Annotated in this window: 113 protein-coding genes, 1 tRNA gene and 1 pseudogene (2 of these 115 only partly in view); 79 read left to right on the top strand and 36 right to left on the bottom strand. The window is 67.2% G+C overall.

Features of this window, described 5'->3' with window-relative positions; translation table 11 throughout:
* The 3 genes from otsB to ACZ1DY_RS41205 all read right to left on the bottom strand — a co-directional run.
* Positions 1–1194, bottom strand: partial view of a trehalose-phosphatase gene (otsB, locus tag ACZ1DY_RS41215; protein WP_465482946.1) — the 5' end (the start) only. The gene continues 1335 nt to the left of window position 1, outside the view; only the first 1194 of its 2529 coding nucleotides appear in the window; it begins with the start codon at positions 1192–1194; the stop codon falls past the left edge of the window.
* A gap of 36 nt (positions 1195–1230) precedes the next feature.
* Positions 1231–2682, bottom strand: coding sequence for an alpha,alpha-trehalose-phosphate synthase (UDP-forming) (locus tag ACZ1DY_RS41210; protein ID WP_465482945.1), 1452 nt, complete (start codon positions 2680–2682; stop codon positions 1231–1233).
* 81 nt (positions 2683–2763) lie between these two features.
* Complete coding sequence (locus ACZ1DY_RS41205; protein WP_257489658.1) at positions 2764–4338, bottom strand: threonine/serine exporter family protein; 1575 nt, start codon at positions 4336–4338, stop codon at positions 2764–2766.
* Between the two features lie 149 nt (positions 4339–4487).
* Here ACZ1DY_RS41205 and ACZ1DY_RS41200 point away from each other — a divergent pair, with 149 nt between their 5' ends.
* The 8 genes from ACZ1DY_RS41200 (at position 4488) to ACZ1DY_RS41165 (ending at position 14203) form a co-directional block, all read left to right on the top strand.
* Positions 4488–6059 carry an alkaline phosphatase D family protein gene (locus tag ACZ1DY_RS41200; protein ID WP_465485782.1) on the top strand — a complete coding sequence of 524 codons (1572 nt, stop codon included), beginning with the start codon at positions 4488–4490 and terminating at the stop codon, positions 6057–6059.
* Positions 6060–6103: 44 nt separating this feature from the next.
* Positions 6104–6176 (top strand) — tRNA-Thr (locus ACZ1DY_RS41195).
* A 301-nt stretch (positions 6177–6477) separates the two neighbouring features.
* Positions 6478–6996 (top strand): hypothetical protein, encoded by a 519-nt coding sequence (locus tag ACZ1DY_RS41190; RefSeq protein WP_465482944.1) that lies wholly within the window; start codon positions 6478–6480, stop codon positions 6994–6996.
* 835 nt (positions 6997–7831) lie between these two features.
* On the top strand, positions 7832–8668 hold the full coding sequence (locus ACZ1DY_RS41185; RefSeq protein ID WP_465482943.1) for a hypothetical protein: 837 nt from the start codon (positions 7832–7834) through the stop codon (positions 8666–8668).
* A 735-nt stretch (positions 8669–9403) separates the two neighbouring features.
* Positions 9404–11302: a KAP family P-loop NTPase fold protein gene (locus ACZ1DY_RS41180; RefSeq protein ID WP_465482942.1), complete on the top strand. Its 1899-nt coding sequence runs from the start codon at positions 9404–9406 to the stop codon at positions 11300–11302.
* A 2-nt stretch (positions 11303–11304) separates the two neighbouring features.
* A complete protein-coding gene (locus ACZ1DY_RS41175; RefSeq protein WP_465482941.1) occupies positions 11305–12111 on the top strand; it encodes a hypothetical protein in 807 nt (268 codons plus the stop codon).
* Positions 12111–13427, top strand: coding sequence for a hypothetical protein (locus ACZ1DY_RS41170; protein ID WP_465482940.1), 1317 nt, complete (start codon positions 12111–12113; stop codon positions 13425–13427). The genes ACZ1DY_RS41175 and ACZ1DY_RS41170 overlap by 1 nt, the downstream gene beginning before the upstream one ends.
* Positions 13424–14203: a TatD family hydrolase gene (locus tag ACZ1DY_RS41165; protein ID WP_465482939.1), complete on the top strand. Its 780-nt coding sequence runs from the start codon at positions 13424–13426 to the stop codon at positions 14201–14203. The genes ACZ1DY_RS41170 and ACZ1DY_RS41165 overlap by 4 nt, the downstream gene beginning before the upstream one ends.
* Positions 14204–14888: 685 nt before the next feature.
* On the opposite strand, the gene ACZ1DY_RS41160 is transcribed toward ACZ1DY_RS41165, so the two are convergent.
* Complete coding sequence (locus tag ACZ1DY_RS41160) at positions 14889–15947, bottom strand: LysR family transcriptional regulator (RefSeq protein WP_465482938.1); 1059 nt, start codon at positions 15945–15947, stop codon at positions 14889–14891.
* Between the two features lie 225 nt (positions 15948–16172).
* Between ACZ1DY_RS41160 and ACZ1DY_RS41155 the strand changes: the two genes are divergently transcribed.
* From ACZ1DY_RS41155 to ACZ1DY_RS41135, 5 genes are all read left to right on the top strand, one after another.
* Complete coding sequence (locus ACZ1DY_RS41155; RefSeq protein ID WP_465482937.1) at positions 16173–17291, top strand: radical SAM protein; 1119 nt, start codon at positions 16173–16175, stop codon at positions 17289–17291.
* Positions 17288–17944, top strand: a complete 657-nt coding sequence (gene tmk, locus ACZ1DY_RS41150; RefSeq protein ID WP_465482936.1) for a dTMP kinase — start codon at positions 17288–17290, stop codon at positions 17942–17944. Before ACZ1DY_RS41155 ends, tmk begins: the two co-directional genes overlap by 4 nt.
* Positions 17935–18774: an endonuclease/exonuclease/phosphatase family protein gene (locus ACZ1DY_RS41145; RefSeq protein WP_465482935.1), complete on the top strand. Its 840-nt coding sequence runs from the start codon at positions 17935–17937 to the stop codon at positions 18772–18774. Before tmk ends, ACZ1DY_RS41145 begins: the two co-directional genes overlap by 10 nt.
* Before the next feature lie 78 nt (positions 18775–18852).
* Positions 18853–19350: an NUDIX hydrolase gene (locus ACZ1DY_RS41140; RefSeq protein WP_465482934.1), complete on the top strand. Its 498-nt coding sequence runs from the start codon at positions 18853–18855 to the stop codon at positions 19348–19350.
* 38 nt (positions 19351–19388) lie between these two features.
* Entirely contained in the window at positions 19389–19748 is a 360-nt protein-coding gene (locus ACZ1DY_RS41135) for a hypothetical protein (RefSeq protein ID WP_465482933.1), read from the top strand.
* Between the two features lie 31 nt (positions 19749–19779).
* Here the strand turns inward: ACZ1DY_RS41135 and ACZ1DY_RS41130 are convergent, their stop codons facing one another.
* The 6 genes from ACZ1DY_RS41130 to ACZ1DY_RS41105 form a co-directional block, all read right to left on the bottom strand.
* On the bottom strand, positions 19780–20298 hold the full coding sequence (locus tag ACZ1DY_RS41130; RefSeq protein WP_465482932.1) for a hypothetical protein: 519 nt from the start codon (positions 20296–20298) through the stop codon (positions 19780–19782).
* Positions 20295–21200 (bottom strand): helix-turn-helix domain-containing protein, encoded by a 906-nt coding sequence (locus tag ACZ1DY_RS41125; RefSeq protein ID WP_465482931.1) that lies wholly within the window; start codon positions 21198–21200, stop codon positions 20295–20297. The genes ACZ1DY_RS41130 and ACZ1DY_RS41125 overlap by 4 nt, the downstream gene beginning before the upstream one ends.
* 65 nt (positions 21201–21265) lie before the next feature.
* A complete protein-coding gene (locus ACZ1DY_RS41120) occupies positions 21266–22129 on the bottom strand; it encodes a helix-turn-helix domain-containing protein (RefSeq protein WP_465482930.1) in 864 nt (287 codons plus the stop codon).
* A gap of 107 nt (positions 22130–22236) precedes the next feature.
* Complete coding sequence (locus ACZ1DY_RS41115; RefSeq protein ID WP_465482929.1) at positions 22237–22479, bottom strand: hypothetical protein; 243 nt, start codon at positions 22477–22479, stop codon at positions 22237–22239.
* Between the two features lie 74 nt (positions 22480–22553).
* Positions 22554–22802, bottom strand: a complete 249-nt coding sequence (locus ACZ1DY_RS41110; protein ID WP_465482928.1) for a hypothetical protein — start codon at positions 22800–22802, stop codon at positions 22554–22556.
* Between the two features lie 48 nt (positions 22803–22850).
* Complete coding sequence (locus ACZ1DY_RS41105) at positions 22851–23162, bottom strand: hypothetical protein (RefSeq protein ID WP_465482927.1); 312 nt, start codon at positions 23160–23162, stop codon at positions 22851–22853.
* Between the two features lie 1394 nt (positions 23163–24556).
* Between ACZ1DY_RS41105 and ACZ1DY_RS41100 the strand changes: the two genes are divergently transcribed.
* From ACZ1DY_RS41100 to ACZ1DY_RS41085, 4 genes are all read left to right on the top strand, one after another.
* Complete coding sequence (locus ACZ1DY_RS41100) at positions 24557–25774, top strand: helix-turn-helix domain-containing protein (RefSeq protein ID WP_465482926.1); 1218 nt, start codon at positions 24557–24559, stop codon at positions 25772–25774.
* A gap of 4 nt (positions 25775–25778) precedes the next feature.
* On the top strand, positions 25779–26276 hold the full coding sequence (locus tag ACZ1DY_RS41095) for a flavoprotein (RefSeq protein ID WP_465482925.1): 498 nt from the start codon (positions 25779–25781) through the stop codon (positions 26274–26276).
* Between the two features lie 126 nt (positions 26277–26402).
* Entirely contained in the window at positions 26403–27710 is a 1308-nt protein-coding gene (locus ACZ1DY_RS41090) for a helix-turn-helix domain-containing protein (protein ID WP_465482924.1), read from the top strand.
* Positions 27703–28614, top strand: coding sequence for a phosphotransferase enzyme family protein (locus tag ACZ1DY_RS41085; RefSeq protein ID WP_465482923.1), 912 nt, complete (start codon positions 27703–27705; stop codon positions 28612–28614). Before ACZ1DY_RS41090 ends, ACZ1DY_RS41085 begins: the two co-directional genes overlap by 8 nt.
* 42 nt (positions 28615–28656) lie before the next feature.
* Here ACZ1DY_RS41085 and ACZ1DY_RS41080 read toward each other — a convergent pair whose 3' ends face one another.
* Positions 28657–28932, bottom strand: a complete 276-nt coding sequence (locus ACZ1DY_RS41080; protein ID WP_465482922.1) for a hypothetical protein — start codon at positions 28930–28932, stop codon at positions 28657–28659.
* A 246-nt stretch (positions 28933–29178) separates the two neighbouring features.
* Between ACZ1DY_RS41080 and ACZ1DY_RS41075 the strand changes: the two genes are divergently transcribed.
* Entirely contained in the window at positions 29179–30141 is a 963-nt protein-coding gene (locus ACZ1DY_RS41075; RefSeq protein WP_465482921.1) for a hypothetical protein, read from the top strand.
* A 525-nt stretch (positions 30142–30666) separates the two neighbouring features.
* On the opposite strand, the gene ACZ1DY_RS41070 is transcribed toward ACZ1DY_RS41075, so the two are convergent.
* Genes ACZ1DY_RS41070 through ACZ1DY_RS41055 form a run of 4 tightly spaced genes read right to left on the bottom strand, consistent with a single transcriptional unit; the run spans position 30667 to position 34026 of the window.
* Complete coding sequence (locus tag ACZ1DY_RS41070; RefSeq protein ID WP_465482920.1) at positions 30667–31800, bottom strand: FAD-dependent oxidoreductase; 1134 nt, start codon at positions 31798–31800, stop codon at positions 30667–30669.
* Positions 31797–32894: an MAB_1171c family putative transporter gene (locus ACZ1DY_RS41065; protein WP_465482919.1), complete on the bottom strand. Its 1098-nt coding sequence runs from the start codon at positions 32892–32894 to the stop codon at positions 31797–31799. Before ACZ1DY_RS41065 ends, ACZ1DY_RS41070 begins: the two co-directional genes overlap by 4 nt.
* Before the next feature lie 58 nt (positions 32895–32952).
* A complete protein-coding gene (locus ACZ1DY_RS41060) occupies positions 32953–33492 on the bottom strand; it encodes a hypothetical protein (protein WP_465482918.1) in 540 nt (179 codons plus the stop codon).
* A 57-nt stretch (positions 33493–33549) separates the two neighbouring features.
* Positions 33550–34026, bottom strand: coding sequence for a helix-turn-helix domain-containing protein (locus ACZ1DY_RS41055; RefSeq protein ID WP_465482917.1), 477 nt, complete (start codon positions 34024–34026; stop codon positions 33550–33552).
* Positions 34027–34244: 218 nt separating this feature from the next.
* On the opposite strand from ACZ1DY_RS41055, the gene ACZ1DY_RS41050 reads away from it, so the two are divergent.
* On the top strand, positions 34245–36494 hold the full coding sequence (locus tag ACZ1DY_RS41050; RefSeq protein ID WP_465482916.1) for a tetratricopeptide repeat protein: 2250 nt from the start codon (positions 34245–34247) through the stop codon (positions 36492–36494).
* Between the two features lie 442 nt (positions 36495–36936).
* Positions 36937–37296 carry a DUF6355 family natural product biosynthesis protein gene (locus tag ACZ1DY_RS41045; protein WP_465482915.1) on the top strand — a complete coding sequence of 120 codons (360 nt, stop codon included), beginning with the start codon at positions 36937–36939 and terminating at the stop codon, positions 37294–37296.
* 128 nt (positions 37297–37424) lie between these two features.
* On the opposite strand, the gene ACZ1DY_RS41040 is transcribed toward ACZ1DY_RS41045, so the two are convergent.
* Both ACZ1DY_RS41040 and ACZ1DY_RS41035 read right to left on the bottom strand, forming a co-directional pair.
* Complete coding sequence (locus ACZ1DY_RS41040; RefSeq protein WP_465482914.1) at positions 37425–37610, bottom strand: hypothetical protein; 186 nt, start codon at positions 37608–37610, stop codon at positions 37425–37427.
* A gap of 28 nt (positions 37611–37638) precedes the next feature.
* Positions 37639–38292 (bottom strand): prepilin peptidase, encoded by a 654-nt coding sequence (locus tag ACZ1DY_RS41035; protein WP_465482913.1) that lies wholly within the window; start codon positions 38290–38292, stop codon positions 37639–37641.
* Between the two features lie 258 nt (positions 38293–38550).
* Between ACZ1DY_RS41035 and ACZ1DY_RS41030 the strand changes: the two genes are divergently transcribed.
* The 30 genes from ACZ1DY_RS41030 to ACZ1DY_RS40885 all read left to right on the top strand — a co-directional run bounded on the left by ACZ1DY_RS41030 (position 38551) and on the right by ACZ1DY_RS40885 (position 62322).
* Positions 38551–39072, top strand: coding sequence for a hypothetical protein (locus tag ACZ1DY_RS41030; protein WP_465482912.1), 522 nt, complete (start codon positions 38551–38553; stop codon positions 39070–39072).
* A gap of 461 nt (positions 39073–39533) precedes the next feature.
* Positions 39534–40076: a hypothetical protein gene (locus ACZ1DY_RS41025; protein ID WP_465482911.1), complete on the top strand. Its 543-nt coding sequence runs from the start codon at positions 39534–39536 to the stop codon at positions 40074–40076.
* Positions 40077–40198: 122 nt separating this feature from the next.
* A complete protein-coding gene (locus ACZ1DY_RS41020) occupies positions 40199–40897 on the top strand; it encodes an SAF domain-containing protein (protein WP_465482910.1) in 699 nt (232 codons plus the stop codon).
* A gap of 20 nt (positions 40898–40917) precedes the next feature.
* The gene (locus ACZ1DY_RS41015; RefSeq protein ID WP_465482909.1) at positions 40918–41787 is read left to right on the top strand and encodes a carbon monoxide dehydrogenase maturation protein; all 870 of its coding nucleotides are present in this window, start codon (positions 40918–40920) and stop codon (positions 41785–41787) included.
* Positions 41788–42073: 286 nt separating this feature from the next.
* Positions 42074–43141 (top strand): CpaF family protein, encoded by a 1068-nt coding sequence (locus ACZ1DY_RS41010; protein WP_465482908.1) that lies wholly within the window; start codon positions 42074–42076, stop codon positions 43139–43141.
* Positions 43138–44037, top strand: coding sequence for a type II secretion system F family protein (locus tag ACZ1DY_RS41005; protein ID WP_465482907.1), 900 nt, complete (start codon positions 43138–43140; stop codon positions 44035–44037). The genes ACZ1DY_RS41010 and ACZ1DY_RS41005 overlap by 4 nt, the downstream gene beginning before the upstream one ends.
* Positions 44034–44927 (top strand): type II secretion system F family protein, encoded by an 894-nt coding sequence (locus tag ACZ1DY_RS41000; RefSeq protein ID WP_465482906.1) that lies wholly within the window; start codon positions 44034–44036, stop codon positions 44925–44927. Before ACZ1DY_RS41005 ends, ACZ1DY_RS41000 begins: the two co-directional genes overlap by 4 nt.
* Before the next feature lie 70 nt (positions 44928–44997).
* Entirely contained in the window at positions 44998–45159 is a 162-nt protein-coding gene (locus ACZ1DY_RS40995; protein WP_465482905.1) for a hypothetical protein, read from the top strand.
* Positions 45160–45161: 2 nt separating this feature from the next.
* The gene (locus ACZ1DY_RS40990; RefSeq protein WP_465482904.1) at positions 45162–45575 is read left to right on the top strand and encodes a TadE/TadG family type IV pilus assembly protein; all 414 of its coding nucleotides are present in this window, start codon (positions 45162–45164) and stop codon (positions 45573–45575) included.
* A gap of 232 nt (positions 45576–45807) precedes the next feature.
* Entirely contained in the window at positions 45808–46563 is a 756-nt protein-coding gene (locus ACZ1DY_RS40985) for a hypothetical protein (protein ID WP_465482903.1), read from the top strand.
* Positions 46560–47027 carry a TadE/TadG family type IV pilus assembly protein gene (locus ACZ1DY_RS40980; RefSeq protein ID WP_465482902.1) on the top strand — a complete coding sequence of 156 codons (468 nt, stop codon included), beginning with the start codon at positions 46560–46562 and terminating at the stop codon, positions 47025–47027. Before ACZ1DY_RS40985 ends, ACZ1DY_RS40980 begins: the two co-directional genes overlap by 4 nt.
* Before the next feature lie 50 nt (positions 47028–47077).
* Positions 47078–47524: a pilus assembly protein TadG-related protein gene (locus tag ACZ1DY_RS40975; RefSeq protein WP_465482901.1), complete on the top strand. Its 447-nt coding sequence runs from the start codon at positions 47078–47080 to the stop codon at positions 47522–47524.
* A 39-nt stretch (positions 47525–47563) separates the two neighbouring features.
* Positions 47564–47962: a hypothetical protein gene (locus ACZ1DY_RS40970; protein WP_465482900.1), complete on the top strand. Its 399-nt coding sequence runs from the start codon at positions 47564–47566 to the stop codon at positions 47960–47962.
* Entirely contained in the window at positions 47962–50619 is a 2658-nt protein-coding gene (locus ACZ1DY_RS40965) for a BTAD domain-containing putative transcriptional regulator (RefSeq protein WP_465482899.1), read from the top strand. The genes ACZ1DY_RS40970 and ACZ1DY_RS40965 overlap by 1 nt, the downstream gene beginning before the upstream one ends.
* Positions 50620–51447: 828 nt before the next feature.
* Positions 51448–51612, top strand: coding sequence for a hypothetical protein (locus tag ACZ1DY_RS40960; RefSeq protein ID WP_465482898.1), 165 nt, complete (start codon positions 51448–51450; stop codon positions 51610–51612).
* Between the two features lie 40 nt (positions 51613–51652).
* Positions 51653–51979, top strand: a complete 327-nt coding sequence (locus ACZ1DY_RS40955; protein ID WP_465482897.1) for a hypothetical protein — start codon at positions 51653–51655, stop codon at positions 51977–51979.
* A 69-nt stretch (positions 51980–52048) separates the two neighbouring features.
* Positions 52049–53245 (top strand): ATP-binding protein, encoded by a 1197-nt coding sequence (locus ACZ1DY_RS40950; RefSeq protein ID WP_465482896.1) that lies wholly within the window; start codon positions 52049–52051, stop codon positions 53243–53245.
* A 52-nt stretch (positions 53246–53297) separates the two neighbouring features.
* Entirely contained in the window at positions 53298–55055 is a 1758-nt protein-coding gene (locus ACZ1DY_RS40945; protein WP_465482895.1) for a hypothetical protein, read from the top strand.
* Positions 55056–55134: 79 nt separating this feature from the next.
* Entirely contained in the window at positions 55135–55488 is a 354-nt protein-coding gene (locus ACZ1DY_RS40940) for a hypothetical protein (RefSeq protein WP_465482894.1), read from the top strand.
* A gap of 46 nt (positions 55489–55534) precedes the next feature.
* Positions 55535–56113 carry a hypothetical protein gene (locus ACZ1DY_RS40935; protein ID WP_465482893.1) on the top strand — a complete coding sequence of 193 codons (579 nt, stop codon included), beginning with the start codon at positions 55535–55537 and terminating at the stop codon, positions 56111–56113.
* Positions 56114–56144: 31 nt separating this feature from the next.
* Entirely contained in the window at positions 56145–56699 is a 555-nt protein-coding gene (locus ACZ1DY_RS40930; RefSeq protein WP_465482892.1) for a hypothetical protein, read from the top strand.
* Positions 56683–57294, top strand: a complete 612-nt coding sequence (locus ACZ1DY_RS40925; protein WP_465482891.1) for a hypothetical protein — start codon at positions 56683–56685, stop codon at positions 57292–57294. Before ACZ1DY_RS40930 ends, ACZ1DY_RS40925 begins: the two co-directional genes overlap by 17 nt.
* Positions 57291–58208, top strand: coding sequence for a hypothetical protein (locus ACZ1DY_RS40920; protein WP_465482890.1), 918 nt, complete (start codon positions 57291–57293; stop codon positions 58206–58208). The genes ACZ1DY_RS40925 and ACZ1DY_RS40920 overlap by 4 nt, the downstream gene beginning before the upstream one ends.
* Before the next feature lie 28 nt (positions 58209–58236).
* Positions 58237–58671 (top strand): hypothetical protein, encoded by a 435-nt coding sequence (locus ACZ1DY_RS40915; protein WP_465482889.1) that lies wholly within the window; start codon positions 58237–58239, stop codon positions 58669–58671.
* Positions 58672–58715: 44 nt separating this feature from the next.
* Positions 58716–58931: a hypothetical protein gene (locus tag ACZ1DY_RS40910; protein ID WP_465482888.1), complete on the top strand. Its 216-nt coding sequence runs from the start codon at positions 58716–58718 to the stop codon at positions 58929–58931.
* Positions 58932–58944: 13 nt separating this feature from the next.
* Positions 58945–59433 (top strand): hypothetical protein, encoded by a 489-nt coding sequence (locus ACZ1DY_RS40905; protein WP_465482887.1) that lies wholly within the window; start codon positions 58945–58947, stop codon positions 59431–59433.
* Complete coding sequence (locus tag ACZ1DY_RS40900; protein WP_465482886.1) at positions 59430–60254, top strand: hypothetical protein; 825 nt, start codon at positions 59430–59432, stop codon at positions 60252–60254. Before ACZ1DY_RS40905 ends, ACZ1DY_RS40900 begins: the two co-directional genes overlap by 4 nt.
* 26 nt (positions 60255–60280) lie before the next feature.
* On the top strand, positions 60281–60622 hold the full coding sequence (locus ACZ1DY_RS40895) for a hypothetical protein (RefSeq protein ID WP_465482885.1): 342 nt from the start codon (positions 60281–60283) through the stop codon (positions 60620–60622).
* A 531-nt stretch (positions 60623–61153) separates the two neighbouring features.
* Positions 61154–61819, top strand: coding sequence for a DNA/RNA helicase domain-containing protein (locus ACZ1DY_RS40890; protein ID WP_465482884.1), 666 nt, complete (start codon positions 61154–61156; stop codon positions 61817–61819).
* Positions 61711–62322 (top strand): DNA/RNA helicase domain-containing protein, encoded by a 612-nt coding sequence (locus tag ACZ1DY_RS40885; protein WP_465485781.1) that lies wholly within the window; start codon positions 61711–61713, stop codon positions 62320–62322. Before ACZ1DY_RS40890 ends, ACZ1DY_RS40885 begins: the two co-directional genes overlap by 109 nt.
* 259 nt (positions 62323–62581) lie before the next feature.
* Here ACZ1DY_RS40885 and ACZ1DY_RS40880 read toward each other — a convergent pair whose 3' ends face one another.
* The 8 genes from ACZ1DY_RS40880 to ACZ1DY_RS40845 all read right to left on the bottom strand — a co-directional run bounded on the left by ACZ1DY_RS40880 (position 62582) and on the right by ACZ1DY_RS40845 (position 71473).
* Positions 62582–63520: a hypothetical protein gene (locus ACZ1DY_RS40880; RefSeq protein WP_465482883.1), complete on the bottom strand. Its 939-nt coding sequence runs from the start codon at positions 63518–63520 to the stop codon at positions 62582–62584.
* 280 nt (positions 63521–63800) lie between these two features.
* On the bottom strand, positions 63801–64004 hold the full coding sequence (locus ACZ1DY_RS40875; RefSeq protein ID WP_465482882.1) for a hypothetical protein: 204 nt from the start codon (positions 64002–64004) through the stop codon (positions 63801–63803).
* Positions 64005–64212: 208 nt separating this feature from the next.
* On the bottom strand, positions 64213–64701 hold the full coding sequence (locus ACZ1DY_RS40870) for a hypothetical protein (RefSeq protein ID WP_465482881.1): 489 nt from the start codon (positions 64699–64701) through the stop codon (positions 64213–64215).
* Positions 64702–64812: 111 nt separating this feature from the next.
* Entirely contained in the window at positions 64813–65949 is a 1137-nt protein-coding gene (locus ACZ1DY_RS40865) for a hypothetical protein (protein ID WP_465482880.1), read from the bottom strand.
* A gap of 5 nt (positions 65950–65954) precedes the next feature.
* Positions 65955–66530 carry a hypothetical protein gene (locus ACZ1DY_RS40860; protein ID WP_465482879.1) on the bottom strand — a complete coding sequence of 192 codons (576 nt, stop codon included), beginning with the start codon at positions 66528–66530 and terminating at the stop codon, positions 65955–65957.
* Between the two features lie 162 nt (positions 66531–66692).
* The gene (locus tag ACZ1DY_RS40855) at positions 66693–67667 is read right to left on the bottom strand and encodes a C40 family peptidase (protein WP_465482878.1); all 975 of its coding nucleotides are present in this window, start codon (positions 67665–67667) and stop codon (positions 66693–66695) included.
* A gap of 65 nt (positions 67668–67732) precedes the next feature.
* Positions 67733–68806, bottom strand: coding sequence for a replication-relaxation family protein (locus ACZ1DY_RS40850; protein WP_465482877.1), 1074 nt, complete (start codon positions 68804–68806; stop codon positions 67733–67735).
* A 120-nt stretch (positions 68807–68926) separates the two neighbouring features.
* A complete protein-coding gene (locus ACZ1DY_RS40845; RefSeq protein ID WP_465482876.1) occupies positions 68927–71473 on the bottom strand; it encodes a type IV secretory system conjugative DNA transfer family protein in 2547 nt (848 codons plus the stop codon).
* A 139-nt stretch (positions 71474–71612) separates the two neighbouring features.
* Here ACZ1DY_RS40845 and ACZ1DY_RS40840 point away from each other — a divergent pair, with 139 nt between their 5' ends.
* Together ACZ1DY_RS40840 and ACZ1DY_RS40835 are read left to right on the top strand one after the other, a co-directional pair.
* Positions 71613–72878 carry a DUF6236 family protein gene (locus ACZ1DY_RS40840; protein WP_465482875.1) on the top strand — a complete coding sequence of 422 codons (1266 nt, stop codon included), beginning with the start codon at positions 71613–71615 and terminating at the stop codon, positions 72876–72878.
* Between the two features lie 300 nt (positions 72879–73178).
* Positions 73179–73823 (top strand): class I SAM-dependent methyltransferase, encoded by a 645-nt coding sequence (locus ACZ1DY_RS40835; protein ID WP_465482874.1) that lies wholly within the window; start codon positions 73179–73181, stop codon positions 73821–73823.
* 113 nt (positions 73824–73936) lie between these two features.
* On the opposite strand, the gene ACZ1DY_RS40830 is transcribed toward ACZ1DY_RS40835, so the two are convergent.
* The 5 genes from ACZ1DY_RS40830 to ACZ1DY_RS40810 are packed head-to-tail and all read right to left on the bottom strand — an operon-like array spanning position 73937 to position 80357.
* Complete coding sequence (locus tag ACZ1DY_RS40830) at positions 73937–75790, bottom strand: VirB4 family type IV secretion system protein (protein WP_465482873.1); 1854 nt, start codon at positions 75788–75790, stop codon at positions 73937–73939.
* Between the two features lie 5 nt (positions 75791–75795).
* Positions 75796–76992: a PrgI family protein gene (locus ACZ1DY_RS40825; protein WP_465482872.1), complete on the bottom strand. Its 1197-nt coding sequence runs from the start codon at positions 76990–76992 to the stop codon at positions 75796–75798.
* A gap of 9 nt (positions 76993–77001) precedes the next feature.
* The gene (locus ACZ1DY_RS40820) at positions 77002–79131 is read right to left on the bottom strand and encodes a hypothetical protein (RefSeq protein WP_465482871.1); all 2130 of its coding nucleotides are present in this window, start codon (positions 79129–79131) and stop codon (positions 77002–77004) included.
* 3 nt (positions 79132–79134) lie between these two features.
* Positions 79135–79491, bottom strand: coding sequence for a pilin (locus ACZ1DY_RS40815; RefSeq protein ID WP_465482870.1), 357 nt, complete (start codon positions 79489–79491; stop codon positions 79135–79137).
* Positions 79482–80357, bottom strand: a complete 876-nt coding sequence (locus ACZ1DY_RS40810) for a sigma-70 family RNA polymerase sigma factor (RefSeq protein ID WP_465482869.1) — start codon at positions 80355–80357, stop codon at positions 79482–79484. Before ACZ1DY_RS40810 ends, ACZ1DY_RS40815 begins: the two co-directional genes overlap by 10 nt.
* 416 nt (positions 80358–80773) lie before the next feature.
* On the opposite strand from ACZ1DY_RS40810, the gene ACZ1DY_RS40805 reads away from it, so the two are divergent.
* The 8 genes from ACZ1DY_RS40805 to ACZ1DY_RS40770 all read left to right on the top strand — a co-directional run bounded on the left by ACZ1DY_RS40805 (position 80774) and on the right by ACZ1DY_RS40770 (position 87121).
* Complete coding sequence (locus tag ACZ1DY_RS40805) at positions 80774–81712, top strand: hypothetical protein (RefSeq protein WP_465482868.1); 939 nt, start codon at positions 80774–80776, stop codon at positions 81710–81712.
* A 68-nt stretch (positions 81713–81780) separates the two neighbouring features.
* Complete coding sequence (locus tag ACZ1DY_RS40800; protein WP_465482867.1) at positions 81781–82785, top strand: TRM11 family SAM-dependent methyltransferase; 1005 nt, start codon at positions 81781–81783, stop codon at positions 82783–82785.
* The gene (locus ACZ1DY_RS40795; protein ID WP_465482866.1) at positions 82778–83743 is read left to right on the top strand and encodes a DNA cytosine methyltransferase; all 966 of its coding nucleotides are present in this window, start codon (positions 82778–82780) and stop codon (positions 83741–83743) included. Before ACZ1DY_RS40800 ends, ACZ1DY_RS40795 begins: the two co-directional genes overlap by 8 nt.
* A gap of 2 nt (positions 83744–83745) precedes the next feature.
* Positions 83746–84123, top strand: a complete 378-nt coding sequence (locus ACZ1DY_RS40790; RefSeq protein WP_465482865.1) for a hypothetical protein — start codon at positions 83746–83748, stop codon at positions 84121–84123.
* Positions 84124–84210: 87 nt separating this feature from the next.
* Positions 84211–84750 (top strand): recombinase family protein, encoded by a 540-nt coding sequence (locus tag ACZ1DY_RS40785; protein WP_465482864.1) that lies wholly within the window; start codon positions 84211–84213, stop codon positions 84748–84750.
* Positions 84747–84983 carry a helix-turn-helix transcriptional regulator gene (locus tag ACZ1DY_RS40780; RefSeq protein ID WP_465482863.1) on the top strand — a complete coding sequence of 79 codons (237 nt, stop codon included), beginning with the start codon at positions 84747–84749 and terminating at the stop codon, positions 84981–84983. Before ACZ1DY_RS40785 ends, ACZ1DY_RS40780 begins: the two co-directional genes overlap by 4 nt.
* A gap of 82 nt (positions 84984–85065) precedes the next feature.
* The gene (locus ACZ1DY_RS40775; RefSeq protein ID WP_465482862.1) at positions 85066–86559 is read left to right on the top strand and encodes a tyrosine-type recombinase/integrase; all 1494 of its coding nucleotides are present in this window, start codon (positions 85066–85068) and stop codon (positions 86557–86559) included.
* 205 nt (positions 86560–86764) lie between these two features.
* Positions 86765–87121, top strand: coding sequence for a hypothetical protein (locus ACZ1DY_RS40770; protein WP_465482861.1), 357 nt, complete (start codon positions 86765–86767; stop codon positions 87119–87121).
* Positions 87122–87313: 192 nt separating this feature from the next.
* Here ACZ1DY_RS40770 and ACZ1DY_RS40765 read toward each other — a convergent pair whose 3' ends face one another.
* Together ACZ1DY_RS40765 and ACZ1DY_RS40760 are read right to left on the bottom strand one after the other, a co-directional pair.
* The gene (locus tag ACZ1DY_RS40765; RefSeq protein WP_465482860.1) at positions 87314–87976 is read right to left on the bottom strand and encodes a GntR family transcriptional regulator; all 663 of its coding nucleotides are present in this window, start codon (positions 87974–87976) and stop codon (positions 87314–87316) included.
* Positions 87977–88436: 460 nt separating this feature from the next.
* On the bottom strand, positions 88437–89858 hold the full coding sequence (locus ACZ1DY_RS40760) for an aldehyde dehydrogenase family protein (protein WP_465482859.1): 1422 nt from the start codon (positions 89856–89858) through the stop codon (positions 88437–88439).
* 86 nt (positions 89859–89944) lie between these two features.
* On the opposite strand from ACZ1DY_RS40760, the gene ACZ1DY_RS40755 reads away from it, so the two are divergent.
* The 11 genes from ACZ1DY_RS40755 to ACZ1DY_RS40705 all read left to right on the top strand — a co-directional run bounded on the left by ACZ1DY_RS40755 (position 89945) and on the right by ACZ1DY_RS40705 (position 100950).
* Positions 89945–91393: a gamma-glutamyltransferase gene (locus tag ACZ1DY_RS40755; RefSeq protein ID WP_465482858.1), complete on the top strand. Its 1449-nt coding sequence runs from the start codon at positions 89945–89947 to the stop codon at positions 91391–91393.
* A gap of 40 nt (positions 91394–91433) precedes the next feature.
* The gene (locus ACZ1DY_RS40750; protein ID WP_465482857.1) at positions 91434–92057 is read left to right on the top strand and encodes an SRPBCC family protein; all 624 of its coding nucleotides are present in this window, start codon (positions 91434–91436) and stop codon (positions 92055–92057) included.
* Positions 92057–92893: an aspartate dehydrogenase domain-containing protein gene (locus ACZ1DY_RS40745; protein ID WP_465482856.1), complete on the top strand. Its 837-nt coding sequence runs from the start codon at positions 92057–92059 to the stop codon at positions 92891–92893. The genes ACZ1DY_RS40750 and ACZ1DY_RS40745 overlap by 1 nt, the downstream gene beginning before the upstream one ends.
* An 87-nt stretch (positions 92894–92980) precedes the next feature.
* A complete protein-coding gene (locus ACZ1DY_RS40740) occupies positions 92981–93370 on the top strand; it encodes a RidA family protein (protein ID WP_465482855.1) in 390 nt (129 codons plus the stop codon).
* Positions 93367–94242 (top strand): FAD binding domain-containing protein, encoded by an 876-nt coding sequence (locus ACZ1DY_RS40735; RefSeq protein ID WP_465482854.1) that lies wholly within the window; start codon positions 93367–93369, stop codon positions 94240–94242. The genes ACZ1DY_RS40740 and ACZ1DY_RS40735 overlap by 4 nt, the downstream gene beginning before the upstream one ends.
* A complete protein-coding gene (locus ACZ1DY_RS40730) occupies positions 94239–94808 on the top strand; it encodes a (2Fe-2S)-binding protein (RefSeq protein WP_017984966.1) in 570 nt (189 codons plus the stop codon). The genes ACZ1DY_RS40735 and ACZ1DY_RS40730 overlap by 4 nt, the downstream gene beginning before the upstream one ends.
* The gene (locus ACZ1DY_RS40725) at positions 94805–97228 is read left to right on the top strand and encodes a xanthine dehydrogenase family protein molybdopterin-binding subunit (protein ID WP_465482853.1); all 2424 of its coding nucleotides are present in this window, start codon (positions 94805–94807) and stop codon (positions 97226–97228) included. Before ACZ1DY_RS40730 ends, ACZ1DY_RS40725 begins: the two co-directional genes overlap by 4 nt.
* Positions 97229–97276: 48 nt before the next feature.
* Positions 97277–97816 (top strand): cupin domain-containing protein, encoded by a 540-nt coding sequence (locus tag ACZ1DY_RS40720; RefSeq protein ID WP_465482852.1) that lies wholly within the window; start codon positions 97277–97279, stop codon positions 97814–97816.
* A gap of 253 nt (positions 97817–98069) precedes the next feature.
* The gene (locus ACZ1DY_RS40715) at positions 98070–99446 is read left to right on the top strand and encodes an MFS transporter (protein WP_465482851.1); all 1377 of its coding nucleotides are present in this window, start codon (positions 98070–98072) and stop codon (positions 99444–99446) included.
* Between the two features lie 254 nt (positions 99447–99700).
* Complete coding sequence (locus ACZ1DY_RS40710; protein ID WP_465482850.1) at positions 99701–100405, top strand: YoaK family protein; 705 nt, start codon at positions 99701–99703, stop codon at positions 100403–100405.
* Entirely contained in the window at positions 100402–100950 is a 549-nt protein-coding gene (locus ACZ1DY_RS40705) for a hypothetical protein (RefSeq protein ID WP_465485839.1), read from the top strand. The genes ACZ1DY_RS40710 and ACZ1DY_RS40705 overlap by 4 nt, the downstream gene beginning before the upstream one ends.
* Here the strand turns inward: ACZ1DY_RS40705 and ACZ1DY_RS40700 are convergent.
* From ACZ1DY_RS40700 to ACZ1DY_RS40690, 3 genes and pseudogenes are all read right to left on the bottom strand, one after another.
* Positions 100910–102114 (bottom strand): annotated as a pseudogene (locus ACZ1DY_RS40700) (IS256 family transposase). The gene ACZ1DY_RS40705 and the pseudogene ACZ1DY_RS40700 sit on opposite strands and share 41 nt — an antisense overlap.
* A 26-nt stretch (positions 102115–102140) precedes the next feature.
* On the bottom strand, positions 102141–102269 hold the full coding sequence (locus ACZ1DY_RS40695; RefSeq protein ID WP_465482849.1) for a hypothetical protein: 129 nt from the start codon (positions 102267–102269) through the stop codon (positions 102141–102143).
* A 2-nt stretch (positions 102270–102271) separates the two neighbouring features.
* On the bottom strand, positions 102272–102415 hold the full coding sequence (locus tag ACZ1DY_RS40690; protein ID WP_465482848.1) for an AsnC family transcriptional regulator: 144 nt from the start codon (positions 102413–102415) through the stop codon (positions 102272–102274).
* Between the two features lie 169 nt (positions 102416–102584).
* On the opposite strand from ACZ1DY_RS40690, the gene ACZ1DY_RS40685 reads away from it, so the two are divergent.
* The 4 genes from ACZ1DY_RS40685 (at position 102585) to ACZ1DY_RS40670 (ending at position 108690) form a co-directional block, all read left to right on the top strand.
* Positions 102585–103694, top strand: coding sequence for an aromatic ring-hydroxylating oxygenase subunit alpha (locus ACZ1DY_RS40685; protein ID WP_465482847.1), 1110 nt, complete (start codon positions 102585–102587; stop codon positions 103692–103694).
* Positions 103695–103749: 55 nt separating this feature from the next.
* On the top strand, positions 103750–104703 hold the full coding sequence (locus ACZ1DY_RS40680; RefSeq protein ID WP_465482846.1) for a PDR/VanB family oxidoreductase: 954 nt from the start codon (positions 103750–103752) through the stop codon (positions 104701–104703).
* A gap of 258 nt (positions 104704–104961) precedes the next feature.
* On the top strand, positions 104962–106452 hold the full coding sequence (locus ACZ1DY_RS40675; RefSeq protein WP_465482845.1) for an APC family permease: 1491 nt from the start codon (positions 104962–104964) through the stop codon (positions 106450–106452).
* 102 nt (positions 106453–106554) lie between these two features.
* Complete coding sequence (locus ACZ1DY_RS40670; protein WP_465482844.1) at positions 106555–108690, top strand: oxidoreductase; 2136 nt, start codon at positions 106555–106557, stop codon at positions 108688–108690.
* Between the two features lie 21 nt (positions 108691–108711).
* On the opposite strand, the gene ACZ1DY_RS40665 is transcribed toward ACZ1DY_RS40670, so the two are convergent.
* On the bottom strand, positions 108712–110163 hold the full coding sequence (locus tag ACZ1DY_RS40665; protein WP_465485780.1) for a PucR family transcriptional regulator: 1452 nt from the start codon (positions 110161–110163) through the stop codon (positions 108712–108714).
* Between the two features lie 352 nt (positions 110164–110515).
* Here ACZ1DY_RS40665 and ACZ1DY_RS40660 point away from each other — a divergent pair, with 352 nt between their 5' ends.
* From ACZ1DY_RS40660 to ACZ1DY_RS40645, 4 genes are all read left to right on the top strand, one after another.
* The gene (locus tag ACZ1DY_RS40660) at positions 110516–111841 is read left to right on the top strand and encodes an aldehyde dehydrogenase family protein (RefSeq protein WP_465482843.1); all 1326 of its coding nucleotides are present in this window, start codon (positions 110516–110518) and stop codon (positions 111839–111841) included.
* A gap of 126 nt (positions 111842–111967) precedes the next feature.
* Positions 111968–112417: a RidA family protein gene (locus ACZ1DY_RS40655; RefSeq protein ID WP_465482842.1), complete on the top strand. Its 450-nt coding sequence runs from the start codon at positions 111968–111970 to the stop codon at positions 112415–112417.
* A 331-nt stretch (positions 112418–112748) separates the two neighbouring features.
* The gene (locus ACZ1DY_RS40650; RefSeq protein ID WP_465482841.1) at positions 112749–113825 is read left to right on the top strand and encodes a substrate-binding domain-containing protein; all 1077 of its coding nucleotides are present in this window, start codon (positions 112749–112751) and stop codon (positions 113823–113825) included.
* A gap of 83 nt (positions 113826–113908) precedes the next feature.
* Positions 113909–114475, top strand: partial view of an ABC transporter substrate-binding protein gene (locus tag ACZ1DY_RS40645; RefSeq protein WP_465482840.1) — the 5' end (the start) only. Its footprint extends 762 nt past the window's final position; 567 of the gene's 1329 nt are visible here — the first part of the coding sequence; the start codon lies at positions 113909–113911; the stop codon falls past the right edge of the window.

Genomic DNA, 114475 nt, shown 5'->3' with positions numbered 1-114475 from the left:
CGAGGTGCCCTGCACCAGGAGCCCGTCGCCCTGGGCGACCAGCTTCACCGGCACACCACCGAATTCGGGCCGCGGCGCGAACACGATCTCCGTCGCCGCCTCGCCCGAGATCACCCGGACGAGATCCGTGCGGTGCGCGGGGCTCTCCGGCTCGAGGTAGTCGGTGACGAGCAGCCGCGACCAGCGGGTCTCGACCGTCATCGTGTTCGGCAGGTAACGCTGCCCGAGCGGCAGGCCGTTGCGGTGCGGTTTGATCGAGAAGTGGCCGGCGCCGGCACCGCCGAGCAGGTCCGCGAAGATCGCGGGCGCGTCGGGGCCGGGGTGGCACAGCCAGGTCAGCCGGGCGTCCGGCGTGACCAGCGCGACCGAGCGTTCGTTGGCCAGCATGGAAAGCCGCTCGATCGGCGGAGCCTGCTCGCCGTACAGCCAGTTGCGCCGCTCTTCGAGGAGGAAGGCGAGCGCCATCGCGACGTCGACGGTGTCCGGGACCCGGTACTGCGCGAGGCTTTCGCCGTCGCCGACCTTCACGCCGAGGTCCGGGCCGGAGATCCGGGCGAACGCCTTCTCGTCGGTGACGTCGTCGCCGAGGAAGACCGCGGCCGTCGCGCCGACCTGGTGGCGCAGGGTGTCCAGCGCACGGCCCTTGTCCGTCTGGACGACCGCGAGCTCGACGACCTCCTTGCCGTCGGTCGTGGACACGCCCTCCCACCGCGCGGGTCCATTGTGGACGTCGCGAAGGACCCGGCGGCCCGCCTCGTGCTCGGCGCGGCGGACGTGTACCGCGATGCTCGCGGGCTTGACCTCGAGTGAGACGCCCGGCACGTCGAGCACCAGGTTCTCCAGTTCGGCTTCGAGGCGTCTGTGCAGCTCGCGGGCCTTGTCGTCGAGCGCGTGGATGAAGCCGATGTCGAATTCGGACCCGTGGCTGCCGACCAGGTTCACCTCGGCCGGGAGACGGGACAGGGTGGCGAGATCACGCAGCGCGCGGCCGGAGATGACCGCGGTGGTCGTCTCGTGCAGGCCGGCCAGCGACCTGAGCGCGCCTACCGATTCGGGCAGCGGCCGGGCTTCGTCCGGGTTGGCCGTGATCGGAGCCAGCGTGCCGTCGTAGTCGCAGGCGACCAGCAACCGCGGGGTGCGCGCGACCTGGACGATCGCGCGCCGCAGCTCGGCGGGCAGTGCCTCGGCGGTCAACGATTTCTCCTCGGGAACGTAGCGGGGGATGGGGAATCAGTCGGCCGGTTCGGCGCCGAGCGCTTGGAGGAACGAGCGCGCCCAGCGGTCGACGTCATGCGTGAGGACCTGTCGACGCATGGCGCGCATACGGCGGCGTCCCTCTGCGGGGTCGAGCGTAATGGCAGTCTCCAAGGCGTTCTTCACCCCGTCCAGGTCATGGGGGTTGACCAGGAGCGCGCTGGTGAGCTCCGCCGCGGCGCCGGCGAACTCCGAAAGCACGAGCGCCCCGCCCAGGTCGTGGCGGCAGGCGACGTACTCCTTGCAGACGAGGTTCATCCCGTCACGCAGGGGAGTGACCACCATGACATCGGCCGCGGAGAAGAACGCGGCCAGCTCCGTCCGGTTCACGGACTGGTGCAGATAATGCACGACCGGGTGACCCACGCGGGCGAACTCCCCGTTGATCCGCCCGACCATCTGCTCGATGTCCCCGCGCATCCGCTGGTAGTGCTCGACGCGTTCGCGGCTCGGGGTGGCCAGCTGGACGAACGTCACGTCCTCCGGCCGGACGCGGCCTTCGTGCAGCAGCTCGTGCAACGCCTGCAACCGCAGGTCGATGCCCTTGGTGTAGTCGAGCCGGTCGACGCCGAGCAGGACCTTCTTCGGGTTGCCGAGGTCACGCCGCAGCTGGGCGGCGCGTTCGGCGACGCCCTTGGTCTTGGCGAGTTTGTCGAGGCCGATGGCGTCGATGGAGATCGGGAACGCGCCGACCCGCACCGTGCGGTCGCCGACCTGCATCAGGCCGGGACGGGTGCGGATGCCGACCGCGCCCCGGCTGGACTCCAGGCCCGCCAGCTGCCGCGCCAGCCAGAGGAAGTTCTGCGCGCCACCCGGCCGGTGGAAGCCGACGAGGTCGGCCCCGATCAGGCCGCGGACGATCTCGGTCCGCCACGGCATCTGCATGAACAACTCGACCGGGGGAAACGGGATGTGCAGGAAGAACCCGATCCGCAGGTCGGGCCGCAGTTCGCGGAGCATCGCCGGCACCAGCTGCAGCTGGTAGTCCTGGATCCACACGGTCGCGCCCTCGGCGGCGACCTTCGCGCTCGCCTCGGCGAAGCGCCGGTTCACCCGGACGTAGGACTCCCACCAGCTCCGGTCGAACACCGGCCGCTCCACCACATCGTGGTACAGCGGCCAGAGCGTCGCGTTGGAGAAGCCCTCGTAGTAGTCGCGGACGTCGTCCGACGTCAGGGAGACCGGGTGCAGCACCAAGCCGTCGTCGTCGAACTCCTCGACGTCGACGTCGGGCACACCCGGCCACCCGACCCAGGCTCCCTTGCGTGACCGCAGGAACGGTTCGAGCGCGGACACCAGCCCGCCAGGGCTCGCCGTCCAGCGCCTGCTTCCGTCGGCGGTCCGTTCGAGGTCCACCGGGAGCCTGTTCGCGACCACCACGAAATCCGCGGAGGCCGTTCTGCTCGTCTCGGCAATCACTTCGTCCACCAGCCGCTCCCTCGATTCGCGGGTCGCTGCCCTAAGCGGAAACCCTATCGCGCGAGGAGGCCACGGCCGGTCGGCGAGCGATCACTCCAAGCGTCGTTCGGCGGGTTCCATCGGGCCCGCCATCCTCGGCCCGGCGAACTTGCGTTCGAGCCTGCCGAGGCCCGTCCGCACCGGCTGCGCGAGGTATTCGCCGAGTACCACACCCGCTGCCAGGGCAAGCCCGATCGCGACCGCGGTCATCAGCGTCGAGATGTTCCCGCCGGGCTCGACGCCCAATTGGTATAGACCACGATAGGTGGAGAGACCGGGGAGGAGCGGCGTGATGCCGGACACAGCCACCACCAGGGGGGTCACCTTGAGCCGCCTGGCGAGCACGCCACCGCAGAAACCGACCAGCGTGGCGGCCACGGCGGACGAACTGACGGCCTGGAAGTCGGTCAGCATCAAGGCGCCGTAGACCGCACCGCCGATGGCGCCCGCCGCTCCCGCGACGATCATCGCGCGCAGCGTCGAGTACGAGGCCAGCGCGAAGCAGGCCGACGCGCCGACGCTGCCCAAGATGATGATCGGCAGGTCCTGCGGCGTCGACGAGACGACCTCGGGCAGCGGCGTCAGCGGAAGACCGAGCAGCACCGCGATCTTCAGCGCCAGCACCACGCCCGCGATCAGTCCGGCACTCATCAGCGCGGTTTCCATCGTGCGCCCGGCCGCCGTGACGTAATAGCCCGTGATGGCGTCCTGCACGGCGGAAACCGTGGAGAGACCGGACAGCAGCACGGTGACGGCCGCCGCGACGACCAGCGTGGGTTTGTCCGTGGTGAGCAGATTGCTGCTGACTATCGCCATCGCCGACAGGGTCGCGACCAGTCCGCCGATCACCTGCTGGAAGAAGAACGGCAGCGCGAAGCGGTTGAGGAACCGGCCGAGCCGGTCGATGACCGCGCTGATCACGAGCGCGACCAGCGCGACGTCGATGCTGCCGCCGAGGATCAGGGTGATGAACGCGGCCAGCCCGCCCCAGGCGGCCGTGGCCACCCAGCGGGGGTACGGGTGCGGCGCGGAGGTGATCCGCTGGAGGACCTGCTGGGCCTCTTCGGCGCCGATGTTTCCCCGGACGATCCGGCGGACCAGCGTCTCGGTCTGCGTGAGCCGCGTGTAGTCGAGGCTGCGCGAGCGGACCACGCGCAGCGCCGTCACCGGGGCCATGTCGGTGCCGCGGTGGCAGGTCACCGTGATCGACGTGAAGATCACGTCGACCTCGCAGTGCGGGAGGCCGAGCGCGGAGGTCAGCGCGATGATCGTCGCCGTGACGTCGGAGGCGCCGGCGCCGCTCGACATCTGGACCTCGCCGATGCGCAGGGCGAGGTCCAGGACGAAGTTGACCGTCGAGTCGTCGGGCGGCTTCGGGCCCATCGCCTCGTCGGCCTCGACCGCGGGCTGCTCCGCCGTCGGCGCCTCGAGGATCTGCCAGGCGCGGCGGCGCAGCAGATTGGGCCGGTGCGAGCGGGCCTGGGGGATCGATCGCTCTCCGTCACGTTGGCGCGGCGCTTCCAGCAGCCATTCGCCACGTTCGGGTGTTTCGTCCTGGTTCTTTTCGGCACTGTGCCCGCTCTGTTCGCCCCGCTGGGCTCCCGTGGTGTGCTCGTTGATCTTCATGATCGATCCACCTCCTCACTCTGGTTCGAGGGACTTTCCCGAGGAGCATCGGGGCCGGTGCCTCGACCGTTGCAGGAAACCCGAAGTGGCGTCCACCACGTCGGAGGAAGATCATCACGGGCGTGCCGGTTTACGGCACACTGCATGCCATGGCGTCCTCTGTGAGCAGGAGATCCGTTCTTCGCGCGGCCGGGGTCACCGCCGCCGGAACAGCGGCGGCATTCACCCTTTCGGGTGCATCTAGCGGGGCGGAGGCCCCGGTTTTCGCGCACGGGGTGGCGTCGGGCGATCCGATGCCCGATTCGGTGCTCCTCTGGACCCGTGTCACCCCCTCGCCGGACGCGGTTCCGGGATCCGGAAAAGGGATGCCCGTGGGCGTCCGGTGGGAGGTGGCCGACGACGCCGGATTCACGCGCGTCGTCGCTCGCGGTCACGTCCGGACGGGGCCGGAACGCGACCACACGGTGAAGGTGACAGCGGGCGGGCTGTGCGCGTCGACGGCGTATTGGTACCGCTTCACGGCTCAGGGGGAGGTCTCGCCGGCCGGGCGGACACGCACTGCGCCTTCTCATGACCAGGACGTCGCGAGCCTGCGGTTCGGCGTGGCCTCGTGTGCCAACTGGGCTGTCGGTCACTTCGCCCCCTACGGCTGTTTGGCCGACCGTGACGACCTCGACGCCTTCATCCACCTGGGTGACTACCTCTATGAGGGGAATCCCAACCCTGCAAGTGATCTCCGCCCTTCGGTACCGCCCAACGAGTTGATCACCCTGGGGGACTACCGGCAACGCCACGCGATGTACAAGACCGACGAACACCTCCGCCGGCTTCACGCCCGTCACCCGATGGTCGCGACCTGGGACGACCACGAGGCCGCCGACAACGCCTGGTCCGGCGGCTCGCCGTCACACGACCCGGCGACCGAAGGCGATTGGGTGGACCGGATGCGGGCCGCGCACCAGGCGTACTTCGAATGGATGCCGGTGCGGCACCGTGGCGACCGGCTGTACCGGCGGCTGAAGTTCGGGAAGCTGGCCGACCTCACCATGCTGGACCTGCGGACGTACCGGACCCGGCAGCCCGGCCCGGCTCCGGGGACGGGCGGCACCATCCTCGGCGCCGAGCAACGCGAGTGGTTCCTCGACGGCCTCGCCCGCGGGACCGCGACCTGGAACCTGATCGGGAATTCGGTGATGGTCACGCCGATCGAGATCCCCGCGCTGCCCACCCGCGAGCGGCTCGCGCTCGACGACCTGCTCGACGGCCAGCCGACCACGGTGAACACCGACCAGTGGGACGGCTACACCGAGGATCGTCGCCGGGTCCTCGACACCATCGCGGCACAGGGCCGGGGCAACACGGTGTTCCTGACCGGCGACGTCCACTCGTCGTGGGCGAACGACGTGCCGCGCGACGGGACGAGCGTCGCCGTGGAGTTCGTCTGCCCGTCGGTCACCTCCGACAACATCGACGAGCAGCTCGGCGTCCCGCCGCGGACCGGCTCGCTGAAGGTCGAGGCCGCGATCCGCGCGCTGAACCCGCACGTGCGCTTCGTCGAACTCGACTCGCACGGCCCCGGCGTCCTCGAAGTGACCCCGGAAGCCGCCCGGATGAACTGGTACTACGTCGCCGACCGCCGCGACCCGGCGACCGCCGTGACGTTCGCGCACGCCTTCCGGGCGGTGGCCGGTGACCCCCGGGTGCGCCCTGCGGACGGCTGAACGGGCGCCGATATACTGGCCTTGCCCAGGCTGTCCTGGGCAAGGCCGCTATAGCTCAGCTGGTAGAGCATCTGTCTTGTAAACAGAAGGTCAGGGGTTCGAGCCCCCTTGGCGGCTCAAGATCAACATAATCCTTGACCTGGCGATATGTCGCGTTTCCCGAGTCTTGTTCATGTTTTCCTCGGCGCCATTGGGCTCCGTTTCGTCTCCGTTTTCACAGGCGTGCCGATTTCGGGTCGAGTCTGTCTGCGGTACGGGCGATGTTCTGGGCAGGAGGAGTGCGACTCGGTCGGATGCTGACGGGCATGACGTGCCCCCAGAGTCCTGGCGAGGCATGCTGTCTCTTATGGGCAGAGGTCCACGCCGCGAGCGGCTCAGGTTCAGGGACGAGGTCGATGGAGCGCGCACGCGCGAGTTCGTGAGGCGCGAAGAAGCTGATCCGATCAACGCTCGCGACGGCAACGGCCAGCCGATCCGCACGCTGGAGAATCGCCGCCGGTGGCGCGAGGAGTCCGAACGGCTCGCGAAGTGGTACGTCGACCTTCACCCGGTAGCGCAGAAAAAGATGACGGCGTTCGTGGTCCGGTGCCCGGCAAAGGGATGCCTGCTCGGCCGGGTGTTCCGGCGAGGAGATCCACAGACGGGGGTCCGCTACGTCTGGTTGGGCGATTCGGTCCCTGGTCGAGATGCGGCGGCCATCGTCCATTGGGCCTGGGACGGCGGCCGTGGCTCGAAGGACTTCATATTCGCGAGCTGCAGACATGGAACGGGACGCATCCAGATCGGGTTGCTCATGGGCATGGCCGAGGCTATGGATTTCCCGCCCCCTTCCTCATTGCCCGAGGACTGGCTGCATCACTACGACGAAGCCGTTCAACGCGGTTACGCCCGCCAGACGATCATCGTGCCGGACACGCAGTGGACTGCGCGCTCGTGAGGATGGCGGCGAATCAGGTATACTAGTGCGTCCAAACCCAATACTGTTTGCTCGAGCTACATCAGGCCCGTCCCGGGCCGTAGGCGTCTGAGCGCCCCAGTCATCACAGGAGAGCGCCGGCCGTAGCCGCTTGGAGATGAGCACCAGGACCATCCCCTGGAGGGTCCTGCAAGCATGCTCGTGAACATTTTGACCGTCGTAGCATCCGCGCTGCCGGGTTTGACGGTGCCGACCTTCAGTTACCTGAAGTACCGCGCCTACTTGAAAACGGTCCGGCACATCGTCGACGCCCTCGGAGGCGATGGCCTCAAGAAGATCGACGCGGTACGCCCACCATCGAGTCTGGCCAGGCAACCACGGTCACGCCGGAACGATGCGCAGCTTGGATAGGGGCAAAGCGCCCGGGGCGTCGCTTCGCAATCGACGCCCCGGATTGGCGAACTTACAGATTGAGGTGACGCAGTACGGAGTCAATCAAGCTTCGTACGAGTCCTGCGATGAGCCCGCTGACCGCGACGTGAAGCAGTGGGCGGGGTTCGTGATTGCGGTTTCGAAACATGGTGCTCCTGTTGCGGTATCGACTGCCCTGCGGCGGCGAGGACTACGCCCTCTCGGGGCCTGACCCTCTCGATAGTCCTGCTTGCTGTCGCTCGATCGCAACCTTCGCAAAGCACCATGAAGGCCGCCGAAAAGAACGCTATCAGCGGGCGGTTGAGGCGGGGGCTGCGGTAGATTCAGACAGAATAGGCGGGTTGATCCACTATTTGAGCGGCCACTTTGAGGTATCTGAACTGGGCAGATCGCGTAGCACTTAACCCCGTTACCCCGTAACCTCGTGATGGCGGTCGAGGCCGCTGAGATGGTCGACGAGTTCGAGGAGGGCCATGTGGGATCCGTGACTGTCACCGCCAAGAGGCTGTTGGAAGACGCGGTCAAGAAATCTGGCCGCCGTAGCACCGTTCAGCTGGTCGAGGGGTTCGCGAGGGTGCAAAGTCGGGACGAAACGTCGACAGGATTGTCGAGGCTTTTCGGCATGGGGGAAGTGCCGTTGAAGATCTACCTAACGCTGGTGATGCTGACTCGCGGGTCGCCGCATGTGATGTACAGAATCGTGCCGGACCACTACTGGGCGGAACTTCTTGGCTACGAGGAACTGAACGATGCCGATCCAATACCGGGTAGTGGAACGCGGCGGGTCAAGCGGGCCATGGCTGCGCTGGGGGCAGCAGACTCCGCTGGAGTTCGCTGGATCTCGCGAGAGAAGATCCGCGGGCGGGGAGCGCAAATCGAGGTCACGCATCCACCGGGTGAAACTAGGGCGCCGTGGATCACGATTCCGTTGGAGCTGTGGTCGCACGGCTGGATCAACGTCATGTCCGCCCGGGCCTTGTACGTCTACCTCTGCTTGCGCCTGATGCTTGCCGGTAAGCCGGATGATCAGGGAGTGCACGTATCCTCTTGGGATCGTGATCGCATGTTGGTTAAAGATGACACTTGGCAGCGTGGCATCAGTGAGTTGAAAGAATTGAAGCTCGTCCGGTGTGACTTTGCGCGCGTAGTTGTCGATCGATGGTCAACGGACCTGCGCAAGCGGATGGTCTACTTCTTGAATAATTCATACTTAAAGGAAAAAGAAAGTCCACTCGAGTCGGTTTATAAGAAAGTTACATGAGGGCGCGGAGTGCGCGATCGTGGAAACAGGCCGTAGGTCTCTCGGTGTCCCGACGGAACTGGACTCCGAGAAGTGGCGCATTCGGCGAAGGTGGACCAGTATCCAGGGCGCGCTCCTGGCTCCGACCTGCACGATCGGGGTGGACACGTGAGCTCGCGCACGCGGCCAATAGCTAGGCACGACCACGTCAGGCCGATCTCGGTGGAAGGTCCGTCGAAGGCGTCGAGGTGTCTTCGATGTCGCGTTTCCGATGACGAATGCCGGACGAAGTGCGCCGCCCGAAACCGCAGGCGACCCGCAGGCCAGGCGGCCTGCAGACTCCGGACCGGCTCACGGAGGAAGCTCCTTCTCGGTGTCCGGGGGCTCGAGGTCGCCTTTGTTACGGTTCGTCCACAACCGCACGTGGCGGCACGCGCAGCCGCGAAAGCCGCCGAAGCGGTCGATCTATGGCTCTCATGGTTTCTTAGCGTAACGGCGCGCACCCTGACAACGACTTCACCAATGTCCGCGCAGTGTGGCGATCGCCGCTCGGCACCATGGGGCCAGAGATGTCGCGACTAAGCGTCCCTAACAGGAGCAACGAAAGGAGTCTGGCAAGTGTCTCAATTCAAGAAGCATGAGAAACCTTCAAAATTGGGTAATAGTATGATGCGATGCGCGCAATAGAGAATATAATATGAATTATCTCATTATTGAATTCCGCGGCCCGGGCGTGCGTTCAAGCGGGGCGCAGGCATGACGGCGACTCGGTCTTCTGGCCTGTGGTCGGATGAGCCGACTAAAGACGACCTGCTGTCGTTCGATGCTGTGGCTGGCACGGTGGTCGACGCCGTATTGGATGACACTCTCGATCCGCTGGCTATTGGCGTGTCTGGTGCGTGGGGTAGTGGCAAGACCACGATCTTGCGGCTCATCGAAGCTGACCTGGATGGTCGTCACCTCCCAAACGAACAAAAGATCCTTCTGATCCGGACCGATCCGTGGCGCTACGACCCGACCGCCGGGGCAAAAGAGACCCTGATTGGGGAGGTTCTGAGCAAGCTTGCTGGCGAGGTCGAAGATATCGAAGGAACCGTCGGCAAAGCCAAGACACTGCTGACCAAACTCCGGAACCGGGTTGACTGGTCAAAAGCTCTTCAGGTGGCGGCTAAGGCATCCCTGGCGCTCCAACTCCCCTCGGTGGACGACTTGACGAGCTTGGTCAAGAAGGGCGGCGGCGGAGATTCGAAGGAGCCTGAGAGCCGCGGCCTCGCCGAGTTCCACACCGAGTTCGAAGAGCTGATGGGCTCGAAGGAGTTGAGACATCTCGTCCGTGTGGTTGTCTTGGTGGACGACCTTGACCGCTGTCTCTACCCGACAGTTGTGGACACGCTGGAAACCATTCGGCTGTTCCTGGCCGTGCCAAAGATGGCATTCGTCATCGCAGCCGACGAGAAGCGGGTTGCGGATGCACTCCGTGAACGGTTCTCAAACGGTCCCACCAACGAGCAAGCGCCAGATGGGCAGCTTGAACACCCTGCAGATCTCTACCTGCACAAGATCGTACAGACTACTGTGCCGTTACCAGCGCTCAGCCGCTTTGACACTGAGGCGTACATCGTGCAGCTCCAGCTCAAGGCCCGCCTTGAAGAGGCGCAGCTCTTGCCGTATGTCGAGCGCTGTGCAGCGTTGCGCCGCGAAGCTGGCGTCCTCGATGACCTGCCCGCAGTGAACACCAGCCTGGACATCTCGGTCGAGCTGACACTGGCCTCGCGGTTGACACCGATCCTTTACGAGAAGCTGCGTGGGAATCCTCGGCGGATCAAGCGCTTCCTTAACGACCTGCGTGTCCGTCAGTCCGTTGCGAGTCGTCGCGGCATCACGCTAGATGCTGACATCGTGGCCAAGCTCATGGTGCTCGAGGTGCTGCTGCCCGATGACTTCGCCAAGGTGCTGGAGTGGCTGGCCAAGGGCGAGCTGCGCGAGCAGATCCGGGCGCTTGAAACAGCAGCTGGCCGACCACCGCAGCCGGAAGAAGAGCAACACGCTCAGCCTGCGGAAGCGGTAGCGGATGACATTAAGCCGAAAACCAGGACAAGGTACTCGGCCAAGGCGACCGAACCGGAGCCCACGTCCTCCTTCACTGATGATCTCATTCGCTGGGCCAAGCTCACGCCAAGTGAGCTATCCGGTGAAGACCTTGCCCCATATCTATTCCTGGCAGCATCCTTCAGTGGCAAGCCACTGCTGGACGAGGGGCTACCCGCGCGCCTGCGCGACGTCGCAGCGAAACTGGTGTCGAGCATCCGCGCCCAGCAGAAGGCCGTCTCCGACGATGACATCGCCATCCTGACGGAAGCGGATGCCGAAGTGCTGATCCGGCACCTTGCGCTTGCGGCTCGTGACCGGCCTACCGAACAACAGGCGGCCATGCTCGGCATCATGCGCATCGTCAAGCGGCACCCGCAGATCGCGGATACCGCCTGTGGTCGGCTGCGTGCCATACCACCATCCGACCTGGAACCAGGTGCGCTGCTTTTGTTCAAGCCGGAGGACCGAGCAGTCTTCGGCGAGGTGTTTGATCACTGGTTTGCTACCGCACCGGAAGGGCCTGTCAAGAACACCCTGAAGCCGCTCACCAAGGAGCAGATCTAGTCATGGGCACCAAGGGCTCCTATAGCGGTGGGGGTGGTAAGCCGGGAAGCGACTTGCGGCAGAACATCGACGACTGGTTGGACTCTTTACCCGATCTGTCGCCGCCTGGCGATATCGGGCTACTTGACCAGCCGCCAAATGGGCCGGAGATTCCCCCGATCCGGCCACAGCAGCTTCTGCCTGCACTCGGTCTCTTTGCATCGCGTTCTGGGGGCCGAGCCGACGGGCCTGGCGGTGGAGGAACAGGCGGTACAGGCGGCGGGACGCGCGGCGGCGCACAACGAACCGTGGCCGGCTCATCCCGTACCGCAGGCCGGGCCGCAGCTGCTGCCTACGCCCTGCGCACCGGCAATGCCGACTTGCTGCGTCGAGAGTTCGGTCTCGACTACGAGAGTCTGCGCGTCAACTCCGACATCGCTGATGTCGCACGGCAGATCATGGTCGCTGCATGCGGCCCCTTGCCGGATGGCACTATCGAGGAGGAGGAACAGCGCGTCGTCGCGGCTCAGGTCGCGCAGTACGTCCTGGAAGCGAGTGTCGACGGCGCTGTGCCCGCGCCAGACGAAATCGTTCGTGAGACGATCGCCTGCATCATCTTCGAGGCCATCAGCACCGAAACAGCCGCCAAGGTACACAATGGCGAACGCTCGCCCTGGACGACCGGCGAGGCTGAGCGCCAGCTTCGTGAAGCCACCCAGGCATGGGCTTTCCGAGCCGATCTATCGCCAGGCGGAGCAACGCCTGCCGAGTTCGAGAAGGCCATCGCCGACGGCATTGAGACGATGCACGCCATCTGGGGGAACAACTGATGGTCGACTACTCTATGAGCTTCCAGCTTCCAAAGGAGCGCATTTCACCAGATGACGCACGACGTCACTTCTTCTGGGTGCCGGACAGTGCCACTGATTCATTCGTGTCTACATTGCTGCCTAGGTATGAAGCTCTCGGACCATCCCTCGGCGCGCTCGGCCCGGTGACTGAACTCAACATCGATCTCGTTCGCCTGGCCGTCATGGTCTACGCCGCAGACCGCTCGACCCGGCGGCAGGTCGGTTCTGCGACCTGGTCTCGGCGTGACCTGTCGCTCAATGTGCCAGTCTCGGATCCATCCCGGTGGGAGCTGGTGCGAACTCAACTCCAGGGCCTCCTCGGGTTCCTTTCGGGTGACACCTGGGCCCTGGATTTCCACAAGGCCGCGGCGCCGGACGAGCAAGTGAGGGAACACCGCTTCGCAGGCGCAAAACGCGTTGTCCTGCAAAGCGGCGGGGCCGACTCGGCGGTCGGCGCGCTGCTATCGCGCTGCGACTTGGCGAAGGCACCGCAAGTGCTGTTGTCACACGTCGGCCTGACCACGTTGGCGCCGGTTCAGCAACGTGTTGCCGAGCGTATAGCCGAGCTGGTCGACGGGCCTGCGCAGTTCCACCAGCAGATCCACTTCTCGCGTCATGTGACGCAGTATGAGGGCACGCGCTTTCCCGACGAGACCTCAACCCGAACCCGGTCGTTCCTGTTTCTGGCGTTCGGCTTGGCCGTCGCCTCGATAGACGGTCTGCCGCTCTGGATTCCTGAGAATGGCTTCGCCTCCCTGAATCTGCCGTTGACCGCCGACCAGCGCGGCAGCGTATCCACTCGCACCACACATCCGCTGTTCCTTGAACAGCTCGCGGTCATCGCCTCGGCCGCGGGCGCGCACGCGCAGATCGAAAACCCGCTCTCAGGAATGACCAAAGGCGAGATGTTCAGGCAAGTCGGCGAACTTGTCGGTCAAGACGCGGCATCCGACTTCCTGAGCAGCACCCACTCCTGCGGCCACACCGGTCACCGCGCCCTCAAAATCTCCCCGCTTACTCACTGCGGCGTCTGCTTTGGCTGCCTGCTACGACGCGCATCCTTCCTCGCCTCAGGCGTCGAAGACCGGACCGACTACCTGTCCGCGCGCACCACCGACCGGCCCGACGACTACCTGCGCTCGAAGACAATGGAGCCATCGCTGCGGGCCTTCCTCGCGCGGGGTTTGCGCAGCAACGACCTCGCGTCGCTCACCTTGCCCGCCACCTACTCGACGGCCTCCGCTCGCGACATCTGCGAGCGGGCTGTGGCCGAGCTGGAGCTACTGTTCCCATGAGGTCCGCACTACCGCCACTCGACCTGCACGCTCACGTGGACCCGACCACCCCGGAAGATGATCTCCGGAGCCTTGGTGCGGTAATCTTCGTAGCCACGCGCTCCCTCGCTGAAGCAGGCAAGGCCCTACGGCGCGAGGATGCGCTGATCGTCTGGGGAGTCGGTACCCATCCAGGAGTAGCTGGCGCTCAACGGAACTTCGACCCTGACAGGTTCCGCACTTTGATCGAACAAACTGCCTTCGTGAGTGAATTTGGTCTTGATGGTGGCGCCAAGGTTCCGCTTGATCTGCAGTTGCAGACGCTCAGGAGGTCGCTCGATGTGCTGGCTAACAACCCGCGGATTACTAGCCTGCATAGCTACCGAGCGACTGAATTACTTATAGACACACTGAGTGCACAACCTATTCCCGGCGTCGTCCTACATTGGTGGCTTGGCAGCGTCGCGGCAACCAAGCGTGCGGTTGAACTCGGCTGCTACTTCTCAGTAAACGCTGCAATGTTTCGCCATCCCGGCGTGTTTCGCTATATCCCGCTCGACAGGTTGCTCACGGAGACTGATCACCCGTATGGCGACCGCTCGGGGCCTGGACCCCATCAGCCGGGCAACGTGTTACCGGTGGAGTTCGCCATCGCTAAGCTTCATGGGCTGAACCCCGAGGAGGTACGGCGCAGGATATGGCGCAACCTCGACCTGCTGGTTCGAGAGGCTGGCTGTAGCCGCCTATTGAGCCGGCAGATCCGCTCGTATCTCATCGTGGGCACGCAGCTATCGTGAGCGATCTTCGTCTTAGGGGAGCTGGCTAGCGTGACCTGCCGTGCGTTTGTGATTGATCCGCTCAGGAGCACTCCCGATCCCTGGCATTGCGCATCCGCACCTCTCGCGCTCGAAGCAATAATTCTGCGTTAAGGCTCGATCGCTGCGCCGGTCGTGTGACCTGGCCGTCTCGAGGATCGCCTGCCAGCAGGCAGCACTCGCAGGGCTTCGGCGCGACCGGCAGCCAGCTCCCGGCGCGACGACGGTTACCCCCTGACGTCGCAGACCGCCCGTTCGTGCTCTACCGACACGCTCTTCGACTCCATCCGACACATCAGCGCCTCGTGGCGCACCGGACTTTGAGCCAGAGCCAGGGTCACGATGACCGTTGACAGCGAACTAGGGTATCGACGCTGTGGCCGTGATGAGGGCACGCCATCTCAGGGGAGGGTCCGGCGCGCAGAGGGGGAGGGAGCGCGCCGGACAGAGACACAATGCCACACATCGAACAGGTGTTCAGGCCGACGCGCGGATAGCTGACGGTCGCGTACCCGGTAACCCGGGTCGTACCTGGCGACGAAGTGACCGGTCGAAGTGGTGTCGGCGCTGACCCTGGACATGATCGAGCGGTTGGTGACCTGACACCGCTGGTTCCCAAACTGGCGTCGGCTTGCGTCACGGCCAAGGTCACGGCGCACACGACCCGTCAGCCCGGTAGAGCTGAGGGGAGGGCTCGAGCCGGTGTCGCTTCGTGAAAGGCGTTCCATAGTAGGTTGAGCGGGTGTTCGGCGGCATAGCGGGCGCGTTCGCCTTTGCGGGCGAAGATCCCGGTGACGATCTCCAGGCTGGGGTGGTAGTCGTCGGCGAGGTCGATCTTGCGCAGGCCTTGGCCAGGCAACCGGCCCTCGAGGGCGGCGTCGGCGACGCGTTCGGTGGTGAGTAGACAGCCGTGCAGGAGCTGGCTGGTGAGCAGGTTGAGGCCATAGTTGAGGGAGTCAATGTCGGCGATGACGTCGAGCACGCCGCGGTAGTCGGGGCCGTACCAGCGGCTGAGGAACTGGGCGAGAAGCCCGGCGGTGGGCGCGAGTAGTGGCAGGCCGGGGAGCTGTTCGGCGCCGACCGGGGTGCTGGGCAGTTCGCGGGTGCTCAGGTTGGTGAGCAGGGCGACGCGTTCGCGGTGCCATTCCAGGAAGTCGTAGTCCAACGTGGGCGGTCGGCCTGGTTCGGCGGCGAAGCTGCCGCATACCAGGTCGACCTTCTTGCCGTCGAGTTTGCGCCACAGGTCTCGGGTGCGGACGTGCTCGATGTTGAGCTGCACGCCGCGGCGCTCGAAGTCCTCGCGCAGCGCTGGCCACACGGCGCCGAGGAACTGAACGGTGAACTCGGTGGTGCCGAAGGTGACGGTGGACCCGACCCGGCGCCGGCTTCGGTGAAGACTGTCGGTCCACGACAGCAGGGTCTGCTGTGCCAGGGCGACGACTTCCTCGCCGGAGGGGGTGAACAGGAAGTCTTTGCCTCGGCCCTGTTTGACCACCAGCGCCTCGCCGACCAGGCGGGTCGCGGCCTTGTTGAGGTTGTCGAGCTGTTTCTGCACACTGGACTGCTCGCGTCCAAGCGCGCGTGCGGCGCGTTGCGCGGTGCCTGTGGCGTGTACGACGGCCAGGGTACGCAGTTGGTCCAGGCTGATGTCGAGCATCTCCGGCGGGCTGCTCAGCAGCGCTGCCAGGACATCCGCCGCCTCGCCGTCGTCCGCGATCTCTAGCATCGCGTCCTCCTCGTCCTGTCCTGTCGGTGGCACACCCTGGCATGGGCATTGTTCGCTCGGACAATTGGGCTGTCGTTGATCGCACTTCCCGCCGAACTGTCCCAAAATGTTCGTACGAACATCTCAAGAATGGATACTGTTCGACCGAACATTTATTGGGTATCCGATACGCCCCTCCCGGCGGCGCCCAACCCGGAACGTCTTGGAAAGCGGAGGTTTGTGCTGGTGATCGCTCGCGATATCGCCACCGACGAGGTGGCCTCGTCCTGCTACTTCCGCACCACGGTAGAGCAGCCGTTCCGCAAGGCGCTGGTGCAGATCAACGAAGACTGCAATTTACGCTGTGCTCACTGCTTTGTGTCCGCGACGCGGGTCGGCAAACAGATGCCGCTGACCGAGGTGATGGAGAAGGCGATCCCGCGCCTGGCGGGCAGCCGGGTTCGGCGAGTGACTCTCACCGGCGGGGAACCCACGATCCATCCAGACTTCCTGGACATCGTGCGCGCGTTCCGTGCGGCAGGGATGGACGTCGGGATCTGCACGAACGCCACCACCCTGACCACAGTGCAGATCGCGGCGTTGGCCGAGCTGGGCGTGCACTGCAACGTGTCCCTGGACGGGTTCGCCGCCGACTCACATGGCAAGTTCCGGGGTGATCGGGCCAGCTTCGCCGTCACCGTGGCCACCGTCGAGCAACTCGGCCGGGCCGGCATCCTGCAAGGGCTGCTGTGCACGCCGAACACTTTGGCGCAGAACGAGGAGTACGCCCGGTTGTGCGCGTTCGCCCGTACGAACGGCGCCCGCTACGTGCTGCTCAACCCGCTGGGCAGCATGGGGCGCGGCGTCAAGTCGAAGGCCAAGCTGGCCAAGACGACTCTGCACATGCGGGAGATCTTTGAGCTGACCGCGCCGTTCGACGGCCCCGGGTTGGACATCGCGCATATCCGCTTCCCCAACACCGAAGCCCGGCCGCTGGCCGGGTGCGAGGCCGGGACGATCATCTACGTGTTCACCCCCGGAGAGGTCACGGTGTGCCCGTACCTGGTGTTCGCCGCCCGCACCCCGGCTTCGCGGCACACCGACACCGAGTTCATCGTCGGCAACATCTTCACCGACGCGGACATCGCGCAGCGGCTGAACGACTACCGCTTCCACGACCGCTACCAGGTCGGTGCGAACGTCACCTGTACGGCGTGCTCGCTGAACACGCGATGTGGCAAGGGCTGCCCGGCCGCGGTGGTCGCGGCCGGTGGCCGCATCGGCGACATCGACGCCGAACAATGCCCCGTCGTCGAGGAGGACCACGCCGAGGGGCGCCGGTTGCTGCCGCTGATGCCCGCATGACCGGCTTGGTGCTGGACGAGTCGCGTCGCCTGCCGGGCACGCTGATCACTCTGGACGGCCCCGGCGGGGTCGGGAAGTCCACGGCCGCCCGCCTGGTCACCGAGACACTGACCGCGGCCGGGATACCGGTACACGCGACGACCCAACCGTCCCGGGCACGGCTGGGTGAGCTGGCCCGGCACGGCACGGACACCTTCCACGGGATGGCGCTGGCCTGTCTGTGTGCGGCCGACCGGCACCACCAGCTCGCCACCGAGATCGTGCCCGCGCTGCGCGAGGGCCAGGTGGTGGTGTGCGACCGCTATGTCGCGTCCTCGCTGGTGCTGCAAGGTCTCGACGGCCTGCCGGCAGAAGTGGTGTGGCAGCTCAACCACGGCGTCTACCGGCCGGACCTGTCGGTCATCCTTACCGGTGACGCGGGCGTGATCGACGCCCGGCTGCGGGCGCGCGGCGGGCACAGCCGCTTCGAGCGCGCCGAGGACAACAGCGAGATGGAGACCGCCCGGTACGTCCACGCCGTAGCCGACCTGCAACAACGGAACTGGCCGGTCGCGTCGATCGACACCACCAGCGACCCACCCGACACGATCGCTGCTGCGATCGTGTCCCTCATCCAGCACGTCCTGACCGAGAAGAGCGCGGCATGTCTCTGAGTCTGATCACCGTCAATGTCGGCGCCCCGTCGCTGGACCGCGCGCAGCGTCAGCTCCGCTGGCTGGCCGCCCGCCCGGAGGACGTGCTGGTACTGACCGAGACCAAGTCCACCGCGGGCAGCCAGTTCCTGGCCGAGGCGTTCACCGCTGCCGGCTACGCGGTGACCTTCCCCCACCACGCCCCTGGCGAGCTCGGCGTGATGATCGTCAGCAAGCTCGCCACCTCCCCGGACCCGCTCGGTGCGGCACTGGACTATCTGCCTGCCCGCGCAGCCGGGATCGTGGTCGACACCACCGACGGGCCGCTGCGCGTGGTCGGCGCCTACGTGCCCTCCCGCGACGCGACCGCCGAGAAGACCGAACGCAAGAAGACCTGGATCAAGCGCTTCGGCTACGCCCTGGACGCCACCGCCAGTGAGGTACCGCTGCTGCTGCTCGGCGACCTCAACGTGCTCGAACCCAGCCACACCCCGGCGCACCGGGGCCAGTTCGCACCGTTCGAGTACGGCTTCTACAGCGGTCTGACCGAACGACACGGTCTGCTCGACTTGTTCCGGCACTTGCACCCCGACGCCGTCGAGCACAGCTGGGCCCGTCGCCCTGAGCTGGGCTACCGCTACGACCACGCCCACGGCTCACACGCCTTGGCCGAGCGGCTCACCGCGTGTGACTACGTCCACGCGACCAGGGAAGCGGGGACCGACGGCACCCGGCTCACCGACCATTCGGGACTCGCCGTGCGGGTGTCGATGACCGCGACCACATCGCTGCTAACGTCGGATCCCGCCACGGCGGCCACACACGCCGAGCCGGAGCCGACTCTGTTCTGACTCACTCGGCCCCACGCTCGTCGTCGCCGGCTGCCGGACCCGCATGCCCGCCAGCCGACCACGAGGACCTGCCACAGGATGCCTGCCTCCACCAGCATCAGCACGCCACGAATCGGTGCCCGCGTCCTCCTGCTCGACCCCGACGACCGCGTGCTGCTCATCCATGCCCTCGACCCCACCGACCCCGCACACCACTGGTGGGAACTGCCCGGCGGCGGCCTGGACGAGGGCGAGGACCTCCATACCGCCGCCCGCCGAGAACTCGCCGAGGAATCCGGGATCATGCTCACGACCCTCGGCCGCAAGCTGTGGGTCCGCGAATCCCGCTTCCGCTACAAAGACCGCGACCATCACCGCATCGAGCACGTCTTTCTCGGACGCACACCCACCACCGCGCCGCAGGTCGCGCTCAAGCCCACCGAGAACGAGAAGGCCGGGCTGATCGAGCGTCGCTGGTGGGCGGCGGACGAGCTGCGGCAGTGCCGCGACAAGCTCCTGCCCGCCACCCTGCCTTCCCTGCTCGACGACCTGCTCGCGGACCGGTTCAGCCCTGCGCCCATCACGCTCATCGACTGACGGCTGGCAAATCGCCAGCCTCCTAGTGGAGGAATTCAATGCCCAACGATCGTGGCCGTGTGTTCCGCGAAGCCTGGATCGCCGGAGTCACCAAGCACTATCCCGGCGAACCGAAACCCGGCTACATCACGCCCTGGGACGAGACACCGGACTGGGAACGTGACGCCGCCACAGCCGTCTACGACCAGGTTCTCGCCTTCATCACGGCCACCAACGGCGCCACAACCAAGCTCACCCCGGAGCAGAAGGGTCGTTTCGTCGCCCTGTGCTGGATCGGTCAGATCTTCAAACACTTCCCGGACCCGAAACCGTCCTACGTTGCGGACTGGGACGCCCTCCCCGAGTGGCAGAAGGCCACCGACATCGACATCTTCGAACGCATCGAACAGGACGCCTAGACCCTGTTCACGTCGTACCGCCGCTGGACGATCAAGGGGTGGCAGAGCCGGAGGCGTGGTTCGCCAAGGTGCCGTCCGGCAAGAGATCCAGCCGGAACCACAACATCCTGTCCGCCGTCGTCTCCTGACGACCGCTACTTCGGATCGTGTCACGGTGGTCGGATACAGCCTGCGCGAGCGTCCGCAGCGCCGTCCGGATCTCTGCGAACCCGTGGCCCTGCTTGAGGAGACGGACCCGGTCCTCCAGCTCGGCTCGGCGTTCACGCGCGCGGTTCGCGAAGTGAACCGTGCGTGACTTCCAGTCCTCGTATTCGGCTGCCGCTTGCCGGTACTCCTTGCGGGTGCCCTCGAAGGCGCGCAGATCGGCCTTGCGCTTGAGGAAGGAAACCTCGACCTTTTTGATCAGCAAGCCGAGAGCACGGTAAGTCTGCCGGAGTCGCTCGTCCTCAGTGGTCATCGCTCGCCAGCGTGCAGTGTCCGGATGGTTGATTTCCCGTCCGACAGCGATGACAGCAGCGTGCTCATCGTCGATGGCGTAGGGGAGTCTCATGCCCCGGTCGCCGTCCCAGCGGCGCAACGGCTCAGCACGACCGGTTGAGCATCGGCCAAACGTCGCTCGGCATCTGCTTGCGTTCGAGAGAGCCATTCTCGTGTCTCTCGCCGGCCGAGGGACAGAGCCGCGAGCTGTTCCAAGTGTCGCTCGTAGTAGGCGACGTCGTGTTCTTTCTCGAAGAAGAGGCTGGCGGTGGGTAACTGGTGGTGGACGACAGAGGGATGATCCTCGTGCCGGTACAGGGTGAACCCCGTACCGAGGTCGGCTACTGGCGCACCAGCGGGAACAAGGTGGATGTGACACCGGGGAAGCGACGACAGCAGGATCAGGTGCACCAGCTGTTCGCATGCGATGACCGGGTTCTCGAGGCTGGCGAGGAGCACTGGCTCGGGAATATAAAAGATGAAAGGCCCGGGTTTGTGTGTTGCTGAAGGGTTCCTGGTAAGGCGTGCTTGCGCCGCGGCGTCGAGCGTGGGTCCCTGCGAGTGGCCATGCTTGCCGAGGGTGGTGTGAATATACGGCTCGATTTGCAGATGGCGGGGGATGTCCAGTGCGTCATAGGTTGAGTAAGATGTGCTTTCGGCGTCAAGCAGGGTGATGACGGGGAGTGTGTCGGGAATCCCTGCCGGGTGCGGCCTGACCTGGTAGCCGTTGTCGGGGTGGCGATCGAGCGCCACCAGGCGGTCGAACTCCTCGGTGGTCGCTTTCGCCCGGGCGAGGTAAAGTGCAATTTTCCCATCTGGGAGTTTTCGGCTACCGTTCTCCAGGTATGAAATCGCGGGCTCGCCCCAATTCAGCATGGATGCTATGTTGGTCGCGAGATACCCTGCGCGCTTGCGGATTCGGCGAAGTTCGTAGCCCAGCTCTCGTCGCTGGAGGCTGGAGAGTTCTTTTCTCATGTGCAATGGATACCTTGTTGTGTGTGCGATATTGGTTGACGCGGATCTTGGCTGATCGGTATGAGTCAACCCAGAAGGTCGTGATCCAGCTGTTCGAGCCGTGCCCTAATCCAGGTTCGGGTGTCGTCGCGATCGAGGGTGAAGCCCGTGATGCGTTTCTCGCAGCTCTCGTAGAAGGCGACTTCTGTCTCGTTTTCAAGGAATAGGCTGACCGTAGGAAGCTGGTGGTGCAGGACGGGGCGGTACTCATCGTGTCGGAAGAAGGTGAACCTGTCGCGAATGTCCGTCAGGGGCGCGTCCGCCGGGACGAGATGGATGTGGAAGCGCGGCAGCGAAGACGCACTCAACAGATGCGTCAACTGCTGACGCATGACTGTGGGGTCTTCGGTGTTGTCGCGAAGCGCTGCTTCGGAGATGTAGAAGGTGAACGACCTTGGCGGCTGAAGAGAGGAAGGATGGCGTGAGAGCCGAGTCATTACCGCTGCGTCGAGTGTCTGCTTGTCGTGCCCGTGCTGGCTGAGGGTGTCGCGAATGTAGGGTTCGATCTGGAGGCGGCGCGGTATCTCCGCGGGATCGTAGCTGGTGATGGATACACTCTCGCGGTCGAGCATGCTGACCATGGGAAGATCGTCGGGGTACCCCGCGGGGTGAGGCCTGACCTGATAGCCGTCATCTGCGCGGCGATCCAAAGCCACGAGCTCCGCGAGTTCGGAGGGCGTGGCGTTCGCGCGAGCTAGATAAAGCGCGACTTTTCCATCTTCGACCTTGCTGAGACCGTTCTCCAGACGTGAAATGGTGGACGCGTTGCAATCCAGTAGTTCCCCCAACGTCCCTCCGTCGATCCCGGCCCGCTTGCGGATTCGCTGGAGCTCGATGCCCAGCTCTCTCCTCTTCGCGGTGGATAGAGAACTGATGTTTTTCCTGCTCATGATCGCAATTCCTTGTGATATTTCCCGGGACGTTGCTGGAGGGCTTCGTCGTGTACGACGCCCGCCCTGGCGGAGTTTCGCCACTGATGCCGGATCACGGCTATGGCTCATTCGAAGGTCTCGCGCACGAGGCGAGGCCTGTCGAAACGCTGGTAGAACAGTTCCAGGTAGAACAAGTCCTCGGACTCGACGTACAGCGGGCCTTGCTCGTCCAGGTTGAGGCCCCACACGACCACGTCGGTCTGGGCGGAGTCGGCGAACCACGCGGCCGCGGCCGCGAACACCTCGGCGTAGTCGCGACCACTGACCGTCTCGAGCAGGACGGTGTTGTCGGTGGGCTGGTGGGACATGGATTCTGTTCCTTTCGGGGTGTGAGCGATGGCACGGAGCTGGAGTTCTCGGATGAACGGGGAGCTGTCGGGTTCTATGGCTGTGATGACGGCGGGTAGCAGACGCCGCACCAGGTGACTGTCCGCTCGCCCGCGGGGAACGGAGGGCCGCAGAGCTTCCCGCAGTGGCTCACGCTCACGGTGATCCGGCCGTAGCGCAGCCGACGCAGATAGCGAGGCGGGACACGGTGCAGGACAACGCGGCGGAAGAACCAGAACTCGACCAGCTCCGGCCAGACCCCGTCGAGAGGTCCGCGCATCACCTGGCCGGCCACGCCGCTCACCAGACCGGTTCATCGGGATCCAGGGCGTGGTGCCGGCGCCCGATCGTCCTACTCACGTGGCCACTCCAGGACCGCGTCGACGACCGAGTCCGCAGAGCCGCCCGCGGCCAGCTGGGCACGATCTCGATGTCCGGTGTCCATCTGGTCTCCGGTATAGCGGTGAGCGAAGGCCTGCATGCCGGGAAGCAGGAACAGAACGTCCGTGTAGTTCTTGCCGACCCGCACATACCACGCGGCGGCGAGTGGATCCGCTGCGCGGGGATACAGCGGATGGAACCCGCTGGCTGTGGCGCGATCACGCGAGAGGCACTCTTCGACGCTCCGCGGGCGCCCCGATGGGGGCGACGGGTCCGGGTTCATTCGGCCTCGTTCGTATCGGTGGCCGCGGGGTTCCCTGTCCTCGGCATAGGTATGTCGCTTCGGGGTGTGGGGGTGCCGCAGTGGCGCCGTACAAGGCGGACAAGAGCGCAGCGTCGTCGATGCCCAGCCCGTCCACGTCGCGGTGGCGTCCTTCTTTCACGCTCGTACAGGTCTCGGACATCGAGAGGAATCGCGGTTGTGGCCTCCTGGGCCCGCGGACGTTTGAGCGCCCGGGCACACTCTCGGCAGGCACGTCCCGGTGGCCAGTCATCGATTTGAGGAAGGATCACTACCCCGCAAAGCGCGGTCATCCCGACGTTCGGTCGACCCGCAGCCTGCTTATCCTCGGCCACCTGGTGCTCGACCTTCGTGATGGCACAGGTCACCGAGCACGTGTCAGGCGTAGCGGAAGTCCGAAGCTTTTCGAGCATGATGGAGTCCTGTGATGGTCTGAGCGAGAACAGGTTGCGAATCGGGTGGTGTAGGCGACGGTCAGCGCTCCAGGCGCACTCGGGACCGGGTGGAATCTGGAGGTTCGCAACTGCAAGGCTGTTGGCTGGACAAAGCGACGCGAGGCCATAAGACCTGGCGCCAGGGCGACGGAACACGCGCGGTTCCATGAAACCGTTGCCCCCAATTCGGAGCCCTGCTGTCCCCGGGGTGCGGAAGAGCGAGGAGTCGTCGCAAGGAATCCTTGGTCCTGCCGCCGAACGACCAGCAAATCAGTTCAGGCGAGAACGGATCGGCATCCCTCGTGAGGGGAGTTCGGTAAGCCTCGGCGGAGATGTGCCTCGTGACGACCAATACGTCCGCATGATCCGGCCACCGGTAGACGAAGACCTCACCGAATGGGGCCGAATCGGGGCCCACCCTCCACCCTTCCCAGCCGAGGGGAATCAGGCTTCCCAAACATAGGTCGCAGGGCATGGATAGCTGGCGGAATTCTTTCGCCGACACCGAAACATCACCTGCCGATAGGGCGGATCCCGTTGGCGTGACCGCCGATGAAGGTGCGCTAGCAGGCTCCGCGCGCAACCCGCGCAAACCCTGACGGACACGCGACATCAACACCAAGCTGGGGCTTGTGACGATCGGCAGCGGAAAGGACGTGGAGAATCGGATGCTGGCTCGCGTAGGCGTAGTAGGCGTAAACCGCTCGGGGTGCGGGTCGACGCGTACCGGCAACGCACGGCCTCGGGATGTGCGCTCAACCAGATCGAGGCAGTCGGTAGTCACAGACATCAGCTCCTTGGGGACGTGATGTCACGACAGTGGTGTGGTCCTGTGGTGATGACCAGAGCAGGAACCCGCCATTTACCCCGCAGGAACCCCGCACGCGAGGGTCTGACCTGCGGTAACGTGTCGTGTAACGATGTGTGGCGACAAGGAAACTGATGGCGACGAAGTCTTCTCCGTTGGGGTGTGCCCGGTCGGCGGCAGGGCACACGCAGGAAACACTCGCGTTCGCGCTCGGGGTTTCCGTCAGCACGGTAGGCCGCTGGGAAGCCGGCGCAAGTGAACCACTGCCGACCACGCGGCCGAAACTGGCCAAACTTCTCAACATGTCACTCGTCCAGCTCCACCAGGTGCTGCGAGCCGCCGATGCCCCCGCCGGGGAGAAAACCGCGTTGGCGGCCCAGGGGGCCGGTCCGCGCCGGACTCACATCGCGCTACTGGATGACCTGCGACGGTCGATCATCGGCCGGCCCACGTTTGCCGACGACCCCGTCAAGCCGGGGGAACTGACGCAGGCCGTCACACGCGCACACCGCCTCTACCAGCATGCCGACTACGAGCACGCTGCCAAGATGCTTCCCCTGGTGATATCCGAGCTGAACGGACAGCCGGACAGCACCCGCGCCCTCGCGCAGAAAGCCTGCGGATACGTCGCCGCTGCGAAGCTGGCCACGAAACTTGGCAGCGGCAGCCTGGCTTGGCTCGCGGCGGATCGCGCGAACTCGGCCGCGCTGGGCTCCGGGAAACCCGAGCTGGTCGGAATCGCTCGCTACCAAGTGGCCTGTGCTCTGCTGCTGAACGGTCACCTCGACGACGCTCAAAACCTCGTCGAGGAAACCATGGAAGACCTGCCGGCCGCGAACACGGTCGACGATGAGCGGGCGAGGGTTTCGGTGCGCGGTGCGCTCCTCCTGCTGGCAGCCGTCATGGCCGCCCGGAGCGATGCCAGCCAGAACGCGCGCGAGCTCCTGCGACGGGCCCGCGGACTCGCCGGCGATCTCGGAGGCGAAGGAAACGCGCTGTGGACCGGATTCGGGCCGACCAACGTCGCGATCCACGAGTTGTCCGTCGCCGTGCACCTCGGCGACGCCAAGACAGCCTACGAACTCGGCTCGGCCATAGACACAGACCGGCTTCCCGACGTGCTCATCGGGCGCCGGTCGCAAGTCCACCTGGACCTGGGACGAGCGGCGATGCGCGCCGCGGACGACGGGCTGGCCGTCCTTCATCTCCTCGAAGCGGAACGCGTCGCCAAGCAGGCGGTCTCACGCAATGCCAGTGCCCGCGACACTATTCGAGTGCTGCTTGGCCGAGAGCGACACAACGCCACGCCGGGACTTCGGGCTCTTGCACTGCGGGCCGGTGTCCATGCCTGACCGAGTGCTCTACCTGGTCGGCAGTGCCGCACCTCCAGTTCGCGATCTCGGCACCCTGATCACCCGGCTGCAGCACGAGGGCTGGAGCGTCTGCCTCTTTGTCACACCGACAGCGGCCACCTGGATCGACATGGAAGCCCTCACCGTGCACACCGGTTTCCCGATCAGGAATGGCGGGCGTCGAGAGGCTTCACCTGACTTACCGGATCCGGACTTGGTGCTCGCTTGCCCAGCGACATTCAACACGATCAACAAATGGGCTTCTGGTGTTTCGGACAACTCTGCACTCGGTCTGCTGAACGAGACATTCGGCTTAGAAGTTGCCACTTACGTGATGCCGTACGCGAAAAGGACGCTGGCGGCGCACCCGGCGTTCGCGAACAGCCTGTCCAAGTTGAGCGAATGGGGCGTAGAAGTTCTCCCCAACGAGCTTGTTCGCCCTGCTGAAAAGACAAACCCGTTCTTATGGGAGCGCCTTGTCAGTGCCCTTCCTCTGAGCTAGGGGCGCTCATCTGGCGGCGTTGGCCAGAGCGCAAACCGTAGTGGCAGCGCGACGAACCTCGCGCACGACTCGCTGACCTGCGGTAATGTGTGTGTCGTGTGACGATGTGTATTGGCGGGTGAACTGATGGCGACCACGGTGTCTGTTTTGGCTACGGCTCGAGAGACTGTCGGGCTTACTCAGGAAAGCCTTGCCTTTGAGTTGGGCATCAGTGTCAGCACGCTCAGTCGTTGGGAGAACGGCGTGGTCAAGCCGCTTCCACCCAAACGCCCGAAGTTAGCGAAACTCCTCAAGGTCTCGCTGCCAGAGCTGGAGTTGCTGCTTCGAGCGGTCCGCGCACCAGACATCACCGGACGCTCTGTCAACGCAGGATCGAGCGTGTCGTCACCAGGAAAAGCCCTACAATCGAGTTCGCGTATTTCGGCAGTTACCCAGGCGAATGACCACGACGCGAGCGCTGACATAGGTTCGGCGCCGTCTGAGTTCATCGATACACTCACACTGACAGTGAAGCCGCCGCGGCGGATCGGGTGGACCGAGGTCGAGCAGGTCAAGCTGATGACGAGCACGCTGGCGGCCAGCGAGAACCTCTATGGCGGCGGTATGGCTGGCGAAGCAGGGGCGGCTCACCTCCGATGGGCCGGTCGCCTGCTGAGTGCTCGAGCCAGCGCGGCGGTAGAGGCGGGCATCTTCGAGGCGGTCGGAAACCTAGCGGGCGTGGTGGCGTTCTCGGCCTTCGACGTCGAAGATCACGACGCCGCCGTTCGGTGCTTTCGCTTCGGTCTTTGGTGCGCGGAACAGGGCGGCTCATGGGAGCTGCGGGCCGCGACTCTCGCCGATATGGCTCGCCAAGCTGTCTATCTCGGCAATCTCGACGAAGCCTTGTCTCTCATCGAGTTCGCTCATGTGCGGGCTGACCGGCTGGCGGCTACCACTCGAGCGATGATCGGTGTGGTCCGTGCCCGGTTGTTAGCGATACTGGGCCGATACGACGAAGCGCGAGCAGAAGTCGATCGCTCGGACGCGTTCCTTGCCCAACGTCAAAAGGAAACCGACCCGCCCTGGATGGTCTACTACGACGAAGCTGAACATGCTGGAAGCAGCGCACGGGCGCTTACGCCTCTCGCTGTCGCGGAAAAGCTGCCCGGGAACGCTGCCGAACGACTGGCGTCCGCGATCCGACTGCACAGCGATGCCTATCCCCGCTCACGGGCCTTTTCCAGGGCTCGCCTGGCTACGTTGCAGATGTCCATCGGAGACCCGCACGAGGCCCTCGTAATCGGCCGACAAGCAGTCGATGACGCGGCGGCGTTGCACTCGCAGCGGATGGACGGCGAAGTTGCCAAGCTGATGCTGGCTTGTGAGCGGCATCGTGCGATACCAGAGGTAGCTGAGTTTTCAGAACTCGTGGCATCTGGTGCCGCCGATGACTGATGAGCCCGTGCGCGGGATTGCGACGCTGCAGGACGCGTGGGCCGTCTTGAAGGCCGCTGGTGAACGAGCAGCCGTGCCGACGGCGGGTGCGGTCTTGATCCGAGATGGAACGAACGTCCTCTTCCGACTGTCTGGCGGTGTCGTGGCTCGGATCGGGTCGCCTGGTACCCAATGCGCCGTGGAACGTCAGATCCAAGCCTCACGCTGGCTCGACCGAGCGGGGGTTCCCGTAGTCCGTTTAGCCGAGAGTATCGAACAGCCCACGCTTGTTGACGGTCGGCCGGTCACGTGGTGGGTCGAGCTGCCTGCGCATCGGCATGCTACGCCGACTGAACTCGGTTCGACACTGCGGCGGCTCCACAACCTGGAGCCCCCGGACGTGCCTTCGCTTCCTGCTGCTGATCCGTTCGAGGGACTACGATCTTCGATCGACGGTGGAGCCGTCTTGTCCGATGAAGATCGAGGCTGGCTCAAGGAGATGGTCGAGCAATTGAGGGCGGAGTATAGGGAGTTGGTGCCGAACCTGCCCTTAACCGTCATACACGGGGATGCCTGGCAAGGCAATGTAGCGGTCCCGGTGACAGGGGGAGATCCTGTATTGCTGGATCTAGACCAACTGGGAATCGGGCCCCGCGAATGGGATCTTGTTTCGCTGGCAGTCGACTATACCGACTTTGCGCGGATCAGTGAATCTGACTACCGCGCCTTCGTGGCGGCGTACGGCGGTTATGACATGACTACCTGGCCCGGATATCGGACCCTTGCTGCGGCAAGAGAACTGCGTTGGACGCTTTTCGTGGTGGGGAAAGCGAACTCAAGCGTGGAGGCGGCGGAACAAGCGCGACATCGAGTTGCTTGTCTAAAAGGTGAAATCGCTCGACCGTGGACGTGGTCGGCGCTTTGAGTGCCATGAATATGGTGCGCTTTGTGGCAGTCTGGCTTGAAGTCAAATAATCAGTGTGGCCTTGTAGATCTTCTCTGTCTGCGTGTCCGGGACGTACCACATCTGGTCCTTGAGGTACATCACGCTGATCAGCAGCTGCGGGTTCAACGCGACGAACTTGTCGAAGTTGAACTCGTTCCACACGTTCCCGAGCGAGGTCACCGCGTTGAGGTCGACGCCGCCCGCCTGCGGGTCCGGTTTGCCGTCGGCGAACTTCGACGGGCCGAAGTTCCCGACCGACTTCACGTCGAGGTCCCACAGCGCCGCCGCCGCGGTCACCTGCGCGACGTGTCGGCGAGAAACCGCATCGGGAGGCTGGCGTCACCTGCTAGGGGAATCTCGGCAGGAAGTGGCGCCGTGATCAGACCTCATCACGGGTTTAGACGCGGCGTACTCACGGGCACTCGACCGTTCCGCCCTTTTCGACTTATCGGGTAACGCATCGCCGACAACAGGCGACTGTCGGACGTGACTAGACTCAGCCGCTCGTCCGCGACCGCTGTCGTTCCCATCACCGCAGTCTTCATGGTGCTCGTCGTGCTCGCGTTCAGTGACGAGTTCCTGGGCGCGTTCGACGAGGAGATGGAACTGCGCCATAGGTGGGATTGGCTGCTGGCTCCGATCGACCTCGTCATTTTGGCCTTGGTACTGGTGACGAAGAATCTGTTCAGACGACGGATCGGAGGCGCGAAGAGGCGCTCGGTCTTGGTCTGGTGGTTCGTCGGTGCCATATTGACACTGGCGCTCGATCTTTTGACCACGGTTGTGGTCGCTCCCAGGACCTCTCCCCGTGACTTGACGAGACTGTGGCTCGATCTGTTGACCCCGCTCCCGTACCTGGTGGCGTTGGCACTCATCCTGTCGACCACCTTGGATGCCAGACCGGCCATGCTGGTGAGCCGGAAAGCTCGGGACAGCGATCAGAGCGAGTGGGTCCGCCTCCGGACCTCCATTCCGCTCCTTTCCGGCACACTCGCCGCTTACTACGCGACCACATGGTGGGAGTACCAACTGGGTGGTGATGTCGACAAAGAGTTCTTCGCACAGATGACCCAGGTCATCGTTCTGCTCATCGTCGCCTTGGGCCTCGAGGTGGGCTTCTTCCGGGAAGCCGCGACAGACCCCGGTCAGCGGCCGGTCGTCGTGTTCGCCGTGTTCATCCTGAGTCTCGGTGAAGTGATGGCGCTCTCCGCCCTTGTCCCTTCCGAACACATCTTCGGCTGGCATGTATACGCGGCCTTCGTCATCGTCGTCGAAGCATCCCTGGTCGCATTGGCGACCATGCTCTGGGTCCTCCTCTTCCGCACGCCACGCCCTTTGGAACCGGCTCCACACCAGGTCATCACCGCCGTAACTGCGAAAGCCTCCACCGCACAAGCCGCGGACAAGGTGAAACCCTTGGCTCTCGTAGGACTCGGGTTTGGTCTTGCAGTCATCGCGGCCCTAGCCGTCGGGCGTGGGAAGAACAAGGATCGTCCCGCCAGCTGATGACCTCGGCGTAATGGTCGATCGTTGCCTGCGTGTCGGAGTCGACGACCAGCGCACCAACCCCGCATGAACCTATATACGCGGCTCATTGACCTGGGCAACGGTCGCCGCTACCGACTCGCCGACGCGGCCAAAGTCCACGCCGACATCGAATCACGCACCACCACCGGAAAGCTGCTGCCCATCCCATGTCGGGCTCGACAACCCAGCACCGGAGAATCGCCCGATCGGGCTCCAACCGCCGCGCGAGCACTTCGAGCCCGAGATCATCAAGACGAGCGAACGTGGTCAGGTCAGGGCGGGCGAAGATAGCGTCAGGCACGTCGAGGTCTTCCAGATGGACGGCATAGTCACCTCCATCCTCGGGAGACCTCGACTCCTGCCAGGCCACCGACGCGCCGACCGGACTACACCCTCAACTGCGAAGAGCCTTCAAATAACAGGGCGGGTGCCGCGTCGTATTCAACAATCAATTCTATCTTGCAGTAATACAGGAGATCGTGGCAACACTGTCCGCTTCGAAGATCAATGAACGTCGCCGTGCCGTGCTGCGTTGTGTTCCCACCGAACGTGGTGTCGGTAGATGGAAGCGGGATCCCATGCCGGTGGGCGGTTGCCAGTTGCGGCGGCAACGATCATTTCGGCGCGTTCGCGTCGACGTTGTACGAACTTCTGGAGTGCGGGCGTGGCCGGTTCGTCGCGCAGGCATTGTGCGAGGACGACCGCATCCTCGATGGCCAGTGATGCACCTTGTTCGCTCGCGGGAGGGGCGGCATGGGCGGCATCGCCAATGACGACGGCGTGATCGGTGTGCCAGTGCGGGAGCAGGGGTAGCGCACTGTCGTCAGCGGCGAAGATCGTCACTGCGCGTTCCACTAGGGCAGCGGTTGGGTTGTCGTCATGTTTGAGCAGCGCGAGGACTTGTTGTCGCCAGTGTTCTGTTCCGGGTGCAGGGCTGGGCAGTGGCTGAGACGTCTTGAGGTTGGTGAACCAGTACGTTGTTCCGCTGGTGTCGGTTGTGTAGGCGAGGAATCCGGACGGCCCTAGGTACGACCTCAGAGTTTCTGGCGCGGGCGGTAGAAGCCGTGCAGGGTGGGGCGTGTTGCCGTAGATGGTCCGGGAGTTACAGAACTGAGGGTCTGGGGCCGAAGGATCGATGATTGTGCGGACAGCTGAGTGCGTGCCGTCGGCTCCGACGAGCACGTCGCCCTCGAGTTGCCGCCCGTCCGACAAACTGACGCGGATGCCGTGTTCGTGAATGTCGGCTCCGGTGACGCGGACACTGTGCAAGTGGCGTGCTCCGCGGTCGATCGCCAGGGTTAGCAGTGCCTGTCGCAGCTTCGCCCAGAGGATGAACCGGGCGTCGAAACCTCGGTGAGGCTCAGGGTCCGCGAGGGGAATATGAGCAAGCTGTTTCCCATCGGGCGACCACCGTTGCTTCTGGCGAAGGGGAAGAGACATTTCCATGACGGGTGTCAGCGCGTCGACTGCGTCGAGTGCGTCCAGGCCATTTGGGTTGAGGCGCAGAAAGGCGCCAGCATCAGTAGTGCTCGACGGGCGCTGCTCGACGACGGTGCTTGCTATGCCGGCGTGCTGCAGGGCTGCGGCTGCTGCGCAGCCGGCGATCCCCCCGCCTGCGATGATGACATGTCGCGTCACGAGGCTGTCACCAGGCGTTCCTGTGCGAATGCGGTGGACAGTGCGACCAGAGTTTCCAGTTCGGCGCGCCTACCGGTTTGTGCTGGGATGGCCACAGGATAGGAATCAGTGGTTCCGGCGTGTTCGCCGCGCGCGTGGCGAGTCAAGGCTGTCCGGAGTGCTGATGCCAGGTCAGCCGGGGCCGAAGGTGAATCGGCCCCGAGATACGGTGAGATGTGAACGAGTCCGTCACGTATTTCGATGATGCGCCGATGCAGCCTCCGATGCACACTCGAAGGTTTCGTCCTGTCCCACAGGTTTTCGCCTGGAATCCGCAGGGTGTCCTCCGGGAATGCGGTGCTGAGCTCGATCCAGAGCGGACGGAGGCGTCGGTAAGCCATGACGTGGTAGACCCACGTCCTCGTTGCGGTCGCACGCATCCTGACCGCCGGGTAGAGGATACCGATGAGGAACAGGACAACACCTGCGAGCATGACAGTCCCGACCAACGTTGAGATTCCCTCCAACTGACTTCCTCGCCAGGTTGCGACAATGACGAAAGCCTTAAGCGCGCAGCCCAACGCGATGACGCCGGCGCCGATGCTCACGATGTGAAGACCGTGTCGAAGCCGTGGCTCGGCTGAACTCGCGTATCGATGACAGACAGCGACTGTGGCTGCCAAGACGGTGCCGCAATAGACGTTCGATACGAGATAGATGACGTAGCTACTTGCCGGAGAAGTAGGTCCTGACACGGCAGCGATGCCGCCGATGACGAGCGAGACGAGAAGCAGGCCTGACCGCCACTGCAGTCCATCCCAGTATCGACGACGGCGTGGATGACTGGCTACGACATAGAAACACGCGATGCCGTAGCACACCACGACCGGGTTGAGAGCGTGTCCGATCCACAGTAGAACCGCGTTGTCACTGGTGGCTGGGGCGCTCGCGCGGCCGTGGACAGTATTGACGATCCACCCCGCGATAGCGGCCGTCAGCGTGCCGACGACAACCCGGAGTGGAACGTCGTACGGTCGTTTGGCCAGTTGCACAGTCTTCCACACAAGCCCACCCGTTAGCAGCGTGGCCTGAATGCCGTAGAGAACCCACCTCATAGGACTCTCATCGTGTCAGCGGACTGTGCTGTCGTGGATGTCTTCACGGGCATTGTGATCACAACCAGCCGAGGCGATCGTTCAGTGCATTCCCGATTCGTTCTGTGGTGGGGTTCGGCGATGGTTGGTACGCGACGACGTCGAGAACCGAGGCCCATTCAAGGATGATCGTTGCGGCTGACTCAGCCTCGATTTCCTCTGCAGTGTCGTACGACGTCCGCCTCAGCGCGCGGCGGACGCCGCCGGGGCCGATATCGGGATACCGCCGCCGTATGGGATCGAGGTCGGTGTCCGGGCTTGACACATCGGCGCCGATGCCGCCCTGGTGGCCTCCCAGGAGGTGGCCGAGTTCGTGGAGAACGATGTGGTCCTGGTGGGATTTGCTGGTGTTCTCCTGGTAAAGGATGTAATCGGCGACCGGCGTCGTGATCCACGCTCCGAACGGGCCGTTCGCGGAGATGGGATGTGCCACGAGCCGAATCGGTTTGCCTCGCAGCTCGCCGACCTGGCGGCACAACTCGGTGACATCGAGAGGTGGTCGGACATCCAGCTTGCTCAACAGTTGCCGCCATTGTCGCCGAAGCTGCCGCTGCGTCATTTCCCCGCCCTCATTCTCCGGATGGCCCGTCCCAGCATCGCAGAGGGGATGTTCCTATCAGTCCTGCTTGGGGGAGTCTGAACCGTTTGGGTGATTCTTCCGTTCTGCGGCCTCAAGGCGATACACCACGTCGAGAAGGTCCATGACCTGTTGCCGTCCCTCTGGTGACAGTTGGCCCGCGCGCAGGGCGAGGAGCTGCGTATCCTGCCTTTCGCTGAGCTGGTTCATGCGTGTCTGTTCAGCTTTGAGCTCGGCCAGTTTTTCATCGATACGCGCCGCCTGGTCGTCATCGAAGAAGTAGGAGACTGGGACACCGAAGAACTCGGCGAGCCCCTCCAACTGGCGCTTCGTAGGATTGTCGCTGCCGCCGTTCCGGAGACTCCAGATATAACTCTGCGAAATCGACTTCACCCGGTTGGTGGCCCGGATCGCCGCAGCCACCTGTTCGTTGCTGTACGTCTTACCGCCGGGATCACGTACCTCGTCGAAGAGCTTGTTCAAACGCGCTGCCAGGGCCGATCCGGCCTGTTCCACCGCGACACCTCCAGCGACAGGCAGAAGGTAGTTGGCCGATGGATCACACGATCGGGTTACTGCCTTCCGCGTGGTTGAAGCCTTTCGTCATCTGAGTTTAGAGTAATCGAAGTCGATCTTCAACTGACATGAAAGCCGGAGGTGAATGGTCTGGTCAGGGCTGTGCGGCATGTGCGCCGGTCGGCCTTCGTTCCAATCTGTGGCTTGGGAGGGCGCAGATGAGAAGTAGCAACAGATTCGCGGCAGCGGTACATCGGCGGCAACGGCAGCTGGGTATCACGCTCGCGGACGTGGCCGCCAGGACGAGTTACAGCACGAGCTATCTGTCGAAGATGCTGCACGGCCATCGGCCGTTGAGGTCGAGCGTGGTGCACCAGCTCGATCTGGCGTTGGAGGCCGACGGTGAGCTTGATGCCATTGCCGCCGATCAGTGCGGCGATGGCGTCGCGACCGCTCGTCCTCGTCAGCTGCCGGCTTCGGTGCCGGACTTCCTGGGTCGCGATTCCCAGTTGCGGGACATGGATGCGGCCCTGGTCGGCGCGGGGCTGTCGGATGCTCCTGTCGTAATTGTCATCGAGGGCGGCTTCTGGGTGGGGAAGACCGCGCTGGCAGTTCAGTGGGCACGACGTGTTCAGGGCAGATTTCCAGGCGGATGTCTGTACGCGGACATGCGAGGAGTTGCCGCACCCGCTGGCACTCGTGAGGTACTTGACGGGTTTCTTCGTGGGCTTGGGGTCAGGACGGCGGAGATCGGCGTGTGGTCGCTCGAGGAGCGGGTCGCGCGCTACCGGTCCTTATTGGCAGAGCGCCCGGCTCTGGTTGTCTTGGACAACATCGCCAACTACAAGCAGGTAGCCATCCTGTTGCCGACCGCGGGAAGCGCTGTCGTCGCGACCAGTCGTGAACATCAGGTTGGATTGTCCTTATATACTGGGGCTTTGACTATCGAGTTGCCGCCGTTGCGCGAAGAGTACGCGCTGAACTTGCTGGGGCGCAGGATCGGATCGGCGCGGGTCGCCGCTGACCGCGTGGCGGCTGAATCGGTCGTCCAACAGTGTGGCCGGTTGCCGATGTCGGTGCTCATCGCCGCCGAGTATCTGCAGCGGCACAAGGAGGTGTCACTGGATGCCCTCGCGCAGCGGCTCTCGTCAGATCAGACCCGTCTGGACGTGTTCACGTCGGCAGACCCCGCAGTCAACATCCACGGCGTCGTGGATGCGTCATACCTCGGGTTACCGCCGTGGGTGGCTCGAGTGTTCCGCTTGCTCGGCGTCGGACCGGCCTCGACTGTGACGGCTGAGTACACCGCTGCACTTGCTGAGATCGACACAGCTCGCGCATGTGGTGCCCTCGAACAGCTGCGCAACGCGCATTTGCTGGACTCTGCCCCACGGAGCCGGTTTCGCATCAACCCCTTGTCTCGCGCCTACGCTGCCCAGCATTGTGTGGTCGAAGAACACCTTCGCGATGTCGAGCGGGCCTGTGATCGCGCGCTGCGCTGGTATGTGTCGACGGCGTGCGCGGCGAACAACATCCTCGTGCCGAACTGGGCGCACAGTATCCCAGGCGGTGCCGCAGGGTCTGGGCCCATGTCGTTCTCGGGATTCGATGAGGCGATGGCTTGGTGTGAGGCCGAGGTTGGTGCCGCAGTATCCATTGCCCGGCATGCGCGCACGCGCTGTGCCGAGGATATTCGCTGGGCCCTGCCAACCGCTTTCCTGCCGTACTTCGTGCTAACCCGCACATGGGTGACGTGGCTCGATGCAGCCAACGATAGCCTGGCCGCGGCGCGGGAACTGGAAAGTCGGCCGGGGATGGCACGCAGCCTGCAGGTGCTCGGATGGGTCAAGCACGAACTCGGCGATCACGGTGAGAGCGTTGAACTGCTGCTCGAATCGCTGCGCATGCACGCTGAGCTCGGCGATGACCTTTCCCGTGCCTGGACCGCCCATGGACTCGGACGCGCCTATGTCGAACAAGGACTGAACGCTGAGGCGCTTGAAGCCTATGAACTCGCCGACCGACTGTTCGACCAGCTAGACATCGGCACCGGCACCGCGGTGAATCGGTCGATGCTCGCCGCCGTCCATGAGGCGCGCGGGGATGCCGCAGCGGCCTTGCAGACCGCGCGCGACGCGTTGGATTGCGCCGAAAGCCTCACGGCGGGCCCCGTGATCAGCCTCGCGCACCATGTGCTCGGTGTCCTGCTGTGCAAGCAAGGGCAACCTCGCGCCGCCTTGACGCACCTGGACAAAGCCCTGTCGCTCCGCGCTCGTCCGTGGCAGCGCTACACGGCCGCGGAAACGTTGATCGCTCGCGCGGACGTGCTGGCCGCGCTCAACTACGCCGATAAGGCGCGCTTGTCCTACCTCGAGGCCGCGGACATCCTGGACGATCTGCGCGACCCTCGCGTGCTCGCCGTGCGCGCCCGAATTTCCAGTCTTGCCCTACAACGCGGAATCGCCTGAATCCTCGCCACGGGCAAAGAACGGTCATCGACCTGCCATTAGTGGTGTCGTTCTGCAACGCCCTGGTTTGAGTCGAGATCATTGACCGAGCGCCTGCGGTGCGCGAATTCTCGTCGACTTCCGCGACCGGCAAGGGCTGATGTCCGAGCCCTGGCACGCTCTGCTGTCGCAGCGGAAACCCTTGCCCAGTCGCAGAATGTCCCCAAGTGGATCGAGCTCAGGCGAGCTTATGAAAACCATTCTCATTTTGACAAGGATGAGGACAAGATGATCACAAGTGAGCGCAGATTTGTGCTCATTCGATGCTTCCCAATCATCTTGGCAGGGCGGATAGTGGTTAGAAGATCCACTGGTCATCCGTCGGAGGTGTTCAATTTCCGGCGATTCTTGATGGCGTTCGACGTTCGGCGAGTTATACCTATCAACCTTGAGGATTTAAGGCATGACTATTATTTCGAGGGCTCGTGCGTTTCGATACGGTCTGGCTGGCGCGGTCGCCGCGCTCGCCGTGATGGGATCGGGCGTGACGGCATCCACTGCCGCCGCAACGGAAGTCGCGGCTCGGGGTCCCGCCACCGTCAGCGTGGGATGCGGGTATCTGGGTTGGGGCGAATATCGGCACTGCGACGGCGGAACCGGTTCAACGGTGATGCTGGACGTCGAAGATATCTTGGGCAACCTGTTCCACTACTGCGTCGGCCCCGGCACCACCAACCTCCAGCCAGTCATCAGATGGCGGGTAACCGGAGCGTGGTGGAACGGAGGAGTCGGTTGTATCCCGGGCTACTACGGCGCCGCGTGATCAGGACTCGCTAGAGCGATGACCGTCGGCCCCCGGCTGATCGGCGATAGCTCTGGTGCTCCGGGGACGTCAGACACCCCGGACGCGGCGTGGCGGGAATTCAAGCTCTCCGCCCCAAGCTTGGCCCGTCACGCCGCCCCCAGCCAACGTCTGGCAGCAAGCGCTCCGTCGGTTTCGTTGGGATCGACGGAGTTGCCGCCGGGGTGGCGCTCCTCCCCCTCAGGCGCCACCCCGGCATCCCGCTGATCGAGCAAGACGCCATTCGCAAAGCGGACTTCCAGGAAGGAGGGAACGATGACAAGCAAGTCAGCCACACAAGCGTTCCATGCGGCTGGGGATGATTCATCCACCGGTCAGCACCACGACGAGTGCGCCTGCCAGAAGACACGGTCCGAACGGCACGACAATTCCGCCGTCGACACTGCGGTGGCGGGCACCGGGCGCAGCGACCATCAGCAACGCGAGAAGCGCGGCCGTCAGCAGCGCTCCGACGACCTGAACCCAGCCGATCCATCCGGTTGTAAGCCCGACCACCGCTGCGGCGCTGACGTCGCCGGCACCGACACCACCGTCGGTGACCACGGCGAGGAGCAGGAACAGTCCGCTCGCCGCGACGAGTGCGGCAACCGCCCGAAGGCCCGGGTCCAGGTGGTGACGAGTTACGCACAACACCGCGAACCCGACCAAGGCGCCGGCGAGTTGCGGCCAGATCAATGCTCGGGGAAGGCGGTGCTCGCACCAGTCGATCACCGCCAGGGGGACCGCCAGCACAGCCACGAATCCGTAGATGGCGAGTTCGCCGCGAGCACCGATGCGCCAGCCCAGCAAACCCACCACCACGGCGGTGAGTACCGCTCCGAACCACCACGTCCCGGCAAGTGCCCGGTCGCGAAGGAGGAACCGGCGCGTGAGACCACTCGCCGCTGCACCGAGCACCAGCCCGGAGACAGCACCGCCACCCCACCACCAGTTGTCAACCGTCAGCTGCACGTCCACTCCAGCCTGCGCGTGATCGCCTTGTCCGCCATCCTGCCCGCCCGATCTTCGGGCCGATCGGGTCTTAAACCAATGGGTGAACTTCGCGCGAGAGTGCTCGGCAGGAGCGCTGACGCCTCGAGAGTCGGTCCTGAGGCGAGCCGGCCGCAATGGAGCGTCACGAGACGGCTCGCCCACGCTGACCTGTGGCCGTCGACGACCTGGGAGACCGTGATGCCCCATCGCTGCACTTGCTTCGCTCTGGCCGCGTTCGTTGTCATGACTGGGCTCGGCCTGAGCGCCTGCAGTGCGGACGTCGGCACGCCCTCGACCTCCTCGACGTCGACGCAGCCTGCTACGCCCAGCAGCACGGCAACCTCATCTGCCGAGATCGCCAAGCAGAAGGCCACCGCCGCCTACCTGGGCATGTGGGAGGACGTCGCAGCGGTGGCGACCACGTCCGATTGGCAGTCGACTCGCCTGGCCGACCATGCCACCGGCGACGCGTTATCCGTGTTGTCCCGCCAGATGTACGCCGACCACTACAACGGCCTGATCACCAAGGGGCAGCCGGTCAACAGCCCCGTCGTGCAGTCCGTGGAGCCCCAAGACGCACCGAAAACCGTGATGATCCGTGATTGCTCGGACGGCACGAACTGGCTGAAGTATCGCGCGGACAATGGACAACTCGCCGACCACGAGCCAGGTGGCAAGCATTTGATCAACGCCGAGGTGAAATTGGTCGTCGATCGTTCTTGGAGAGTTACCCGGTTCGCAGTGGCAGGAATCGGAACATGTTGACGGTCAAGAGACTGGGTGCAGTGACGGCTTTGGCCTCCGCGGCGATGGTCGCCGCTGCTGTGCCGGCGCTGGCTGGCGACTGGTATGGCGAGGTCGATTGTGCACAGACGTCCTATGCGGGATGCGAACTCGATGCGGGACATCGTGGAACCGGAGCGCCTGCGCCTGGACCTCGTCCCAATCAGCCGAAGGCTCAAGGCGGACGCCCGGATGCCTCTGTCTCACCGCCAGGTGATCGGATCGTCGGTAGTGATAGCAGGCAAGCGAATTGCTCATACGTGCGTAGTAGCTATCAGCCGCCGGTGAACGGAGTGCAGACGGTCATGTTTCGGCCGGACCGCCAGGGGGCCAGTGGAGTGCAGTTCGTGTCGCTGAGACGTTCGCAATCCGAGTACGTGGTGCCGGTGCAAGTGGCAGGCCGCGATGGCGCATGGTACGTCTACCAATGTGTCGGTCAGGGCATGCGCGACGGGCTCTACCGAGCACCGATTTGGATCCCCGACGGTCAGGCTCCACGTGCGGCGCGGCCGTCACCACGCGAACTGGCCGAGCAGGCCCGGGCGCAGCTGCGGTTGCCCAGCCCGGCGATCGCGTCCAGCCCAGCCGGAACACAACTGGTCCGGCTGCCGACGTGGCTGTGGCTTGACCGCGCGCTCTGGCATCCGCGGTCGGCGACGGCGTCGGTGCCCGGCGTTTCCGTTACTGCGACGGCAACTCCAGCCCACGTGGCATGGACGATGGGCGACGGCACCCGCGTCACGTGCACCGGACCGGGAACCCCGTTCTCTCCTGGACGTGAGCCGCATGCGGCGTCGCCGGATTGCGGCCATACCTACCAGCGTTCCTCGGCAGGAAGCCCGGCCGAGCTGTTCCCGGTGACGGCGACAGTGTCCTGGCTGATCACCTGGTCCGGAGCGGGGGCTTCGGGCACGTTCCCGGACATGACCACAGACGGATCTGCGGCGTTCCGGGTCGCCGAAGCCCAAGCCTTGGGTACTGGATAGCCCGGTACGCATTTCTCACTGAATCAACAGTTCTTCTTTTCGTTTCCTGAGCGCGTATTCGCGGTGGCAATTCCGGCCGGGTGAATACGTGGTGCGGGCGAGCTATGCCTGGAGGGGTTCTCGTGACCAGTACTGATACTCCCGCGCGTGGCCACGGCGCGACGGGGGAAGCCCGGCCGGTGTCGTGGCTGGATTCCTCGGGTTCGCCATCGGGGCCGAGGCGAGGTCGGCGGCGCCGGTTGCCGCATCTGGTGGCAGGGGTGCTGCTGGTGGTGCTGTGTGTCGGTGGAGCGGTGTGGTGGACGACCAGCACCGGAGATCGGGTTCCGGTGCTGGCGCTGGCGAAGCCAGTTCCGCTCGGGCATGTACTGACGCCCGCTGATCTGCGTGAGGTCGATGTCTCCGCCGCGCCGGGTGTGGCGCTGGTTCCGGTGGATCGGGCGTCGAGTGTGCTCGGCCGGCCGATGGCAACCAGCCTCGGCGCCGGAGCGCTGCTGACCCCGGACACGGTGGGTGCTGCCGCGATTCCGAGGGTGGGCCGGGCTGTGGTCGCGATCGGCGTGAAGCCGGGACAGCTCCCGCCCGAAGTCGCCGCCGGAGCCCCGGTGGCCGTCGTCGTCAACGCCGCCGCGGCAGAAGTCTCGGGTACCGGGCCTGGGCCGGGAACGTTCTGGCGCGCCACGGTTGTCGGTGTTGGTCCTGCGGGCACTGATCAGACGACCGTGGTGTCGCTGGATCTCGACGCCGTAGAGGCGTTGCAGCTGGCGCAGGTTCCGACCGGGCAGCTGACGCTGGTCATGCAGCCGGGCGGTGAGCGGTGATGCTGATCGCCTTGTGCTCGGTGAAAGGTTCGCCGGGCGTGACCACCTTGGCCGTCGCACTGGCCATCACATGGCCGCACGCCGAACGCACGCGCCGTCTGGTCGCCGAGGTCGACCCCGCCGGGGGTGATCTGGCGATGTGGACCGGTCTGCCGGCGACTCCGGGGCTGGTGAGCCTCGCGGCCGCCGCGCGCCGCGTCCACGACCCCGCTGTGGTGTGGGAGCACACCCAGGCTCTGCCTGGTGGCGCCCGCGCGCTGGTCGCCCCGCCGGGCGGTGCGCATGCCCGCGCCGCGCTGACGGCCCTGGGCGGGCCACTCGTGCCCGCAGCGGCCCGGGACGCGGGTGTGGTGGTGCTCGCCGACTGCGGCCGGGTGGACCCCGGAACACCGGCGGAGCCGATCGCGCGCCGCGCCGATGCCCTGGTCCTGGTGACCGGTGCTCACGGCGACGACCTCGCCCACGCCGCGGCATGCCTGGACGAGCTGGCCCGCTGGACCCCGCGTCCCGGGTTGCTGCTCACCGGCGAGGGCTACCCGACCACTGACGTCGAGCGCGAGCTGGGAGTGCCGGCGATCGGACGCCTCCCGCACGACCCGGTCGCTGCTGCCGGCCTCACCGGGCACCGGCCGCTCTCGCCCCGACGCCGCGGCAACGGCGGACTCGCTGCTGCGGTAGCCGCTCTCGCCCGCACCTTGGCCGGTCCCGTCGTGCCGGTTGCCTCACTACCGGCGCCCGGGCCTGCCGGTGTGCCGGGTGTGCCTGCCCAGCAGGTTCGCCGGCCTGGCGGCGTGTTCATCGCCCCGCCTGTGCAGCGGCCGCCGCAGGTGAGTGATCCGCGGCGCAACGGCCATCAGCCCAGCATTGCCGGGAAGGAGCCGTTCGCATGACGCAGACAGATCATCCCGCTCCGGCCGGCCCGGAGGATGCGGCGCAGCGGTTGCGTTCCCGGCTCCGCCGGGCGCTGAGCACGGACCTGCCGGGCCGGGTCGAGGCCGCGCCCCGCGGCGGTGCGATGAGTCCGGGCCGGCGTCGCGAGATCGGCCGCGAGGTCCTCGACTCCGCGGTGGCCGCGCACAGTGAGGCCGAGTTGCTCGCCGGACGCGCCCTGGTCGATGCCGCGGTTGAGCGGACCGTCGTGGATCAGGTTTTGGATGAGGTGTTCGGGCTGGGGGTTTGCAGCCGCTGCTGGCGGATCCGTCGGTGGAGACGATCGCGGTCAACCGCTTCGACCGGGTGTTCGTCCAGTACACCGGCGGCCGCCGCGCCCAGGTCGCACCGGTGGCGTCGTCGAACGAGGAACTCACCGACCTGATCCGCACTCTCGCGGCCCGAGCGGGCGCGGAAGAACGACGTTTCGATCGCGGATCACCCTCGCTGAACCTCCAGTTGCCGGGCGGCGAAAGGCTTTTCGCGGTCCTCGGTCTGACGGCTGGTGGGGTGACGGCGTGCACGATCCGCCGGCACGGCTACCTCACTGCCACCCTCGGTCGGCTGCGTCGCCAAGGAACTCTTGACGTCGGGTTGGAGAGGTTCCTGCGTGCGGCGGTCCGGGCACGCAAGAACCTCTTGGTCACTGGGGGCACTGGAGCGGGGAAGACCACGCTGTTGCGGGGACTGGCCGCCGAGATGGACCCGCTGGAGCGGATCGTCACTGTCGAGGACGCCTTCGAGCTTGGTCTCGACCGGGATCCCCGGTTGCACGCCGACGTCACCGCCTTGCAGGCCCGCGAGGCCAATATCGAGGGCGAGGGCGCGATCGATCAGGCCGAACTCGTGCGCTGGGGACTGCGGATGTCCCCGGACCGCGTGATCGTCGGGGAGATCCGCGGGCCTGAGGTCATTCCGATGTGCAACGCCATGAGTCAGGGCAACGACGGCTCTATGGCCACTCTCCACGCGTCCAGCTCGAAGATCGCGTTCACCCGCCTCGCTTCCTACGCCGCTCAGGGGCCGGAACGGCTGCCTCTGGAGGCCACCGCGCTGCTCGTCGCGTCGGCGGTGCATTTCGTGGTGCATCTCGACCGGGCCGCCGACCGGACGACGCGGGTGATCGCCTCGGTCCGGGAGGTGGTTGACGCCGAGGGCGGGTCGGTGATCTCCAACGAGGTCTACCGTCGCGGCCCGGACCGTCGTGCCGTGCCGGTGGCTGGCGCGTTGCGCGCCGACACCCTCGATGACCTTGTCGCCGCCGGTTTCGACCCAGCACTGCTGGCGTGTCCGGAGGGGTGGTGGACGCCATGACCATCGACACCATGGTCGCCGCCACGCTCGGCTTGGGGACCGCCGTCGGCGTGTTGCTGATCGTGGCTGCCTGGCGCCGGACCGTGGCGCCGCCCTTGCGGCGTCACGAGATTGGGCGTGCCGTGCGTGGTCGGGTTGGTGATAGGCGGGTTCTGCTGCGCTTGGCCGTGGCGGTCGGCGTGGGCGCGCTGACCGGGACGGTAACCGGGTGGGTGGTCGGCGCGGTGCTGGCCGCGGCCGCGGTGTGGTTCCTCCCGCGGCTGGTCGGTCCGGACCGCGCGCACGCGCGCCGGGTCGCGCGGATCGAGGCGATCGCCTCGTGGACGGAGATGCTGCGCGACGTCCTGTCCGCAGCGGCGGGGCTCGAGCAAGCCATCCTCGCCACCGCTCCACTTGCGCCCGTGGCCATCCGTGGCGAGATCGCCACCCTCACCGCGAAGTTGGAAAGCGGGCAGCGCCTGGCGCCCGCGTTGCGGGCTCTCGCGCGCGAGCTGGACGACCCGACCGCGGACCTCGTCCTCGCCGCCCTCGTCCTCGCGGCCGAGCGCCAGGCCCGTCAGCTCGGTGGCCTGCTCGGCTCCCTGGCCAGCACCGCCCGCGAGCAGGCCGCGATGCGGATGCGGGTGGAGACCGGCCGCGCTCGGACCAGGACCTCGGTGCGGGTCATCGTCGCCACCACCCTCGCCTTCGCCGGCGGGGTCGTGGTGTTCAACCGCGCCTACCTCGACGTCTACAACACCGCCACCGGCCAGATCGTCCTGCTGCTCATCGGGTCCCTGTTCGCCGCCGGGTTCGCCTGGCTGGCCCGGATCGCGACGGGTGAACGGCAATCGCGGGTGCTCGTCCTGGACAGGCCAGAGGCCATCGGGATGCGAGATGGAGGACAACGGCCATGATCCCCGCACTCGTCTTTGGCACTGGTGCAGGTGCCGGCCTCTGGCTTCTCCTGACGTGGGCTGTGCCATCTCGTCCGGCGTTGAGCGAGCGGCTCGCTCAGGCCAGTGCCAGGCCGCCGGCTACGCCGATCGCCCTCACCACCGATGCCGCGTGGGTGCGCGCCTGGGGCCGCGTGTTCGTGCCTGGCCTGCGGATGCTCGGGCTGCCTGGCAAGAAGGTCGAGGTCGATCTGCGGGTCACCGGCCGCGGTGTCGACACTCACCTGGCGTCGAAAGCCGTGCTCACCGCGGCAGGGCTTCTGGCGCCGTGGCTGCTGCAGGCGCTGCTGGCCTTAGGCGGGCTGTCGCTGAGTGTCGAGATTCCGCTGCTGGCCGGGCTCGTGCTCGCCGCACTTGGCTTCCTGGTCCCGGATCTCGAGGTCCGTGCGAAAGCGGCCCGGTCGCGGCGCGAGTTCCGGGACGCCCTGTCCGCCTTCCTGGATCTGGTGTGGATCACCCTCGCCGGGGGAGCGGGGGTCGAGGCCGCCCTGGGCGACGCCGCGTCCGTCGGCACAGGGCCGGCGTTCGACAAGATCCGCCGCGCGCTGAACGCCGCGCACCTGACCCGCAGCACACCCTGGGCCACCTTGCGTCGGCTCGGTGAGGAACTCGGCATCACCGAGCTCGCCGAACTCGCCGCCTCGATTTCCCTGGCGGGCACCGAAGGCGCTCGCGTTCGCGCCTCACTGGCGGCGAAGGCCCAAGCGCTGCGGACACATCAGGTCACCGACGCCGAGACCGACGCCCAGGCAGCCACCGAACGCATGGCGCTGCCGGTCACGCTGCTGTTCCTCGGCTTCCTGGGCTTCATCGCCTACCCCGCGGTCGTCCAGGTCCTCAGCGGGCTTTGAGTCAGAGAAAACCCTGCACAGGAAGGAAAGAGCAATGAAACCATACATCCGTACGATATGGACAGTCACCTTGGCGAGGATCGCTCTCCTGCGAGCCGACCCCGAGCGCGGGGAGATCACCACCACGGTCATCATCACCGCCCTGCTGGCCATCGCCGCGATCGCGATCATCACGCTCATCACGACCAAATTGACCGAGAAGGCCAATTCGATCAACCTCGGGATCGGCTGACCATGCCGGCCCGGCGCCTTCGCCAAGCGTTGTCCGGGGACCGGGGCGAGGTCACGGTCGAGCTGGTCATCGCGACACCGCTGTTGCTGTTGGCGTTGCTGGCGATCATCCAGTTCGCCGTGTGGTCCCACGCGACCCACGTCGCCCAGACCGCCGCCTCGCAAGCCCTTGCCGCCGCCCGGGTTCAGCACGGCACCGCCGGCGCCGGACACGCCGCGGGACAGCGGCTGCTCGACGACCTCGCCGCCGGCCCACTGCGCGAGCCCCGGCTCAGCGTGACCCGTGACGGGACCTCGGTGTCGGTGAGTATCCGTGGCGAGGCCGCCGCGGTCTTGCCAGGTGTGCACCTGCACGTGCACGCCGAAACGGTCGGCGAGGTCGAGCGTTTCGTGCCCGACACGGGCGGCACGCCCTGACTTTTCCTTATCCAGGGCCAGTTTCTGGTGCGAGATCGACAGGAGTCTTCTGATGTGCAACCTCAGGCATTCGCCGGTGCTCGATGGCGTGTTCCCGGACGGGCCGGACACCGTGTTGCTTCATCCCGCCGTCACCGCTCGCCACTGGCGGCGCCGACAGGTCCTCGCCGCGGTGCGACCGAGCACTGTCCTGAAAGGACTGATAGGCGCGACTGTTGTGGGATTCGCTCTGGTGACAGGAACCGGATTCGCCGGGAAGTTCGTCTTCGCCGCTGTGGTGCTGATCGCCCTGCTCGCCGGATGGCGCGTCGCAGGCGCGGGCCGTGTGGAGCGGGGGCTACACGTTGCTGCTCCCCGTGCCCGGTTGCGTCGCGGAGAGGGATGGCGCAGCAGGGATTTCACCGACCTCGGGCCCGATACCGCGAGGCTGGTGCGGGACTTGCTGGCCGGTGTCGACGAGCTGCACCGCACACCGGCTCGCGCCTGGATCGACCCTTCGCTGCCGGGTGAGGCGCATCGGGTGGTGTGGGAGGCCTTGTGCTGTCTGGACCGCGGCCGTGACGCGCGCGCCCTCGCCGAGGAACTCGCCACCGATCCCGACGCCGGTGAGGACCTGGTGGCCGCGGCACGCCAGGCGGTCACCACGATCGATCACGGCCTGGACGAGGTCGCCCGGCATCTGCGCGGCTGTCTGGTGCTGACCCGCGCGTGGGAAGCGAAACTGCGGCGCACCGATCTGACCTGCCGCACCGATCGTGTCCTGGCCGCGCTGCCCGGCCGCGACGAGCTTCACGGCCTGACCGGCGCCGCGGAAGTGTTGCCGCGGAACCTGTTCGCTCACGTGACCGCCGCGCGGGACCTCACCCGGGCCGGAGAATTCCCCTGGGAGCGGCCACCCTCGCAATGGCCCCAGCTCACACTGCTGCCACCGCACCGCGCGACCACACCGCCCGGAACCGGCGGCCCAGCAGGGGAAGGGCAGCCATGAGGCGGCAAGGAAGCCGGCGGGTCGCCGGGGCACGGGGCTGGTGGCGCGCCGAGCGCGGATCGGTGACCGCCGAGGCCGTGCTGATCACCCCGGTGCTGGTCATGCTGCTCGTTCTTACCGCTGTGGTGGTGCACCGTGGTGTCGACGCGCGGCTGCGGCTCGACGACGCCGCGCACCAGGCCGCCCGCGCCGCCAGCCTGCACCGCACCACTACGGCCGCAACCATTGCCGCCCGCGACACCGCCGGCGCCGCGCTCGCCCAAGCGGATGTGGTGTGCCGTGACGTGACCACCATGCTGTCGGGATCCCTGGTTCCCGCCGGGGTCGTGACCGTGCACGTCAGGTGTTCCGTCGACTTTGGACAAGCCGCGCTGCTCGGCGTTCCCGGCGGGAAGACCCTGGTCTCGTCCGCCAGCGAAGTTGTCGACACCCACCGGTCCCAGGGCCGGCCGGGTGGTGCCTGATGGTGGTGTCAGCGCGCGAGCGGAAGCCTCGGCATGAAAGTGCGGAGCTGGTGCCCGGCACGTCCATGTACTGGCTGCGCGGGTGGTGGCGGGCAGAGGAAGGCAGGGTGACGGCGTTCGTGCTCGCTCTTCTGCTCGGGCTGCTCGCGCTGACCGGGCTGTGTCTGGACGGCGGACTCGCCCTGGCGAGCAAGGTCCGCGCCGGCGGACAGGCCGAGTCCGCCGCCCGGGCCGGCGCCCAGGCGCTCGACCTCGCCGCCTATCGCGCGAACGGTGTGCTCCGGCTCGATCCGGCCCTGGCACGTGACCTCGCGCAGCGGTATCTGGCCGGTGTCGGCGCGACCGGCACCGTCGCGGTCGCCGGGGACACGGTGACCGTCGAGGTCACCGCGACCTATCGGACCCAGCTGCTGTCGCTGGCCGGGATCGATGAGATCCACACCCACGGACGAGGCGCCGCTCATCCGCAGCGCGGGGTCACCGGCATCGAGCCCTGACCCCACGGCCTGCACAGCAACAGAAAGGGGAACACCGTCATGGTCACTTCGGACGAAGAGATCGCTCGCCGCCTGGAGGAACGAGATTCCGCGCGCAACGCCCGCCGCAAGCAGGCGGCGGCCGTCGTCGGGGAACTGGCCCGTCGGCACACCGAACTGGCCGGGCAGCTCGCCGACCTTGAACGCGAGCTTGGCGAGGTCCTGGCCGCGGCCGGCGACGTCATCGGTGTACCCGAACTCGCCGACGTCACCGACGTCCCCATTGCTGACCTCACTCGCTGGCGCGAACAGGTGGCCAAGCCCGCTCGCGGTAAACGCAAACGACCTGGCACCGCGAAGAACAACGGCCCCCTCGGCAAGGCCGCCGAGCGGCGCGCCGTCGCACCAGCGTCCGCCGGCAACGGGGCAGTAGTAGCGGTCGGCGCGGCGAGCAGCTGATGATCGGCCGCGCACCGGTCGCGCGCGCGGCGCGGTTGCTGGGGCGGGTGGTGCGCGGGTCGCTGGCCGCCGTTGTGCTGGCCGCGCTGGTGGCGGGCTTGCCGTGGGTGCTGGTCCAGGGGGTGGGGTGGCCGTTGCCGGATCACCTGCCGAGCCTGGACGAGATCGGCACGGCTCTGATGACGCAGATGTCTCCGCGGTTCCTGCTCGACATCCTCGCGTGCCTGGCTTGGTTGCTGTGGCTGGTGTTCGTCCTCGACCTCGTCGTGTGCGCGGCCGACGTCGCCCGCGGCGGGCTGCTGGGCCTGAAACGGCATGCAGGACCGGTGCGGCGCGTCGCGGCCGTGCTTGTCGGCGCTCTGCTCGTGGCCGTGCTGGGCCGGACCGCCACCGCCGCGCCCCTCACGCCTGCTGGCCATAGCCCAATGGCCGTAACCGCTCCGGCTTCGGTTACCCCTGAACACGCCCGGGTTCCGGCCGAGACCGGGATCGAGCGGGTCCGCCCACCGGAGAACGGGGTGCACGACTCGCTGTGGAGGATCGCGCAACGCTGCCTGGGCGAGGGCGAGCGCTGGCCGGAGATCTGGGCCCTCAACCACGGCAGCACCCAGCCCGGCGGACGAATCCTGACCAACCCGAACCTGATCCACCCCGGCGACACCCTCCAACTCCCCGCCACCAGCTCGCCTCTCCCGGAGCCGACGCCCGCCCCATCGGCACCGAGCACGACCACGCCACCGTCCTCGGAGACAGCTCCGCCCGCGACGCCTGCCGCCGTCCCCGCGGTGGATCACCCTGCCGGGGGCGCGGCGACCTGGGGGAGCGGTGAGGTGTTCGTCAGTCTGGGCCTGGCCGCGGCGGTCAGTGCCCTGCTCGTCCTCGCGCGACGCCGGCACCACGCTCGATACCGGCCGGGCAGTGGCCGACGTGGCGACGATCTGCCTGTCACCCCGGTCGTGTATCAGCTGCGGCTGGCTCATGTGCGCGCCCAGCAGCACGACGAAGACCTCGGCCTGAACGCCGAGACCAGCATCGCGGTCGACGATCCGGCACCGTGTTCGAGCACCGCTCCGAGTGTCCGCCGCGTGATCGGCGCCGCACCTACCGGCAGCGCTGCTGGACCGGCGACGATGCCGTCCGTAGTCGACATCGCGGTCGATACCGATGGTGAGGCCTCCACCGCAGGCGAGGGGACCCAGGTCGCTCTCGACCTGGCCCGTGTCCACGGGCTTGGCTTGGTCGGGCCGGGCGGCTACGCCGCCGCCCGCGCCCTGCTGCTCACCCTCCTGGCCACCGCGTCCGGAAACGCACACACGCTCAAGGTCTACGTGCCCAACGCCGACGTGACGCGCCTGCTCGGTGTGCCCGCAGCGACCGCCGACTTGCCGGGGTCGATCACCGTGGTGGCCGACCTGGACACCGCCCTGGCAGCCCTCGAGCCGCCGCGGTCCGCCGTCTTGATCGCATCCCCGCCAGGTGACCCGGGTCAGCAGGCGCGGCTGCAGCAGCTGCTCGACAACCACGCCCAGGACGGGATCACCGCGCTGCTGCTGGGCCAGTGGCGCGCCGGGGTGACCGTCTACGTCACCGGTGGCGGGATCATCTCGGCCACCGATCCCGGCCTCGGCGAACCTCTGCGCGGGACCCGCGCGTTCACCCTGCCCGAGACCGCGACCCGCGACCTCCTGGCCTTCCTCCGCGGCGCCCCCAAGCCCAAGCAGGCAGCGACACCACCGGATACCCCGCCGCGGAACGCCGATGACGACCCGCGACGACTGGAGATCACCGCGCAGCCATCCCCGGCCGGCGAACCCGCCGAGGAACCACGCCCGCCTGTCGCAAGCCGGAAACCGGGATCAGCCGCGCCGCTGGCGCTGACGGTGTTCGGCGCACCGGGCCTGCACTGGCGCTCCGAACCCGGCCAACCCGAGGCCGAGCTGCGCGAGCTGAGCAAACGCCCGCTCGAACTGCTGGTCTTTCTCGCGGTGCATCCCGGCGGGGTATCGCGGGACGCCATCGTCGATGCCCTCTGGCCGGACAACCCGCCCCGTGACCCTGCCAGCGTGCTGCGCACGATCCTGTCCCGCATCCGCCGCGCTCTCGATAACGCGACCCGCGGCGCCGTCGGCGACCTGGTCCTGGCCGAGCACGGCCAGTACCGGCTCGACCCGGCCGTGGTGGAGGTGGACTACTGGTCCTTCGCCGACGCCGTATCCCGCCGCCGCACCGCCGGGACGGCCGAGCGGCGCGTCGATTCCTACGAGGCGATCGTGGCCCACTACGGCGGTGTCCTGGCCGACGGCCTGGATGCCGACTGGCTTATCGCCGCCCGGGAATCGACCCGGCGCGACGCGATCGACGCCGTGGCCGCGCTCGCCCGCGCCCGCGTCGAGACCGACCCCGAGTACACCTTGGATCTGGTGGAAACCGCGCGGGCGTTCGACCCGCACAACGAATTGCTGTACCGCGACATCATGCGCCTGCAGCACACCCTCGGCCGGCACGAAGCCATCTCCCGCACCCTGGACCTCCTGCGAACCCGCCTCGCCGAAATCGACACCACGCCCACCGCGGACACCGTCGACCTCGCCCAGCGGCTCCGTGACCGCTCTACCGGGATACCGGTCGAGGACGTCTCCCGAACCACGGCGCCATGAATGACACGCCATCGTACCGGCCGGTAGAGGTATTTGCGCGGAACAGCGAAATACCTCGATTTCCCGCCGATATTCCGCCCGCGCCGATGCTAGCGTCAACCGTAACAGTTCAACCGTCGAGGCCGAAGAAAAAGAACTTTGTGGGCGCACAAACGCATTCCCTGATAACGCTGACACCCTTTCTGGTCGAGTGTCAGCGGCGGCGTCCGCACGCCGAGCCGCATCCGCCGGCGCGATCACGCGGCGCCACCGATCCAGCCTTCGTGGCCTCGGAGCGTGACTGCCACCCGTGGGGCCACCGGCCCGGCCTATCGGCCTCGTTCTCCGGTATCCGCCTAAGGTGGATCCCCCTGTATCAGTCGTTCTTGCAGGTCACGGGCCCTGAAGGGGGATCCACCGGTATCCCAGACTCGCTTGACAACAAGCAGGTGAACACATCAGGCCCGGCGGCGATGTCACGTGGCACCGTCGTCGTTTTGTCATTGCTCACCTCGGTGTCTCTCTCGCCTTCTCCTGTTCCTCGGTTCTCTTTCTGTTTTTGGAAAAAATCTACATTGATCCGCGGTTTCATCTGTGGCCGGCTATCGTCTTTCTGGGAAGCCTGTAGCTGCCTGACCTGCGTAAACATTTCCGTGAAAGCGTGGATATTCACGCGAAAAGATAGGCGAAATTCCCCGAAATTAACCCGGGAAATCTATTGCGCGTGCGCCCGTGGTCGAGTTACGTTTGTTGTGTCGCCGGGAAACCGGAAACCACGACAAAATCACCGCCCGGGCGCGAATTACCCCGGAAAGCGGAAACCCGGCCAACACGTGATTGGGGATTGCTATGTGCTACGCCGACACCACCGACAACCCGGACGGCACCGCCACCGCGCATTGCTATTGCGGTTGGTCGAACACCTACCCCGACCACGACGCCGCCGACACGGCCGCCGAAACCCACAGCCGCGACGCCGAAACGGCGGAAGCCGAATTCGCCGCCACCCACTGACCCCGCACCCGCAACACCCGACACCGGAAGGGGCAACACCGTGAACGACACCGACGACGCACCGGAACGCGTGGTGTACGTGGTCGACCCGACCATGAGCCGCGACGTGCAACCCGAACTGGTGACCCGCACCAACACCGAAAACGACTGCACCGTCACGGGTGTGCTGATCGACCCCGCCGACCGTCAACAACTGTTGTACGGCACCGTAACCGGTCCCGACGGGCGTTTCGTCGGTAGCTACTTCCCCGCCGACATCGTGCGGCAGTCGGAATGGCGGGTGGTGACCGTCGACGGCTCCGAATACCCCGCCCCCAGCGAAGGGCACGCCGTGCTCGCGCTCACCACCACGTTGCGCCGCGCGTAACCACCCGCGCCCCGGTCCCCGCCCGCATTCCATGCCCGCCGAAAACTCTTGCTGTGAGGGGAAAGCACGATGACCACGAACGCCACGACTCCGGCCACGGGCACCGCGCCCGCCGCCCCGGGCGCGGCACACCGGTTACGCAACGGCGAACTCCGCCGCATGGTGGCCGAACTGCTCACCCAGCAACCCGCCCGCGCCGGACTGACGGCGGGCGGCGTCGCCCGACTTTTGAACCGGTCATCCGGCGCGGTCGGCAACGCCTTGGAAACCCTGAAAGCGCGCGGCGAAGCCGACTACATGGGACTCCCGTCCCGCGCCTACCGGGCGAACGCCAACACGCCCGCCGCCGCGACCGCCGTGATCAGCACACGCACCACCGACCCCGCGACAAGCGACGCCGCCACGCCGCCCACGCCCGTCACACCGAAACGCTGCCCCGGGCCGAAAAAGGCGACCACGCCCGCGCTGGTGACCGCACCGGTACGACGCCCGAACGGGCAGTTCTACCACCCGCGCAAACTGGCGGGCAGCTCGGACGTGACGGTGTTGCGGCGGTTGCGGCAGAACAAAATTCCCTCGCTGCTGTACGGGCCCCCGGGGACGGGCAAGACGTCCCTGGTCGAGGCCGCGTTCGGGGACGCGGTGACGGTGCAAGGCGACGGCGACACCACGGTGGACGACATCGTGGGCGGGTACGTGCCCACCCCGGGTGGGACGTACGAGTTCGCGCACGGGCCGCTGGTGACCGCGATGCGGGAGGGGCGCGCGTTCTTCATCGACGACTTCACCCTCATCCCGGCGCCCGTGCTCGCGGTGGTGTACCCCGTCATGGACGGGCGCGGGCACATCATCATCAAGGCCAACAATGGGGAACGTGTCGACGCCGCCCCCGGTTTCTACGTCGTGGGCGGGCACAACCCCGGGGTACACGGCGCGGTACTGAGCCCCGCACTGGCATCCCGATTCCGGGTGAAGATCGAGGTGACGACCGACTACGACCTCGCCGCCCGAATCGGGGTCGACCCGAAAGTGGTGCGGGTAGCGAAAAACCTCGCCGCACGGCAGAAAAGGGGCGAGATCGGGTGGGCGCCGCAGATGCGGGAACTCCTCGCGGCGAAAGACACCGCCGCCGCGCTGGACCCGATGACCGCCGCAGGGAACCTGATCGCCGCCGCGCCGGAAGAAGACCAGGACATCGTCGCCGACGTGGTCCGCAACGTCTTCGGCGCCCACGTCACCCCGCTTGCCGTCGGCGAACAGTTCTAGCCCCCGCCCCACCGGGTTCCCGCCGCTCGCGACTGTCCGGAAAGGACACACGATGACCGCGCACATCGCCGCACCCGCCGCCACACCCACCGCCGTATTCCCCGCGAAGCCGGGATGGCTGACCCTGTCCGCCCGGTTCGGGGACGAGGTCCCCGCCATCGCCGACCGCGACGACCTCGTGGTCACCGTCGCCCCCGGGGCGGGACACGACGCCCCCGCGTGTTTCTTCCCCGACCTCGCCGCCATCGAAATCGACGGAATCCACCTCCCCCACGGGGTCGACCCCGCTACCGTCCAACCGCACCGGGTCGGGGACCGCAAGCGCTACCGCACCGCATGGGGGCTGCTCACCCACGAATCCGCCCACGCGAAACACTCGGTGTGGCGTGAACCTCCCGGGGCGCCACCCGGGGCGGCGGCCGCCGCGATCCTGCTGGAAGAGTCCCGCATTGAAGCCGCGCAGCTACGGCGCCGCCCGCAGGACCGGTACTGGCTGCGCGGGAGCACCACGAAACTCATTCTCGCCGACACCCAGGCGAACGACCCCGCCGCCGCACCGACCATGACCAAGTGGGACGCCGCGCAGTCGGCCGCGCTGTTGCTGGCACGCGTGGACGGCGGCGTGCTCAACAGTCGGGAAGTCGCCCGGGTCGACCGTGTCGTGCGCGGCATTCTCGGTGACGACACGCTCGCCGATCTGCGGCAAATCTGGCGTACGGCGCACCGTGTCGCCGATGATGACGCCACCGCCATGATCGAACTCGGGCGCCGCTGGTGTGAGGCCCTCGGCGAGGATCCCGACCAGCCGCCGCCCGAGCGTGGCCCCGCCGACCCGGGCGCCCAGCCCGGTAACGGGAACGGTGTGCCGTCACCGTTGGCGCAGGCGATCACCGCCGCCGCTATCGCCATCGGCAATGCGGCCGCCGCCGACCCCGCGCCCAGCGACCCCGTCACCGACGCGATGGAGGCCCGCGCGGCCTCCGACGCCGCCCGCGCCAGTGCGGTCCGCGCGGCGAACAAAACCTTCGGCGGTGGGACCAGCCCGTACGCCACCCACATCACGGGCACCCGCCCGCCGACCACCGCCGAACGCACCGCTGCGCGACACCTCGCCCGTGCGCTGACCACCGCCGGAGTGCGTGACCGCACCGCCACCACGACCACGTCGGCCATCCCGCCCGGGCGGTTGCGGGTGCGCGGGGCGATGACCGCCGCCGCACAACGCGCGGCGGGTGCCATCCCCACCGCAGAACCGTTCACCCGCACCACCCGCAAAACCGTCCCCGCGCCACCACTGCGGCTCGGCATAGCCTGCGACGTCACCGATTCCATGAAGCCGTACCTGGCACCGGTCGCCTCAGCCGCGTGGATTCTCGCCCACGCCGCCCACCACACCGACGTACCCGCCACCACCGCCACCGTGACCTTCGGCTCCGGCATGGTCACCCCAGTCACCCACCCCGGGGCCACACCCGCCCGGATCAGCGAATTCGGCTCGGGCTACAGCGGCCACGTCATCGACGACGCCATCGAAGCCCTCGACGGCGCCCTCGATCTGTCACGCCAGGACGCCGCCCGGCTCCTGGTGGTCATCTCCGACGGCGTCTTCGAAGACGAGACCCGCGAACCAGGCCAACGGCTCCTCGACCGCTTACGTACCAACGGATGCGCGGTCTTGTGGCTGTTGCCCGACGACGACCCCTCCAACGCGCCGATGGACGGCGTCACCCTGCACACCCTCACCAACCCCGCCGCCACCGCCCGCGCCATCGGGCAAGCCGCCACCGCCGCGCTACGCGCCACCCGCTAACCACCCACAGACCCCGGGCGGGGCGGACACCCTCCCCCTCATCCGCCCCGCCCGGGCCCACACCAGAAAGGCCCACGCCATGACATCGACACCGATTCCGCCCCGTATCCCGTGGGCGGTGCGGATCGCGCTACCGGTCGGGCTCGACGACAGCACTTCCTGGGACCTGCACGGCTACAGCCTCACCCGTGTTGTCCGGCTGGGGCACTACCGCGTGCGGGTCCGGGTGTACCGCGATTCCTATGTGTTCCAGTCGTATGCCGTCGCGGAGGTACTGGCCGACAACTTGACCTGGACACCGCTCGCCAGTGAGGACGCCATGACCTGGTACGACGCCACGGCGCCACCGAGCGGTCCCGTTCACGCCGACACCGAACTCGGGGACATCGCCGAGAACCTCGTCCACCGCGCCGCCCACATCCTTCTCCGCTGACAACGAATTCCGCGATTAGACCCATCGACCCGACAGGAGCCCCGCGATGACCACGGCCATTACCGAACGAGACCTGGACAGCGGAACCACTGCGACTTACTACCACTACACCCGGGTCGTCGATATCGCCGGACGGACTGTCCGAGCCCGTATCGCGCGCGGCGTCTATCTGAACGACAGTGGCGCCGTCGCCGAGCTGCTCACCGACCGGGCAGAGTGGATCAGCCTCGCCGCCGACGCTCTCGGCAACTGGTGGCACGACACGCCACCCCCATACCCGGACGTCGACGCCGCCGCCGTCCTCGGTCCACTGGCCGAACGGCTGCTGCACCGTGCAGCCGAGACGCTGACCGCGACGCCAGCCCCGGTGACCCTGTCGCCCCACGCCTACCGCGCAGTGAGCGCGTTACTGGCCACCTACTGCGGTTTCGACTCCGAATACCGCGTCACCCCGGACGACATCGCGTGGGCGACCGCGCACGGTGGCGCGCTGCACATCGTCGAGCACCCCGACGGTTCGGCCACCTTCACCAAGGCCCACCGCGATGAATGCCCTTTCGTGGCAAGCGAAGGCGATCAGGACTGCGACGACGAATGTTCCTTCGAATTCCCGCACCGGTCATAGCAGTTTCCTTACCTCAGAAGGAGAAACGCTCATGTCAGTACGACGTCTCGCCGAGGACGAGTCCGTCCCATCCGCCTCGCTGACCGACCGTGCGATCACCGTCGCCCGCCGACACCGCACCGTGGCCCCGCACGCGTTCGCTGACCGTTACACGGTCGGGTCGTCCTGGAGTCGCCGCGCGATCACCACCACCCACATCGCGGCCGCGCTCGGCGTCGATGTCGACGTCGTGATCGTGCGGGACGACCCCGACCGCCACTACGGCGCCGGGGCCAGTGCCACCCCGGGAGATCTGATCGAGATCACCAGCGAGGGGCGCCCCTGGTACTTCATCCCCGACGTGAACGGGGTCGTGCTGTGGTCCTGGCTGCTGCTCGGCCCATGCCCGGACTGCGAGGCACCGCGGGTTCCGGTCACACGAGTCGCCGGCCTCGCCGACCTCGGCGCGTACCTCGATCCCGGGTCCGGGCACCACTTCCTCGACACGGCGCCCATCGAGTTCCACGGAGACCCCGCCCACCGCCCTCGCTGCCTCCGCGCCGCGCGGGACAACGAAAGGAAGCCCGGTCATGATCTCGAAGACTGACGAAACCGCACGCATCGACAAGAAGGACCGGGTGCGCCTCGCCGCGATGGAGGTCGCGACCGCGCTCCCGGGACAGTGGACGGTCGGCAGTGGCCGCAATTTCGGCGAGGTCGCCGACGTCGAGTGCCTGTCCACCGGGATCCGTCTCGGCTTCTTCGCGGTGACGGAACCGGGCCCGTGGTGCTACACCCTCATCCCCGGGCCTGCGCCAGATGACCTTCAGGACGCCTACAGGTGGCCACGCTCTGACGAGTACCCCGTCGCCACCTTTGCCGTCGGCACACCGGGCGCCGAGGTCGCGACCCATATCCAGCAACGGCTTATCCCTGCCTTTCACCAGTGGATCGACGACGCCCTCTTGGCCCAGCGTGAACGAGACAAAGCCCATTACCGGGTACGCGAGGCGCGCCGCCAGCTCGCCGAACAGCTGGAGAGCGAGTTGCGTACAGCGTGTGGGGCGGTCGCCATCCATTACCTGGGCGACGACCGCGTGCGCCTCAGTCTGACCATGCCGGTCGACGACGCCCGAGCCCGCATTCCCGTTCTCGCACAGGCACTCCGCGCCGACGGAACCACCACCCAGGAGAGGAAATGACCACGATGCCCACCGCTGCCCCACGCGTGTGTCCGCGCGATTTCTCCGCACCCTCCCGAGTCGAGGTCTTCGTCGGCACGGGCCCGGCCGCCGAGTTCAACGGCTACCTCGAATCCGCATGGCCGGACAGGAACGCCGACCCCACGACCGTCGCGGCGCTTCCCGTCGGACGCGATTTCCTGACCGCCGCCACCGAGACCGATTTCCTGACCGCGTTGGACAATCTGACCGAGGCGTGGCCACTGTGCGGTTTCGGGCATGCGGCGTCCGGCTACGACTACCAACTCGCGATGCTGGGCAAGTGGTGGCGTACGGACCTCTATGTCGGCAGTTCATACACCTTCGACGGCGGCCGGGTCTTGTATCTGCCATGCGGCCGACCCAGCGTCGACAACGCCGAGAACGACTGGCACAGCGTCACTCTCGATCGCGGGCAACCTCCGCCCCGCCTACCTGCCACGCTTGCCGGGCGTGCCCGCGAGGCGTATGACCGAGCCCGACGGCAAGACCCGGATCTCGACGTCGGCCGCGATCCCGCCTATCTCAAACGCGCCGCCCTCCGGCGCGCTCTGGTTCGCGACGTGGCCGAGGTGTTCGGAGTGGCGCGGACGGAGGTGACGGTCACCGACGACCCCGACCGTCAGCATGGCGGGTGGCACTGGTTCCGGGTGACCATCACCGACGACGGCACCGAGTACCGGCTCACGTCGTTCGACGGTGTGGTGGACGACCTGCGTGTCCTCGGGCCGTGCCCGGAATGTGGCGGCGAGGTACCGCTGCTCGCGGCCAACGATCCCGCCGCGCTGGGCCGCTACCTCGACGCGCGGGCCACAGGCACATCCGTGCCGTGCCCGCCCGGGCTGACCTCCGGCGTCGGTCACGCCCCCGCCTGCCCGGTCCGTGAGGACCTCTGACCCGGCAATCCCATGAAGGGACTTTGTGATGGTCACGCGCACTGATTTCTACCTCGCCACTGGACCGACGGCCCAATGGCTGGGGTCGCTGCAGTTCGCCTGCCACCCCGACAACCTCCTCAAGGACCCCCACGGACGTGCTGCACTGACCGCTCGGCAGCCCTCGGCCTATCGGTCGGCGGTGAAGGACCTGCTGTTGATGTGGGCGGTCGGGGGACTCGGCGCGGCGCATGAGCCTCGGAACGGGTGGCCGTGGGAATGCGAATCGAGTCACAGCAACGACTGGATCATCACCCACTTCGACGGCGCGACGCACATGACCGGGGGCGGCGGTGACCGCTGGCACCGCCTCGACCCCGACGACCCGCGCCCGCCGTTGCGGTGCGGCCCACCGGACTTCGCGAAATGGCTGCGCGACCCGAGCGCGCCACCCGCGCTCCCGCTTCCGGTCTACCACCCGTGACATGCAGCCAATTTCCTTACCGCCACTGAATTCGAGGAGAACTGATGCAGGACAGGAAGAAGCGTCTCTTGTGGACAGTGCTGGCCGTGGTCCTACCGGGGCCGTGGACCCCGGTGGTCGTGATCGCCTACGTCCTCGACCGCGCCGCCGAACACGATCAGAAGACCACTCACTACGGCGAAGCGCCGCCGTACCCGCCTCCCGACCCGTACGCCTGTGTTCCGGCGCCCATGAGCCCGAATCCCCACGTGTCACGGTAAGGAGGACCTGGCGATGTCGAGTAACACCGACTTCTACCTCGGGCGCGGCGAGGACTCGGAGTGGATCGGCTCTCTGCACGGGGAGTGCTATCCCGAGAACTTCCTCGCTGTGCCACCAGTAAGGCTGGCGGTGACCGCGACCGACGAGGCTGTCTTCCGCGCGGCGGTGACCGACACCTTCGATATCTGGGAAGAGGAGCGTCTCGGTCACGCGTACCGGCGTGAGGGCGGCTGGCCGTGGCCGTGGTACTCCAGCCACAACAGCAGCTGGATCATCACCTTCGACCCCGGTGAGGGCGCGGTGTTCGCCACGGTGGGCGGCGGTGTCCGCTGGCACCGCATCGATCCGCTCAACCCGTGGTTTCCGGAGGGGGACGATGCGCTCGGTCCGCCCGATTTGTATGTGTGGCTGCGGGATCCGGCCGCGCCACCGTCCGTGCCGATGCCGCTGATGCGGGAGAAGCCCGCCGAGATGCCGATCATCGGCGGTGAAACCCGATGAGCAGTACGACGCACGACTTCTACCTTGGGTTTGGCACGGACGCCGAGTGGGTCGGCTCGGTTCGCCTCGGCGCCCGGAACGGCCGCTGGCTCGACGAGATCCGGCGAGCCCGGTCCGCGGGCGGGTTCATTTACCCCCTCGTCGCCCTCTTCCTGCGCACCGCCGAGATCGACGGGGCCGGCGAGGTGACGTTCGGAAACCGGGAGTGGCCGTGGCCCTGGCCCACCAGTCACGGCACCGACTACGTGTACGCCTTCGACACCGGCGCGGTGTGGACTGCGCGGCGAGGTGACCGGTGGTCGCTGCGCGCCGACGAGTACATCTCACCCAGCCCAGACGAGACACCACTGGCCTTCCCGCCTATGCGCGATAGCTGCGGTTACACCGGGATCGACGCCGTCGACACCACCGTCCGCCGCTACGGCCCCCTGCTGGGCGACACCTACCGTCACGACCTGCCCCAGCTCGGACTACGGGTCCTGGCCGACCTCACCGGACCACCCGGACCACCCGGACCGGGCGAATCCGCCGCGCTCACCGAACTCCGCGCCCAGCTGCCGCCGCACCTGCGCTACGCCGTCACCGCCGACGAGACGGCCGTGGAGCTGGAGTTCGAGGTCTTCGGCTACCGCGACGGCGACCCCGCCGCCGCAGCCACCGTGTACGCGCTCACCCAGCTGCCCGCCGTCTACGGCTGGACCGACCCCATGGGCGGACCACCTCGCTTCGGCGTGCGCGTCCTCGTCGCCGACGACGAACGCCACACCACGCACCCGGTACTGGCCGACCCCCGCGCCCGCGCCGTGGTCTCCGCCCACTGAACGCCGACAACCTGAAAGAGGACACCATGTCGCCCCACACCACCCCCGCCACACAGGCGGGCGAGCCACGCAGCGCCGCCGAACACTACGCCGCCGCCGAGGCCCTGTTCGCCCAAGCCCGCGCGATCTATCCGGAGCTCGGCAGCCGTGCGTATCACCAGAACGAGTACAAGCGTTGCCTCGAGTGGGCACGCATGCACCTGCGCCTTGTCGAGGCGCTCACCGCAGGAGCGGGACTGGTCCTCGCGCACCACCACCTGCTCGCGAACCCCGACGTCCGCCTGCACGACACGCACGTCGGGGCCGAGGCACGATCGTGGGACGAGTACCTCGAAGTCCAGCATGACCCGGCTGCGAGGCCTGCATGAATACCCAGTCCAGGACTCCGTCGGAAACAGAGCTGGAGCCGTCATGCCCGGACTGCCGCGCCGAGATCGGCCACGTTCACCTCGAAGGGTGCGACGTAGCCCGCTGTCTGGCCACCGGGCTGCAGCGCCTCGGGCACGACGAGACATGCCAATGCCCGCAGGACACGTGGTCAGGGCTGTGGCCTGGGGAAGCCGAATGCATCGAGTTCGGCTGGGTGTACGGCCCTGGCCTGCCCGACCTCAACCGTCTGATGACCACAGCCAACTGGGATCCCGTCGCGCACCGCTGGACCCACCCCAGCCATCCGGGCACGAGAGACCAGATTATCTCGGAGAAATCAGAGGGTAAGGCGCACCAGGCCGTGACACCGACCGGGCGGGGGAACTCGGCGTGACCGCGTCCGGGGTTTCTTCAGCGAGCGGGCCGCCAACGTCGAGCGTCTGGAGGCGCTTCGACCGCCGGATCACCCTCGCGCTCCGCGGCGCCCACTTCTGTTCGACCTCGCGGCCCGCGCGCTCACCCACGCCGACGTGTTCGCCCTGTCTTATGATCAGCAGGCCGTCCTCGATCTCGTGCGACAGTGCCTTGCCGACGAGGACGGCCCGAGGGCTGTGGTGGTGGTCGCCGGCGCCGCGGGCACGGGCAAGAGCGCGCTCGCGCTGACTTTGGTCGGCGAGGCGGTGCGCGCCGGCTACCGGGCCCGGCACGCCACTGGCTCACAGGCGTTCACCACCGCGCTGCGCAAGACCGCCGGACACGGCTCCCGCGCCACCCAGAAGCTCTTCCAGTACTTCGGCAACGCTGCCGACACCGAGCCCGACGGGCTTGACCTTCTGGTGTGCGATGACGCGCACCAGCTGCGGGCCACCTCGAACACCCGCTACACCCCCGCCTCGCGCCGCAGCGACCGCGCCCAGGCCGCTCAGCTGCTCGACACTGCTCGCGTCGTGGTGTTCCTGCTCGACGAGGACCAGGCGATCCGCCCCGGACAGATCGGCACCCGCGCCCACCTCACGGCCACCGCTCGAGCCAGCGGCGCCACCGTGCACAGCGCCGAGCTGATGAGCCAGCACCGCCAGCGCAGCGCCTGCTACGACAGCTGGGTCCGTCGCCCCTCGGCCTCGACGACATACCGTGCAGGCCGACTCCCTGGAACGCGGACGAGGAATCCGCGCAGCGGTTCGAGCTGCGGGTAGCCGACAGCCCCGGCGAGCTGGAGCAGCTGCTGCGCGCGAAGACCGAGCTCGGGGCGAGTCCCCGGATCACGGCCGGGTTCTGCTGGCCATGGAGCGACGCGACTCCCGGAAATCCCTTGGTCGAGGACATCGTGATCGGCGACTGGCGGCGCCCGTGGAGTGTGAAGGGCCAGCGCGCGGTCAACGGTCTTCCACCCTCGCCGTTGTGGGCGATCGATCCCGCGGGCGCCGGCCAGGTCGGCAGCGTCTACAGCGCGCAAGGCTTCGAGTACGACTACGGCGGCGTCATCCTCGGCCCCGACCTTCTCTGGCGCGACAACCGATGGATCACCGATCCCGCCGCCAACCGGGACGACGCCCTCGACGGCGCGACAGCCGCCGATGCCGACCAGTGGGTGCGCCGCACCTACCGCGTGCTGCTCACCCGCGCCACGGCGGGCACGGTGCTCTACTCCAGTGACGCCGAAACCCGTGCCCTGCTGCACGATCTGATTGCTACGTAATCAGGTACCGCCTCGCCCACAAGCGCAAGGGGGACCGCGTCACCGACGGCGAACCAGCGATGGGGACGGAACAACGTATCGTGCCCCGTCCGCCGCCGAACGGTGCGGCGGCGGGCATCGCCAGCTCCTTCCGTGGCATCCGGTGATCCATCCGCTATCGACCCAGCACAACCCGTTGGTAGGTGAAAAGCCGCGCGCAAGACCGGGTAACCCCAGGGAGTGGGGCGGCGGTCCTGCGCACGGCTCAGACGGGCACGCGTCAGGCTTGCAGCGCGGGCTCGGTGTTGTCGTTCGTTGCCGACACGTCGGTCTTGTCCGGGTTGATGGCGAACCGCTTCGGCGCCTCGCAGGTCTTGCGCGCGTACCCGTCGGCGACGAGCTTCTCCAGGGCGTTGTTGACCGCCCCGCCCGAACGGCGGAGGTCCTTGCCGATCTTGGCTGGGCCGAAGCTGTCACCCGGGTGGTCGGTCAGGTATTCCTCCACCAGGGCCCGCAGACCGCCCTTGCGCAGGCGGTCCTTGGCCTTGGCAGCAGTGTCGGCGGTGTCGGTGCCCGCAGGCGATTCTGCCGCAGATGGCCCGGCTCCGGCCTCGCTGTCGGCCGGATCCCCCGGTGTGGTGTCGGGCAACGGAGTGGTGCTGTTCTCGGCGTCGGAGGCAGTAGCCGACCCGGCCTCGTCGATGGTGGTGTCCGTGGCGGTGGATTCCGGGGCGTCAGCGACGGCCGGACCGGTGGCGGTCTCCTTCACCGCCGTGGTGATCGCGATGGTCGCGGCGTCGGCGTCGGCGTCGGAGACGGGCTCGGTTGCCGCCTCGGTGTCGGCGGCGGTGTCGCTCGCCGTGGTGTGCGATCGCGTATCCTCGGTGCCGGGTGCGTCGGTGTCACTGCCTGACGGGGTGGCCGCCCACGTGTCGGGATTGCGCGGACCGTCTCCGGCGGTCCGGATCGCGGTGCCGTCGCGCCCCCAGCGGGCCAGGATCTTCGCGGCAGTGGAACGGCCGACTCCGGCGGCCATCGCCAGTGCGGCGGTTGTGGCGCCCGGGCTGGCGCCCAATGCTTCCCGCACCTTGTCTTCCGTGGTGGGCGCGTTCTGCTGTCCAGGGGCATCGGCCACGACGTGCAGGTGGCGGTCGTCGTCGATGGCGTTGGTGGTGTCGGTGGTCGGGGTGGTGCGGGGGTTGCGGTCCTTACGGGACATGACGAACTCCAGGTGTTGGAAATGGGATGGTCATGCCCCGGCCGAGGCAATGTGGGCCCGCCGGTGCGCATCCGGTTGTTCGGGCTACACGTCTATGGACGCTTCGTCACCGCGCGATTGTCAAGCGATCCGTCAAACAAGACATGTGTCTCATGTGGACACGTCGTGTCATGGCGCAGTGGGGGGATAGTCTGGCGTAGCCAGGCAGGCTAGTTGGAGAAAACGCCACCCCGGGCATGCTCGGTGGTGTGCCGATTCGTCGCCCGACGAGGGTTGACGGTTATCGGCGGTTGGTGCCACGGCGCCAGACGCTTTTCTCACGGCGGCGGATAAGCCGACGGCGAACTCTTCCTCCGGCCTTGCCGTTGTGGGCGCGGCCATAGCCGCGCTTGAAGCCGTAGGCGCGGTAAAATCCGTCGTCGAAGTGATCGCCGTCCACTTTGAACGCGCCACGGTTGCGGCGGCAGGCACTCATACCCGGCATGGGAATCCTCCCTGTGATGTGTTGCGGAGCCTTATCAACGCTCGATCCACACGTACATGTCAAGCGCGCCTTGGTCTTTCGGCAGAGAGGATCCTGTGGTCAATGGCTAGGGCACTGTGAGCTCTGGCAATCGTCGCTGACTGCTCACTACGGGGCGCGGCTCGTGATCGCCGCGCCCCGTAGTGGGCTGTTGCCGTTTCAGGGGCCCTTACCCGTGGCGGAGAGGTGCATCCGCAGGTTCGGGCCGGGACAGCGTGCCCCAGAGTCCGACGGCGCCGACGCCTTCGGCGTAGACGGTCCCACTGTCGTGGACGGCTTGGATGACCACGAGATACCGCAACTGGTACGGACTGCTGACGAAGCGATTGTAATGGCTGGCGAGCGCGAACGTCGACCGGAAGACGTCCCGCGCCACGTCCATGCTCGGGGCGTCGGCGGTGCAGTGGTCACTGTGGGGCAGCCCGGAGATCGTGATGAGGATCTGATTCTGCGGACCGGATTCGTCCGCTACGACGGCGAACTCCGCGTCGGCGTGGATCATGTCGTCATCCTGGACGGCGACGAGGTCCTCGCGGATACGAGCGGCGATGTCCCGAAGTGACAGTTCAGCGGTGTCGTCGTGGAAGTCGCCCACGATCGCCACGGGTGTTGGAGCTGGCACGGTTGCCGGGGTGTCGGTGCTTTCTGTGGTGGTCATGTTGTTGTTTCCTTCTCTGTGATGATCGCCTGCGGGTGCAGGTCGTCTGTTGTGGACAGTCGCGGCCAGTTCGTCCCACGGTGCGGCGATGGGCGTCGGCCGTGTCCGGGTTCAACGGCGTAGGACGTTGACGCGTTCGCCGCCGATGAGGGGTTTGTCGTCCGGTCCGGCGAGGTGATCGGCGATCCAGATCGGGCAGTGGTCGCTTCGGCTGGGGTAGTACTGGTTGCGCCAGTGGCCGCGAACGATCCAGCTGTGGCGGTATTCGCGTGTGCTCGTGTCGGAGCTGTCGCTGCTGTGGTCGGTGGGCGCGGTGCGGGCGCGCCGGAGGTCGACGAGACGGACGTCCTGATTGAGGGCGGGGTCGTAGCGTTCGATGCGGCGGCGGGCGGCGCGGGGCGCGCTGACGCGTTCGGAGCGCACGAGGGTCTGACCCATCAGCAGCCAGGTGGCGAGGATGGTGCGCTGCAAGGCGATCTGGGCGTCGATATCGGCGGCGGACGTACCTTCGGTCAGCGCACTGGGCCAGCCCTTCATGTCGGTGAACGTCATGGGCGTGAGGCCGCACCATTCGTATCCGTGCGGAGGGGAGAAACTCGGCGGAATCGGTGCGCGTTCGGCATTACGCAGAAACGTAGCCAGGATGTGCTTGGCGCCGAGGTCGACGGCGTCGTCGTGACTGGCGGGTTTGTTGCCCGGCGCGGGTACTGGCAGGTTCAGCGCGGCGGCTGTCCGCATCTGGGACAGGGCGTAGTCGCGGGGCAGACGGGCGAGCCTGCGCCCGACGCCGACCGCTAGCGGTTCGGGGTCGGGGACGGTTCCCCAGCTCTGCACCCACAAACCACCGCGCCCTGGACCCCACGAGACCAGCGATACGGCCTCGTGCCGCGCAGAGGCGGTTCCTGCGACGGGCGGGTGCTCGTACACCATGAGCCCCACGGGGGCGGGCAGGTCTTCGGGGTGAAGACGGTAGTCGGACAGAGTGGTCGCGGCGTGGCTCGCGAGGTCGGTCAGGTCGGCGGAGACGTAGAACAGCTCGGCGGCCGGGATCTGGACGCGGAGCGTGTCCGCGATCGTGGCGCCGACGTCGTCCAACGGCGGGAACGCGGGCTCTCCCGCCGTATCCTCGGGCCGGGGGCCGACGAAGAACCGGAACCAGTTGCCCGCCCCGTCCAATCCGGGATCACGGGCCCATTCGCTCATCCGTGCCCGGATCTCGGGCACGTCGCGCGCCGTGACGGCCACCACGGACGTCACCGACCCGGTTCGGCGGAGAGTTTCGCCAGCGCGGTCTCGACGTTCCGCCGCATCTTCGACGACGCGCCGGGATGGTCGATCAGGTACGCCAGCATGTGCGGAACCGGGGCAGGGTCGGCGTCACGTGTGAGCGCGGTCAGGGCGTCGGGATGGCGTTGGCACACCTCGCCGATCGCCGTCGGTGCCAAGGGGTACCAGAGATCGCGGATCTCGTAACAACCGTCGTCCCCAGGACGGATCAGGCGCGGCTGAGGTTCCAACGAGTCGTGGAGTTTCAGGGTGTCCCCGTGCCAGGTGAAGCGATACTGGTGGGGGCCGTAGAACGATTCCAGGTGGACCCCGATCCAGCGCGCGACAGCGGGACGGCACCGCAAGCCGATCTCGGCATCGTTCTTCAGATTGTGCAGGGTCGGGAAGCGGGTCTGGTCGTCGATGGTCCCGGGTGGTGTCTCGTCGGCGGGGATGATGCCGGGGAATGCCGGTTTGTACGGCATCGCCACCCACACCTCGCCGTCCGGCAACACCGGAAGTACCGCGGCACAGCCGGGAACGGCCGCGTGTAGTCCGTCCATAAGAGGCACATCCCTTCGACGATGTGGCGCACGTTCTGCGCTATGACATGTCCAGGGACGCTCCGTGTATGCCGGGATGTCAAGCCAGATATAGGTTTTCCCTCGACCCCCGGTGAGATTTCACCGAATAATGGGAACTATCCACACAAGACGCGACCTTGATTAGCCTGCGGGGCGCGTGGCACCCGCATAGTCGTCGCCGGGGTAGCGGTAGTCGTCAATTTGCACGGGTTGCGAGAAGTCCGGCGCGTTCAACATCTTCCCGCCCCCGAGATAGAGCCCGACGTGCCGGATTTTCGACGGTGAACCGTAGAACACGAGATCGCCTGGCAGCAGTTGCCCGTCGGGCACTCGTGGTCCGGCGTGGTACTGGGTGTGCGCGGTGCGGGGAAGCGAGATTCCGGCGGCGTCGTAGGCGGCCTTGGTCAGGCCCGAGCAGTCGAATCCACTGTCGCCGTTCTGCGGGCCGTCGCCACCCCAGACGTACGGCAGTCCTCGTTGCCCGCACGCGTAGTTGATCGCGGTCATCGCGGCGGCGGTGGGTGCCTGGATATTGTTGCAGTCACCGGTCCCGGCCATCGCGGGCGCGGGCTGGCAGCGCATCCCGGACACAGCGGCGACGACCGCGCGCGCCTTGTCCTCGTGCTGGGCGTAAGCGTGAGGGAAGCCGGAGCCCTGCACGGTTTGTGCGGCGTCGTTGACGCTCATTGTCTGCCAGTTCGGTGTGGCGGTGAGGCGTTCGAAGAACTTGGTCGCCGCGTAGGTCGGGGTGGTGATCTGTTGCGGGGTGCCCCACCCCATCGAGGGGCGTTGCTGGAAGAGTCCGAGGGAGTCGCGGTCGCCGTAGTGCAGGTTGCGGAGCTGGGATTCCTGCATGGCGGCGGCGATCGCGATCACCCAGCCCGGTTCGGGTACGCCCATCTGCTTGCCGACCGCGACGATGGTGGCGGCGTTGGCCATCTGCTCGGAGGTCAGACCGGGCACGGTGCCGGTCGGTGTCCCGCCGGGCGTGCAAATCAGCGAACTCGTGCCGCTGCTGCCGAACAGGGCGCTGCCGATGCCGGCGACACCGGCGCCGATGAGCAACGGAATGGCGAGGACCATGGCGGCGATTCCGGCCCCGAGTTTGCTTCCCATGGCTGAGCGCTCCTTCTGGCGGTGATGATCCCCGGGCCCGGTGCGGCGGATGTGGCTACGCAGAGCTAGCGCTTGCCGCGAGCGACCCGGTTCGGAGTGGCGTTCGGCGGGATCGGACTTGGTGGCGGCAGCCGGTACGGCGAGGCGCCCGTGGCGTCACCGGCGTCGTCCTCGCTGTTCTCAGTGCCGGGGCCGGCTGGCGGTGACAGGCTGGGCCAGGCGTCGGAGAGGTCGGCGAGGTTGTAGCGCGGTCCTGCTCGATGGGCCCGCGCGGAGGTCAGCGGCAACCAGACCGCTTCCGCCGGGCTCGGATGAGGCGCGGCCGGGTCGAGCAGGTCGGCCGCGGCGGTGGCCACGGGCACCGAATTCGGGTCGTCGAGTCCGGCGTGCACGCGGGCAAGGGCGGTGCGGGCCCCGGCTTCGCGGCGGGTGGTGGGCAGCCACACCAGCACTGGGGTGGCGATCCCTGTGGACTCGGCCAGCCGCCCGTACCCAGCGAGTTTCCGGCCGACCTTGGACAGGGATTCGGTGCCGGTGTCGAACTCGAGGAACCACTCCACCTCCCGACTGGTGCCGCGCCAGCGGCCGTAGCCGTCGGGGATGACGAGGTCGCCGAAGTGGCGGGCGCAACGGGATTCTGACCACCACGCCCTCAGCGCTTCGCTCGTCTGGCTGTGGCGGGTGCGGGCGATGAGGGAGGTGAAGAAGTCGTTCACGCCGACGGTGTGGGCGAGGCGCTGGTTGTGGGCGATACCCATGGCGCGGTCGTGCCGGTAGCCGAGGTCTTTGACTTCGAGGCCGTGTTCGGCGGCGAGCACCGCGGCCCCGGCTGGGCCGAGGACGTAGTGCATGGGTGCGGAGCCGACTTGCCGGAACGGCTGGAACCGCGACACGGCCCGCCAATGGAGGAGATCGAGCAACCGCTGGCGGGCTGAGCGGCCGGAGGGGAACGCGGCGTCCTGGACTTGGAAACTGGTCAGGACCCAGTGCTCGTGCAGTAAAGCCAGGAGCCACTTGTCCCGGGGGGTGAGGCGCGAGGCGAGCATGGCCTGATGCTCGACCGTGCTCGCCGCGCGGGCGGTGCGCCGGCCACGCAGATGGCCCCGCAGGGTGTGTTGGCGGGTAGTGGTCGTTATCAACAGGCCCTCCTGTGGTTGTCAACAGGCTGTGGACAAGTGCTGTGGGCAGACCGGCCGCAGGCCACGACCGAGAACCGGGTATTCCCAAGGCGTGAAGGAAATCCGTGGTGTACAGGTGCCCTAGGGGCGTGTGCGGCGGGGATCGGTCCTGGGCGGCCGGGTGGGCGGTATCCGCGCGGTGGTCGTCGCAGGGCTGCCGGTGCGAGATGGCGTGCCACTGGTCGCGGAGGTGTGTGCGCGGCGCTGGGCGCGGAGCGCGGCCCGGATTTCGCGGGCACGCCCGGGGATCGGGTCGGGCAGCGGTTGGGTGGTCATGGTGAAGGGTTCGGTTTCCTCGCCGTGCACGACCAGGCGTGCGGCGGCGTGGTAGACGCCGAGGTGGGACAGGTCGTGTTCGGAGAGCCGGGGTGTGGTGTGGCGGGCGAGTTCGCGGGCGTCTTCGGGGGAGGCGGAGTAGATGATTTTGTTGCGGGCGTTGGTGGAGAGGCCTTCCTTGAGTTCACGCGATAGCTGCCCGAGGTGTTGGTGGGCGAGGATAAATCCGTTCCGGAACGCGCGGGATTCGGCCAACATGTCTTCCATGGGGTAGGGGAGATGCAGGAAGTTGTGACATTCGTCGATGACGGTGTGCGCGTCGGGGCGCAGGCGTTGCGGGACGCGGGCGCGGGCGGTGGTGGCCTGCCAGGTGCGGGCCACGACCAGTGACCCGACCAGCCGTGTGGTCTCCTCACCCAGTGATCCTTTGGGGATCCGTACGAGGCAGATCCCGCCCTCGTCGAGCACCTGAGACATGTCCACTGTGGACCGTCCTCCGGCGATGGCCTCTTTCACGAAGGGCCGCAGCAAGAATGCGCGAAGTTTGTTCATGAGCGGCGAGATCACCTGGGAACGACTGGAGTCGGTGAGTTCGTCGTACCACTCCCAGAATCCGCGCAGTACTGGGTCGGTCAGGCCGGTGGTGATGCGGGAGCGGAACGCCTCGCTGGTCAGGAGTTTCGGGAGGTCTGCCAGGGTGGGCACGGCTTCTTGGGCGCGCAGGGTGAGGCAGGCGGCGCGCATGAGGTCGTCGGTGCGCGGTCCCCAGAACGCGCTGTAGACGCGGCGGAAGACGGAGACGAGGTTGTCGACCTCGCGGTCGGTTTCCCCGCCTTCCAGTGGGTTGAGGATGGGTGGGCGGTGCCGGGAGTCGGCGTCGAACAGCACCACCCGCTCGGCCGCGCTGCGGGGGAGGCGGTTGAGGATGTCGGTGACCAGGTCGCCTTTCGGGTCGATCAGGACGACACCGCGCTGGTTGTCGACGTCGTCGAGGATGATCTGGCCGAGCAGGGTGGACTTCCCGGAGCCGGTCGGCCCGACCAGGTGCAGGTGGTAGCGGGCGTCGGCGAGCCGTAGGCCGACGGGGCGTGCGTGGCCGGTGTCGGATTGTCCCAGCGGGATTACTCCTGGGCCTGGGGTGGGGATGCCGGGTGGTGGGGCGACGGCTTTGGCTCCGGCGCGTTCGACGCCGGGGATCTCGGTGTCGGTGGGCAGGTGTGCGAGTGCCGCGAGCTCGGGCACGGAGAGCAGGTCGCCGCGGTCGAGGCGGCGGTCGGCGAGCGCGTGGGCGGGGTGGCGCAGGCGTGTGCGGGTGTAGTGGTTGTGGCCGGTGTAGGCGGCGAACGCGGCCGCGAGTGCGTGCGCCCGCCCGCGCGCCGTGTCGCGAACCTGGCGCACCCGGTCGCCGTTCGCGTCCTCAGGAAGGTCGGTAGCCACGGCGTACCAGATCACGGTCTCGTACTGGGATCCTCGCTGCTTGCCCACGATGGCCTTGTTCTGTGCCGAATATTCGAGCGACAGCTGCGGGTCCTGGCTGATGCGCCGCGAGTCCGAGGCCCGGCGGGCGCGGGTGGCGCTGACTCCTGGGGTGATCGCGTCGAGGATCCGGCCCCCGAGATGCCCGGAGGAGCCGTGGTGGACCCGGCGGGCGGCGCGGCGTGCTTGGGCGACTCGGCGGCCGGTGACCGGGCGGGCGAGGATCTGCACGCAGGCGCGCTCGTCCCGGCCGAGCCCGACCGGTGCGCCGAGCAGACCGCGGATCGGGTCGGCGTCGAAGGCGGTGCGGATGGGGAGGGCTTCGGCGCGGGCGAGGCGAAGCTGGCCGCCGACGGTGATCCGCCGGCACCCGGCCGTCATGGTCGGGAACGGTGAGGTGGCGGGGCTGGTGCGGGTGTGGGAGCCGGGCCAGGCGGCCTCGATCGCGCGTTCCACCAGCGAGGGTGGGATGACGCCGGGGACCCAGAACTGCACGGTGACGCCGTGCTCGCCGAACACGTACTCCATCGCCAGATGTGGCTGCCCGGCCCACCATCGCCGCCAGGCGGGCCGCAGGAGTCCGACGAGGTTGGACCAGACCGCGGCCCCGCCGGCGGGATCGACGGTGGGCGGGGCGAGCACGGTGATCCGGCGAGCATCGGCCAGCAGCGCGGCGTGGCAGCGGGCGCGCCAACAGCGGCGCGCCACGACCGCCCCCGCTAGGGCCACGACGAGGGCTGGGATGACGATCGGTCCCCAGTTCAACGCCCAGTCGCCTGCGACGGCGAGCAGGTGACCGGTGGTGCCGCCGGGGTCGCGCAGGTAGTCAGTCACCCAGTTCTGTGTCATCGGTAATGCGGCGGCGTGCTCAGCCATGGTGGAACTCCTGCCAGGAATCCTTGAGGGAAAGGGATAAAACGCGAGCGGCCGTCGACCACGCGCCCTGTCGAGCGACCGCGAATACCCGCTGAGCCCGCTATAGTTCTCGGACGCGAGGTTCGACGAGGGGCGTCCAGTGGACTCGATCGCTTTGTATTACCCGTATATCCACGTCCGCGACGACACGTGGCTGAAGTACGCGGCCCTGTATTGGCCCAAGCTGGCCAGGCTGCGGCCTCGCGACTATCCGACGTTCGACTCCTCGGTAGCGCGCGCCCTGCAGTACGACGCGAGATGGCTGATTGACATCGAACCGCCGCAATGGGCGGCCACCCAGATCGCGCCCGCGTTTCTCGAGCTGATCAATACCCGCACGCAGGCGCTGCGGGACAGTTTCGGGCTCCACCGGATCGGGCAGTGGGGGCATGGTGCCGACACCACCATCGGCTACCTCGATAACGGCAACGTCGCGGGGCCGCCGGTGTTCTATGGATCGGCGGGTGGCGCGCCGCGATCGGGGCCTGTCATGAGGCCGCGCAGGAGGGTGTCGGTGCCCCGATTGGATCCCCGGTTGGGATACATCCATCTCGACAAGATCTTTCCTGACGCGGTTGAAGCCGCGATGAACGCCGGACTTGCGACTCTTCAGGAGGGGCATGGGGGAACCTGGGTCGGAATGCACCCAGAGCTGGCAGCTGTCTATACCTGCGCCTTGATCGAGCGCATCGCGATCGAGGACCACCTGCATCCGGTCACCGATCAAACCCTGCCCCATTCCGCCGAATCGGGCTGGACCCTCGAGCGCCTGATCCAGACGCTGATAGATAAGGAACCCGTCGGGGCGGTCGCCACACAGGCTCCACGTGACCTGCTGGATGCCTTTGTATTCCTGGCGTTCGAGACAGTCGTACCCGCTGACCTCGACCGTGTGCCGATCGACAAGATCATCGAGGTTCGCTCGCGGTTCGGCACCGAACTCGACGCGTTCCGCCTCTACGTGACTCAGCAGGTCGAGCGGCTCGCCGAACTCCAGGACATCCGCGACCTGCCCGTCTTCCACGAGTATCTGCAGACCGAGGTGCAGCGCACTGTCACTGGGCAGTTGGAGCAGTTGCGGGAGCGGCTGCGCAGCGTCGGTCTGGAGTCCGCGCGAGCATTGGTCAACGTCAAGTCGGTCGCTCTGCCCCCGCTGGCCGCGGCAGCCGCCGGCACCATAGGGCTCTCGCCGGCGATCACCGGGCCAGCGGCGCTGGCCGCCTGCGTGGTTACCGCGCCTACCCAGTGGCGCCGGCAACGTCGGGACGCCATTCGGGAGTCGCCGGTCGGCTATCTGCTCCGAATCGACCAGAAGCTCAATCCTGCCAAGCTGATCGAGCGGCTTCGGCGGACTTGGCCAACGTGACCGGCGGTGTCGCGAACCTCGGAACCAGGGGCTGCTCATGACAGCTCCACCCACCCTGAGTCCTGCTCCGGATCCTCGAGAGACGCGAGGAACTTCGGGTCTGTCGCCGCCACCGTTGACCACCCCGGTGTCAGGAGGCATCAAATCCACGAGCGATGAGCTGCCCGTTGCCGCCACCGCACGCTCGCCTGCCGTACAAACCTCTGGGGGACAACAACCATGGTGCTCAGGTGCCTGCCCAATGACGAACAGATCGAGTCGGCTGCCTACGAGATCGCGATCAGACATATCGTTCCGGTCATGAACACGGACGACTGGTTGGCCGACACCCGGACCTCGTACGACACGGTCGCAGTTAGCTATGCCAACCAAGTCCGTGGTGCCCTCGCCGGTCACCAGTACCTTCGCGCGGCTCTGGCGGTGTTCGCCGACTGTGTGAGGGCCGGGGGAGGCGGGCCAGTAGCGGACGTCGGCTGCGGCCCCGGAGAAGTCACCGCCTACCTGCACGAGCTCGAGGTCGACGCCTTCGGCATCGACCTTTCCCCAGGGATGATCGACGTGGCCCGGCACGAGCACCCCGGTCTGCGGTTCGAGGTGGGCTCGATGACAGACTTGGACCTCCCAGCAGCTTCGGCGGCTGGCCTGCTTGCCTGGCAGTCGTTGATCCACATCCCCGACGGCGATGTGCCGACAGTCTTCGCGCACTTCCACCGAGCGTTGCGTCCGGGCGGACCACTGCAACTCCTGTTTCACGTAGGCGACGGGTCGCAGTTGAAGACCGAGGGTTACGGCGGCCATCCGATGAAGCTCCATGTCCACCGCCGTCGGCCGGAAAGGGTCGCATCCTGGCTGCGTGAGGCCGGATTCGAGGTCGAGGCCCAGTGGCTGCTCGACCCGGACGAGCAATTTCCGCAAGCGATCCTTTTCGCACGTAGCCGTTCCTAACGACTGCATCCATCGCGATATGGATCGGGCGATACCCGTGCCGGTTGGCAGTACAGGTGGTGCGCTGCCCCAACTACATGCAGTTCCTGAACCCCGGGACCGCGATACCCTCATTACAGCTCCACCCACCCTGAGTTCGTGCCGGAATCCTGAAGAGCTGCGAGGAACTTCGGGTCAGTGGTGACCAGGAAATCCTCAGTGGGCGAGGCCAGCGACTGAAACGCCACCCTGTGCGTACCTGCGGACAGCAGGCCCTGGCCGCGGTCGGCGGCGAGCAGGAATTGGCGTTCTCCGGCGGAGAGATCGAAGGCTTCGGTGATCTCGTCGATGGCTTGCGGTGCCTGGCGTAACAGCACTTGGGTGGCGGCGTTGCTGACGATGGCTTTGCCCAGGTCGCTGCTGAGCACGTCGGCGATGTCCTGGGTCGCGACGGTGAGCCCGCACCAGTGTTTGCGGGCGGCCTTGGCCATGCGGAACAGGAATCGTGCGCCTTCGGGCTGTTGCATGAGCAGCCATGCCTCCTCGACCACGACCAGGCGGGGTCGCCGGTGGGCGGGGTTGGCGACGCGTCGCCAGACGGTGTCGAGCACGAGGAGGGTGCCGATCGCGCGTAGTTCGTCGGGCAGGTCGCGTAGGGAGAAGACGACGAGGTGTCCGTCCGGGGTGGCGGTGGTGGGCCCGTCGAAGAGATCGGCGAACGAGCCATCGACAAAGGGATGCAGCCTGGCGGCGAGGTCGGCGGCCACCGCGTCCCCGCCGTCACCGGAGGCGGCGAGGACGTCGCGCAGGTCGCGTAGCAGCGGCGCCGGGCGGGTCCAGGTCCGAGTGTCGTCGGTGATGCCCGCGCGGGTGTAGGTGGCGGTGATCGCGGTGTCGAGCACGGCGCGTTCGGCGGCGGTGATCTCGGTGCCGAGGAGCACGGCCAGGACGGTGTGCAGGAACAGGCTGCGTCGTGTCACCGCGTCCCGTGGGGCGGTGCGGCGTCCGCGCGGGTCGGTGTGCACGGGCAGGTCGAACGGGTTCAGCCGGACCCCGTCCCCGCCAAGGTGGACGTAGGTGCCGCCAACCTGGGCCGCGAGGCGGGCGTATTCGTCTTCGGGGTCGATGACGAACGCCTGAACCGCCTCCGATGTCCGCCCGCTCTCGTCGTCGCCGAGATGACGGTAGAGGTTGCGCAGGGTCTCGAGTTTGACGAGATAGGACTTGCCCGCGCCGGAGCGGCCCAGCACGACCATGTTGTAGTTGTCGCACGCGAACCGGTCCCAGTGCACCAGCCCGGAGGAGCCGACGTTGTAGCCGTAGAGCACTCCGGTGGGGGCGGAGGTGGCCGGGTCGGTCGGAGGTAGATCCGGGGAGGTGAACGGATACGCGGCGCTGACCGCGGCGGTGTCGAACGTCCGTGTCAGACCGAGCGGGTCCAGCCCGAGGGGCAGGGTGGTGACCCACCCCTGCAAAGCCCGGTATGTCGTGGGTTTCGCGTCCAGCAGAAGAGAAGCGCACAGAGAACGTAAGGCGGAGACCTCCTCGGCGAGGGAGGTTTCGTTCGGGGCGTGCACGGTCAGGTACAGCCCGAATCGGAACAGGCGTCCATCGCCGCGGGCGATGCTGCGCGAGAGGTCGGCGGCGTCTTCGGCGGCGGCGTCGAGGTCTGGGTCGTCGAGCCGGCCATGCCGGGTGTTGTGGCGGCGCGACGATTCGAGTTTGGCTCGTTGCTTGCGCAGGCCGCTGGCGGCGGTGGCCGAGTCGACGGGCTGAACGTGAACCGACACGTCCACCCTGGCGGGGTAGGTGAGCAGCGGCGCCAGCCAACCGGGATAGACCTCCTGCGGGTAGCCGGTGACGCCGAAGGACGCGACGAATTCGTTGCCGACCTCGAGATGCCGGGCGGACACCGACAACGAGTCCGGGGTGAACGCCCCCGCCGACCCGGAGCGGGACGTCGAGGCAGGGTATCTGGTGCGTGGCATGAGGTTCACCTGCTTTCGCTCTCGTCGTCGTAGTCCCAGTCCTCGTCCTCGGACAGCCAGGGCCCTGACGTCTGCGAGCGACCGGAGCGCGGTGCCGTTGCGACATCGGCATCGTCGTCAGGGCCGTAGAGGTCGGTGAAGGTGGTGGTGGCGGTGATGACTTCGTCGGCTCCGGCCAATTCGGCGGACGGTGGCAGGAAGGTGTCGGGGTTGCATGCCGCCGCCAAGACACTCGTCGCGGCGGCGGCGTCGAGCGGGGTGGCCACGATCCCGGCCGGGCTGAGCAGTTCGATGGCCTCGCCGAGCCGCCGCGCCAGGCGTTGCTCGGCCGCCTGCCGTACCCCGTCGTCCATCAGTCGTTCGTCTCCGCGATGGCGTTGCCACGGCAGCACACTCGACGCGGCGACGGGTGCCGAGCCGGTACGCAACGGTTCACGCAGAACGAGCAAGACCTGGCGGCGCAGCAGATCCGCCTGGGCGGTCAGCTCGGCGAGGTAGTCCGCGTGATCCAGCGCGACGGCCTCCAGCGCGGGGTGCGGGAGCCCACCGGCACGGTCCCGCAGCTCGGCGATCTGTGGGGCGAGGTCGAGACGTTCGGCGCGCACCAGGATCTGTACCGGGGCGGTCAGGCTGTGCAGGTAGCGCGCGAAACTGGCGACGAGTGCCTCCTGCTCGCCCGGTGTGCGGAGCGAGAAATTGACGGTGCTGCATACGGCGATGACCGCGAGCCCGTCGGCGCCGAGGTCGACGATCCCGGCATGTGCGCCGGTGTCGGCGACACCTTGGGCGGGCAGCTGAAGCGTTGCTGGCGACACCGGTTCGGCCGAGGCCGTGCGCCTCACAGGGCGACCGCGCGTGCGGGCGTTGGGGCCCTGGGCGGTCAGCCACGCGGGGGCCGGACGCACGCCTTCGGGTGCGGTGACCCGGTGCCGCGGCGAGAGGTGCTGGCGGATCGCGGCGAGGGCGAGTTTGTCCAGGGGTAGGCCGTCTCGCTGGCCGAGGGCCAGCACGGTGGCTGTGATCGCGATCGGGATAGCGACGAGGAGGAACACGGGCAGTGGCACGAACGCGTGGGTCGCCGAGTGCAGGCCGTAGAGCAGGAGGCCGGTGACGCCGAGGATCGCGAGCTGCCGGGCGGTCAGCGGACCGAGGATCCGGTCCGGGCGGTCGACATCGGCGGGCACGCGCACGGGAGACGACATGGCGGTTCCTCACTTCTTCTTCGAGCCACGCCGGGCGGGCAGGTCCAGGGGCAGGCGCAGTTGCGTTCCGGTGCGCCGCTTCGGCGCTGCCGAGACGGGTGGCGGTACGGGTTTGGGCTGGCGCTGGACGCCGAGTGGCAGCGGGTACTGGCCGGAGGCGAGTGGCCGGTTGCCGGTGTAGGCGTCGCGGAGGGGACGGCGGTGCGCGCGGGCGGCCTTGGTGATCTCCCCGGATCTGGAGATCAGCGCGGGCCCGGTCTGCGGTGCCCGGTTCGTGCGGGCGGGATCGGCCAGATCGTCGGCGAGCGTGCGCCGCGGCGGGCGCGGGGTCTGCGGTGGCAGGTGGATCGGCAGCATCCCGGTGCTCGGGGCGATCAGCGCGCCGGGCAGTTTCACCGGTGGCCTGGCCCGGCGGTTGACCTGCCCGTCCGGATGTAGCAGTCCCGGTTGCGACACAGGCGGCACCGCGGAGTGCCGGGCGGCGAGGTCGTCGGCCAGGGTGCGGCGAGGCAGTCGGGAGGGGTCGCGGTGCACGGTGATCGGCAACCCGAGCTGGTCGGCGGGGAGCGCGTTGGGCAGGTCCTTGAGCGGTATCGCTCGCGGGTTCGGGCTGGCGGTCACGGCGTCGCCGGCGCGGCGAACCGTGAACAGCGACGTCTGGCCGGGACCCGGGGCACGGTCGGCGGGAAGGCCCGGCCGGGGCGGCTCGTCGAAGCCTCGGCGCGGTGTTCGGAAGGGCTTCGCCACCCGCCGCACCCGCAACGGCAGCAGGTACTGCCCCGACCGCGTGGACGGCGGGTCCGTCGGCATCCGATCACGTGGCGCGCGGCTGGGCTTGCGGCCCTTGCCTCCGAAGAGGGAAGTGGCGCCGCCGAGCAGGCCCATGGTCTTGTAGGCGATCGCGCCGCGCACCAGGGACCCGAGAAGTGAGCGGCCGCCGCTGCCGCGCAGGGGTTGCAGGCACCAGAACGGGATCTTGACCAAGATCCACATCAGGGCGACGCAGAACAGGAGGTTGGTCAGCCCGTTCAGCGTCGGCCCGAACACGGTGAATCCGCCCGGGGTGAAGAACACCCGCAACGCCACGCTCAGCGCCACGGCCTGGCCGATCGGGATGACCAGCACCAGTCCGTATGCCTTCCACCAAAAAACGGCGACGCCCTCGGTGTGAGGGAGGGCGTGCCACATCAGCACGAACGGCGCGGCCGCGATCAGCAGCATCGTTGCGATGACCCGGACGATGAACGTCAGCAACAAGACGACGAGCATCGCCGCGAGCGCGAGTCCGATGAACAGCAGCCAGCCCGCGCCGCCGTTGAGCGAGCCGAGGATCATGTCGGTCATCGCCTTGGCGGCGGTGTCCGGGTTGACCGCGCCGGTCATCAGCGCCGAGCTGACGGCGTTGGAGATCTCGATGCCCTGGGTCGCCACGAACTGCGACAGCGTCCCGGCGAGGAACCCGATCGCGATACGGGGTGCGATCTCTTTGATCGTGTACCGGGTCTGCAGGGTTTCGTAGCCCATCAGGAGCAGGCCCGCGATCACGACGATGCTGCTGTAGAAGGCGAGCATCAGGTGCCAGGAGTCGGTCCATGCCTGGCCGATGCCGGGAAGCAGGTCAGGGTGCGGTGTGGACAGCACCGTCTTGCCGAGCAGGTCGAGCAGTGGGTTCAGCGCGCCGATCACCAAGCCGCGGAAGAAGCTGTCGATGGCCTCGGTGACACACGCGACCGGGTCGGTGAACCCACACTCGCTCTCCTCGCCGGCGGGATCACGCGGAGACGGTTGTGGGATGCAGTTCGGGCCCTCGCACGGCTGGCTTGTCGGCGGCGGCTGGGTGGGCAGGTTGCCGCACTCGGGCATGACCGCTCCGGGGAAACACGACACCGGTGGCGCCGACGGACCGGGCACCAGCGGCGTGCTCGGCGGACCCGTTGGCGGCGTCGAGGGCGAGGTTCCCGGCAGCAGGCAGGCGGGCTCGGTCGAACCCGGTGCACAGCTGGGATTGGGCGGCAGCGGCAGCACCGGTTGTTGCGCGGGTTCGGGGGATGCCGCCGCGGTCAGCGTGATCCCGGCGAGAGCCGTCAGCATCAGCACCAGGACTACGCGGGTACAGCGTCGTGTGTTCGGGGCGGTCATGGTTCACACCCCGCCCACGATGCCCTTGAGGATCTCGACCACGATCGGGGCGAGCGCGGCGAGTCCGAAGCCGATGCCGGCGGCCTTGAACGCGCCCTTCGCTTTCTCGATCTCGCCGGGGTCACCCGAGGCCATCAGGTAGCGCAGGCCGCCGATGGTGATGAACACGACCGCGACTCCGGCGAGGATCCCCATGATCCAGTTGCGGATGTTGGTGAGGACCTGATCGACGGTCTGGGCGAGTGCGACGTAATGAATCGTGTCCGCGCGCGCGGACGAGGACGACAGCAGCAGCCCGAAGGCGGTCAGCCACCCGAGGAACATGATGACGCGGCGGTAGTGGTGCGGTGTCAGTCGCATGAGCCGACCTCCCCGCAGACGTGGTGTCCGCTCGACGCGACGCGGGTGCCCGGCCTGGCTCCGCCGGTCACGGTGCGTGAGTTCGCCGAGCCGTGCGCGGCGGACGTGCCACGGTGCTCGTCGCGCAGGTAGGTAACGAGACGCGCTTCGGCCCGGGCGCGGCCCTTCTGCGCCGTCCGGTAGCGAAGGCCACGGCTGCGTGCCGCGTCGGCCAGGGTCGTGTCGCCGAGCCGGGTTTCGGAGATCAGCGCCGCCTGCTCGGCGGTGATCGCGCCGGCGTGCACGGCTGTCTCGAGCACCAGCTCCGGATGGCCCTCTGGCGGAGGTGGCCGCAGGGCGTTGTACACCAGATCGCCCGCCGGGATCGGCTTTCCGACGGCGTCGTCCAGAGCCAGCAGTCCTGCCCGGAACGCCACGTAGTACAAGCGCGCGAGGATCGCCGGCCGGGCCAGGTCGACCTCGTCTAGCTCCTGCACGAACGCGGTCAGGACGGCGGCGTTGATGTCGTGGCGATCGCCGGTGAACCGGCGGGTCACGGCCGTCGCGGCACGCAGCAGTGCGGGCAACGCCATCCCGACACACGCCACCGTCCAGGTCCCGCGTTCGGCGCGGGCGCGTGTGACCAGATACCTCCACGCCGCGTCCCGTGTCGCCTGAGCACAGCCGTCCGCGCGCAGCAGCGAGCCGAGCTCGTCCAGCAGTACCGGTCGTGGCGGCACTCCGGAGATCTCGCGGCCGTCGACACTGACCGGATCCGGCCCGGTCACCAGCCAGTCGAAACTGGACCGCGCCATCGCGAACACATCCGTGTATGTGGTGAAACGACGATTGTCGCGGGCTTCGTCGTCGGGTGCGGAAGAATCCATGACGGCTCCCTGTGAAGACGGTCGAAGAATGCGTCAACAAAGGAAGCCACGCGAAGCGCATCATAATCGCCTCAAAAGCGCTTCATGGGCGCCTCAAAGCCGCGGCAAAAGCGCCTCGGTGGCTCGGGGATCGCCTGTGTTCTGCGACTTTAACTGGTGCTTCAAGTGCTACGAGGGGCTCGAAGCTCACCAGGAAATGAATCAGTCGAGTCGGATGTCCATGTTTTCCTTCGACCATGAGAGGAAACGATGTTTTTGCGGTTATCGGCCGCCCCGATATTGGTCCGAAAGAAGTCATTTCAGCACTTTATTGGCGGGTGCCTGTCTCCGAGGCGGCCTTTTTTCGGTATTGCTTTGTGACAGCACGAACCAGGCCGGGCGTCGCCCCGGCTGTTCCGCTCGCAGGAGGACCTCTCATGGCCCAGCAATCACCGGATGGCCGTCCCGGAAATCGGCCGGACCCGGCCCGCCCGCCTCGCGCTCGCCGCGGCGGCGACCGTGCCCCTTATCCCGGCGCCCGCACCACCGCGTCGGCCGGCCGACAGACCCGCGCGACCTCGCGTCCCGAGGCGCCGCGCCGACGTACGCCGGTCGTGTCGACAGCGCCGACTCCAGCGACGGTGTGGACGTGCGGAGGCGAGCCGATCGACGCCTCCACGCGCTGGCCGGTGCCGATCGTCGAGTCCATCACGGCGGCGTTCACCACCCCCGGCGCGCACGTCGTTCTGGTCGACACCGGCACCGCCCCGACGGTCCCCGAGAAGGAGCTGATCGCGGCCCGAGACGCGGTCCGCGCCCTCGATCGCACCGCCGACACACTGACCGTCGACACCGGTGCGACGGTGTCCGGCTCCGCCGCGCGGCCGTTCTGGACCGACCTCGTCACCGACCCGCCCGCGGCTCGCGTCAGCACGTCACCCGCCACTACTGAGACATCCGGAACGGACGTCGGCGCGCGGGCGGATCTGGTGCTCGTCTCGGTGCCCGCCCGCGCCGGCGGGACGGTACCGCTGGACCGGCTCGCGCTGCTGGCGGCGAGGCGGTTGCGGCACGGCGGCATCTTCGCGGTGTACACGCACAGTGACTGGAATCAGGGGGAGCTTGTCGACCCGACCGGTGCGATCGTGGCCGCCTGCCAGCACGCCGATCTGCTCTACCTGCAGCACATCGTCACCCTGCACGCCCCGGTCCGGCAGGGGCGCCTGCACACCGTTCCGAGCGCGGCGGCGGACGCCGAGTACGACCGGGCCCGGCAGCGCGCGGCGGTGCGCGGACTGCCCACGCCGCACCTGCGCGCACACGGCGACGTTCTGGTGTTCGCCCAGCCCGCCGACACCGCCGGGGAGGACCGATGACCCCGTTGTCGCCGCGCCCGTCGGCCCCGCGATCCGTTCTTCCTTCCCCCGCGAAAGGCACCGTGCTCATGTCCCGGACTCAGCCATCGACATCATCCGTCAGCGGTGCTGACGATCCGACGGTGCCGATCTCCCGCGCCGTCATCGACGCCCTCGACATCGTGGGCAACGGTCCGGCCGGGACAGCGACGGCCATCGGCGCGGAAGACGTGCCGCTGTCGGTGTGGGCGACCGCGCAGACCTCGCCGGCCGCGCAGCGCAAGGGCCGTTACGTGCCCGAGTCGACCGCGCATCCGGCCAAGATGCTCCCGGCCGTCGCGGTGCACGCCATTCGCGCCTACACCCGCCCGGGGGAGCTGGTGTTCGACCCGATGGCGGGAGCCGGCACCACGCTGGTGGAGGCGCTCGACGCCAGGCGCCGCGCGGTCGGTGTGGAGTACGAACCGCACTGGGTCGCCGTTGCCCGGGCGAATCTCGAGCTGGCGCGGAAACGCGGGCACGACCACGACGCGGAGGTCGTGCGCGGTGACGCGCGGCAGCTGCCGTTCCTGCTGCCGGAGAAGTACCGGGGACAGGTCGCACTTGTGGTCACCTCGCCGCCGTACGGACCGTCGACGCACGGTCAGGTGGTCACCGCGACCACCGATTCCGACGACGGGAAGGTGCACAAGTTCCATCACCGTTACGGCTCCGCGCTGGATCGCGGGAATCTGGCCAACGTCGGCCACCACCGGTTGCTGGCCGGGTTTACCCGGATCCTGTCCGGGTGCGCTGCCGTGCTGCGCCCTGGCGGGCACGTCGCGATCACCGTGCGCCCGTGGCGTGAGCACATGGAATTGATCGATCTGCCGTCGCAGATCGTCGCCTGCGGTCGCGCGGCGGGACTGGTGCCGGTCGAGCGATGTGTGGCGCTGCTGGCGCGGGTCGCCGATCGTGATCTGGTCGCGCGCGGCAGCTTCTTCCAGCGTGACTTCATCCGCAAACAGCGCGCCCAGGGTTTGCCGCTGCATCTGATCGCGCATGAGGACGTCATCGTGCTGCGCCGGCCGCTCGAGCAGGCACGCGATGTCTGAGCATTCGCGGTTCGTCGCGACCGACGGCCCGGTGATCGGGTCGCTGTGCACCGGGATGGCGGGTCTCGACCTCGGTGTCGCCGCCGTTCTCGGCGGCCGGATCGTGTGGTACTCCGAGATCGATCCGCACGCCGCCGCCGTCCTCGCCGAACGGTTGCCCGGTGTGCCGAATCTGGGCGATCTCCGTGCCGTCGACTTCGCTGCGGCCGCACCGGTCGAGGTGCTCACGGCGGGCTTCCCGTGTCAGGACATCTCCGCGGCCGGTCGGCGCGCGGGCATCGAGAAAGGCGCTCGCAGTGGACTGTGGAGCAGCATCCTGGACGCCGTTCGCGTTCTTCGACCCCGGCTCGTCGTCGTGGAGAACGTCGCCGCCCTCTGCTGGAAGAACGGCGGGCTCGACCGTGTACTCGCGGGGCTGGCCGAAACGGGGTATGACGCGGTCTGGCGTTGCGTACGAGCCGCCGACATCGGCGCCGCCCACCGCCGGGAGCGGGTGTTCCTGTGTGCCGTCGCCCGGCCGGGAGGGGGCCCGGATGATGCCGACCCCGCAGGCCCGCGACGGCGAACCTCGCGGCCCGGTCGATCCGGCACGTCGTCGTGCGGGCGGGCATCAGGTGAACCTCAACGACGCGGTGGACGCGGTCGTCCGCAGATCGTGCTGAGGCCAGGCCGTCCGACCCCGGCCGGGTGCGTGCTGCTGCCGAGCACGGTGGCCTCGGACGCGAAGACACCGACGAGCGGCACGTGTTGCGCGGCATCGCGAATTCCCGAGGGCGTAGCAACAAGGAGGGCGATCTCTTGTGGACACGCAACGACTTCTGCCGACCCCGCGGGCGACCGACGGCACCAAAGGATGCCCGGCGCAGCGCGGTTCGAAAGGCGACCTGATGCTGCCCTCGGTCGTCATCGCCGTCACCACGCCCAAGCCGAGAACCCGGGTGCGGAAGAAGGTGAGTGACCGTGACAACCGTCCGCCGCGCACGCGAACCAAGGCCAGTCGAGTGGGGTGAATACGCCGCCGCCGTCCACCGGTGGGAGCTCATCACCGCCCGGCCCGCGCCGTACCCGACGCAGCCCGGGCGGCATGGACGTCCCGTGCTCGCGCCGCCGTTCGTCGAATGGCTCATGGGCTTGCCGCCGGGATGGGTCACCGCCGACCATCTCGACCTGCCGCGCACCGCGCAACTGCGCGTGCCGGGCAACGGCGTCATGCCTCAGCAGGCCGCCCACGCCCTACGCCTCCTGCTGGACGACCTGACCCACCTGCACTGTCCGTCGGCCAGCACCGCGAAGGCTTCGACGCGCGGCCTGCGCACCGGTACCCGTTCGCATTCCTGAAACCCGTGGCGCTCCGGGGCATGAGGACGCCGATCCCGCCCCGGAGCGCCACGCTCCACCCGCGCCTACCCGAAAGGGTTCCTTGCCATGCCCCAAAACAGCCCATCCCGTTCTGTGCGCCGCTGGGTCCGTGCCGTCTTCGTCCACCGGACCACGCGCGTAGCTCTCGTGCGGAATCCCGAACGGTCGATCGAGACGACCACGGCCCCGGTCCGCCCGCCCTATGGCTACACCAAGATGACCGTCACCGGGACTCGGAGCCGGTGGACACCGGAACCTCGTCGCTCCTTGGTGGTGCAAGACATCTTCTACTGGCGCGCGGTCGCCGGACTGTCCATCGAGGACATCGCCGCCCGGCTCGACGTCGACCACGACCGCTACCCGCCGCCCGGGACCGGCACCGTGTGGTCACCCGATGCGGTCGCCGCGATCCTGACCACCGTCCAGTACACCGGCTACCAGGCCACCGGTACCCGAGACGGGAACGGCGACCTTCGGCCCGCCGAACAATGGGTGCTCTCCGCACAGCCCACGCACCGTGCCCTGGTCACCCCCGCCCTGTTCTGGGCCGCCCAACATCCCGCGACGAGCGTGCGCGCCACCCGCGATGACCGGAGCACGTCATGACGACCTCGCTCCCGAGCTATGCGCTGGCAGTACGCCAACAACTGTGGGGTCTTGGTGTCACGACCGACCTGATGACCGCCGCCCGCGTGCTCGGCATCGGCCGGACCACGGCCTACCGGCTCGCCCGTGAGGGGGCGTTCCCGGTTCCGGTCAAACGGGTCGGCCGGAACTACCGGGTCGTGGTCGCCCGGCTGGAGGAATTCCTCGAGCTGGACGAAGAGCCTCGTGGCTGACGCTTCCTCTCTGTCCCCACCGGAGCGTCGATGGGCGCTGACCACAAGCACACGCCCCTGATCCCGGCAAGGAACGAATCCGATGGCGCAGAACTTCTCCGGCAGCACCTACAAACGCTGCACCTGCAAACACCCCGGCACCGGTAAGCCACTCGGGTCGGCATGCCCGAAACTCAAACGACGCAACGGAGCCTGGAGCTCCGAGCACGGCTCCTGGTACTACCAGGCCGAACTACCCGCCCGAACCGACGGTACCCGCCGCACCCGCAGGCGCGGTGGGTACGAGTCCCAGACCGACGCGCAAACCGAACTGGACAAGATGGCCGCCCTGGTCGAGACCGCCGAACCCTACGGTGCCGCCGTGATCGCCGCGGTCGGCGACGTCATCGACAAGCACCTCAAGACCAAGGAACCGTTCCCGTCGGCGCGGACCCTCGGCGCGCGATTGGACGCAGGATCCGCCGACGCCGGGGAGATCCCGACCGTCGCCGAGTGGCTGACCACGTGGTACGCGGGGCGGAAGAAGAAACTCCGCGGTACCACCCAGCTCTCCTACGGCAGCCACCTGCGGCTCTGGCTCATTCCGCATCTGGGTCACCTCCGGCTCGACGAGCTCACCGTCGTGCACATCTCGCGCATGTTCGATGCGATGGCCGAACGCAACGACGCCATTCGCGCCGCGAAAGCCAGTGACGATCCCGATATCCGTAAGAGCGTGCACGGTATGCGGACCTTGAGCGACGCCAGCATGCAGCGCTACCGCGCCACCTTGCGCGCCGCGCTCAACGCCGCCATCCGAGACCCCCGGTTACCGATCACTTTCAACCCCGCCTCCTACGTCGAACTCCCGTCCGGGCGGCGGCCGAAAGCGTTGTTGTGGACGCCCGAGCGGGTCGAACGGTGGCAGCGCACCGGGCAGAAACCGTCCCGGGTCATGGTGTGGACCCCGGAACAGACCGGAAAGTTCCTCGATCATGCCCTCGAACACCCTTACTACGTGCTGCTGCACCTCATCGCCTACCGAGGGCTCCGGCGCGGCGAAGCCTGCGGCCTGCCTTGGTGGGACGTCGACCTGGCCCGCCACAGCATCACGATCTCCGCGGCTCTGGTCCAGATCGGCTGGCAGGCCGAGATGGGCGAACCGAAAAGCGAAGCCAGCGGTCGCGTCATCGCCCTCGACGCCGCCACGACCGACGTCCTCACCAAGCAGAAGGAACACCAGGCGAACCTGCGTGCGGCAGCGGGCGGCGCGTGGATCGAGAACGGCCTGGTCTGCACCGAACCCGACGGCAGGCCCCTGCAACCGTCGCACCTCAGCGACGCCTTCCAGGCCATCGCCGAAGCCGCAGGCCTCCCGCCCGTCCGGCTGCACGACCTCCGCCACGGCGCCGCAACCCTCATGATCGCCGCCGGAGCCGACCTCAAACAGGTCCAGGAACTCCTCGGCCACTCCAGCATCGCCATCACCGCCGACACCTACACCCACGTCCTGCCCGAACTCGCCCGCGAAACCGCCGAAGCGGCCGCCTCGATCATCCCCCGCCGAAACAATCGAAACGCCCTGCCCGCTGCCTGACGGAGGCGGCGGACAGGGCTGCGCAAGCGGATTGTCCACAGGTCTTATTTCGGCTCAAAATTTAATATGCCTGCCCAAGCTGGAAGCCTGGGCAGGCCGAGGAACGACAAAGCCCTCTGCTCGCAGCGTAGCGGTTATCGCGATGACTGGCAGTTCTTGCGGACCGGGTGCATGCTGAATGCCTGTATCGGATTAGGGGGAGTGGATGGGAAACACGACGACGATCAAGGGACAGCATGTATTCGGTGCCGCGATCATGGTGGGCATCGCCGACGACGACATCGCCGACTGCGTCGCCGAATACGACGCCGCCACCGAGGATGAGGCACGCCGCTGGATCGAACGGACACTGCCGGTCACGTCGATGCCGGACTGGGTGCACCAGCGCCCTCACGGAGCCGCCGGCGCCTTCCTGTTCGGCTGCTACCACTTGGGTGTTCGCGTGCAGGACGGCGACGGTGCTTCTCATTGGGAGAAGGACCCTTTCGACGACCCTGGGCATGTTGCCGATTTCATCGACGGTCAGCTGCGCTGGTGGGTACGCACAAGCTATCGGCAGTAGCTGGCGTGCTAGTTGCGATCCGTCTCGCCAGAAGCTGCCCGGGATGTCCATTTCGGAACGAGTACGAGCACTCGCCGATCCGCGGTCACTACGGACTCTACTCGTGCCGTTAGCCTGCGTCACGCAGCTTGAACCATGTTCCAGAAGATCATGGCGCATCGGCCACGTAAGACACGTTCTAATGGGCCGGTGCTACGGCGTGCGTCCCCATTTCTCGCGAAGGACGTCGTGCGTGCGCTCGATGTGCTCGCGGGCCGCAGCGCGGGCTGCCTCAACATCCCGCGCGTCGAGGGCGTCGAGGATCGGGTCGTGCTCGGCGAAGCGGTCCATCCGGACGTTGCTGAACAGCCAATGGACCTTGCGGTCGAGGATCTTGAGGAAGGCATTCAGCATGCCGTGGCGGGCAAGAGCGGCCAGCTCGTGATGGAACTCGGCGTTGAGCCGCATGGCGTTCGGCTGGTCGCCGGCCGTGGCGGCGGCGGCCCCGGCGTCGGAGAGCGCGCGCAACCGGGCCACGTCCTCCAGCGAGGCGCGGCGCACGGCGAGTCCGATGGCCTCGACCTCGAGCAGCCTGCGCATGTCGAAGATCTCGTCGATGTCGGTAATCTGCGGCGTGCGAACACGTGCGATGCCGCGGGGGCGGCGCTCGAGCCAGCCCTCGGCCTCGAGCTGCTGGAGGGCCTCGCGCACCGGGAGGCGGCTCGTACCGAGCAGTTCCGCCGTCTGGTTCTCGCGGATCGACCCGCCGGGTGGGATCTCGCCCGAGACGATCATTTCGACGAGCCGGTCGTAGACCTGCTCGCGCAGCGTCTGATTGGCGCTGCCGACCAGCGCCCCCTGCGATACGGCCGTCATCGTTTCTCCACCTCATCAACCACCACTCTGCTCATCGACCATATCAATTCTTGACGACCAGATGGCCGAGAAGTAACGGTGCGCTCACCCTGGGACATGGCTCGCCGCACTTCACCGCTGCAGAAGCAGCTCATGGGTGGTGACGATGTGTCGGCGAGCGGGGCCGGTGCGCGCCTCTGGACATCTTGTGCGTCCAGAAGCGCGCACACGATCGTCTTCGACGAGCCGTCTATCCGGACGTTGTTCGGCAGCCGGTGGATCTTCCGGTCGAGGAAGGCCGGGAACGAGTCCGGGAGGTCTAGTGTGCCGGCGTCGTCAGCTCGTGATGAACAGGCGTGTCGGATCGACTGGATCACCGTCGTCGATCAACGGCCGCGGCCGCGCGACTCCGGCCGACGAGCCTCTCGAAGAGCCGGCCCTGTACCCGCTCCCGCGAGGTGTGATCGCCGCGTGACATACGTCAATTGTGGCGGAGACCCACGAACTTGAGGGTTGAGAGCTCCTCCATCGCGTACCGCACACCCTCGCGACCAAGCCCGCTGCGCCCGACACCGCCGAACGGGTAGGTGTCCAGCCGGAACCGGGTGGCCTCGTTGATCCACACGGAGCCGGCCCGGAGTCCGCGGGCCGCGGCGAAGGCCCGGTCGAGGTCACGAGTGAAGCACGCGGCCTGCAGCCCCACATCGACGGAATTGGCGACGGCCAACGCGTCGTCGAGATCGTCGACGGACTGGACGACGACGACGGGGCCGAAGACCTCCTCGCGCAGCAGGCGCGAGTCCGGGTGCGGGTCGGTCACCACGGTCGGGCCGAGGTAGAGCGAGTCCGTGCGGCCATCGAGGGCGATCCGCCCGCCGCGGGCCTCGGCGTCGTCGACGAGTTCGACGACCCGGTCCCGGGACCGCCGGTGGATCATCGGGCCGAGGTCGGTCGCCGTCTCGGCCGGGTCCCCGACAACGAGGCCGCGAGCCGCGGCGAGGAACGCGGCGAGGAACTCGTCGTGTGCCGGCCGTTCGACGAGGATCCGCTGGGCGGAGATGCACTGCTGCCCGCTCGCCCCGAAGGCCGCGCCGGTGATCCGGATGGCCGCGTCGGCGAGGTCGGCGTCGGCCAGGACGATATTCGGCGCGTTCGAGCCGAGCTCGAGCAGGACCGGCTTGATCCCCGCCTCCCGGAGTACGGCCTCGCCGGCGACCGTGCCGCCGGTGAGAGACACCGCGTCGACCCTCGGGTCGCGCGAGAGGCCGAGCACGACTTCCGGGCCGCCGTGCAAAACCTGCAGGACACCGTCGGGCAACACGCTGGAGATGGCGCCGACGAGGCGTTCGACGACCAGCGCGGCCTCAGGCGAGGGCTTGACGATGACCGTGTTACCCATCGCCAGGGCCGGTGCGACCTTCTGCAGGGTCAGGTTGACGGGGGCGTTGAACGGGGTCACCGCGGCGATCACCCCCAGCGGCTCGCGCCAGGTCATGCCGGTGCGGCCCTCGCCGCCCGGAACGGCGTCGAGCGGCAGGGTCTCGCCGCCGAGTGAGCTGAGCTCCTCGGCGCAGCGCAGCAACATGTCCGAGCCGCGGTTCGCCTCGGCGCGGGCGAACCGCACTGGCTTGCCCAGGCCTCGGACCAGATCATCGACCAAAGCGTCACGCTGTTCGTCGACCGCGACGGCTGCCTGGCGAAGTAACGCGGCGCGGCGGTGGGCAGGCAGCGCGGCGAACTCCACGGCGGCGGACGCGGCCTTCGCGATCGCGCTCGCGACGTCGGCAGGTCCGGCGTTGGTGACGGCCCCCAGCGTCGCGCCGTCGATCGGTGACCGCACCTCGGTCCTCGAGACGTCCGTGGTTTCGGCCTGCTCGACCCGGGAGTCGATCTTCGTCGTCATGTCTTCGCCGCCAATCGTCCAGAAATTCTGGGTAGTCAAACCTTTTTTTGTATACTACGTTGGGTCTGAGCATACAAGGAGTGGTAATGCACAGTGTTCCCGAAGAGGCGGCGATCGCCCAGTACCGTGCGACTAGCGAGCGTGCGGTCGTCACCGCCGCCACTCCGATGGCCGCCGACGCAGGTGTCGCGGTCCTGCGCGACGGCGGGACCGTCTACGACGCCGTGGTGGCGGCAGCGCTCGTCGAGACGGTGATGTTGCCTCCCAAGTGTGGGCTCGCGGGTGACGTCGTCGCCCTGGTGAAGCGCGCGGACGCCGCCGAGCCGGAAGCGCTGCTCTCGATCGGGACAGCTCCTCGCGCCCTGGCCGAGACGCTCGCCACGCGACCCCTGCCGGCGGTCGGGGGGCTCTCCGTCGGTATTCCCGGTGCGCCGGCGGGGTACCGGGCGTTGGCCGAACGCGGCCGGATGTCTCTCGCCCGGCTCGCCGCACCGGCGATCGAGCTGGCCCGCGGCGGGTTCGCCTGGACCGAGATCGGCGCTTACCTCACCGAGCGCTCGGTCGAGGTGCTCCGCACGCAGAACCCCGACGGCGTCGTCTACCTGCCAGGGGGACAACCCGCCGCGGTGGGTACGCACACGAAGGCGCCTGGCCTTGCCGAGGTCTTGGAACGCTACGTCGCCCACCCTGAGGCGCTGTTCGCCGACGAGCTCGGGGACGCGGTATACGAGGCGATCCGCCGCAGGGGCGGGGTGATCGAGCGCGACGAGCTCGACAGTGCGCGCGCGGTCTGGAGCGCGCCGGCGACGGGCGCGGCCGGCGCCCGGCGGTTGTGGGCCACCCCCGGGCCCACCCATGGCCCCTCCCTGCTCGACGCGGTCGTGGCGTCCTCTCGGGACTGCTCGGCGGGAGAGCTGGTCGCCTGCGTCGAGGCCGCGATCGCGCACCGGGTTCGCACCCACGGGGACCGGTCATCGGGCGGTGGCACCTCGGTGGTCACCGCGGCCGACCGCAACGGTGACGCTGTGGTGCTGGTGCACTCGAACTCGTTCCAGCGCTACGGCAGCGGCATCGTCGTCGAGCCCTACGGCCTGGTGCTGTCCAACCGCCCCGGCCGAGGCTTTGCCGCCACCCCGGGGCACCCCAACTTCCCCGCCGCGGGCCGCAGACCGGTCACCACGCTGCATGCGTGGGCGGTGGGCCTCGAGGACGGCACCCTGCTGATGGGTGCCACCCCGGGCGGGGAAAACCAGATGCGCTGGAACTCCCAGACCGTCACGAGCGTGCTCGACGGGGTCCACGACCCGGCGGCCCTCGTCGAAGCGCCCCGCTGGGGGCGCTTCGGCGACCGGCTTGTCGTCGAGGAGGGGTTCTGTGCGGCGGATCTGGTGAGCCTGCGGGCTCGCGGTGAGTTCGACCCGGCCGGACGACACTCGCTGCGCTCCGCTCAGCAGGTGCTCCGTCTGCCGGGCGACCACGGCCCGTTATCGGCCGGTGCCGACCCCCGCACCGGCGCCGCCGCGCGCGGCCTGTGATCAGCCGATCTTCTTTGATCCACCCTCGAAAGGACGACTTGTGCAGCTCGAACACACCTTCATCATCGCCGCGCCGCTAGACAAGGCGTGGGCGGCACTGAACGATCCCGCGCGCGTCGCTCCGTGCTTCCCCGGCGCGGCGCTGACCGAGGCCGCCGGTGACGAGTTCGCCGGGACCGTGAAGATCAAGGTCGGCCCGATCTCCATGACCTACAAGGGCAAGGGCACTTACCAAGAGCGCGACGACAGCGACCACCGCGTGGTCATCGGCGCGTCCGGGCGCGACACCCGCGGCAACGGCACCGCTGCCGCCACGTTGACCGGCACGCTCCGCGCCGCCGGTGCGGACAAGACCGAGGTCACCGTGATCACCGATATGACCATCACGGGAAGGCCGGCCCAGTTCGGCCGAGGCGTCATCTCCGACGTCGCGGACTCGATCATCGGCCGGTTCTCCTCGTCCCTGGCGGAGTCCCTGGCTGCCCCGTCCGCTCAGGCCGCCACGCCGGCGGAGTCGGTTCCGGCGTCCGCCGCTTCGGTCGAGCCGCTCGACCTGCTCGGCGCGGCCCCGATGCTGCGTTGGGCCGGTCCCGCGGCCGTAGGCGTTCTCGCCCTCGCCGTCGCGGGCCTGTGCGCCGCCCTGTTCCGCCGCAGGCGGTCCTAGTGACGGCGGAATCTCTCGCCCGGTCTGAGGCCGGTGTCGACGCGTTTCGGGTCGGTCTCGTCGGCTACGGCGCGATCGGTCGTCAGGTAGGGGAAGCGCTCATCGCGGGCCGGGTGCCGGGGGCGGTGCTCGCCGGGATCATGGACAAGGCGGGCGCCCCGGAGGAGTTCGCCGTCGCGGACGTCGCCGCCCTCGTCGACACCGCGGACATCATCGTGGAGGCGGCGGGCCCGCAGGCGCTGAAGGAAATCGCACCCGCGGTTCTCGAGCGTGGCGGCACTCTTCTCGCGGTGTCCACCGGGGCGTTTCTCCGGCCCGCGGTGCGACCGCTGCTAGATCACCCCGGGCCGGGCCGGATCATCCTGAGCACCGGTGCGATCGCTGGCCTTGACCTGATTCGCGCGGCACGGCTTTCGGGCTCCGGGGTCCGGGTGGACCTTCGCACGACGAAGCGCCCGCCCGCGCTCGTGCAACCCTGGATGTCGGACGAGCAGCGCGACGGGTTGCAGCAGGCCCTTCCGGGTGACGCGCCATCGGTTGTCTTCAGTGGCGGACCGGAGCAAGCCGCGGAGCTGTTCCCCGCCAACCTCAATGTCGCCGCGGCGCTGGCCCTGGCCGTCGATTCGCCCGAGGCGGTGCACGTAGAGCTGGTGGCCGATCCGAACGCGGAGCGGACCAGGCACGAGGTGACCGTCACCTCGGACCTCGGCGTGCATCGGTTCGTCTTGGAGAACTACCCGAGCCCAGCTAACCACGCGACCAGCGCACTGGTCGCGTGGGCGGTGCTGCGCTGCCTCGCCGACCTGGGCCCTCGGGCTCGTCCGGCGTTCCGTTAGGCGCAAACGGACAGCCGGCCGCTCGCAACACAAAGTTTTCAAGATTATATCTTGTCAACTAAAAACCACTTGGAATACCGTGTGGGAATGACGACTGAAGCTCACTCGCCCGTCGACCGGGCCCACCCTTACTCGCCCGCGAGGCTCGTAGGTGACACGGCCTACGTCTCCGGCGCCCTCGCTGTCGATCGCGCGGGTGAGCCGGTCACAGGGGCCGGCGAAGCGCTCGACGCGGCCCTCGACCGCCTTGAGGAGCGACTCGGCACTGTCGGGCTCTGCTTGGCAGATGTCGTCAAGCTGACTTACTTCGTCACCGACATCAGCCTCCGCGCCGCTGCCAATGATCAGCTGATCGCCCGGTTCGAGGCTCCTCGCCCGGCGCGCAGCTTCCTCGCCGTCTCGGCTCTGCCCTATGGGGCCACGGTCGAGATCGAGGCGGTAGCCCGGCGGCGAGCCGACGACGGCACCGCGCGATGAAGCCCGCGGCGTTCGCCTACGAGGCACCGGCGACGGCAGCCGAGGCAGTCGATCTGCTGGCCCGGCACGGTGAGGATGCCAAGTTCCTGGCCGGCGGTCAGAGCCTGCTGCCGCTGCTCGGACTGCGACTCGCCGCGCCCACGGCACTGATCGACCTGAACGGCGTGACCGAGCTGGCGCACCACCGGCACACACCCGACGAGCTCGTGGTCGGCGCGCTGTGTCGACACCGCGACATCGAGCTCGACCCGCGCGTCGCGGCCCGGTCGCCGATGATCGCCGAGGCCGTCCGTCACATCGGCCACGTGGCCATCCGCAACCGGGGGACCGTCGGGGGCAGCCTCGTTCACGCCGACCCCTCCGCGGAGTGGACCGTCCTGGCGATGCTGCTCGACGCCACGTTCGTGGTCCTCGGTCCGTCCGGCGCGCGGACCCTTGGCGCGGCCGAGTTCTTCGACGGCTTCCTGGCCACCACCCTGGAGCCAGGTGAGCTTCTCACCGAGGTCCGGTTCCCGCTGGCCCCGCCCACGACCGGCACCGCCTTCGTCGAGCTTGCCCGCCGCCACGGCGACTTCGCCATCGCGTCTGCCGCGGCGGCCCTGGAGACCGACGGCGACGGTCGCATCACGAGCGCGCGCCTGGCCGCCTCCGGCGCCGCGCCCGCGGTCGTGCGGCTGACCGCTGCCGAGGAAGCGCTGCGTGGCAGACCGGTTGGGGAGGCCGCCTTCGCGGAAGCCGCCGATGCCGCTGTCGAGGCCGCTGAGCCCACCCCGGACCTGCATGGAGACGCCGAGTACCGGCGGCGGCTGGTGGGCGTCATAGTCCGGCGGGCCCTCACCCGCGCCGCCGAGAGGATCGAGGACAACTCATGAGCGTCCAGGCCACCGGCCAGGAAATCGCGATCACCCTGGCTGTCAACGGTGCCACGCTGACGGCCGAGGCCGAACCCCGGATCAGTCTGGCGGACTTCCTGCGCGACAAGCTCGGGCTGACCGGCACGCACCTCGGGTGCGAGCACGGTGTGTGCGGTGCCTGCACCGTCCTGCTCGACGGCTACTCCGCCCGGGCGTGCCTGGTGCTGGCCGTCACCGCGCAACGCCACGAGATCACGACGATCGAGGGGATCGCGCAGGACGGTGAACTCGACGAGGTCCAGCAGGCGTTCTCCGAGCAGCACGGCCTGCAGTGCGGGTTCTGCACACCGGGCTTCGTCATGGCGACCCAGGAGTTCCTCGCCGAGGGACACCCCACCGACGACGCGACGATCCGCGACCAGCTCGGCGGCAACATCTGCCGCTGCACCGGCTACTCCGCGATCGTGCGGGCGGTGCAGTGCGCGGCGGACAAACGGGCAGCCTGCGGGTCCGCCTGCGGTGCCGCCGACAAGGGGACGCCGTCCGTGGACGGGGAGCGAACTGAACCGGAGGACGCAGCATGACCGCCACCCTGCCAGCCCATTCCGGCCACGTGGTCCCGGAAGTGGAGTCCGCGCCACCGCCTGGCACCCCCTGGGTCGGCCGCAGCGTCCGGCGTAAGGAAGACCGGCCGCTCGTCACGGGTACGGGCACCTACGTCGCCGACATCGAACTGCCCGGCATGCTCGAGGTCGCGATGCTGCGCAGCGGCGTCGCGCACGCCCGGATCGTCTCGATCGACACCAGCGCGGCGGAAAACCTGCCCGGCGTGCACGCCGTGATCACCGGGACGGACATCGCGGACGCGGTCAAGCCGTTCAGCCGGTTCGTCGACCAGGAGCACACCCCGCCCGGACTCGCCGAAGCGGCGTCGCCGGTCACCCTCGCGTGTGACATCGAAGTGCTCCCGGTGGACCGGGTCCGCTACGTCGGCCAGGCGATCGCCGCGGTCATCGCGACCGACCGCTACGTCGCCGAGGACGCGCTCGGAATGATCGAAGTCGAGTACTCCGACCTTCCGGTGATCGTCGACCCCGAGGAAGCGATCGCCGACGGGGCCCCGTTGCTGCATGAAGACATACCCCGCAACATCCAGGCCTACTTCGAGGTCGAGGCGGGCGACGTCACCGCCGCCTTCGCTGAGGCGACGCACACCGACAGCTTCCGCTTCACCACCCAGCGGCAGGCCGGCGTACCTATGGAGACCCGCGGCGTGGTCGCAACTTTCGACCGGGTCGCCGAAGAGCTGCAAGTCTGGAGCTCGACCCAGGCGCCGTTCATGGTCCGGACCCGTATCTGCGAGCAGCTCGACGTGCCCGAGCACAAGGTCCGCGTGACCGCGCCCGACGTCGGCGGCGGGTTCGGCCCGAAGGTGCAGGTCTACCCCGAGGAGGTGCTCATGGCGCACCTCGCCCTTACCTACCGCATCCCGCTGCGGTGGATCGAGGATCGTCTGGAGCACCTCACCTCCACCGCCCACTCCCGCGACCAGATCCACTTCGTCGACGTCGCCTACGAGCCAGACGGCACCATCGTCGCCGTCGACGACCGCTTCCTGCTGGACTGCGGCGCCTACAATCCGTTCTCCATCACCTGCGCGTACAACAGTGCCGCGCACTTCCGCAGCCTCTACCAGGTGCCGCACTTTCGCTCGCGCGGCGAGTGCGTGCTCACCAACAAGACACCGAACGTCCCCTACCGCGGCGCCGGACGACCGGAGGCCATCTTCGCGATGGACCGGCTCGTCGTCGAGATCGCACGCAAGCTGGGCCTCGACCCAGTCGAGGTCATGCGGCGCAACCTCGTGCCCGTGGAAGACATGCCCTGCTCGCGGGGGATGCCGTACCGGGACGGCAACGAGATCGTCTACGACGCCGTCGACTTTCCTTCAGCCTTCGACAAGGCGCTCGCCGCCGTCGACTACGAGCGGCACAAGCACGACCAGCAGGCACTGCGCGAGCGCGGCGTTTGGCGCGGCATCGGTGTCGGCACCTACGTCGAGGGCACGGGCATCGGCCCCTTCGAGGGCGCCCAGGTCGAGCTCACGGCCACCGGCGTCGTTCTGGTCGGCGCCGGCAGCGCGCCGCACGGCCAGAGCCACCGCACTACGTTGGCCCAGATCGCGTGCGATGAGCTCGGGACGCACATCGACCAGGTCATCGTGCGTGCCGGGGACACCTCCGTGGTGCCCTACGGCTGCGGAACGTTCGCCTCGCGCAGCGCGGTGACCGCGGGCTCGGCCGTTCTGGTCGCCTCCCGCAGGCTCCGCGAGCGCATCGTGGCGATCGCCGCCACCATCCTCGGCGCGCCGCGGGAGACCCTCGAGCTCGCCGACTCGACGGTGTTCGTCGCCGACGAGCCCGATCGGATGGTGACCTTCGCCCAGATCGCCGCCGCCGCCGCGCCCGGCCCGCACTCGCAGGTCCCGAAGGACTTCGAAGCCGGGATCAAGGAGACCTACTACTTCGTTCCGCCTACGGTGACCTTCGGCTACGGCTTCCAGGTCGCCGAGGTCGAGGTCGACGTCGAAACCGGCTTCGTGGACCTGAAGAACATGGTGATCGTGCACGACTGCGGACGCATCATCCACCCCCAGATCGTCGACGGGCAGATCCAAGGAGGGGTCGCCCAGGGTATCGGCGCCGCCCTCTACGAGCAGCTGGTCTACGACCCGCAGGGGCAGCCGCAGACCACGACCTTCATGGACTACCTGCTGCCCACGATGAACGACATCCCGGTGGCGCACCAGATCCACCTGGAGACCCCGTCCGAGCGCAACCCGCTCGGCGTCAAGGGGGTCGGCGAGGCGGGGACGATCTCCCCTCCCGCCGCGATCGCCAACGCCGTCGTCGACGCCCTGGCCCCGCTCGGCGTCTCGATCGACCGGCTCCCCGTCACCCCGTTCAGCGTGCACCAGGCCATCGAACGGGCACGCACGGCGTAGCCCGGTTCCCGAACCGACCCCAACCCCTACACCGACCAGAGGAGAATCATGGGTAAAGCATTCCACCCGCGTCCGCCGGACGTCGAGAAGCTCTCGCTCCAGGAGATCGCCGACACCTACACCGGCCGGTTCCGGGACAAGACCGCCGACTGGGACGCCTTCGCCGACGCCCGCATCGACGGGTATCGCCGCGCACAGCACCGGTTCATCGGCGCGGGCGGCTCGGGCAAGGTCACCGACCCCAGCATCATCCCGGCCCGGGCGTTCACGCTCAGCATCATGTTTGTGCCGCCGGGCCAAGGCAACGCCCCGCACACGCACGAGGTGGAGGAGGTGTTCTTCGTCCTCCAGGGTCACCTCGAGGTGTTCGTCGAGGACGAGGAGGGTAACCGGATCACCCGCACCCTCGGCCCGTGGGAGACCGTGGCGTGCCCGCCCGGGGTGATTCACGGTTACGACAACACCAGCCTGGAGCCCGTGTACTTCCAGGTCATGCTCGGCAAGGGCAACCCCGAGCTGATGGGTTACGCCGACGCGGAAATGCTCAAGAACCGCGACGCGCACCTGACGACCCAGATCACGGCCTGAGACCACCGCCCGGGCCGCTTGACCGCTCCGGCGGCCCGGGCGGCGTTCTATCCGCGGCCGCCCCGACCACCCCGCTCCCACTCTTCGTAGGGGCGCCCCGGTCACCTGCTGTCAACGTCGACATTCCCGCTGGCCTGCGCCTGCCCCGTGCGCGAAGAGAAGAGACGATCATGGCTACGATATTTCCCCATCCCCAAGACGACAGGCCGGCGACGTCCGGCCTCGCCGACGCGGACCGGAGGGATGAGGCCCGGTGAGTACCAAGAAGACCGCCGACGGCGTGTCGGCCGCCGAGCCGTTGACGACCGACCCGGCCACAGAGCGAATGACCCCACAGGCCAAGAGCGCCGCGAAGGGCGCCTGGTTCGGCTTGTTCGTCGACTACTTCGACATCTATCTGCCGATCGTCGCCTTGGCCCCGGCCCTGGGCTACTTCATGGCGGCCGACCTGTCCGCGACCGAGGCGACCACCTTCGGGTTCGCACTGTTCGCCGCGGCCTTCCTCGGCAGGCCGATCGGTACGTTCGTCTTCGGCCACCTCGGCGACAAGATCGGCCGCAAGCGCACCACCCTGATCGCCGCGGGTGGTGTCACCGTCACCACGTTCCTCGTGGGGGCGCTGCCCGGCTACGCTGTCGCCGGTGTCTGGGCGCTGATCCTGCTGCCCCTGCTCCGGCTCGTCGGCGGCGTGTTCATGGGCGGGCAATACACCAGCGCGAACCCCCTCGCCATCGAGGGTGCGCCGCGGCGGTTGCGTGGCCAGGTCGGCGGGATCATCGCCGGCGCCTACCCGCTGGCCTACGTGGCGATCTCGCTGGTCACCTTCGCCCTGATGCGGATGCTCAACGGGAGTAACGCCACCGGCCCGTATCAGCAGTGGGGCTGGCGCATCCCGTTCGTCATCGGCGGAGTGCTCTCGCTGTGCTTCTTCTTCTACTACCGCAAGGAGGTCCAGGAGTCCGCGGTGTGGGAGGAGTCCCGCAAGTCCGGACAGAAGTCCACCGGGTCGCCGCTGAAGACCCTGTTCTCCGGGGAGAACCGCAAGGCTCTCATCCAGGTGTTCATTCTGATGACCGGCCTGTGGTTCGGCATCCAGATCCTGACCTCGGCCACCCCCACCCTGCTGATCTCCTACTTCAAACTGCCCGGCCAGTCGGTCACTTGGGGCCTGCTCATCGCCAACGTCGTCCTCGCGGTCGCCTACCCGCTGTTCGGCCTGCTCGGCCAGCGCTTCGGAAGGCGGCGGATGCTCTCGATCGCCGGCGTAAGCACCGTCACGCTCTCAGCGGGCCTCTATTGGCTGATGATCAGTGTGGTCAGCGGCGGCGGATCATTGCCGCTCACCATCCTGCTCGTCGGCCTGTGCCTGGTGATCACCGTCGCACCCAACGCGATGATCGTCGCGTACCTGTGTGAACGGTTCCCGACCAACGTCCGGTCCTCGGGCTACGGCATCGGCTACACCCTGGCCGTGGTGATCCCGTCGTTCTACAGCGCGATCATGCTCCAGCTCGGGGAGGTCATGCCCTACTCGCACGTGCCGGTACTGCTCCTCGTCGTGGCCGGCGTGCTGACCTTCGTCGGCGCCCGGATGGGTCCGGAGACCAACAAGGTCTCCATGGACGACTGACCCTGCCATCCCGACGTCGCGGTCGGCGGGCGCGGCGCTGTCGCGCCCGCCGACCCGCGCCAGTGGCGCGACCCGGCGACGAGAGACGCCGAGACGAACCCATCACCCGTTCTCACTCCCGGCGACCGTGAGCTCATCTCCCTCGGCGAACGGTGGTCGCACCATGGCGGCGGCCAGCCGGCCGAGATCGGCCCGGATCCCCGACGCATGTACAGGAAGGAACCAGCATCAAAGCCCGCCAGCTCCAGGACCCGGTGAGCACGCAGCCGAGCGCACGTTTCGCGCTGGTCTCGATGCTGGTCCTCACCTTCTCGACCGGGATCTCCGACGCCGTCGGCTACCTCGGCCTCGACAAGGTCTTCACCGGCAACATGACCGGAAACGTCGTCATCTTGGGGATGGCCGTCGCGAGCGCCGACGATCTCCCGGTGCTCGGCCCGCTCATCGCGCTCGCCGCGTTCATGGCCGGAGCGGCGATCGGCGGCCGCGTCCTGCGCGGCGCCGGGGCCGGCTGGGTCCCCCGAGCCACCGGCCTCCTCCTCGTCGTAGCGCTGACCTTCGCGGCCGGCGCCGGGCTCGCGGTCATGCCGGTCGAGGCGGGCAGTCCGCTGGGCCACGTCCTCACCGCGATGCTAGCCGCGCCGATGGGCCTTCAGGCGTGCGTTGCCCGTCACATCGGCGTCAAGGACGTCACGACGGTGGTCGTCACCTCCACCGTCACCGGTCTGGCGGCCGACTCATGGATCGCGCGTCGAAGCGGACAGCCCTGGGTTCGCCGGGCAGTGGCCGTCGTCGCGATCGGGGCCGGTGCCGGAGTGGGCGCCCTTCTCGTGCGGATCGGCCTGTGGCCGGGCATCGCGGCATCGGCGATCATCGCGCTCGCCGTCGGTGTCAGCCCGCTGCTGCAGCGGGCGGTCAACGTACGTCGAGCTCGGCGCCGCCCACCGGAGACGAGTTGACGCTTCCAAGCTCTCGCCTTGCGGTCGCGCGCGACGAGGACCGCCTGACCGGCACCTGTGCCGGGTTCGTGGGGCAACGCGCCGCTCGCGATCTGGAGATCGACTTCTCGGTTCCGGACGAAGCGTCCAAGGCCACGGCGACGGAGCCCCTGGTGCCGTTGTCGTGGTCACCTGCGGCGATTCGGGTCGTGGACGTGGGGCCAGCTCCCCGCCCCAGAAGGAGGAACTCCTGCGATCACGGGAGATCCCGCGAAGAGCACGACATCGACCAGGTGCTGGTTCGGGAGGCGTCGTTCAGGTGGTTCTCCGACCGGTTGACGGAACGTTCGGAGTCCCGGCCGCGCGACCAGTACCGCATGATCGCGCCCATGGGGAACCTGGTGTCCACCGAGCTCGGGCTCGTCTCGGGCGCGGATCAGGCCACAGTGGACAGTAAGGAAGCGGGGAAATGCTTCCCTCTGTTCAGACGGGTCTATCTCATGATCGGTGTTCGCGGCGGTTGGGTTAGCGGGTTTCGGCTCCCGGCCAGCGGTCGCCGAACGTGATGGCGACGCGGTGATGACCGGCTTCCAGCGCATCGCAAATCGGGCGCGGCCGGTCCCGGTGGGGTCCAGGCCGCGAGTCACAAGATGCGGACACTTCATAGCTGCCTGTTCGGCGGAAAATGCCTCGCGTGCGCGGGTGGCCCGCCGATAGCGGGCGTTCAGTGATTCGATCGCGTTCGTCGAGAAGATCATGCGCCGGATTTCAACATTATAGTCAAGTAATGGCACGAGCTCTGACCATGCGTTGTGGCACAGTCGAATCATCCCGCCATATTCATTGCCCCATTTCTCGTCTGACTCATTCAGTGTGGCAGCAGAAATCGGTGTCGTGCAGATTGGCTTGATGTCACGTTTGATCTAATTCCGGTGCTGTCGCGCAACCAGGCGAAACGTATTGCGGATCAAATGAACAATGCACGTCTGAACAATGGTTTGCGGCCACGCGTTCGTCACGGCTTCAGGCAGGCCTTTGAGGTAATCGCAGACGAGGAAGAGCGCGTCTCGGACGCCGCGATTCTTCAGGTTGGCCAGGACGCTCATCCAGAACTTTGCGCCCTAGTCGCCGACGCCCATCCGCAAGCCTGGGACATCCTTCTGCCCGCCCACGGTCACGCCGATGGCCGCATAGACCGGCCGGTTGGCTCATTACCGCATCTCGGCGATTATTTTGTCGGTGATCCGCGAGACCGTCTCCTTTGCACACCGACGCCCGTAGATCTCGCTAAAATGCGTGGAGACTTCTCCGGTCGTCATTCCTTTTGCGTACGACGAGAGCACGATCTGATCTGCGTCCGTTAGCCGACGTCGCCGCTTCTTTACGATCTGGCGCTCCAACGCGCTTTCCTGGTCCCGAGGTACGTCGACCCGCACTTCGCCAGCGGCGTCCGACACCACCGTCTTCGGCCGAGTTCCGCTCCGCACAACGTTCGCATCACGGTCGGAGCCGTTCTGATTGTTCTCGTGACCGAGGTGCTCGGTCACTTCTTCGTTCAGTGCCGTCTCCAGCACGTGCTTGGTGAACAGCTTCAGCAGACCGTCGGGGACGGCCAAGGCCAGTCCTCGCGCCTTGGCCCCGGCCACCATCGCCGCCGCAGCGGCCTGCTCCGGCGACAGCCGCGCCAGCTTCTCGTCACGCTGACGTGGACTCACCAGGCCCGCTGTCATCACTCACGGTGCCCGTCTCGCTGGACCTACGCCCGGCGTGCCAGGCCGGAAACACCGATCTTGAAACAGTCCCCCAGGTCGACGTAGCCGAGAATGCGCGGGTCGCCAGTGTCACGCAGGCGCTTCACCTGGATCCGGACAGTCCGCTCTGCCACGTTCAGCTGCGCGCGAGGTCTCGAAATGCCCGTCGCCCGTCCAGCTGGAGTTCATTCAAGAGCTTGCGGTCCAGGGCATCGAGCTGCGCCTGTCCCGGAGGTCGTGCTGGATGGCCATCCTGCTCAGCCCAAACCTCGCTACTCATTGTCCACATTACGCCACACAACGGTGTTGTATCGGAGTCGTGTCGCGTACAGCGTACTCAGCATGAGATACGAATTACGACTTATAAGTGGTCCCGATAGGTATGCGTTGCGTACTGTCACCTCCAAGTTGTCCAGCACACTCTGGAAATCAGCCTGAAGGAGACAGTCATGACCTTGCTGAACGTCGCTGATCAGGCGCGGACCGGCGAACTGGTCGAGACCCTGCCGGTGTCGTGGTACACCGATCCGGCGATCCTCGATATCGAGAAGAAGCACATCTTCGCCAGGACATGGCAGTACGTGGGGCCGGTGGACTCGCTGAAGAAGAAGGGCGACTACTTCACGACGAAGGTCGTCGACACCCCGATCATCGTCACCCAGTCCGCCGACGGCATCAACGCCATCGTCAACGTATGCCGGCATCGGTTCCACGAAGTCGCTTCAGGGAGCGGCAACACCCGCCGATTCAGCTGCCCCTATCACGCGTGGAGCTATGATCTGAGCGGAAACCTCTGCGCAGCACCGCGCGAAGACATGTTCGATGGTTTCGACAAGTCGGCCTACCCGCTGAAGAAGCTTCCCGTCGCGGTGTGGTCATCGATGATTTTCGTGAGTCTGGATCACGATGTGGAGCCGTTCGACTCCTACGTCGCCCCGCTCGAAGCCGTGCTCACCGAAACCGGCGTCAACCGGAGCACTCTCAAGTTCCGCGCGCGTAAGACCTTTGAGATCCGCGGCAACTGGAAGACCGCCGTCGAGAACTTCCTCGAATGCTACCACTGCACTCCCGCTCATCCGGCCTATGCGAAGACATTCGACGTGAACACCTCCACTGGTTACCCCTTCGAGGTGAACGGAGCCGCATGCTCCGCACGGACACTCCCCCAGGAGCGATTCCGCGAGGATCCGCAGAGCGCCCCGTACAACATGGAGGGGGACATCAAGGTAAACCAGAATGACTTCCTGTGGCCCAACTTCATGACCGTGATCTGGCCTGGCGGAAGCAACTTCGCGGCATTGTCGTTCACGCCCGTCAGCGCCGACGAAACTCTGGCCCACTACGACTACTTCATGGGAGACGAGATCGACGAGGACACGGAGCAGAAGCTGGTCGAGTTCTTCAACGAAGTCGGCGAAGAAGACCTGTCGCTGATCGAGTCGGTCCATCGCGGGATGCGCAGTGGTGAGGTCGCCACCGGCGTCCTCGTTCCGGACGAAGGCCAGGTTGCCGCCTTCCAGAAGATGATCGGTGACGTCGTCCGCCATGCTACCGCGTAACCAATGGTCACGTGTTCATCGATGGAGTGCCGGCTCATCACGTTCGGTGTCCGCGGTGGGTGACAGCGGGAGCGACCTCCGGCTCACTGTCGTCGGTCTGACTCAGGAAGCCGAAGGCGTCGTCTCGGTTCTCCTGGGTCGCGACGACGGTTCGCCGTTGCCGAGCTGGTCTGCCGGAGCTCACATCGAGGTCCATCTCGCACCCGGCCTGATCCGCCATTATTCGCTGTGCGGGCCCGCAGACGCGGCCGGCCTATGGCGAATCGCGGTGCTGCGGTCCGCCGACAGCCGCGGCGGCTCGGTGTACATCCATGATCAGCTGGGCATCGGTGACGTCATCGACGTGGTGGGGCCCCGGAACCACTTCACCATGGAGGCCGGCGCCAGTCAGCTGTTCATCGCGGGTGGCATCGGGATCACGCCGATCCTCCCGATGATCGCGGCCGCGGAGGCCGCCGGATCGGATTGGCGACTGCTCTACGGAGGTCGATGCCGGGCCAGTATGGCCTTTCTCAAGGAACTGGAGTGTTACGGCGACCGGGTCACCATCGCCCCTCAGGATGAAACCGGACTGTTGGACCTTCCGGTGGCCGTACGGGCGATGCCAGGCGATGCCCACGTCTACGTGTGCGGTCCAGAGCCGTTGATCAACGCCGCCCAGCAGGCCTGTGCCCCATTGCCGCCAGGGCGACTGCATTTCGAACGCTTCACACCGGTGTCCACGGAGTCGGCCGGTCCGAGCACGGGCTTCGAAGTCGAACTCGCGCAATCGGCCCAGACCCTGTACGTGGCACCGGAACAGTCCATCGTCGAAGTCCTCGAAGCCGCGGGCATCGACATCCCGACCTCCTGCAGAGAAGGCATTTGCGGGACCTGCGAGGTTGCCGTTCTGGACGGAACGCCCGATCACCGCGACAGTGTCCTTGACGACGCCGAGAAAGCGGCGAACGACTGCATGATGACTTGCGTCGGCAGAGCGCTCACCCCGAAGCTGGTCCTGGACCTCTAGCAGGAATCCCGGCCTGCCAGCCCGGCCGACCCGATGGATCACCAGGCCCTCTGACGGTTACGGAAGATCACTCCGCCACCACGCTGACCATCACCGATGAGTCGGTGGCCCCGGTGCGCGCGTCGCACGATCTGCGATCCCGCACGCCTTCATCCGGTCGGGTAAGCGACCGGTACTCGCTCCAAGGGATGGCCACCGTCGACCATCCGATGGCGCCTCTGTCGAACACATCCTTTGAAACATCTGTACGGAGACACCATGACCGATACACCGGATACGCTCACCCAAGTTTCGCCGACCAGCCCGGCACAGCCTACCGCCAAATTGTCCGGGCGGCTGAACACGCCCAAGCTCATCCTCACCGTCTTGGCGTTGGCGTCGCCACTGGCGTCGGTGTCCGGCTGGATGCCGCTGGTGATCTCGGAGGGCAACGGGGCGGGATCTCCGCTGGTCTTCGTCTTCGTGACACTGGCCTTCCTTCTCTTCTCGGTCGGGTTCACCACGATGGTCCGCAACTTCCCGCGAACGGGAGCGTTCTACGCCTACATCACCGGTGGGCTCGGTCGTCCAGCTGGTCTGGGTGCCTCCTTCATCGCCATGCTCGCCTATCTGGCGCTATTGGTCGGCAACTACGCCTTCTTCAGCACTGCTTTCGCGACGCTGCTCACGTCGTTTACGAGCGCATTGGAATTCGTTCCGTGGTGCCTCTGGGGCCTCCTTCTCTGGTCGATTGTGTCGACCCTGGGCCACTTCAACGTGGAACTGTCCGGGAAGGTGCTCAGCATCATGATGATCATCGAAGTCGTCCTCGTGATGACCTTCAACGTCGCGGTCGCCGCTACCGGCGGCCCGAACGGGTGGCAGGTCCAGTCGTTCACGCCGGGAGCATTTCTGTCCGGGTCGCTCGGTATCGGAGTCCTGTTCGCCTGCGCGTGTTTCACCGGCTTCGAAGCCACGGCCATCTACCGGAGCGAGGTCAAGGACCCGCAGCGCACCATTCCACGCGCCACGTACCTGGGTGTGGCCCTGATCGGCATGTTCTACGTGATGTCGTCGTGGGCGCTAGTCACTTTCTACGGTCCCGCCGACGCGGCCGGCGCCGCGACCGACAACCCCTCGGGACTGTTCGAGGCCGGGCTCCGTTTCTACACCGGAAATGTGATGGCGGAGATCATGATCTGCATGGTGGTGACCAGCATCCTGGCGTCGACGCTGTCCTCGCACAATCCGTTGGCCCGTTACATCTTCGCGCTCTCACGAGACGGAGTCTTCCCCGCCAGGTTCGGGGCCGTCCACCCCAAGCACAAGTCGCCGGCGAACGCTTCCTTGCTCGTCGCGGCCGTCGGCCTGGCCATCATCCTGATCGCCTTCCTGTCCCGGGTCGACGCCATCAAGTTCTACTCGTGGATGTTCGGCATCGCGGCCTACGCGCTGTTGCTGCTCATGTCTGCGACGTGCCTGGCGGTCATCGTGTATTTCCGGCGCAATGCCCATGACGAGAGCAGGTGGGCCACGACCATCGCGCCTGGACTGGGATTGCTGAGTCTGGTGTCGATGCTGTGCGTGGTCGCGCTGTACTTCCCGCTGCTCATCGGCGGCAGCACCGTTCTCGGGTCGCTCCTGCAGCTGGGAATCGCCGCTATCGCGCTCTCCGGTGTCGGGCTGGCGGTGTACCTGCGTCGCGCCCGGCCGCACGCATACACTCACATCGGCGGCGAGACGCCCGAGCTCGTCGCGGATCCGGTGTAACGAACCCGGCTCACGCCCGGCGCACGGACTGGTGGGACCGCCGGCCGGTCACCAGGACAGCCTGCGCGAGGCAGGACGCCATCGACGACCCGATGCCGGTTGGTGCGGCAGTACGACTGCCGCACCAACGTCTGGTCGCACGCGCTGCGTCATCGAAGCGGCACATTTCAGCGTGACAGGAGTCACGCGCTTCTCACCGTCGATCGACCTCGATCGCGTTATCCCAGCCCACGAAGGAGATCACCCATGACGACAGCACCGGCGCCTGCCGACTTCCCGACGCTCTTCAGCCCACTGTCGCTGGGGTCCATGACGTTGAAGAACCGGATCTTCTCCTCGGCGCACGACACCGTGATGGTGCACGACGGACAGGTCACCGACCGTCTGATCGCCTACCACCGCGCACGCGCGGAAGGTGGGGTGGGACTGATCATCACACAAGTGGCCGGAATCCACGAGTCCGCCCGTTACACCTCGCACGTACTGATGGTGACCGACGACAGCGCCATCCCGGGGTACACGCGACTGGCCGATGCCGTTCATGCTCACGGATGCAAGATCATCTCGCAGATCTTCCATCCCGGGCGAGAGATCATGGAGTCGTCAGACGGTGCGCTGCCCGTCGCGCTGGCACCGTCGGCCGTCCCGAACGAGCGATTCCACGTGATGCCCCGCGCGATCGCCCAGGACGAGATCGACGAGATCGTCCGCGGCTACGCCGATGGGGCGGTTCGTCTCGCGCGCGCAGGTTTCGACGGCGTCGAGATCGTCGCCAGCCACGGCTACCTGCCCGCCCAGTTCCTCAACCCCGCGCTCAACCGGCGCACCGACGCCTATGGCGGAGATCTGACCAACCGGATGCGGTTCCTCGGTGAGGTCGTGTCCACGGTCAGGGCCGCGGTCGGCGAGGGCTTCGTGGTCGGTGTCCGTATTTCCGCGTCGGACAATTCGTTCGACGGCGTGTCGGAGGACGAGGTGATCGAGATCTGCCGCCGCCTCGACGCCGTCGGCGGGCTCGACTACTTCAACGTGACCCAGGGAACGTCGGCGACGTTGGCCGGCTCGACACATATCGTGCCGCCGATGAGTCACGAGGCGGCATACACCGCGCCATCGGCCGCGCGGATCCGTGCCGCCGTCTCGGTTCCGGTTCTCGTGGCAGGGCGGATCAACCAGCCACACGAGGCAGAGGCGATTCTGAGCAGTGGCTCCGCGGACGCCTGCGCCATGACGCGCGCGTTGATCTGTGACCCTGAGATGCCACAGAAGTCCCAGGACCAGCGGGTCGACGACATCCGGGCCTGCATCGCCTGCAATCAGGCGTGCATCGGCCACTTCCACCTCGGTTACCCGATCTCCTGTATCCAACGACCGGAAACCGGACGAGAGCTCGACTACGGGACGTTGAAGCCCGCGGACACCAGCAGGTACGTGATTGTGGTCGGCGGTGGTCCAGCCGGGATGAAAGCGGCATCGATCGCCGCACAACGAGGTCACCGCGTTGTGCTGTACGAGGCGGGCGGGCGAGTCGGTGGACAGGTGCTACTCGCCGAGAAGCTCCCCGGCCGGTCCGAGTTCGGTGGCGCCGCGACCAATCTGGAGCATGAGCTCAAGAGGTTCGGGGTGACCGTCAAGACGCGCGTCAGCGTCGATGTGGACCTGCTCGTGCAGGAGCAGCCCGATGTGGTGATCGTGGCGACCGGCGCATCACCGTACCGGCCGGACACGCTCGAGCTCGATGACGCGATGCCAGTGGTCACCGCATGGGATGTCATAACCACCAACGCCGCGGTCTTGCCGAAGGGCCACATAGTGGTCGCCGATTGGCGCTGCGACTGGGGCGGTCTCGGTGTCGCCGAGCTCATCGCGCGGAGTGGCGGACGTAAGGTCACGTTGTGCGTGAACGGCTACAGCGCCGGTGAGACCCTCCAGCAATACACCCGCAACTCGATGCTCGCGTCAGCGTTGCGCGCGCGGGTGACGATCGTGCCCAACGCCCGTCTGTACGGTGCCGATGACGACACCGTCTACCTGCAGAACACGCTGACCTCCGAGCCGGTCCTGATCGAGGATGCCTCCGGGTTGGTGCTCAATCTCGGCCATGCCCAGAACGATTCGCTCTTGGCCGAACTCCGCGCGAAGGCGGCATTCGAAGTGCACGGTGTCGGTGATTGCCTGTCGCCCCGCACTGTCGAGGAGGCGACACTGGACGCCCTGCGCGTGGCCGCCGAGATCTGACTCGGATGCCGGTCCTCATCCTCATACCCGGCGACTGATGCGATAGGCGACGAGCGCGCTCCAGAACGTCGAGATGTCCGCCGAGCTTTTCGTGCTCCGGCCGGTCAACGCCTCGATTTTCTTGAGCCGGTACCCGAGAGTCTGACGATGAATCACCAGCTTCTCCGCGGTGTCGGACCAACGCCGGTCGCAACTGAGGTAGGTGTCGAGGGTCTCCACCAGGCTGGACTGGTTCTCGGCGTCGTAGTCGATCAGATCACCGAGGACGGCACGTGTGGCGAAGTGAGCCTCGCTCAGCGTGCGCGGCAGGAACAGCGGCGCCGCTGAGGAGTATTCCGCGACGCCACTGCCGCTCGCCCGCGCCGCGTGGAGCGCCCACCGGGCCTGCCGCAGACAATCGGCGAGGCGAGTGATGGTCGATGTCTGCGCGGAGACCCCGATAGAGTCGATGGTCGGCCGAAGCGCCTCGATGACGGAATCGAAAGCCGCCTCGGGGAGCACCAGGTAACCCTCTTCACCGACCGACACCGTCATCTTCGGGATCGAGCGATCGCCGACGAGCGCTCGGACGAAGCGCAAGCTCTCGGCGCCGAAGCACACCACCTTCCACTGTTGGTCGGCCAATCCGATCTGCGCCAGGAGCGGCTGTGCCACATCGGACCCCATCGAGCCGTCCACGATCTGACGAAGGAGTTTCTCCTCGGCGGCGTCGAGGCGCTCCCGTTCCCGTGTGTGGCGCTCCACTTCGATGGCTACGAGGCTTTGGCTGTGGAGCAGCACGAAGGCGTCGGCGTCGACCTCTCCGGGACCTTCGGCGATCAGCATGCATTTCCGGTGGGTCGACAGCGGGAACCCGGTGGCTACCAGCGTGCCGTCCACCACCACCCGTAACCGGGTGGGTAGCCGGTCCACACGCCCGTCGACCTCCGCTGTCACCGCATCGAGGACGCTCTGGGGAAGATTCGTGCGGCGAGCGAGAACCTCCGTCGCCATCTCGACATCGACGACATGCATTTCGATTCCGAGTTCTCGCGAGATTCGATCGAGCAGCGTGGTGTGCCTGGAAGGCGACTGAATCGCCTCGTACAGTTTGCTCAATCGCGCGATTCGCGCGATCTGATCACTCTGTGCGCCGACGGCCACCGTGCGCCCGATGGCCGAGAACGGTGTGGAGTGGCCGACCGTGAGAACCGGGAAACCGAGTTCGTCGGCTTCGGCGAACATCTCGGGGTGCAGCGGGGGTGCCTGCAGGTCATCGCCGATCGCGATCCCTGCGACTCCCCGGTCGGACAGATGCCGGATGAGCCTCCGCTGTTCCTCGGGGGAGGCCGGGATGCAGATGCCCGTGGTCATCAGCAGCTCGTCGGCGCCGACCCAGTTCCACGGATCCGCCAACTCGCACACGTGTGCCCACACGACCTTGCGATCCAGTCCCGACTCACCTGCCTGCGGTGTGGTCGAGAGCTGACGCATAACGACCAGATCGCCGACAGTCAGGTTCGACATGAGGTCACCTCCCCGTCGGCGCCGTACAGTCGCGGCGCCTCATAGTCGTCGATAGCCACGAGCGAGTTTTTGATACGAGAGTAGGTGTTCACTCTGCCGTCTGCAGGTCACGGAGCGCCTCAGCAGGTCGGACACCATGGTCCGCATGGACCGGACGGTAGGCAATCATACTGGGGTATGGCACGCGGCCGGTTTTCGCTACCGCAGTCATCTACCGTTCCGCGCGTCGCGAACATAGAAAGAACGCAGTGGCGTTCACTGCGATCGTCGACAGCCGACGACGGCGTCGCCCAAAGGAGAAATCTTGAGCGAGTTCAGCGTGGTCGATCCGTCGAGCGGTGAGATGATCGCCAAGTTCGAAAACCCCACGGATGCCGATATCGAGGCCCAGCTCGGTGCCGCCAATACCGCTTTCCCGGTCTGGGCTGCCCTGGATGCCGGACGGCGAGCAGAGGTCGTGGCCCGGCTCGGTGAACTGCACCTGGAACGACGGGACGAACTCGCCGCCATCATCGGCAGAGAGATGGGCAAGCCCGCAGAACAGGCCCTGGGTGAGGTCGACTTCTCGGCGGCGATCTACCGATACTACGCCGACAACGCCGAACAGTTCCTGGCCGACGAACCGATCGATCTGCTCGACGGCGCCGCCGGTTCAGCCGTGGTCCACCGAGAGGCTCTCGGCGTGATCATGGGCATCATGCCATGGAACTACCCGTACTACCAGGTAGCCCGATTCGCCGCACCCAACCTCGCGCTGGGCAACGCGGTCATCCTGAAACCCGCACCGCAGTGCCCGGAGTCGGCACTGGCGATCCAGGAGATGGTGACCGAGGCGGGAGCCACGCCCGGCGCTTACTCCACCGTCCTCGCCACCAACGACCAGGCGCTCGGAATCGTCGCCGACCCGCGGGTCGGCGGCGTATCGCTGACCGGGTCGGAGCGGGCCGGCGCTGCCGTCGCCGAAGTCGCGGGACGGAACCTGAAGAAGGTCGTGCTCGAACTCGGCGGGTCGGACCCGTTCATCCTTCTCGGGACCGACGATCTCGACGCGACGGTCGACGCAGCGGTGGCGGCACGTCTCGAGAACGCCGGCCAGGCATGCAATGCCGCTAAACGGTTCATCGTCCTCGACGAACTGTACGACTCGTTCCTGACCAAGTTCACGGACAAGTTGCTGGCCGCGGAGGTGGCACCACTGTCCTCCGAAGCCGCTGCGCGCCGCCTCGCGGCGCAGGTGCGACAGGCTGTCGACGATGGTGCCGAACTCACCTGTCGCGGCCGTCGTGATGGGGCCTACCACCCGCCCGCCATCCTGACCGGCATCCCGTCGTCGTCCTTGGCCTATCGCGAGGAGTTCTTCGGCCCGGTCGCCGCCGTCCACCGGGTCGATTCCGAGGACGCTGCCGTCGCGCTGGCCAATGACACCCCCTTCGGTCTCGGCTCGTACGTCTACACCCGCGACCCCGAACAGGGCCGACGCGTCGCTCGCCGTCTCGACGCCGGGATGGTCTTCATCAATGCGGCGGGTACCGAAGGCGCCGAACTGCCTTTCGGCGGCATCAAACGTTCGGGCTTCGGCCGGGAGCTGGGGCGGTACGGCATGGACGAGTTCGTGAACAAGAAGATGGTTCGCGAGATCTGGTGACCGCCAGCCGATCGGCCGGTCGCGTCATGTGCGTCCAACACGGTTTGGCCCCTCGCCGACGGTGGAGCCTTGCCGGTCCCCTGAGTTCCCCTGCACAACCATCGACATACCGCCCAAGGAGATCCGATGCCCCCAGCTGACGCGTCCGTAGTCATCCCCCCGGCCCCGTTCCCGTGGGCGGACGGGGCCGAGTACAGCCAGTCGCTGCGGGTCGGCGAGTTAGTGTTCGTCTCGGGGCAAGGCGGCTTCGACCAGTCCGGGACCTTGGTCGTGGGTGGGATGGCTGCCCAGACGCGCCAGGTACTGGACAACCTGTCCGTGATCCTCGCACAACATGGACTGTCACTCGCTTCCGTGATCCGGCTGGGCGTCCACATCGCCGATCCCGCGGACTACGTCGTGTTCCAGAGCGTCCGCCGGGAGTACTTCTCGCCGCCATGGCCGGTATCGACCGCCGTGTGCTCGGGGCTGTTGGTGGAGGGCATGCGGATCGAGATCGATGCCATCGCCTCCGTCACGGCGGCTCGGCATGGGACCGCGGGCACGGAGGATCCGACTGCGGCGGGCGGGGCGTGACGCCTCAGGTGGTCGCGATCGCGCTGCTGGTGTAGCTGATCTCGCGGACCTCTGGGGTGAGGCCGGAGGAGACGAACGCGTCGAGCTCAAAGGCGGGAGGCCTCGGCGGAGGCCTCGGTGCAGCCCGGTTCGAGCGCGGTGGCGATCTTCCCGCGGTCGGTGCGGGACACGACGGCGCGTCCATCCTGGGCCGCGATCGCTCCGGCTGTTCAGCCGCTCTGCCGTCATCCAGGACCGGGCCACCGGCCTTGACGTGCCTGGACAGCCCTGCCTTGACGCTCTGTGATTGATCGCTATCCTCTGTCGAAACGGTCAAACGAACAGGTAGCGTATGCGAGAGCTGGGTGGGGACCGTCGCCGGAGGATTCTGGCGGCCGTCGAGTCACGCGGGGAGGCGCGGCTCACCGACCTTGCCGCCGAACTCGAGGTCTCCGTGGTCACGGTGCGCCGCGACGTCGAAGAACTCGCGCGCGAGGGCAAGGTCCGGCGCGGGCACGGGGTGGCGAAGTCGCTGGTCCGGCCGAAGGCGGCGCGGCCGATACGTGAGGCGGACGGCGGCGCGGTCGCACTCGTGATCCCGGAGCGGCACGCGTACCTGAACGAGGCCGTGCACGGCGCGAGGTCCGCGCTCGAGGAGTCCGGGATGCGGGTGGTCCTGCACATCGCACCCAGGGTCGAGGGCAGTGCCGAGCACGCGATCGTCGAACGTGTGCTGACGGACGACGTTCGCGGCTTGCTGATCGCGCCCCGCTGGCGGACGGCCGAGGCGGAAGAGGCGGGCTACGGCTGGATCGCCGACATGCCGGTGCCCACCGTGGTCATGGAACGCCGGCCCCGTCCCGGAAGTGTCCTGCACGCGACGGATTCGGTCTGCACCGATCACTGGTACGGCGTCCACCTCGCGGTCGATCACCTCGTTTCCTTGGGGCACAGACGGATCGTGCTCGCCGCCCGGGACGACAGCCCGACCGCGCGGGCCTTACGGGCCGCGTTCGCCGAGATCGCTTCGGCCCGGACGGAGATCGAGGAGACGGCCGTGATCCTCAGCGCGCCGGACGCCGGCCCCGATCAGGACATGCCACCGCTGACCGAGACGGAGCTCGCGGACCTCGTCGGCGGGCGCGGCTTCACCGGCGCCGTCCTACATGGTGACGTTGACGCGCTGATGCTGGTCGAGCGGCTGGCCGAGGCTGGATTCCAGGTGCCGCGTGACTGCTCGGTGGTGGCTTACGACGACGTCGTCGCGGCACTCGGCAGCACACCGCTCACCGCCATCGCACCCCCGAAGGCCGAGGTGGGGCGCGTGGCGGCCGAGCAGTTGCTGCGCAGGATGGCTGGTGGAGGCCCTCCGCGGCGCGTCCAGCTGATGCCGGAACTGAAGATCAGAGGCTCGACCCGAGCCATCTGATCGTTTGACCGTGTTAAGCGAAACTATTGACCGTAAAACGCTCAGGTGATCAGAATGCGATATCCGAATCGCAGGAGGCATCGATGCCTGGTCGACCGAGCCGACGGTCTGTTCTCGCCGCGAGTCTGGCCATCCCACTGGGAACGGCGCTCGGCGCCTGCACGTCGACAACGGCGCCCAAGACGGCTCCGGGAGGGCCGGTCAGCATCGTCTTCTGGTCCGCGTTGCGAGGCAGCCAGCAGGTCGTCGACGCGTTCAACAAGTCACAGAACCGGATCCGGGTGGTCTTCCAGCAGATCCCGTCCGGCGACTTCGGCGGCTACGCGAAGCTGAGCAACGCGGCCCGCGCGGGCAATTCGCCCGACGTCGCCACGATCGAATACCCGCAGGTGCCCGGGTACGCGATCGACGGGGTGGCAAGGGACATCACCGACCTCATCAGCGATTCCGTACGCGCGAAACTGCTGCCGCAGGCGCTGGGGCTGACCACGTTCGCGGGCCGGGTCTACACCGTTCCGCTCGATATCGAGCCGATGGTCCTGCACTACCGCAAGGACTTGTTCGACAAGTTCGGCTTCGCGGTCCCGCGGACTTGGGACGACTACGCCGAAGTGAGCCGCAAGGTCCGCGAGAAGCTCCCCAACGCCAGG

This window comes from Amycolatopsis sp. PSD-21 (genome assembly GCF_055561455.1).
This window is presented reverse-complemented; position numbering and strand designations above follow the sequence as displayed.

Coding starts and splice junctions, on each gene's coding strand:
- ACZ1DY_RS41205 (WP_257489658.1), bottom strand. CDS start 4,338: ATGAAGATCAACGAGCACACCACGGGAGCCCAGCGGGGCGAACAGAGC.
- ACZ1DY_RS41200 (WP_465485782.1), top strand. CDS start 4,488: ATGGCGTCCTCTGTGAGCAGGAGATCCGTTCTTCGCGCGGCCGGGGTC.
- ACZ1DY_RS41180 (WP_465482942.1), top strand. CDS start 9,404: ATGACGGCGACTCGGTCTTCTGGCCTGTGGTCGGATGAGCCGACTAAA.
- ACZ1DY_RS41175 (WP_465482941.1), top strand. CDS start 11,305: ATGGGCACCAAGGGCTCCTATAGCGGTGGGGGTGGTAAGCCGGGAAGC.
- ACZ1DY_RS41170 (WP_465482940.1), top strand. CDS start 12,111: ATGGTCGACTACTCTATGAGCTTCCAGCTTCCAAAGGAGCGCATTTCA.
- ACZ1DY_RS41165 (WP_465482939.1), top strand. CDS start 13,424: ATGAGGTCCGCACTACCGCCACTCGACCTGCACGCTCACGTGGACCCG.
- ACZ1DY_RS41160 (WP_465482938.1), bottom strand. CDS start 15,947: ATGCTAGAGATCGCGGACGACGGCGAGGCGGCGGATGTCCTGGCAGCG.
- tmk (WP_465482936.1), top strand. CDS start 17,288: ATGACCGGCTTGGTGCTGGACGAGTCGCGTCGCCTGCCGGGCACGCTG.
- ACZ1DY_RS41145 (WP_465482935.1), top strand. CDS start 17,935: ATGTCTCTGAGTCTGATCACCGTCAATGTCGGCGCCCCGTCGCTGGAC.
- ACZ1DY_RS41140 (WP_465482934.1), top strand. CDS start 18,853: ATGCCTGCCTCCACCAGCATCAGCACGCCACGAATCGGTGCCCGCGTC.
- ACZ1DY_RS41135 (WP_465482933.1), top strand. CDS start 19,389: ATGCCCAACGATCGTGGCCGTGTGTTCCGCGAAGCCTGGATCGCCGGA.
- ACZ1DY_RS41130 (WP_465482932.1), bottom strand. CDS start 20,298: ATGAGACTCCCCTACGCCATCGACGATGAGCACGCTGCTGTCATCGCT.
- ACZ1DY_RS41125 (WP_465482931.1), bottom strand. CDS start 21,200: ATGAGAAAAGAACTCTCCAGCCTCCAGCGACGAGAGCTGGGCTACGAA.
- ACZ1DY_RS41120 (WP_465482930.1), bottom strand. CDS start 22,129: ATGAGCAGGAAAAACATCAGTTCTCTATCCACCGCGAAGAGGAGAGAG.
- ACZ1DY_RS41115 (WP_465482929.1), bottom strand. CDS start 22,479: ATGTCCCACCAGCCCACCGACAACACCGTCCTGCTCGAGACGGTCAGT.
- ACZ1DY_RS41105 (WP_465482927.1), bottom strand. CDS start 23,162: ATGAACCCGGACCCGTCGCCCCCATCGGGGCGCCCGCGGAGCGTCGAA.
- ACZ1DY_RS41100 (WP_465482926.1), top strand. CDS start 24,557: ATGGCGACGAAGTCTTCTCCGTTGGGGTGTGCCCGGTCGGCGGCAGGG.
- ACZ1DY_RS41090 (WP_465482924.1), top strand. CDS start 26,403: ATGGCGACCACGGTGTCTGTTTTGGCTACGGCTCGAGAGACTGTCGGG.
- ACZ1DY_RS41085 (WP_465482923.1), top strand. CDS start 27,703: ATGACTGATGAGCCCGTGCGCGGGATTGCGACGCTGCAGGACGCGTGG.
- ACZ1DY_RS41075 (WP_465482921.1), top strand. CDS start 29,179: ATGGTGCTCGTCGTGCTCGCGTTCAGTGACGAGTTCCTGGGCGCGTTC.
- ACZ1DY_RS41065 (WP_465482919.1), bottom strand. CDS start 32,894: ATGAGGTGGGTTCTCTACGGCATTCAGGCCACGCTGCTAACGGGTGGG.
- ACZ1DY_RS41060 (WP_465482918.1), bottom strand. CDS start 33,492: ATGACGCAGCGGCAGCTTCGGCGACAATGGCGGCAACTGTTGAGCAAG.
- ACZ1DY_RS41050 (WP_465482916.1), top strand. CDS start 34,245: ATGAGAAGTAGCAACAGATTCGCGGCAGCGGTACATCGGCGGCAACGG.
- ACZ1DY_RS41045 (WP_465482915.1), top strand. CDS start 36,937: ATGACTATTATTTCGAGGGCTCGTGCGTTTCGATACGGTCTGGCTGGC.
- ACZ1DY_RS41030 (WP_465482912.1), top strand. CDS start 38,551: ATGACTGGGCTCGGCCTGAGCGCCTGCAGTGCGGACGTCGGCACGCCC.
- ACZ1DY_RS41025 (WP_465482911.1), top strand. CDS start 39,534: ATGCGCGACGGGCTCTACCGAGCACCGATTTGGATCCCCGACGGTCAG.
- ACZ1DY_RS41005 (WP_465482907.1), top strand. CDS start 43,138: ATGACCATCGACACCATGGTCGCCGCCACGCTCGGCTTGGGGACCGCC.
- ACZ1DY_RS41000 (WP_465482906.1), top strand. CDS start 44,034: ATGATCCCCGCACTCGTCTTTGGCACTGGTGCAGGTGCCGGCCTCTGG.
- ACZ1DY_RS40990 (WP_465482904.1), top strand. CDS start 45,162: ATGCCGGCCCGGCGCCTTCGCCAAGCGTTGTCCGGGGACCGGGGCGAG.
- ACZ1DY_RS40980 (WP_465482902.1), top strand. CDS start 46,560: ATGAGGCGGCAAGGAAGCCGGCGGGTCGCCGGGGCACGGGGCTGGTGG.
- ACZ1DY_RS40970 (WP_465482900.1), top strand. CDS start 47,564: ATGGTCACTTCGGACGAAGAGATCGCTCGCCGCCTGGAGGAACGAGAT.
- ACZ1DY_RS40965 (WP_465482899.1), top strand. CDS start 47,962: ATGATCGGCCGCGCACCGGTCGCGCGCGCGGCGCGGTTGCTGGGGCGG.
- ACZ1DY_RS40960 (WP_465482898.1), top strand. CDS start 51,448: ATGTGCTACGCCGACACCACCGACAACCCGGACGGCACCGCCACCGCG.
- ACZ1DY_RS40950 (WP_465482896.1), top strand. CDS start 52,049: ATGACCACGAACGCCACGACTCCGGCCACGGGCACCGCGCCCGCCGCC.
- ACZ1DY_RS40945 (WP_465482895.1), top strand. CDS start 53,298: ATGACCGCGCACATCGCCGCACCCGCCGCCACACCCACCGCCGTATTC.
- ACZ1DY_RS40940 (WP_465482894.1), top strand. CDS start 55,135: ATGACATCGACACCGATTCCGCCCCGTATCCCGTGGGCGGTGCGGATC.
- ACZ1DY_RS40935 (WP_465482893.1), top strand. CDS start 55,535: ATGACCACGGCCATTACCGAACGAGACCTGGACAGCGGAACCACTGCG.
- ACZ1DY_RS40930 (WP_465482892.1), top strand. CDS start 56,145: ATGTCAGTACGACGTCTCGCCGAGGACGAGTCCGTCCCATCCGCCTCG.
- ACZ1DY_RS40925 (WP_465482891.1), top strand. CDS start 56,683: ATGATCTCGAAGACTGACGAAACCGCACGCATCGACAAGAAGGACCGG.
- ACZ1DY_RS40920 (WP_465482890.1), top strand. CDS start 57,291: ATGACCACGATGCCCACCGCTGCCCCACGCGTGTGTCCGCGCGATTTC.
- ACZ1DY_RS40915 (WP_465482889.1), top strand. CDS start 58,237: ATGGTCACGCGCACTGATTTCTACCTCGCCACTGGACCGACGGCCCAA.
- ACZ1DY_RS40910 (WP_465482888.1), top strand. CDS start 58,716: ATGCAGGACAGGAAGAAGCGTCTCTTGTGGACAGTGCTGGCCGTGGTC.
- ACZ1DY_RS40905 (WP_465482887.1), top strand. CDS start 58,945: ATGTCGAGTAACACCGACTTCTACCTCGGGCGCGGCGAGGACTCGGAG.
- ACZ1DY_RS40900 (WP_465482886.1), top strand. CDS start 59,430: ATGAGCAGTACGACGCACGACTTCTACCTTGGGTTTGGCACGGACGCC.
- ACZ1DY_RS40895 (WP_465482885.1), top strand. CDS start 60,281: ATGTCGCCCCACACCACCCCCGCCACACAGGCGGGCGAGCCACGCAGC.
- ACZ1DY_RS40880 (WP_465482883.1), bottom strand. CDS start 63,520: ATGTCCCGTAAGGACCGCAACCCCCGCACCACCCCGACCACCGACACC.
- ACZ1DY_RS40875 (WP_465482882.1), bottom strand. CDS start 64,004: ATGCCGGGTATGAGTGCCTGCCGCCGCAACCGTGGCGCGTTCAAAGTG.
- ACZ1DY_RS40870 (WP_465482881.1), bottom strand. CDS start 64,701: ATGACCACCACAGAAAGCACCGACACCCCGGCAACCGTGCCAGCTCCA.
- ACZ1DY_RS40860 (WP_465482879.1), bottom strand. CDS start 66,530: ATGGACGGACTACACGCGGCCGTTCCCGGCTGTGCCGCGGTACTTCCG.
- ACZ1DY_RS40855 (WP_465482878.1), bottom strand. CDS start 67,667: ATGGGAAGCAAACTCGGGGCCGGAATCGCCGCCATGGTCCTCGCCATT.
- ACZ1DY_RS40845 (WP_465482876.1), bottom strand. CDS start 71,473: ATGGCTGAGCACGCCGCCGCATTACCGATGACACAGAACTGGGTGACT.
- ACZ1DY_RS40835 (WP_465482874.1), top strand. CDS start 73,179: ATGAACACGGACGACTGGTTGGCCGACACCCGGACCTCGTACGACACG.
- ACZ1DY_RS40830 (WP_465482873.1), bottom strand. CDS start 75,790: ATGCCACGCACCAGATACCCTGCCTCGACGTCCCGCTCCGGGTCGGCG.
- ACZ1DY_RS40825 (WP_465482872.1), bottom strand. CDS start 76,992: ATGTCGTCTCCCGTGCGCGTGCCCGCCGATGTCGACCGCCCGGACCGG.
- ACZ1DY_RS40820 (WP_465482871.1), bottom strand. CDS start 79,131: ATGACCGCCCCGAACACACGACGCTGTACCCGCGTAGTCCTGGTGCTG.
- ACZ1DY_RS40815 (WP_465482870.1), bottom strand. CDS start 79,491: ATGCGACTGACACCGCACCACTACCGCCGCGTCATCATGTTCCTCGGG.
- ACZ1DY_RS40810 (WP_465482869.1), bottom strand. CDS start 80,357: ATGGATTCTTCCGCACCCGACGACGAAGCCCGCGACAATCGTCGTTTC.
- ACZ1DY_RS40805 (WP_465482868.1), top strand. CDS start 80,774: ATGGCCCAGCAATCACCGGATGGCCGTCCCGGAAATCGGCCGGACCCG.
- ACZ1DY_RS40800 (WP_465482867.1), top strand. CDS start 81,781: ATGTCCCGGACTCAGCCATCGACATCATCCGTCAGCGGTGCTGACGAT.
- ACZ1DY_RS40795 (WP_465482866.1), top strand. CDS start 82,778: ATGTCTGAGCATTCGCGGTTCGTCGCGACCGACGGCCCGGTGATCGGG.
- ACZ1DY_RS40785 (WP_465482864.1), top strand. CDS start 84,211: ATGCCCCAAAACAGCCCATCCCGTTCTGTGCGCCGCTGGGTCCGTGCC.
- ACZ1DY_RS40780 (WP_465482863.1), top strand. CDS start 84,747: ATGACGACCTCGCTCCCGAGCTATGCGCTGGCAGTACGCCAACAACTG.
- ACZ1DY_RS40775 (WP_465482862.1), top strand. CDS start 85,066: ATGGCGCAGAACTTCTCCGGCAGCACCTACAAACGCTGCACCTGCAAA.
- ACZ1DY_RS40770 (WP_465482861.1), top strand. CDS start 86,765: ATGGGAAACACGACGACGATCAAGGGACAGCATGTATTCGGTGCCGCG.
- ACZ1DY_RS40765 (WP_465482860.1), bottom strand. CDS start 87,976: ATGACGGCCGTATCGCAGGGGGCGCTGGTCGGCAGCGCCAATCAGACG.
- ACZ1DY_RS40760 (WP_465482859.1), bottom strand. CDS start 89,858: ATGACGACGAAGATCGACTCCCGGGTCGAGCAGGCCGAAACCACGGAC.
- ACZ1DY_RS40755 (WP_465482858.1), top strand. CDS start 89,945: ATGCACAGTGTTCCCGAAGAGGCGGCGATCGCCCAGTACCGTGCGACT.
- ACZ1DY_RS40740 (WP_465482855.1), top strand. CDS start 92,981: ATGACGACTGAAGCTCACTCGCCCGTCGACCGGGCCCACCCTTACTCG.
- ACZ1DY_RS40735 (WP_465482854.1), top strand. CDS start 93,367: ATGAAGCCCGCGGCGTTCGCCTACGAGGCACCGGCGACGGCAGCCGAG.
- ACZ1DY_RS40730 (WP_017984966.1), top strand. CDS start 94,239: ATGAGCGTCCAGGCCACCGGCCAGGAAATCGCGATCACCCTGGCTGTC.
- ACZ1DY_RS40725 (WP_465482853.1), top strand. CDS start 94,805: ATGACCGCCACCCTGCCAGCCCATTCCGGCCACGTGGTCCCGGAAGTG.
- ACZ1DY_RS40720 (WP_465482852.1), top strand. CDS start 97,277: ATGGGTAAAGCATTCCACCCGCGTCCGCCGGACGTCGAGAAGCTCTCG.
- ACZ1DY_RS40690 (WP_465482848.1), bottom strand. CDS start 102,415: ATGAGTAGCGAGGTTTGGGCTGAGCAGGATGGCCATCCAGCACGACCT.
- ACZ1DY_RS40685 (WP_465482847.1), top strand. CDS start 102,585: ATGACCTTGCTGAACGTCGCTGATCAGGCGCGGACCGGCGAACTGGTC.
- ACZ1DY_RS40675 (WP_465482845.1), top strand. CDS start 104,962: ATGACCGATACACCGGATACGCTCACCCAAGTTTCGCCGACCAGCCCG.
- ACZ1DY_RS40665 (WP_465485780.1), bottom strand. CDS start 110,163: ATGCGTCAGCTCTCGACCACACCGCAGGCAGGTGAGTCGGGACTGGAT.
- ACZ1DY_RS40655 (WP_465482842.1), top strand. CDS start 111,968: ATGCCCCCAGCTGACGCGTCCGTAGTCATCCCCCCGGCCCCGTTCCCG.
- ACZ1DY_RS40650 (WP_465482841.1), top strand. CDS start 112,749: ATGCGAGAGCTGGGTGGGGACCGTCGCCGGAGGATTCTGGCGGCCGTC.